The sequence below is a fragment of the Pseudomonas ceruminis genome, assembly GCF_021602025.1.
GTDB classification, from domain to species: domain Bacteria; phylum Pseudomonadota; class Gammaproteobacteria; order Pseudomonadales; family Pseudomonadaceae; genus Aquipseudomonas; species Aquipseudomonas ceruminis.
The window spans coordinates 1-114,030 of record NZ_BQHW01000009.1; the positions used below are offsets into that span (position 1 = coordinate 1).

105 protein-coding genes, 5 tRNA genes and 6 pseudogenes (1 of these 116 only partly in view) are annotated in these 114,030 nt (G+C 61.1%); 44 read left to right on the top strand and 72 right to left on the bottom strand.

Features of this window, described 5'->3' with window-relative positions:
• The 3 genes from L6D80_RS12595 to L6D80_RS12605 all read right to left on the bottom strand — a co-directional run.
• Nucleotides 1-391 (bottom strand): L,D-transpeptidase family protein (locus tag L6D80_RS12595; RefSeq protein ID WP_476748336.1); only part of this gene is annotated, 391 nt, incomplete at its 3' end.
• 130 nt (nt 392-521) lie between these two features.
• Nucleotides 522-803, bottom strand: a complete 282-nt coding sequence (locus tag L6D80_RS12600; protein WP_054903220.1) for a hypothetical protein — start codon at nt 801-803, stop codon at nt 522-524.
• 58 nt (nt 804-861) lie between these two features.
• A complete protein-coding gene (locus tag L6D80_RS12605; RefSeq protein WP_054903219.1) occupies nt 862-1,467 on the bottom strand; it encodes an arylesterase in 606 nt (201 codons plus the stop codon).
• A 10-nt stretch (nt 1,468-1,477) separates the two neighbouring features.
• Between L6D80_RS12605 and L6D80_RS12610 the strand changes: the two genes are divergently transcribed.
• Both L6D80_RS12610 and L6D80_RS12615 read left to right on the top strand, forming a co-directional pair.
• Nucleotides 1,478-2,161, top strand: a complete 684-nt coding sequence (locus L6D80_RS12610; protein ID WP_054903218.1) for an ABC transporter ATP-binding protein — start codon at nt 1,478-1,480, stop codon at nt 2,159-2,161.
• A complete protein-coding gene (locus tag L6D80_RS12615; RefSeq protein WP_176514485.1) occupies nt 2,161-4,668 on the top strand; it encodes an ABC transporter permease in 2,508 nt (835 codons plus the stop codon). Before L6D80_RS12610 ends, L6D80_RS12615 begins: the two co-directional genes overlap by 1 nt.
• 74 nt (nt 4,669-4,742) lie before the next feature.
• Here L6D80_RS12615 and greB read toward each other — a convergent pair whose 3' ends face one another.
• The 3 genes from greB to L6D80_RS12630 form a co-directional block, all read right to left on the bottom strand.
• Nucleotides 4,743-5,216: a transcription elongation factor GreB gene (gene greB / locus L6D80_RS12620; protein WP_054903216.1), complete on the bottom strand. Its 474-nt coding sequence runs from the start codon at nt 5,214-5,216 to the stop codon at nt 4,743-4,745.
• An 11-nt stretch (nt 5,217-5,227) separates the two neighbouring features.
• On the bottom strand, nt 5,228-5,536 hold the full coding sequence (locus tag L6D80_RS12625; protein ID WP_176514487.1) for a hypothetical protein: 309 nt from the start codon (nt 5,534-5,536) through the stop codon (nt 5,228-5,230).
• A 230-nt stretch (nt 5,537-5,766) separates the two neighbouring features.
• Nucleotides 5,767-7,173, bottom strand: coding sequence for an MltF family protein (locus L6D80_RS12630; protein WP_176514489.1), 1,407 nt, complete (start codon nt 7,171-7,173; stop codon nt 5,767-5,769).
• Between the two features lie 158 nt (nt 7,174-7,331).
• Here L6D80_RS12630 and L6D80_RS12635 point away from each other — a divergent pair, with 158 nt between their 5' ends.
• The 3 genes from L6D80_RS12635 to L6D80_RS12645 all read left to right on the top strand — a co-directional run bounded on the left by L6D80_RS12635 (nt 7,332) and on the right by L6D80_RS12645 (nt 10,196).
• Entirely contained in the window at nt 7,332-8,129 is a 798-nt protein-coding gene (locus L6D80_RS12635) for a TatD family hydrolase (RefSeq protein WP_176514491.1), read from the top strand.
• Between the two features lie 144 nt (nt 8,130-8,273).
• On the top strand, nt 8,274-9,752 hold the full coding sequence (locus L6D80_RS12640) for a methyl-accepting chemotaxis protein (protein ID WP_176514493.1): 1,479 nt from the start codon (nt 8,274-8,276) through the stop codon (nt 9,750-9,752).
• A gap of 75 nt (nt 9,753-9,827) precedes the next feature.
• Complete coding sequence (locus L6D80_RS12645; protein WP_176514495.1) at nt 9,828-10,196, top strand: Mpo1-like protein; 369 nt, start codon at nt 9,828-9,830, stop codon at nt 10,194-10,196.
• A 3-nt stretch (nt 10,197-10,199) separates the two neighbouring features.
• Here the strand turns inward: L6D80_RS12645 and L6D80_RS12650 are convergent, their stop codons facing one another.
• The 3 genes from L6D80_RS12650 to L6D80_RS12660 form a co-directional block, all read right to left on the bottom strand.
• Complete coding sequence (locus tag L6D80_RS12650) at nt 10,200-10,997, bottom strand: acyl-CoA thioesterase (RefSeq protein ID WP_054903210.1); 798 nt, start codon at nt 10,995-10,997, stop codon at nt 10,200-10,202.
• Nucleotides 10,998-11,074: 77 nt separating this feature from the next.
• Entirely contained in the window at nt 11,075-11,854 is a 780-nt protein-coding gene (locus L6D80_RS12655; RefSeq protein ID WP_054903209.1) for a CHAD domain-containing protein, read from the bottom strand.
• A gap of 14 nt (nt 11,855-11,868) precedes the next feature.
• Nucleotides 11,869-12,147, bottom strand: coding sequence for a hypothetical protein (locus L6D80_RS12660; protein ID WP_054903208.1), 279 nt, complete (start codon nt 12,145-12,147; stop codon nt 11,869-11,871).
• A 154-nt stretch (nt 12,148-12,301) separates the two neighbouring features.
• Between L6D80_RS12660 and L6D80_RS12665 the strand changes: the two genes are divergently transcribed.
• On the top strand, nt 12,302-13,342 hold the full coding sequence (locus tag L6D80_RS12665) for a patatin-like phospholipase family protein (RefSeq protein ID WP_176514498.1): 1,041 nt from the start codon (nt 12,302-12,304) through the stop codon (nt 13,340-13,342).
• A 76-nt stretch (nt 13,343-13,418) separates the two neighbouring features.
• Here L6D80_RS12665 and L6D80_RS12670 read toward each other — a convergent pair whose 3' ends face one another.
• From L6D80_RS12670 to L6D80_RS12730, 13 genes are all read right to left on the bottom strand, one after another.
• Nucleotides 13,419-15,290, bottom strand: coding sequence for a SurA N-terminal domain-containing protein (locus tag L6D80_RS12670; RefSeq protein WP_176514500.1), 1,872 nt, complete (start codon nt 15,288-15,290; stop codon nt 13,419-13,421).
• 183 nt (nt 15,291-15,473) lie between these two features.
• Entirely contained in the window at nt 15,474-15,746 is a 273-nt protein-coding gene (locus L6D80_RS12675) for an HU family DNA-binding protein (RefSeq protein WP_054903205.1), read from the bottom strand.
• Nucleotides 15,747-15,897: 151 nt separating this feature from the next.
• Nucleotides 15,898-18,294: an endopeptidase La gene (gene lon / locus L6D80_RS12680; protein WP_054903204.1), complete on the bottom strand. Its 2,397-nt coding sequence runs from the start codon at nt 18,292-18,294 to the stop codon at nt 15,898-15,900.
• Between the two features lie 164 nt (nt 18,295-18,458).
• Complete coding sequence (gene clpX, locus L6D80_RS12685) at nt 18,459-19,742, bottom strand: ATP-dependent Clp protease ATP-binding subunit ClpX (protein WP_054903203.1); 1,284 nt, start codon at nt 19,740-19,742, stop codon at nt 18,459-18,461.
• Nucleotides 19,743-19,850: 108 nt separating this feature from the next.
• Nucleotides 19,851-20,492: an ATP-dependent Clp endopeptidase proteolytic subunit ClpP gene (gene clpP / locus L6D80_RS12690; protein WP_003259400.1), complete on the bottom strand. Its 642-nt coding sequence runs from the start codon at nt 20,490-20,492 to the stop codon at nt 19,851-19,853.
• 91 nt (nt 20,493-20,583) lie between these two features.
• Nucleotides 20,584-21,897, bottom strand: coding sequence for a trigger factor (tig, locus tag L6D80_RS12695; protein WP_176514502.1), 1,314 nt, complete (start codon nt 21,895-21,897; stop codon nt 20,584-20,586).
• 246 nt (nt 21,898-22,143) lie between these two features.
• Entirely contained in the window at nt 22,144-22,443 is a 300-nt protein-coding gene (locus tag L6D80_RS12700) for a DUF6388 family protein (protein ID WP_054903201.1), read from the bottom strand.
• A 153-nt stretch (nt 22,444-22,596) separates the two neighbouring features.
• A complete protein-coding gene (locus L6D80_RS12705) occupies nt 22,597-23,376 on the bottom strand; it encodes a class I SAM-dependent methyltransferase (protein ID WP_054903200.1) in 780 nt (259 codons plus the stop codon).
• Nucleotides 23,377-23,639: 263 nt separating this feature from the next.
• A tRNA-Leu gene (locus L6D80_RS12710) sits at nt 23,640-23,724 on the bottom strand.
• Nucleotides 23,725-23,781: 57 nt separating this feature from the next.
• Nucleotides 23,782-23,857, bottom strand: a tRNA-His gene (locus L6D80_RS12715).
• Nucleotides 23,858-23,901: 44 nt separating this feature from the next.
• Nucleotides 23,902-23,986, bottom strand: a tRNA-Leu gene (locus L6D80_RS12720).
• Nucleotides 23,987-24,040: 54 nt separating this feature from the next.
• Nucleotides 24,041-24,116, bottom strand: a tRNA-His gene (locus L6D80_RS12725).
• A 42-nt stretch (nt 24,117-24,158) separates the two neighbouring features.
• Nucleotides 24,159-24,235, bottom strand: a tRNA-Arg gene (locus L6D80_RS12730).
• A gap of 259 nt (nt 24,236-24,494) precedes the next feature.
• Here L6D80_RS12730 and folD point away from each other — a divergent pair.
• The 5 genes from folD (at nt 24,495) to L6D80_RS12755 (ending at nt 29,736) form a co-directional block, all read left to right on the top strand.
• Nucleotides 24,495-25,349: a bifunctional methylenetetrahydrofolate dehydrogenase/methenyltetrahydrofolate cyclohydrolase FolD gene (gene folD / locus L6D80_RS12735; RefSeq protein WP_054903199.1), complete on the top strand. Its 855-nt coding sequence runs from the start codon at nt 24,495-24,497 to the stop codon at nt 25,347-25,349.
• 512 nt (nt 25,350-25,861) lie between these two features.
• Entirely contained in the window at nt 25,862-27,172 is a 1,311-nt protein-coding gene (locus tag L6D80_RS12740; protein ID WP_054903198.1) for a C4-dicarboxylate transporter DctA, read from the top strand.
• A gap of 44 nt (nt 27,173-27,216) precedes the next feature.
• The gene (locus L6D80_RS12745) at nt 27,217-27,921 is read left to right on the top strand and encodes a FadR/GntR family transcriptional regulator (RefSeq protein WP_176514503.1); all 705 of its coding nucleotides are present in this window, start codon (nt 27,217-27,219) and stop codon (nt 27,919-27,921) included.
• A 16-nt stretch (nt 27,922-27,937) separates the two neighbouring features.
• A complete protein-coding gene (locus L6D80_RS12750; protein ID WP_054903196.1) occupies nt 27,938-28,618 on the top strand; it encodes a GntR family transcriptional regulator in 681 nt (226 codons plus the stop codon).
• A gap of 92 nt (nt 28,619-28,710) precedes the next feature.
• The gene (locus L6D80_RS12755; RefSeq protein WP_054903195.1) at nt 28,711-29,736 is read left to right on the top strand and encodes a hypothetical protein; all 1,026 of its coding nucleotides are present in this window, start codon (nt 28,711-28,713) and stop codon (nt 29,734-29,736) included.
• 44 nt (nt 29,737-29,780) lie between these two features.
• Here the strand turns inward: L6D80_RS12755 and L6D80_RS12760 are convergent, their stop codons facing one another.
• Complete coding sequence (locus L6D80_RS12760) at nt 29,781-30,209, bottom strand: PACE efflux transporter (protein WP_176514505.1); 429 nt, start codon at nt 30,207-30,209, stop codon at nt 29,781-29,783.
• Between the two features lie 101 nt (nt 30,210-30,310).
• Here L6D80_RS12760 and L6D80_RS12765 point away from each other — a divergent pair, with 101 nt between their 5' ends.
• From L6D80_RS12765 to L6D80_RS30295, 3 genes and pseudogenes are all read left to right on the top strand, one after another.
• Nucleotides 30,311-31,189 (top strand): LysR family transcriptional regulator, encoded by an 879-nt coding sequence (locus tag L6D80_RS12765; RefSeq protein ID WP_054903193.1) that lies wholly within the window; start codon nt 30,311-30,313, stop codon nt 31,187-31,189.
• Nucleotides 31,190-31,332: 143 nt separating this feature from the next.
• Nucleotides 31,333-32,361, top strand: a pseudogene (gene mcpA / locus L6D80_RS30290) (methyl-accepting chemotaxis protein McpA); the annotation flags it as partial.
• Between the two features lie 117 nt (nt 32,362-32,478).
• On the top strand, nt 32,479-33,219 hold the full coding sequence (locus tag L6D80_RS30295) for a methyl-accepting chemotaxis protein (RefSeq protein WP_371263323.1): 741 nt from the start codon (nt 32,479-32,481) through the stop codon (nt 33,217-33,219).
• A 136-nt stretch (nt 33,220-33,355) separates the two neighbouring features.
• Here L6D80_RS30295 and L6D80_RS12775 read toward each other — a convergent pair whose 3' ends face one another.
• Nucleotides 33,356-33,733: a RidA family protein gene (locus tag L6D80_RS12775; RefSeq protein WP_054903191.1), complete on the bottom strand. Its 378-nt coding sequence runs from the start codon at nt 33,731-33,733 to the stop codon at nt 33,356-33,358.
• A gap of 253 nt (nt 33,734-33,986) precedes the next feature.
• Here L6D80_RS12775 and L6D80_RS12780 point away from each other — a divergent pair, with 253 nt between their 5' ends.
• A complete protein-coding gene (locus L6D80_RS12780; protein WP_054903190.1) occupies nt 33,987-34,772 on the top strand; it encodes a sulfite exporter TauE/SafE family protein in 786 nt (261 codons plus the stop codon).
• A 20-nt stretch (nt 34,773-34,792) separates the two neighbouring features.
• Here L6D80_RS12780 and L6D80_RS12785 read toward each other — a convergent pair whose 3' ends face one another.
• Nucleotides 34,793-35,329, bottom strand: a complete 537-nt coding sequence (locus tag L6D80_RS12785; protein ID WP_176514509.1) for a histidine phosphatase family protein — start codon at nt 35,327-35,329, stop codon at nt 34,793-34,795.
• 136 nt (nt 35,330-35,465) lie between these two features.
• Here L6D80_RS12785 and L6D80_RS12790 point away from each other — a divergent pair, with 136 nt between their 5' ends.
• Nucleotides 35,466-36,062 (top strand): biliverdin-producing heme oxygenase, encoded by a 597-nt coding sequence (locus tag L6D80_RS12790; protein ID WP_176514511.1) that lies wholly within the window; start codon nt 35,466-35,468, stop codon nt 36,060-36,062.
• Nucleotides 36,063-36,072: 10 nt separating this feature from the next.
• Here the strand turns inward: L6D80_RS12790 and L6D80_RS12795 are convergent, their stop codons facing one another.
• From L6D80_RS12795 to L6D80_RS12810, 4 genes are read right to left on the bottom strand one after another with little or no spacing between them, the layout of a single operon-like run.
• Nucleotides 36,073-36,405 (bottom strand): DUF3325 domain-containing protein, encoded by a 333-nt coding sequence (locus L6D80_RS12795; RefSeq protein ID WP_176514513.1) that lies wholly within the window; start codon nt 36,403-36,405, stop codon nt 36,073-36,075.
• On the bottom strand, nt 36,402-37,922 hold the full coding sequence (locus L6D80_RS12800; RefSeq protein WP_176514516.1) for a PepSY-associated TM helix domain-containing protein: 1,521 nt from the start codon (nt 37,920-37,922) through the stop codon (nt 36,402-36,404). Before L6D80_RS12800 ends, L6D80_RS12795 begins: the two co-directional genes overlap by 4 nt.
• Nucleotides 37,919-38,206: a hypothetical protein gene (locus tag L6D80_RS12805; protein WP_054903185.1), complete on the bottom strand. Its 288-nt coding sequence runs from the start codon at nt 38,204-38,206 to the stop codon at nt 37,919-37,921. The genes L6D80_RS12800 and L6D80_RS12805 overlap by 4 nt, the downstream gene beginning before the upstream one ends.
• Nucleotides 38,207-38,254: 48 nt before the next feature.
• A complete protein-coding gene (locus L6D80_RS12810; RefSeq protein ID WP_176514518.1) occupies nt 38,255-40,495 on the bottom strand; it encodes a TonB-dependent siderophore receptor in 2,241 nt (746 codons plus the stop codon).
• Between the two features lie 327 nt (nt 40,496-40,822).
• Here L6D80_RS12810 and L6D80_RS12815 point away from each other — a divergent pair, with 327 nt between their 5' ends.
• The gene (locus L6D80_RS12815; protein ID WP_176514520.1) at nt 40,823-42,025 is read left to right on the top strand and encodes an MFS transporter; all 1,203 of its coding nucleotides are present in this window, start codon (nt 40,823-40,825) and stop codon (nt 42,023-42,025) included.
• 2 nt (nt 42,026-42,027) lie between these two features.
• Here L6D80_RS12815 and L6D80_RS12820 read toward each other — a convergent pair whose 3' ends face one another.
• From L6D80_RS12820 to L6D80_RS12840, 5 genes are all read right to left on the bottom strand, one after another.
• Nucleotides 42,028-43,845, bottom strand: coding sequence for an ABC transporter ATP-binding protein/permease (locus L6D80_RS12820; RefSeq protein WP_054903182.1), 1,818 nt, complete (start codon nt 43,843-43,845; stop codon nt 42,028-42,030).
• Between the two features lie 133 nt (nt 43,846-43,978).
• Nucleotides 43,979-44,182, bottom strand: coding sequence for a formate dehydrogenase subunit delta (locus L6D80_RS12825; protein ID WP_176514522.1), 204 nt, complete (start codon nt 44,180-44,182; stop codon nt 43,979-43,981).
• Nucleotides 44,179-47,049, bottom strand: a complete 2,871-nt coding sequence (gene fdhF, locus L6D80_RS12830) for a formate dehydrogenase subunit alpha (RefSeq protein WP_176514524.1) — start codon at nt 47,047-47,049, stop codon at nt 44,179-44,181. Before fdhF ends, L6D80_RS12825 begins: the two co-directional genes overlap by 4 nt.
• Entirely contained in the window at nt 47,046-48,605 is a 1,560-nt protein-coding gene (locus tag L6D80_RS12835; RefSeq protein WP_176514526.1) for a formate dehydrogenase beta subunit, read from the bottom strand. The genes fdhF and L6D80_RS12835 overlap by 4 nt, the downstream gene beginning before the upstream one ends.
• On the bottom strand, nt 48,599-49,081 hold the full coding sequence (locus L6D80_RS12840) for a formate dehydrogenase subunit gamma (protein WP_176514528.1): 483 nt from the start codon (nt 49,079-49,081) through the stop codon (nt 48,599-48,601). The genes L6D80_RS12835 and L6D80_RS12840 overlap by 7 nt, the downstream gene beginning before the upstream one ends.
• A 406-nt stretch (nt 49,082-49,487) precedes the next feature.
• On the opposite strand from L6D80_RS12840, the gene L6D80_RS12845 reads away from it, so the two are divergent.
• A complete protein-coding gene (locus L6D80_RS12845; protein ID WP_176514531.1) occupies nt 49,488-51,260 on the top strand; it encodes a phosphoethanolamine transferase CptA in 1,773 nt (590 codons plus the stop codon).
• 77 nt (nt 51,261-51,337) lie between these two features.
• Here L6D80_RS12845 and L6D80_RS12850 read toward each other — a convergent pair whose 3' ends face one another.
• Complete coding sequence (locus L6D80_RS12850; RefSeq protein ID WP_054903177.1) at nt 51,338-52,078, bottom strand: GntR family transcriptional regulator; 741 nt, start codon at nt 52,076-52,078, stop codon at nt 51,338-51,340.
• 137 nt (nt 52,079-52,215) lie between these two features.
• Here L6D80_RS12850 and L6D80_RS12855 point away from each other — a divergent pair, with 137 nt between their 5' ends.
• The 5 genes from L6D80_RS12855 (at nt 52,216) to L6D80_RS12875 (ending at nt 57,126) form a co-directional block, all read left to right on the top strand.
• Nucleotides 52,216-52,500: a UxaA family hydrolase gene (locus L6D80_RS12855; protein ID WP_054903176.1), complete on the top strand. Its 285-nt coding sequence runs from the start codon at nt 52,216-52,218 to the stop codon at nt 52,498-52,500.
• Nucleotides 52,501-52,502: 2 nt separating this feature from the next.
• Entirely contained in the window at nt 52,503-53,672 is a 1,170-nt protein-coding gene (locus L6D80_RS12860) for a UxaA family hydrolase (RefSeq protein ID WP_054903175.1), read from the top strand.
• A 264-nt stretch (nt 53,673-53,936) separates the two neighbouring features.
• Nucleotides 53,937-55,235, top strand: coding sequence for a C4-dicarboxylate transporter DctA (gene dctA / locus L6D80_RS12865; RefSeq protein WP_176514533.1), 1,299 nt, complete (start codon nt 53,937-53,939; stop codon nt 55,233-55,235).
• A gap of 48 nt (nt 55,236-55,283) precedes the next feature.
• Nucleotides 55,284-56,276: an Ldh family oxidoreductase gene (locus tag L6D80_RS12870; RefSeq protein WP_176514534.1), complete on the top strand. Its 993-nt coding sequence runs from the start codon at nt 55,284-55,286 to the stop codon at nt 56,274-56,276.
• A 103-nt stretch (nt 56,277-56,379) separates the two neighbouring features.
• Nucleotides 56,380-57,126, top strand: a complete 747-nt coding sequence (locus L6D80_RS12875; RefSeq protein WP_054903172.1) for an outer membrane beta-barrel protein — start codon at nt 56,380-56,382, stop codon at nt 57,124-57,126.
• 116 nt (nt 57,127-57,242) lie between these two features.
• Here the strand turns inward: L6D80_RS12875 and L6D80_RS12880 are convergent.
• The 5 genes and pseudogenes from L6D80_RS12880 to L6D80_RS12905 all read right to left on the bottom strand — a co-directional run.
• Nucleotides 57,243-58,205 (bottom strand): annotated as a pseudogene (locus L6D80_RS12880) (DUF4113 domain-containing protein); the annotation flags it as partial.
• 331 nt (nt 58,206-58,536) lie between these two features.
• The gene (locus L6D80_RS12885) at nt 58,537-59,127 is read right to left on the bottom strand and encodes a class I SAM-dependent methyltransferase (protein WP_228489813.1); all 591 of its coding nucleotides are present in this window, start codon (nt 59,125-59,127) and stop codon (nt 58,537-58,539) included.
• Between the two features lie 154 nt (nt 59,128-59,281).
• A complete protein-coding gene (gene chrA, locus L6D80_RS12895) occupies nt 59,282-60,487 on the bottom strand; it encodes a chromate efflux transporter (RefSeq protein WP_025297810.1) in 1,206 nt (401 codons plus the stop codon).
• Nucleotides 60,488-60,775: 288 nt separating this feature from the next.
• Entirely contained in the window at nt 60,776-61,627 is an 852-nt protein-coding gene (locus tag L6D80_RS12900) for a universal stress protein (protein ID WP_116801366.1), read from the bottom strand.
• A 14-nt stretch (nt 61,628-61,641) separates the two neighbouring features.
• Nucleotides 61,642-63,129 carry a SulP family inorganic anion transporter gene (locus tag L6D80_RS12905; protein WP_003123389.1) on the bottom strand — a complete coding sequence of 496 codons (1,488 nt, stop codon included), beginning with the start codon at nt 63,127-63,129 and terminating at the stop codon, nt 61,642-61,644.
• A 728-nt stretch (nt 63,130-63,857) separates the two neighbouring features.
• On the opposite strand from L6D80_RS12905, the gene L6D80_RS12910 reads away from it, so the two are divergent.
• Complete coding sequence (locus L6D80_RS12910) at nt 63,858-66,548, top strand: AAA family ATPase (protein ID WP_025297808.1); 2,691 nt, start codon at nt 63,858-63,860, stop codon at nt 66,546-66,548.
• 67 nt (nt 66,549-66,615) lie between these two features.
• Here the strand turns inward: L6D80_RS12910 and L6D80_RS12915 are convergent, their stop codons facing one another.
• From L6D80_RS12915 to merT, 10 genes and pseudogenes are all read right to left on the bottom strand, one after another.
• Nucleotides 66,616-67,080 (bottom strand): hypothetical protein, encoded by a 465-nt coding sequence (locus L6D80_RS12915; RefSeq protein WP_050397053.1) that lies wholly within the window; start codon nt 67,078-67,080, stop codon nt 66,616-66,618.
• The gene (locus L6D80_RS12920; protein WP_025297807.1) at nt 67,061-69,100 is read right to left on the bottom strand and encodes a hypothetical protein; all 2,040 of its coding nucleotides are present in this window, start codon (nt 69,098-69,100) and stop codon (nt 67,061-67,063) included. The genes L6D80_RS12915 and L6D80_RS12920 overlap by 20 nt, the downstream gene beginning before the upstream one ends.
• Nucleotides 69,097-70,827: a site-specific integrase gene (locus L6D80_RS12925; protein WP_025297806.1), complete on the bottom strand. Its 1,731-nt coding sequence runs from the start codon at nt 70,825-70,827 to the stop codon at nt 69,097-69,099. Before L6D80_RS12925 ends, L6D80_RS12920 begins: the two co-directional genes overlap by 4 nt.
• Nucleotides 70,820-72,109 carry a site-specific integrase gene (locus L6D80_RS12930; protein ID WP_025297805.1) on the bottom strand — a complete coding sequence of 430 codons (1,290 nt, stop codon included), beginning with the start codon at nt 72,107-72,109 and terminating at the stop codon, nt 70,820-70,822. The genes L6D80_RS12925 and L6D80_RS12930 overlap by 8 nt, the downstream gene beginning before the upstream one ends.
• A gap of 76 nt (nt 72,110-72,185) precedes the next feature.
• Nucleotides 72,186-72,392 (bottom strand): annotated as a pseudogene (locus L6D80_RS12935) (Y-family DNA polymerase); the annotation flags it as partial.
• A gap of 359 nt (nt 72,393-72,751) precedes the next feature.
• On the bottom strand, nt 72,752-73,168 hold the full coding sequence (locus L6D80_RS12940; protein ID WP_008567175.1) for a hypothetical protein: 417 nt from the start codon (nt 73,166-73,168) through the stop codon (nt 72,752-72,754).
• An 18-nt stretch (nt 73,169-73,186) separates the two neighbouring features.
• Nucleotides 73,187-74,869, bottom strand: a complete 1,683-nt coding sequence (gene merA / locus L6D80_RS12945) for a mercury(II) reductase (protein ID WP_008567178.1) — start codon at nt 74,867-74,869, stop codon at nt 73,187-73,189.
• Nucleotides 74,870-74,901: 32 nt separating this feature from the next.
• A complete protein-coding gene (gene merC / locus L6D80_RS12950; protein WP_008567179.1) occupies nt 74,902-75,336 on the bottom strand; it encodes an organomercurial transporter MerC in 435 nt (144 codons plus the stop codon).
• Between the two features lie 12 nt (nt 75,337-75,348).
• Entirely contained in the window at nt 75,349-75,624 is a 276-nt protein-coding gene (gene merP, locus L6D80_RS12955; protein ID WP_008567180.1) for a mercury resistance system periplasmic binding protein MerP, read from the bottom strand.
• Nucleotides 75,625-75,637: 13 nt separating this feature from the next.
• Entirely contained in the window at nt 75,638-75,988 is a 351-nt protein-coding gene (gene merT / locus L6D80_RS12960) for a mercuric ion transporter MerT (protein WP_008567181.1), read from the bottom strand.
• 71 nt (nt 75,989-76,059) lie between these two features.
• Between merT and merR the strand changes: the two genes are divergently transcribed.
• Nucleotides 76,060-76,470, top strand: a complete 411-nt coding sequence (gene merR / locus L6D80_RS12965) for an Hg(II)-responsive transcriptional regulator (protein WP_176514536.1) — start codon at nt 76,060-76,062, stop codon at nt 76,468-76,470.
• Nucleotides 76,471-76,612: 142 nt separating this feature from the next.
• Here merR and L6D80_RS12970 read toward each other — a convergent pair whose 3' ends face one another.
• Nucleotides 76,613-76,795, bottom strand: a complete 183-nt coding sequence (locus L6D80_RS12970; protein WP_008567184.1) for a hypothetical protein — start codon at nt 76,793-76,795, stop codon at nt 76,613-76,615.
• Between the two features lie 33 nt (nt 76,796-76,828).
• On the opposite strand from L6D80_RS12970, the pseudogene L6D80_RS12975 reads away from it, so the two are divergent.
• Nucleotides 76,829-77,016, top strand: a pseudogene (locus L6D80_RS12975) (DUF4113 domain-containing protein); the annotation flags it as partial.
• 17 nt (nt 77,017-77,033) lie between these two features.
• Here L6D80_RS12975 and L6D80_RS12980 read toward each other — a convergent pair.
• From L6D80_RS12980 to L6D80_RS13005, 6 genes and pseudogenes are all read right to left on the bottom strand, one after another.
• The gene (locus tag L6D80_RS12980) at nt 77,034-77,387 is read right to left on the bottom strand and encodes a hypothetical protein (protein WP_008567186.1); all 354 of its coding nucleotides are present in this window, start codon (nt 77,385-77,387) and stop codon (nt 77,034-77,036) included.
• A 71-nt stretch (nt 77,388-77,458) separates the two neighbouring features.
• On the bottom strand, nt 77,459-79,312 hold the full coding sequence (locus L6D80_RS12985; RefSeq protein ID WP_010794483.1) for a site-specific integrase: 1,854 nt from the start codon (nt 79,310-79,312) through the stop codon (nt 77,459-77,461).
• Nucleotides 79,293-80,909, bottom strand: coding sequence for a hypothetical protein (locus L6D80_RS12990; protein ID WP_011979104.1), 1,617 nt, complete (start codon nt 80,907-80,909; stop codon nt 79,293-79,295). The genes L6D80_RS12985 and L6D80_RS12990 overlap by 20 nt, the downstream gene beginning before the upstream one ends.
• Nucleotides 80,910-80,919: 10 nt before the next feature.
• Nucleotides 80,920-82,077: a tyrosine-type recombinase/integrase gene (locus tag L6D80_RS12995; protein WP_010794485.1), complete on the bottom strand. Its 1,158-nt coding sequence runs from the start codon at nt 82,075-82,077 to the stop codon at nt 80,920-80,922.
• Nucleotides 82,078-82,195: 118 nt separating this feature from the next.
• A pseudogene (locus L6D80_RS13000) lies at nt 82,196-82,312 on the bottom strand (Y-family DNA polymerase); the annotation flags it as partial.
• Entirely contained in the window at nt 82,302-82,730 is a 429-nt protein-coding gene (locus L6D80_RS13005; RefSeq protein WP_176514537.1) for a LexA family protein, read from the bottom strand. The pseudogene L6D80_RS13000 and the gene L6D80_RS13005, both read right to left, overlap by 11 nt.
• A 102-nt stretch (nt 82,731-82,832) precedes the next feature.
• On the opposite strand from L6D80_RS13005, the gene L6D80_RS13010 reads away from it, so the two are divergent.
• Entirely contained in the window at nt 82,833-83,552 is a 720-nt protein-coding gene (locus tag L6D80_RS13010) for an SOS response-associated peptidase family protein (protein WP_176514539.1), read from the top strand.
• An 80-nt stretch (nt 83,553-83,632) separates the two neighbouring features.
• Here the strand turns inward: L6D80_RS13010 and L6D80_RS13015 are convergent, their stop codons facing one another.
• Both L6D80_RS13015 and L6D80_RS13020 read right to left on the bottom strand, forming a co-directional pair.
• Nucleotides 83,633-84,085: a GNAT family N-acetyltransferase gene (locus L6D80_RS13015; RefSeq protein WP_176514541.1), complete on the bottom strand. Its 453-nt coding sequence runs from the start codon at nt 84,083-84,085 to the stop codon at nt 83,633-83,635.
• Nucleotides 84,082-84,627: a GNAT family N-acetyltransferase gene (locus L6D80_RS13020; protein ID WP_176514543.1), complete on the bottom strand. Its 546-nt coding sequence runs from the start codon at nt 84,625-84,627 to the stop codon at nt 84,082-84,084. Before L6D80_RS13020 ends, L6D80_RS13015 begins: the two co-directional genes overlap by 4 nt.
• A 216-nt stretch (nt 84,628-84,843) precedes the next feature.
• Between L6D80_RS13020 and L6D80_RS13025 the strand changes: the two genes are divergently transcribed.
• Nucleotides 84,844-85,218 carry a nuclear transport factor 2 family protein gene (locus L6D80_RS13025; RefSeq protein WP_176514545.1) on the top strand — a complete coding sequence of 125 codons (375 nt, stop codon included), beginning with the start codon at nt 84,844-84,846 and terminating at the stop codon, nt 85,216-85,218.
• Nucleotides 85,219-85,290: 72 nt separating this feature from the next.
• On the opposite strand, the gene L6D80_RS13030 is transcribed toward L6D80_RS13025, so the two are convergent.
• Nucleotides 85,291-85,911 (bottom strand): tyrosine-type recombinase/integrase, encoded by a 621-nt coding sequence (locus tag L6D80_RS13030; protein ID WP_176514547.1) that lies wholly within the window; start codon nt 85,909-85,911, stop codon nt 85,291-85,293.
• Between the two features lie 639 nt (nt 85,912-86,550).
• Here L6D80_RS13030 and L6D80_RS13035 point away from each other — a divergent pair.
• The 5 genes from L6D80_RS13035 to L6D80_RS13055 all read left to right on the top strand — a co-directional run bounded on the left by L6D80_RS13035 (nt 86,551) and on the right by L6D80_RS13055 (nt 91,759).
• Nucleotides 86,551-87,525 (top strand): quinone oxidoreductase family protein, encoded by a 975-nt coding sequence (locus tag L6D80_RS13035; protein WP_176514549.1) that lies wholly within the window; start codon nt 86,551-86,553, stop codon nt 87,523-87,525.
• Entirely contained in the window at nt 87,522-88,457 is a 936-nt protein-coding gene (locus tag L6D80_RS13040) for a LysR family transcriptional regulator (protein WP_176514551.1), read from the top strand. The genes L6D80_RS13035 and L6D80_RS13040 overlap by 4 nt, the downstream gene beginning before the upstream one ends.
• Nucleotides 88,458-88,488: 31 nt before the next feature.
• Complete coding sequence (gene rarD / locus L6D80_RS13045; protein ID WP_054903481.1) at nt 88,489-89,412, top strand: EamA family transporter RarD; 924 nt, start codon at nt 88,489-88,491, stop codon at nt 89,410-89,412.
• A 235-nt stretch (nt 89,413-89,647) separates the two neighbouring features.
• Nucleotides 89,648-90,466: an NAD(P)H-dependent oxidoreductase gene (locus L6D80_RS13050; protein WP_223849165.1), complete on the top strand. Its 819-nt coding sequence runs from the start codon at nt 89,648-89,650 to the stop codon at nt 90,464-90,466.
• Between the two features lie 549 nt (nt 90,467-91,015).
• On the top strand, nt 91,016-91,759 hold the full coding sequence (locus tag L6D80_RS13055; protein WP_176514553.1) for a hypothetical protein: 744 nt from the start codon (nt 91,016-91,018) through the stop codon (nt 91,757-91,759).
• Nucleotides 91,760-91,840: 81 nt separating this feature from the next.
• Here the strand turns inward: L6D80_RS13055 and L6D80_RS13060 are convergent.
• Nucleotides 91,841-92,077, bottom strand: a pseudogene (locus L6D80_RS13060) (site-specific integrase); the annotation flags it as partial.
• A gap of 15 nt (nt 92,078-92,092) precedes the next feature.
• On the opposite strand from L6D80_RS13060, the gene dusA reads away from it, so the two are divergent.
• The 3 genes from dusA (at nt 92,093) to L6D80_RS13075 (ending at nt 96,138) form a co-directional block, all read left to right on the top strand.
• Nucleotides 92,093-93,103 (top strand): tRNA dihydrouridine(20/20a) synthase DusA, encoded by a 1,011-nt coding sequence (dusA, locus tag L6D80_RS13065; protein WP_176514555.1) that lies wholly within the window; start codon nt 92,093-92,095, stop codon nt 93,101-93,103.
• Nucleotides 93,104-93,249: 146 nt separating this feature from the next.
• A complete protein-coding gene (gene tal / locus L6D80_RS13070) occupies nt 93,250-94,176 on the top strand; it encodes a transaldolase (RefSeq protein WP_054903722.1) in 927 nt (308 codons plus the stop codon).
• Nucleotides 94,177-94,275: 99 nt separating this feature from the next.
• Nucleotides 94,276-96,138, top strand: a complete 1,863-nt coding sequence (locus tag L6D80_RS13075) for an alkaline phosphatase D family protein (protein WP_176514557.1) — start codon at nt 94,276-94,278, stop codon at nt 96,136-96,138.
• A 99-nt stretch (nt 96,139-96,237) separates the two neighbouring features.
• Here L6D80_RS13075 and rssC read toward each other — a convergent pair whose 3' ends face one another.
• The gene (gene rssC / locus L6D80_RS13080) at nt 96,238-96,720 is read right to left on the bottom strand and encodes an anti-sigma factor antagonist RssC (protein WP_012313588.1); all 483 of its coding nucleotides are present in this window, start codon (nt 96,718-96,720) and stop codon (nt 96,238-96,240) included.
• A complete protein-coding gene (gene rssB / locus L6D80_RS13085; RefSeq protein ID WP_054903115.1) occupies nt 96,717-97,901 on the bottom strand; it encodes a two-component system response regulator RssB in 1,185 nt (394 codons plus the stop codon). The genes rssC and rssB overlap by 4 nt, the downstream gene beginning before the upstream one ends.
• Nucleotides 97,902-98,171: 270 nt before the next feature.
• Between rssB and L6D80_RS13090 the strand changes: the two genes are divergently transcribed.
• Nucleotides 98,172-98,471 carry a PilZ domain-containing protein gene (locus L6D80_RS13090; RefSeq protein ID WP_054903076.1) on the top strand — a complete coding sequence of 100 codons (300 nt, stop codon included), beginning with the start codon at nt 98,172-98,174 and terminating at the stop codon, nt 98,469-98,471.
• 51 nt (nt 98,472-98,522) lie between these two features.
• Here L6D80_RS13090 and L6D80_RS13095 read toward each other — a convergent pair whose 3' ends face one another.
• Entirely contained in the window at nt 98,523-99,230 is a 708-nt protein-coding gene (locus L6D80_RS13095) for an MlaA family lipoprotein (RefSeq protein ID WP_176514559.1), read from the bottom strand.
• 191 nt (nt 99,231-99,421) lie between these two features.
• On the opposite strand from L6D80_RS13095, the gene L6D80_RS13100 reads away from it, so the two are divergent.
• A complete protein-coding gene (locus L6D80_RS13100) occupies nt 99,422-99,985 on the top strand; it encodes an HAD superfamily inactivated hydrolase PcrP (protein ID WP_176514561.1) in 564 nt (187 codons plus the stop codon).
• 123 nt (nt 99,986-100,108) lie between these two features.
• Nucleotides 100,109-100,372, top strand: a complete 264-nt coding sequence (locus L6D80_RS13105; RefSeq protein ID WP_003248815.1) for a DUF4404 family protein — start codon at nt 100,109-100,111, stop codon at nt 100,370-100,372.
• A 58-nt stretch (nt 100,373-100,430) separates the two neighbouring features.
• On the opposite strand, the gene queF is transcribed toward L6D80_RS13105, so the two are convergent.
• Both queF and L6D80_RS13115 read right to left on the bottom strand, forming a co-directional pair.
• The gene (queF, locus tag L6D80_RS13110; protein ID WP_054903079.1) at nt 100,431-101,261 is read right to left on the bottom strand and encodes an NADPH-dependent 7-cyano-7-deazaguanine reductase QueF; all 831 of its coding nucleotides are present in this window, start codon (nt 101,259-101,261) and stop codon (nt 100,431-100,433) included.
• 68 nt (nt 101,262-101,329) lie between these two features.
• On the bottom strand, nt 101,330-101,833 hold the full coding sequence (locus tag L6D80_RS13115) for a cupredoxin domain-containing protein (RefSeq protein ID WP_176514563.1): 504 nt from the start codon (nt 101,831-101,833) through the stop codon (nt 101,330-101,332).
• 195 nt (nt 101,834-102,028) lie between these two features.
• Here L6D80_RS13115 and cinR point away from each other — a divergent pair, with 195 nt between their 5' ends.
• Nucleotides 102,029-102,709, top strand: a complete 681-nt coding sequence (cinR, locus tag L6D80_RS13120; RefSeq protein ID WP_054903081.1) for a two-component system response regulator CinR — start codon at nt 102,029-102,031, stop codon at nt 102,707-102,709.
• Nucleotides 102,709-104,046, top strand: a complete 1,338-nt coding sequence (locus L6D80_RS13125) for a heavy metal sensor histidine kinase (protein WP_176514565.1) — start codon at nt 102,709-102,711, stop codon at nt 104,044-104,046. The genes cinR and L6D80_RS13125 overlap by 1 nt, the downstream gene beginning before the upstream one ends.
• Before the next feature lie 64 nt (nt 104,047-104,110).
• Here L6D80_RS13125 and L6D80_RS13130 read toward each other — a convergent pair whose 3' ends face one another.
• Genes L6D80_RS13130 through L6D80_RS13140 form a run of 3 tightly spaced genes read right to left on the bottom strand, consistent with a single transcriptional unit; the run spans nt 104,111 to nt 107,350 of the window.
• Nucleotides 104,111-105,352: a lipoprotein-releasing ABC transporter permease subunit gene (locus tag L6D80_RS13130; protein ID WP_054903082.1), complete on the bottom strand. Its 1,242-nt coding sequence runs from the start codon at nt 105,350-105,352 to the stop codon at nt 104,111-104,113.
• Between the two features lie 56 nt (nt 105,353-105,408).
• Nucleotides 105,409-106,092, bottom strand: coding sequence for a lipoprotein-releasing ABC transporter ATP-binding protein LolD (lolD, locus tag L6D80_RS13135; RefSeq protein WP_176506135.1), 684 nt, complete (start codon nt 106,090-106,092; stop codon nt 105,409-105,411).
• A 7-nt stretch (nt 106,093-106,099) separates the two neighbouring features.
• Nucleotides 106,100-107,350, bottom strand: coding sequence for a lipoprotein-releasing ABC transporter permease subunit (locus L6D80_RS13140; RefSeq protein ID WP_054903083.1), 1,251 nt, complete (start codon nt 107,348-107,350; stop codon nt 106,100-106,102).
• 93 nt (nt 107,351-107,443) lie between these two features.
• Here L6D80_RS13140 and L6D80_RS13145 point away from each other — a divergent pair, with 93 nt between their 5' ends.
• A complete protein-coding gene (locus L6D80_RS13145) occupies nt 107,444-108,028 on the top strand; it encodes a PilZ domain-containing protein (protein WP_176514567.1) in 585 nt (194 codons plus the stop codon).
• Between the two features lie 31 nt (nt 108,029-108,059).
• Nucleotides 108,060-108,776, top strand: coding sequence for a glycerophosphodiester phosphodiesterase (locus L6D80_RS13150; RefSeq protein WP_054903085.1), 717 nt, complete (start codon nt 108,060-108,062; stop codon nt 108,774-108,776).
• Between the two features lie 48 nt (nt 108,777-108,824).
• Here L6D80_RS13150 and sthA read toward each other — a convergent pair whose 3' ends face one another.
• From sthA to L6D80_RS13165, 3 genes are all read right to left on the bottom strand, one after another.
• Nucleotides 108,825-110,219, bottom strand: coding sequence for a Si-specific NAD(P)(+) transhydrogenase (gene sthA, locus L6D80_RS13155; protein WP_054903086.1), 1,395 nt, complete (start codon nt 110,217-110,219; stop codon nt 108,825-108,827).
• A 204-nt stretch (nt 110,220-110,423) separates the two neighbouring features.
• The gene (locus tag L6D80_RS13160) at nt 110,424-111,422 is read right to left on the bottom strand and encodes an FAD:protein FMN transferase (protein ID WP_054903117.1); all 999 of its coding nucleotides are present in this window, start codon (nt 111,420-111,422) and stop codon (nt 110,424-110,426) included.
• Nucleotides 111,423-111,562: 140 nt separating this feature from the next.
• Nucleotides 111,563-113,026: a glyceraldehyde-3-phosphate dehydrogenase gene (locus tag L6D80_RS13165; protein WP_054903087.1), complete on the bottom strand. Its 1,464-nt coding sequence runs from the start codon at nt 113,024-113,026 to the stop codon at nt 111,563-111,565.
• Nucleotides 113,027-113,194: 168 nt separating this feature from the next.
• Here L6D80_RS13165 and mfd point away from each other — a divergent pair, with 168 nt between their 5' ends.
• On the top strand, nt 113,195-114,030 hold the 5' end (the start) of the coding sequence (mfd, locus tag L6D80_RS13170; RefSeq protein WP_054903088.1) for a transcription-repair coupling factor. The gene runs 2,614 nt beyond the window's last position; the window shows 836 of its 3,450 coding nt (coding positions 1-836); its start codon is at nt 113,195-113,197; its stop codon lies off the right edge, out of view.

Consider the following 114,030-nt stretch of genomic DNA (forward strand, 5'->3'; position numbering starts at 1 on the left):
CACCTTCCCGCCCGATACCCAGCGGGAAGGTGTGCACGACGTTCTGCCCTTTCGGGAAGTAGTACATGCGGTACTCGGCAAGGTTGATGACAATACCCTCGCGCGGCCCCGGCGGCAGGATGTAGCGGGTCGGCAGAATGATCTCGGTACCGGCGCCGGGCAACCAGGGGTCGACACCCGGGTTGGCGGCGATCATTTCCAGGTAGCCGAGGTCGTTGGCAGTGCCGATGTCGGCGAACGTGTCCTCGTACTTGGCCTTGATCACCTGCACCTGGCCAACGACGTCTTCACCAGGTGGCGGCAGAGGCAGCTCCAGCGCAACGGCACGGCCCGCTACCAACAGGGCGGCCAGGGTCAGGCAACGGGTGACGGCGGGAAAGCGCGGCAACATCCGGTAAATCCTTCGAAAGGTTGTCAAGAGGGTCGATTGTACACCCGCCCCGGCCCAAGCGGGAGGCGTTGAAGATTAACAAGCGTTTCAGATGATGAAAGGTGCGTACAGTTCCCCGGCGCACAGCGCCTCAGAGTTCTGGCCACACCGGGCGCATGCCTCTGCGCTGGGCGTCGAGAATGGCCCGGCACAGGTCACAGAGGCGACCGTCGCGGTAGATCGAGCGCTGCACGCCCGACCAACGCGGTTGCGCCGGCAGCAACCCACCACACAAGGTGCGATCGACCGGTACACCCAGTTCAAGTTGACGCGCGACCAGATGGACGCGGATTTCCTGGCAAGCGAACAGGTCGAGCTGTTCATCGGGCTCGATCAGTTGGTAGGCATACAGGGACCAGGCAGGGCGTGGCATTGGGGGCTCTCGAAACGGGGGGCGCAACATTAGCCGAAAGCCGGCCCCGTTTAAAGCTTCACAGCAACGGTTTTATCGCCGGCCAGGCATTTTCCAGCAAGCGCTGCTGAGCCCCTTGCGCCGGATGGATGCCATCGGCCTGCATCATCTCCGGGACACCGCCTATACCCTCAAGAAAAAACGGCACCAACGGCACGTGTTTTTCCGTTGCCAACTGCTCGTACACCTTGGCGAAGGCCGTGGTGTAGCGTAATCCGTAGTTGGGTGGCAGGCGCATCCCTAGAAGCAGCACCTTGGCTCCCGACTGGCGTGCGCTTTCGATCATCGAGGCAAGATTTTGTTGCAATTGCTGTGGCGGCTGGCCGCGCAGCCCATCATTGCCACCCAGCTCAAGCACCACAAGGCTCGGCTTGTGCGCTGCAAGCAGCGCCGGCAGCCGCGCCTGGCCACCTGCACTGGTATCGCCGCTGATCGATGCGTTGACCACCTGATCGTCGAAACCTTCGTCCTTGAGCCGGGTCTGCAACAAAGAGACCCACCCCAGGCGGCTATCCAGGCCAAAACCGGCGCTGATACTATCGCCAACTATCAGCAGTGTTCCCGCCGCCGCGCTCTGGGCCAGGCAATACAGGGCCAGACCGGCACTCAACCACCACACTCGCATTGGATTCTCCATGGGCCCCAGTATTCTCGTTGCGCAGAACCTTAGCAAAGTGGTCCCCAGTGCGGAAGGTGACCTGACTATCCTTCACGCCCTGTCCCTGGACTTGGCGCAAGGCGACAGCCTGGCCATTGTCGGCGCCTCGGGCTCTGGCAAATCGACGTTGCTTGGGCTGCTCGCCGGGCTCGATCGCCCCAGCGCCGGCAAGGTCATCCTCGCCGGGCACGACCTCGGCCCGCTGGACGAAGATCAACGCGCCCGGGTGCGCGCCGAGCATGTCGGTTTCGTGTTTCAGTCGTTCCAGTTGCTCGACAGCCTCAACGCCTTGGAAAACGTCATGCTGCCACTGGAGCTGGACGGCCGCCGCGACGCCCGTGAGCAGGCCCACACCCTGCTCGAAAGGGTCGGCCTAGGTAAGCGCCTGAGCCACACCCCGCGCCAGCTATCGGGTGGCGAACAACAGCGGGTAGCGATCGCCCGCGCCTTCGCCGCCCACCCTGCGGTGCTGTTTGCCGACGAACCCACCGGCAACCTCGACAGCCACACCGGCGAGCGTATCAGCGACCTGTTGTTCGAACTGAACAAGGAGCGCGGCACCACCCTGGTTCTGGTCACCCATGACGAACGCCTGGCCCGCCGCTGCCGGCGCCAGATCCGGCTGGATGCGGGGCGCCTTGTGGCGCCGGTGGAGGCCTGATGACGCACATGCCGCTGTCCCGTCTGTGCGGCCTGGCGCTGCGCCAACTGCTGCGCGATGTCCGCGCCAGCGAAGTGCGCGTGCTGTTCTTTGCGCTGTTGGTGGCTGTCGCCGCCAGCACCGCAATCGGCTATTTCGGTGCCCGCCTCAACGGCGCCATGCAATTGCGTGCCAGCGAGTTCCTAGGTGCCGACCTGGTGCTGCAGGGCAGCGCGCCAGCCCGTGACGAGCAGATAAACGCTGGCAAGGCGCTGGGCCTGCGCCACGCCCAGGTGGTGGAATTCACCAGTGTGGTGGGGGGCGATGCCGGCATTCAGTTGTGGAGCATCAAGGCCGCCGATGGTGCCTATCCGCTGCGCGGCCAGGTGCGCAGCGCTGCCGCGCCCTATGCCCAGGAGGCGCCCGGCGGGGGCCCGGCCCCGGGCGAGGCATGGGTCGAGCCACGCCTGTTGGCAGCCCTCGGTCTGGCCGTAGGCGACAGCATCGATGTCGGCATGAAAACCCTGCGCATGACCCGCGTGCTGACCTACGAACCGGACCGGGCCAACAATTTCTACAGCCTGACGCCTCGGGTGATGATGAACCTGGCCGACCTGCAGGCCACCGGGGTCATCCAGCCTGGCAGCCGGGTCAGTTACCGTGACCTGTGGCGCGGTGATACCCAGGCACTGGCGCAGTACCGGCAAGGGCTGGAGAAAGACCTCGCTGCCAATCAGCGCCTGCTCGACACCCGCGATGGCAACCGGCAGATCGGCGGCGCCCTGGGCAAAGCCGAACGCTACCTGAACATGGCCAGCCTGGTGGCGGTACTGCTGGCAGGGGTCGCGGTGGCGCTTTCGGCCAGCCGCTATGCGCAACGGCGCCTCGACGCCAGCGCCCTGCTGCGTTGCCTGGGCCTCTCGCGCCATCAGGCGCTGGGCCTGTACTGCCTGCAATTGGCCATGCTCGGCTTGGTAGCCGCAGTCGCGGGTGCGCTGCTTGGCTGGCTGGCACAGCTGGGGCTGTTCCGCCTGCTGCATGGCCTGCTGCCCAGCGTTGTGCCAGGTGGCGGCATCGTCCCGGCACTGGCCGGCATCGCCACCGGGCTGGTGGCCCTGGCCGGTTTTGCTCTGCCACCGTTGGTGGCGCTGGGCAAGGTCCCGCCGCTGCGGGTACTGCACCGCGACTTGCTGCCAGTACCACCGAGCAGCTGGCTGGTGTATGGCGCTGCCCTGCTGGCATTGGGGCTGATCATGTGGCGCTTGAGCCTCGATCTGCTGCTGACGTTCGCCCTGCTCGGTGGCGGGCTGATCGCCGCGCTGGTGTTGGGTGGCCTGCTACTGCTCGGCCTGCGCAGCTTGCGCCGGTTGCTGGCAGGTGCTCCATTGACATGGCGCCTGGGCCTGGGGCAGCTATTGCGCCACCCCATGGCAGCGGCCGGGCAGGCCCTGGCGTTTGGCCTGATCCTGCTGGCCATGGCTCTGGTCGCCTTGCTACGCGCGGAGCTGCTCGATACCTGGCAGGCCCAGCTCCCAAAGGACGCGCCCAACCATTTCGCCCTGAACATCCTGCCGGACGATCGTGAACCTTTTGCCCAGCGCCTGCACGAGGTGAATGCCACCTCAGCACCGCTGTATCCGGTCACCCCGGGGCGGCTCATCCAGATCAACGACCAGCCTGTGCAGCAACTCGTCAGCAAGGACTCTGCTGGCGAACGCGCGGTACAACGCGACCTGAGCCTGACCTGGGCCGCCGAGCTGCCCGAGGGCAATACGCTGACCGCAGGCAGTTGGTGGCAGGCACTGCCTTCGGCCAATGACACCCCAGGCGTTTCGGTAGAAGCCGAGCTGGCCAGCAGCCTGAAGGTGCAACTGGGCGATCTGCTCACGTTCGACATCGGCGGCGAACATCGCCAGGCACGGGTCAGCAGCCTGCGCAGCGTGCACTGGGACAGCTTCCAACCGAATTTCTACATGATCTTCCAGCCCGGAACCCTTCAGGGGTTGCCGACCACTTACCTGACCAGTTTCTACCTGGCGCCTGGGCATGACCTGGACGTCGTTGCCCTTTCCCGGGCGTTTCCGGCGGTGACCATTCTGCAGGTCGATGCCTTGCTCGAGCAGTTGCGCAGCATCCTCGCCCAGGTCACCTTGGCGGTGGAGTATGTGCTGCTGTTCGTATTGGCAGCGGGGTTGGCCGTGCTGTTCGCCGGTTTGCAGGCCACACTGGATGAGCGCATTCGCCAGGGGGCCTTGCTACGCGCACTCGGTGCACCGCGCCCGTTACTGGTCAAGGCACGGCGTATCGAGTTCGGGCTGCTGGGGGCAGCGAGTGGCGCACTGGCTGCACTGGGGTGCGAGCTGATTACCCTGGTGCTCTATCGCTATGCGTTCGACCTGCAGTGGAGCCCACACCCCTGGTTACTGGTGCTGCCGTTGGCGGGGGCATTACTGGTGGGTGGCGCTGGCGTGCTGGGTACGCGGCGGGCACTCAATGCCAGCCCATTGAAGGTTCTGCGGGAGGGCTAATGGCTACGCTGCCGACCTGAAGCTACAGGCAAGAGCAGATCTGCTTTTGCTTGCAGCCTGTAGCGCGCAGCACGTCACTGCCCATAGCTGATACGGTTCACATACCAAGTTGCCTCGCCCGTGGGCGTGTGCACCACTACCTCATCGCCCTCTTCTTTCTTGAGCAAGGCACGCGCCATGGGTGAATCGATCGAAATGTAGTCATTACGCCCATAGATCTCGTCATACCCGACGATGCGAAACTTCATGGTTTCGCCGTCATCGTTCTCGATCTCGACCCAGGCACCGAAGAACACCTTGCCCTCCTGCTGAGGCGAATAGGCCACCACCTTGACGTCCTCGAGGCGTTTGCGCAGGTAACGGACGCGGCGATCGATCTCGCGTAGCAGCTTCTTGTTGTACTGATAGTCCGCATTCTCGCTGCGATCCCCCAGCGAGGCGGCCCACGCAACCTTCTGGGTGATTTCAGGGCGATACACACGCCACAGATGGTCCAGCTCCTTCTTCAGGGCCTCATGACCAGCCGTGGTGATGATATTGGTGCTCAACAGCGCACTCCTCAGCGTCGGGTAATCAGCCCCTGGCGCGCGATGCGGGTGAGATGGCCGATGACCTCGGCAGCCTCTTCACGGGCCGGCGCCTGAATTACCGCCAGATCGAAACGGTCATCGGCATATTGCTCGAAGCGGCAAGCGGTTTCGGCAAACTGGATGAGGAAGGCACGGGCCTGACCTTTACGGCGTGACAAGCCTTCAAGGTGGCGCAGGAGTGTGGGCTGATGCTGGCCACCGAGCAGGATACGCGGTGTACGGGCAGCCGGGTTTGCAGGTAGGGGGCTCAAACAGACACTGGTACGTGGGCAACTCATGGAGTCTCTCTCCGCCTCGCGAATCCCGCTGGGCAGCGGTGGGAGGCGTCACCGAACCAGCGCTTTAGCGGTATTTCGGATGACCCGGAGGGTGGGCCTTCCCGCGCCCCGCAAGTAGCTGTTTAAATCGGCGCAGGCGGTATCCTAGAGCCTCGAGCGGCAAGCTGCAAGTAGACGTTCAGCGCAGGCTGCCGCCCGCTTCGCTGCGCACCAGGTCACGCCTCGGTTTTCTAGCGTTTCGCAACGCGCTCCAGAGCCGCACGTTCACGGTTGAACGCCAGGAAATACTTGTTCACGCTGTTGACGAAGTTCACCGGCCCCATGCCCACCTGTTCCATGGCCACCCGTTCGGTCTGGAAAAACCATTGGTTGCCATTGAGGCCCCGTTTACGGGCCTCGGCACGCATGGCTTGGACCCGCTCCGGGCCCAGGTTGTAAGCCGCCAGCACGAAGGCCATGCGCTCCCGTTCATTTATTTGCGGGCTGGCGAAGAACTTGCGGCGGATGAGCGCCAGGTAACGGGCGCTGGCCTGAACATTGCCATCCACTGTGGCGGTATTGCTGACCCCCACCCGTTGGGCAGCCGAGGGGGTGATCTGCATCAGGCCATGCGCCCCGCCGGTGCCTCGCGCTGCCGGGTCGAGGGTCGACTCCTTGAACGCCAGTGCGGCAAGGTTCAGCCAGTCGATCTGCTGCGCCTCACCGTGCTTTTGCAGCACCGGCCGCAGGGAGACCAAACGCTGACGATCTTTACGGGCGAGCGGATCGTGCACACGGTATTGGCGCCGGTAGATGCGCTCGAATGCCGCGTCCTGGTTTTCGGGTGCGCGATAGCCTTGCAGGAAGCGGTCAACTGTTGCCAGCAGTAGGGTTGCATCGCGGCGTACATACCAGCGCATGGCCTGGGGCTGGCCCAGGTGCACGCGGTTGTCCAGGCGCAGGCGCGGCATCACCCTGGACCAGCGCTGGGCAATCGGCCGCTCCACGATGGTCAGGTGGTAGATGCCGGCCTGAACCATCTCCAGCACGTCCTCCACGGCCAACGTCGAATCGACCCATTCGATCTTGATCGGTGGCCGCTTGCGCAGCGCCAACTGTTGGTTGAGCTGCTGGATCACTGCACCGGCAGCACTGGCGCTGGTGAGCGCCACCGTGCGCCCGGACAACTGTTCGACGCGGGTAAAGCTACGTTCACCCTTGCGCCCGACCAGCCACAACGGCACTTGGTCCAGCACCGGCGCGCTGCTGTTCACCCCGCCCACCAACCCTGGGTCTAGCAACTCGCCCGGCGCGGCCAGGTCACCCTCCCCGCGCTGCAAGGCACCCAACAGCTGCTCCTTGGCCCGCGGGATAAGCTTAAGGCGGATCTGTTGCCCGTCCCCTGCGCGGGCGTTGAGATAATGCTCGAGCCCGCGCAGGCGGTAATATTCGATGCCCACCGGTTCGCCCTTGACCTCCCCGGAACTGTTGCGGCTTTGATTGACCAGCACCCGCAATACCTTGCTGCTGCGGATCTGTTCAAGGTCACGGGCCTTGCCCGCAGGGACGTTCTGCTGCGGACCCGGCAGGCGCGCGTAGGCGGGGCCGAAGGTCATCAGCCCAAGCATCAGCAGCAGGGTCAGCAGGTGTCGCAGCATGCGAGAACATGTCCGAGGTCAGTGGGCGCTGGCCGCGTGATACGAGCGCCTCGTGATAAATAACGGTAAAAGACCATGGCAACAGCATGAAGTTCTTGGTTTTTTCCGATTATCGCGGTTTTTGCTATGCTGGCCGCCCCGCGGCACGAGGTAGCACCATGCAACTGATCGATATCGGCGTCAACCTGACCAACAGCAGTTTCCACGACCAGCAGGCCGCCATCGTCGAGCGTGCCATCGAGGCCGGCGTGGTGCAGATGATCCTGACGGGCACCAGCCTTGCGGTCAGCGAACAGGCTTTGGCGCTGTGCCTGCAACTGGATGCCGACGCCCAACACCTGTTTGCCACGGCCGGTGTCCACCCGCACGATGCCAAGGCCTGGGATGCGAGCAGCGAGGGCCAATTGCGCCAGATGCTGAGCGAATCACGTGTTCGCGCCGTCGGCGAGTGCGGCCTGGACTTCAACCGGGACTTCTCCCCACGCCCACTTCAGGAAAAAGCTCTGGAGGCCCAGTTGGCACTGGCCGCCGAGTTGCGTCTGCCGGTTTTCCTGCACGAGCGTGATGCCAGCGAGCGGCTGCTGGCGATCCTGAGGGATTACCGTGACCATTTGCCCGCCGCAGTGGTGCACTGCTTTACCGGCGAACGTGACGCATTGTTCGGCTACCTGGACATGGACCTGCACATCGGTATCACCGGCTGGATCTGCGACGAACGCCGTGGGACCCACCTGCACTCACTGGTCGGCAACATTCCCCAAGGGCGCCTGATGCTGGAAAGCGATGCTCCCTACCTGCTGCCGCGTACGCTGCGGCCAAAACCAAAGAACGGGCGCAATGAGCCGGCATACCTGCCGCAAGTGCTGCAGGAAGTAGCGTTGCACAGGGGTGAAAGCGTCGAGTCCACTGCGGCACATACCACTGCCACGACCAAGGCGTTCTTCCAGCTTTGCTGAGCACTCACAGCTGTACGGCCCATGGCGCCGCCGCTGCGGGCTTAAACCTTTTGTTGATGCACATCAAAGCCTCTCTGGTGTGAACGGGCACAATGATGGCACCTTGCCAATAATGTTTCCGCTCAACTCAGAGAAGACCTACCCATGGGTGCCTGGCTTAGCAATATTTCCCTGAAGTACAAATTCTGGGCCGTCAACGCGGTGGCCTTTGTCACGACCCTGTTGCTGGTGCTGTACGCCGTGCACCTGGAACAGCAGGCCCGAGCCGAAGCCACACAGGCCCAAGCCCAGTCACAGGCACAGCTGCTGGCCGCATGGCCCGCCGGGCAGCCCCTGCCCCGCCAGGACAACGTGATCACCTGGCAAACGGGGCAAACCCCGTCCTTTGCCGGCCATCCGCTGGAGGCGCTGCGCAATGCGCAAGGCTGGGTCGCCCTGCCGGCCGCCTGGATCCTTGGCGACAACCCGCTGCGCGGTGCCCACGTACTGCGCCATGGCGAGCAACAGGTAGCGGTGCTGGCGCAGTCTCCGAGCCTGCGTCAGGTGTTCTTCGACCGCTTCAGCAACTACGCCGTCTGCGTGCTGATCCTCATGCTGGCCATGCTCTGCGCCTCGCAGCTGCTGATCCGCTTCCTGCTAAGCCAGCTCAATACCCTCAAGGACGTGATGCTGCACGTGGAAAAGACCGGCGACCTGTCGGCCCGTGTGCCTCTTGCCAGCGGCGATGAAGTTGGCCAGATGGCCGGCGCCTTCAACGCCATGCAGTCGACGTATCACCGTGTGGTCAGCACCGTTGCGCGCACCGCCGCACAGCTGGACTCGGGTGCCGCGCGCCTGGCGGCAAGCATGAACGAAGTACGCCATGGCATGCTCGGCCAGCAGAGCGAGACTGACCAGGCGGCCACCGCGATCAACGAAATGACCGCCACCGTGCATCATATCGCTCAGCATGCCGGCGCTACACGCGACCTTTCGCAGAGCGCCGACTCCCTGGCCGGCAGTGGCAAGGAAGTGGTCAGCCGCGTTCAGGATTCGATTTCCGGGCTGTCCAGCGGCGTTCAACAGACTGCCGAAATGATCCGGCAACTGGCCGAGGACAGTCAGAAGATCAACGGTGTGGTCGGCGTGATCCACAGCATTGCCGAGCAGACCAACTTGCTGGCACTCAATGCCGCCATCGAAGCGGCCCGCGCCGGTGACCTAGGCCGTGGTTTTGCTGTGGTGGCCGACGAAGTTCGCAGCCTGGCCAAGCGAGTGCAGACGTCCACCGACGAGATCACCAGCATGGTCGCCGACCTGCAGGCCGGTACCCGTGATGCCGTGGAATTCATGCAGGAAAGCTCGTACAAGGCCGACGACTGCGTCAGGCAGGCCCAGGAAGCCGGGGCGGCGCTGGCGGAAATCACCGGGGCGGTGGCGCAGATGCGTGAGAGCAACACGCAGATCGCCGTGGCAGCCGAGCAGCAAAGCCAGGTAGCCGAAGAAATGAACCGCGCCGTCGTGAGCATCCGCGATGTCACTGAAGACACGGTGCAACAGACCGTCAGTTCGGCCACCACCAGCAGCGAACTGGCGACCCTGGCAGGCGAGCTGAACAAAGCCATCGGCCAGCTCAAGCTATAGCGGCCATAGCCAGCCTACATTGGCTGCGCGCCCAGCGCCGCACTAAACTCTGGGCATGACCGAGAGGAAATGCCCATGAACAAACGCTTGCCAAACCTGCCCGCCTGGCAATGGCGCGGCTATCACCACAATCATCGGCACCCTACCAACCTGGTGCTGCACTTGATTGCCGTCCCGCTGTTCATTCTCGGCGTCTTGCTGGTGCTGTCAGGCCTGTTTGCCCTGGACCTGGGTCAGATTGCCGTCGGTGTCATCGCCCTGATTGCAGGGCTGGGCCTGCAGCGCCAGGGCCACCGCCTGGAGGTCGAACAACCCGAGCCGTTCGTCGACCGCAAGGATGCCATGCAGCGCTTGCTGACCGAGCAGTTCATCACCTTTCCGCGCTTCGTCCTCAGCGGCGCCTGGTGGCGTGCCTGGCGCGAGCGGCACAAGCACCGGCACTGAGGCCTAGGCAAACACCGTGACCGTCTGCCGGCTCAATGCCAGCAACACCCCATCTGCGGTCCACAGCGCTGCCGCCGCATGCCCGTAGCCATCCCGGGCATGCTCGGTTTCTACACAGTAGCGGCACCAGTCGTGGGTCGACAACTGCGCAACCGGCTGAATGAATTCGATGGTCCACGTCAGCGTGCTACCAGCGGCGGGCTGCTTGAGCACGGGCATCAGGCTTGGTGGCCAGGCATCCACAAGGGCCAGCAGGTGGGCCTCGTTGACCGGCTCTTCAGCAACCTCGCGCAGGCGCACCCAGCCCCCCATCTTGCGTGAGGGATTACCACTGAATGGCAACCCGCCAACGGCCCAGCGTAACGCGACATGGCGCATGAACTCCGGTGTGATGCCCTGGATGTAAGGCAGCTCCGGAGCCGCTTGCTCAAGCGCGCTCATCTCGATGGCCGGCATTGCCGGGACATCGACCACCGAAGGCCGACCCGCGCCGAAACTGCCCTGCACCAATGTCACCACTTGCCCATCCTGAACGGCGCGTCCCAACAGTGTGCTGACCGCCTTGCCTTCACGCAGCACCTCGACTTCGAAACGGGTGGGCACACCTGGCGCGGCCGGGGCTACAAAGCTGATGGCCAGCGAACGCACGGGGCGGTTATCAGCAAGTTTCAGGCGCATGGTTTCATACACCATGGCGGCCATCAGGCCACCGAAAGCGGCGCGCCCTTGCGCCCAGGCGGCTGGGATGCTGACGGCGTCAGGGGTGGCGCGCACGGCATCGAGCAGTTGGTTGAAATTCATGGGCCGGCTCCTGCTTACGGCGAAAGAGGTTTGCCCATACTAGCCAGCAACCCGCGTTCGTTCAGCCCGCATATCGGTCATTTACTGGGCTTGCGCCGCTCAAGCGCTGCATGCAGTGCCTCCAGCGTGGCGTCGGACTGGCGTTCGGCTTCGTGCAGTTCCTGCTCCCAATCGGCCGTGAAAGGTCCCAGGACGGCCTGCTCGCGCGCCTGCAACAGCCATTGCAGGCGGTCATGCCAACTGCCCAGGTCGCCTTGGGCTTGCTTGAGCAGGCGCTGCAGCTTCTTGCCGGCATGGTCCAGCTGAGGATAGGCCTGATCGCCATAGCGCACCCGTTTGATCAGCAGGCGCAGGCGATGGCGATCGTGGGCGGGGTCTTGCAGTGCGTCGTTCAACGTGCGCCATTGCTTGACCAGGCGTTTGTCGACGCGCTTGGTCAGGGACTTGGCCAATCCCTCGCGCTGCGCTGCACGCAAGAACAGCGGGAACGCGTCGAGAATGCTCAGCACCCGGCTCAGTTGCGGGCTCACAGCGACGCTGGCGAAGGTAGCCGAGCGCCGCTGCAACAGCCGCTGCGCAGCTTGGGCGAAGCCCCGCTTGACCAACTCGGCGGCTAGCACTTCACGGTCACGCAAGGGCGTGGTCAGGGTGCCAAGGGCTTTTGCCGCATCCTCCAACTGCTCGACCCCCGGCAAACTGCGCAGGGGCCGCAACAGGCTGCGCAGGCGCCGCACAGCAATACGCAGGTCGTGCAACGCCTCGGCGTCGGTATCGGCAGCCAACCGCTCCCGGCAGGCCAGCAAGCGCACCTGCAAGTCCAGCACCTGGGCTACCACATGATCGAGCATGGCGGACATACGATGCTCCTCGGTCAGCGCCCGGCGCGCGACTCACGAATGTAGAAACGTGCCTTCTCGGCCTTGTTGGTGCACCCTTCGAAGCCTTCGAACTGCTGCTGCGTCTTGGCCCCGGTCAGCAGCGACAAGGCCTTGGAATAGCTGACAGTGCCTGCAAAACCTTCAGCCTTGGCCAGGTCCAGCTCCTTCCAGGCGGCATCGAGCTGCGTCGCGCAGCTGTCACGGTAGGCCGTCTTGCCCGCACAGCCAGCAAGGGCCAGGGCAAGCAAAGGAAGGCAGATCCAGGCTTTCATCAGTGATACCTCAACGGTAGAAATAGAGTGGCTGTTCGACGCTCGGGCGCATGAAAAGTGCCGCACTCGGCATGCTTTGCCTAGAGTCTACATTGAAGCACAGGCAACGCTGGGTGCATTGTAGGACCATGGTTGCACAGGCTGGGGAAAGATCATGAGCAAACGTGTGGCATTGGTGTTGGGATCGGGGGGCGCCCGGGGTTATGCCCATATTGGCGTGATCGAAGAGATCGAACGGCGTGGCTACGACATCGCCTGTATTGCCGGCTGCTCCATGGGCGCGGTGATCGGGGGTATCTACGCGGCAGGCAAGCTCGAGGATTATCGCAACTGGATCGAAAGCCTGGATTACCTGGATGTACTACGTCTGGTGGATGTCAGCTTCCGCCTAGGGGCGATCCGTGGTGACAAGGTGTTCGGCCAGATCCGCAAGATCGTGGGCGAGATCAACATCGAGCAATTGCGCATCCCTTACACGGCGGTGGCGACCGACCTCACCCATCAGCAGGAAATATGGTTTCAGGAAGGCTGCCTGCACCAGGCCATGCGTGCCTCGGCGGCGATTCCGAGCTTGTTCACGCCAGTGGTCCAGGGCAACCGCATGCTGGTCGACGGCGGCATTCTCAATCCGTTGCCGATCGTGCCGGTGGTGTCCAGCCACTGCGACCTGATCATCGCGGTAAACCTTAACTCCACCAACCAGAAGCAGTACCAGTTACCGGTGATCGAACGGCCGGCGGCGTTCAAGATGCGTTTTGACGCGCTGCTCAGTTCACTGGGCTCGCGCCTGCCGTTTCGGCGCAAGCCTGCCGAGGAGTTGATTCGTATCGAGCAGGAGATCGTGGCCGAAGGGCTGGCGCCGCCTAACCCATGGTTGGCCGAGACAGCCGACCCAGAGGGCCAGCAACCGGCGGCGGCGCCAGAGAGTGAGGGCGCACCGAAATCGGCCACCGGCTCGTTCATTGTCGACAACGTTGGGCCGGCGTCGCTGCTGGACCTTATCAACCAGAGCTTCGAGGTGATGCAGACGTCGCTGGCGCAGTACAAGATCGCGGGGTATCCCCCAGATGTGCTGATCAACGTACCCAAGCGGGTATGCCGGTTTTTCGAGTTTTACAAGGCACCCGAGCTGATTGCCCTGGACAGGGAGATTGCGCGGGACACGCTGGACAACTACGAGGGGGTGAAACGCTAGCCCGCAAAAAGGGCCGGTACTGCTGGCAAACGAAACAGGCCGCATTACGCGGCCTGTTTCGTTACTGAACACCCACTCAGTAGCGGGTGATATCCGCACTGCCTTCCAGCTGCTTGCGGTACGCCGCAAAGTCCTGCTGGCCGGCACGCGACGCGAGGTAGCGGCGAATCTGCTGCTTCTCTTCATCGCTGGCAGCAGCGCCTTCGTTGACGCCCTTGAGCTGCAACACCACCAGGCTACCATCGGCCAGGACCACACTGCCGTACTCAGGCTTGTCCTTGGCTTCTGGCTTGGCCAGACGGAACAGTGCCTGCAGCTCGGCCGGATCGATACCGTCCTGCCCACGGGTAACAGCCTCGTAGGCTTTCCAGCTCTGACCATCGTGAGCCGCACCGGCGGCGATGGAGCCGTCGCGCAGGCCGGCGATCAGTTTGTCTGCCTTGGTTTTGAGCTCAGCGGTTGCCTTTTCCTTGGCCAGGTGCTCGCTGATGTTCTTGGCCACGGCTTCCAGCGGCATCTGCTCAGGCTTGCGGTGCTCCTTGACGCGCAGTACCACGGTGGTTTCCGGGTCCAGCTCGATGGCGGTGCTGTTGGCAGCCTCCTCCAGCACTTCCTCGGAGAACGCAGCCTGGACCACGGCACGGTTGGCGGTGATGCCCTCACCACCTTCACGGCCGAATGGCGCCGAGGTGTGCACCTTGAGGTTCAGGTCCTGGGCAGGCTGGGCAAGGTCCGCAGCCTCATAGGCAGCGTCCTGCAGCTGTTTGCTGGCATCAACGTAACGCTGCTCGACCAGTGGCGTTTTCAGGTCACGGGTGAGTTTGTCCTTGAGGCTGGCAAAGCTGGGTACTTCCGGCGCCTGCTTGCCCAGCAGCTTGATCAGGTGGTAACCGAACTCGGTACGTACCGGTGCCGACACCTGGCCATCGTTGAGCTTGTACAGGGCGTCCTCGAAGGCTGGGTCATACACACCCGGGCCAGCGAAGCCAAGGTCGCCACCGGTGTTGGCGGAACCTGGGTCCTGGGAGAACTCCTTGGCCAGCTTGGCGAAGTCTTCACCCTTGGCCAAACGCTGCTGGACTTCCTCGATGCGGGCCTTGGCGTGGGCATCGTCAACCTTGTCGTTGACCTCGATGAGAATGTGCGCGGCATGGCGCTGCTCGGCGAGGTTGGCGATTTCTTTCTCGTACTGGGCCTTGAGCTCGTCGTCGGTGACCTTGACCTGGTCGAAGAACGCCGATTTCTTCAGCTCGATGTAGTCAATGACCACCTGGTCGGGGGTCATGAACTCCTTGGCGTGCTGATCGTAGTGCGCCTTGACCTCTTCATCGCTGACCTTGACCGCAGCCGGGTTGGCCTTGAAGGTTAGGGCGGCGAAATCGCGGGTCTGGTTTTCCAGCCGTGCGAAGGCGTCGACCTGCTGGTCGGTGACAAAGCTGCTGCCGGCAATACCGGTGCGCAGTTGCCCGATCAGCATTTCTTCGGCGAGCATCTCGCGGAATTGCATACGGCCATAGCCCATCTGGCGAATGACCTGGTCAAAACGATCGGCGTTGAACTTGCCATCGACCTGGAATTCCGGGGTTTGCAGGATCACCTGATCCAGCGCGGCCTCGGAGAAGGCGAATTTGGCGTCTTCAGCGCCCTGCAACAGCAGTTTGCGATCGATCAGCCCTTTGAGCGCAGAGTCGCGCAGCAATTTCTCATCCAGCATTGCCGGGTCGAAATCCTTGCCCAACTGTTGCATCAGCTGGCGGCGCTGCATGTCGGCCGCCTGGCTCAGCTCATTCTGGCTGATGGTCTGGCCGTTCACCTTGGCAGCGTCCTGGCTATGGGTGGCGGCCTGGAAAATGGCCTCGAAGCCAGTCAACGCCATCAGCACGACGATAAGGCCGATGATGGTCTTGGCAATCCAACCTTGTGAATTGTCCCTGATATTTTGCAGCATGCGTCCCCCAGAAACGGCTGTACCACTGCGTCGACAACCGCGGAGCGTCGGTAGAATCCTGATAAAAGAAAGGCGCATCCGAGGATGCGCCTTTTCTTAGCAAACGTGTCAGGCGGGAACGTTTGCGACCCGCCATCAGCGTGCTCGAACCTGGCAAGGCCCGGTCCGGCTGAAAGAGACGACTTAGTTGACGGCGTCTTTCAGGCCTTTGCCAGCCTTGAAGCCTGGAACCTTGGCAGCAGCGATCTTGATTGCCTTGCCGGTTTGCGGGTTACGGCCGGTGCGCTCAGCGCGCTCCTTGACCGAGAAGGTACCGAAGCCAACCAGCACAACATCGTCGCCTTTTTGCAGGGCGCCCTGAACGGTTTCGATGACTGCATCCAGCGCACGGCCGGCTACAGCTTTCGGGATGTCTGCAGATGCGGCGATAGCGTCAATCAGTTCCGACTTGTTCACTCTAAGTCCCCTTATTCTCTATTGAGTTTGTTTCTAAGTATGTAATGAAAAGCGTATGAAACCTGTACTGGGTGGCCTATTGACAATAGCGTGCCGCTTTATAGCAAGGCCCCGAAAAAACTGTCAAGGAAAGCCCCCCAGGCAAAAACTACTAATGCGTGCTGATTCTTTCCTTAGCATCGCCGTCGCGCTTTTCATCTTTCGCGACAATCTCAGGAGCCACATCTGGCAAGGGCTCCGGGGCGTATTGCAGCGCAATTTGCAGGACCTCGTCAATCCATTTGACCGGTTTGATCTGCAGATCCTGTTTGATATTTTCCGGAATCTCCTTCAGATCGCGAACATTCTCCTCTGGAATGATCACTGTCTTGATCCCGCCACGGTGTGCCGCCAGCAGTTTTTCCTTCAACCCGCCGATGGCCAATACCTGGCCGCGCAAGGTGATTTCGCCAGTCATGGCAACGTCGGCACGCACTGGAATCTGGGTCAGTGCCGACACCAGCGCGGTGCACATGCCGATACCGGCACTCGGGCCGTCCTTAGGCGTGGCGCCCTCAGGCATGTGGATGTGCACGTCGTGCTTCTCGTGGAAGTCGGCAGCTATGCCCAGGCTGCGGGCGCGGCTACGTACCACGGTCTGCGCGGCAGTGATCGACTCGACCATGACATCGCCCAGCGAACCGGTCTTGATCAGCTGGCCCTTGCCAGGGATGACCACTGCCTCGATGGTCAGTAACTCACCACCCACCTGCGTCCAGGCCAGGCCGGTCACCTGGCCGATCTGGTCCTGCTGCTCGGCCAGGCCGTAGCGGAACTTGCGTATGCCAAGCAGGTGTTCAAGCTGCTCGCTGGCCACCTTGACCTTGACCTGCTTCTGACCGGCATGCTCCTTGACCACCTTGCGGCAGACTTTGGCGATCTGCCGCTCAAGGCCACGCACCCCAGCTTCACGGGTGTAATAGCGGATGATGTCGCGAATGGCCGAAACGTCGAACTCAAGTTCTTCCTTTTTCAAGCCGTTGGCCTTGACCTGCTTGGGCACCAGGTACTTGACCGCGATGTTGATCTTCTCGTCCTCGGTGTAGCCCGGCAGGCGGATGACTTCCATGCGGTCGAGCAGCGCCGGCGGGATGTTCATCGAGTTCGAGGTGCACAGGAACATCACGTCGGAAAGGTCGTAATCGACTTCCAGGTAATGGTCGTTGAAATTGTGGTTCTGTTCGGGATCGAGCACTTCCAGCAACGCCGAAGCGGGGTCACCACGCATGTCGCTGCCCATCTTGTCGATCTCGTCGAGCAGGAACAGCGGGTTGCGGACGCCCACCTTGGTCATTTTCTGAATCAGACGACCAGGCATGGAACCGATATAGGTCCGACGGTGGCCACGGATCTCGGCCTCGTCACGCACGCCACCCAGGGCCATGCGCACGAACTTGCGGTTGGTTGCGGCAGCGATCGATTCGGCCAGCGAGGTCTTGCCGACGCCGGGCGGGCCAACCAGGCACAGCACCGGACCACGGATCTTCTTCACCCGCTTCTGCACAGCGAGGTACTCGAGGATGCGTTCCTTGACCTCTTCCAGGCCATAGTGGTCAGCGTCGAGGATCTCTTCGGCCTTGGTCAGGTCCAGACGCACCTTGCTCTGAGCCTTCCACGGCACCTGCACGAGCCAGTCGAGGTAAGACCGAACGACGGTAGCCTCGGCCGACATCGGCGACATCTGCTTGAGCTTGTTCAGCTCCGCCTGGGCCTTGGCCAGGGCGTCCTTGGGCAAGCCTGCGGCCTCGATGCGCTTTTTCAGCTCTTCGACTTCGTTGTGCCCTTCGTCGCCATCACCCAGTTCTTTCTGAATGGCCTTCATCTGCTCATTCAGGTAGTACTCGCGCTGGCTACGCTCCATCTGCTTCTTGACGCGACCACGGATACGCTTTTCAACCTGCAGCAGGTCGATTTCAGCGTCCAGCAGGGCCAATACATGCTCGACACGGGTCGGCAGGTCGACGATTTCGAGGATTTCCTGCTTCTGCTCGATCTTCAGTGCCATGTGCGCGGCCATGGTATCGACCAGGCGGCCAGGCTCTTCGATGCTGTTCAGCGACGAGAGCACTTCGGCAGGGACTTTCTTGCCCAGTTGCACGTACTGCTCGAACTGCGACAGCAGGGTGCGCACGAACACTTCCGACTCGCGCTCGGCGGCGTCGGTTTCATCGATCAGGGAGACTTCGGCACGGATGTGCCCTTCTACTTCGTTAAACCGCTCAACGGCGCCACGCTGCTCGCCTTCAACCAGCACTTTGACGGTGCCATCGGGCAGTTTCAGCAGTTGCAATACGGTGGCGACGGTACCGACCCGATACAGGGCGTCTTCGCCCGGATCGTCGTCGGCTGGGTTCTTCTGGGCCAGCAGGAGAATCTGCTTCTCGCCCGTCATCGCTGCCTCGAGGGCTTCGATGGACTTTTCACGCCCCACAAACAGCGGGATGACCATGTGCGGGTAAACAACGACATCGCGCAATGGCAAAAGAGGCAAGTCGAGGGTGGTCTTCATGATTTCGCCTCTACAGCGGCCTTATGGCCGGAAACCGGTGGAAATGATGCTTGGACCTAATGTGGGGGCACGCCTGGGAAATTACAAGCGCTTGCACATGAAAAGCAGAAAGGGGCCCGTAGGCCCCCTCCTTGCTTGCTGCCATTACCCGGCTATCACCTGTATCAGGCGTCGGGCGCGGCCTTGGCTTGCGGCTCGCTGTTTTCGTAGATCAGCAGCGGCTGCGACGAACCTTCGATGACGCTCTCGTCGATGACCACCTTGCTGACATCCTTCTGCGAAGGAATCTCATACATGGTGTCGAGCAGCACGCCTTCGAGGATCGAGCGCAGACCACGGGCGCCAGTCTTGCGCTCCAGGGCCTTGCGCGCGACGGCCTTGAGCGCATCGCTGCGGAACTCGAGGTCAACGCTTTCCATCTCGAACAGCTTGGCATACTGCTTGGTCAGGGCGTTCTTCGGCTCGGTGAGGATCTGCATCAGCGCAGCTTCGTCCAGCTCGTCAAGGGTCGCCAGAACCGGCAGACGGCCGACGAACTCGGGGATCAGGCCAAACTTGACCAGATCATCCGGCTCGACTTCGCGCAGCGACTCGCCGACCTTCTTGCCCTCTTCCTTGCTGCGCACTTCAGCGCCAAAGCCGATACCACCTTTGGTGGAGCGGTTCTGGATGACCTTTTCCAGGCCCGAGAAGGCACCACCGCAGATGAACAGGATGTTGCGGGTGTCAACCTGCAGGAATTCCTGTTGCGGGTGCTTGCGCCCCCCTTGCGGTGGCACGGAGGCCACGGTGCCTTCGATCAGCTTCAACAGCGCCTGCTGCACGCCTTCACCCGAAACGTCACGGGTGATGGACGGGTTGTCCGACTTGCGCGAAATCTTGTCGATCTCGTCGATGTAGACGATGCCCATCTGGGCTTTTTCCACGTCGTAGTCGCACTTTTGCAGCAGTTTCTGAATGATGTTCTCGACGTCCTCACCCACGTAACCGGCTTCGGTCAGGGTGGTGGCATCGGCAATGGTGAACGGCACGTTCAACAGGCGTGCAAGGGTTTCGGCGAGCAGGGTCTTGCCCGAGCCCGTTGGCCCGATGAGCAGGATGTTACTCTTGCCGAGTTCAACCTCGTCACCCTTCTTGTCACGCTGGTTCAGGCGCTTGTAGTGGTTGTACACCGCTACGGACAGCACCTTCTTGGCGCGCTCCTGACCAATCACGTATTGGTCCAGGATGCCGCTGATTTCTTTCGGCGAAGGCAATTTGTGCGCGCTGCTCTCGGCCTGGGCTTCCTGCACCTCCTCACGGATGATGTCATTGCACAGGTCGACGCACTCGTCGCAGATAAATACCGAGGGCCCGGCAATCAGTTTGCGTACTTCGTGCTGGCTTTTGCCGCAGAAGGAGCAATAAAGCAATTTGCCGCTGTCCTCGCCGTTACGGGTGTCAGTCATTCGATCGATCCAATCCGGTAGGCTTGCAACACAAGATGAAGGCAATTGCGGGCTTTTTCAAGTCCGCAGGTAGGGGCTTTGGGCACCTACCTGCTCTGGCACCTGGGTTCAGGAGGCCAGTTGCCGCTTGTCGTAGACCGAGTCGATCAGGCCGTACTCGGCCGCGCGCGAGGCGCTCATGAAGTTGTCACGTTCGGTGTCGCGCTTGATGGTCTCGAGATCCTGGCCAGTGTGGTAGGCCAACAGCTCGTTCAGGCGCGCCTTGATATTGAGGATTTCCTGGGCATGGATCTCGATATCGGTAGCCTGGCCCTGGAAGCCGCCCAGCGGCTGATGGATCATCACACGCGAGTTCGGCAGGCAGTGGCGCTTGCCCTTGGCACCAGCGGCCAACAGGAAGGCACCCATGCTGCAGGCCTGGCCGATGCAGATGGTCGAGACGTCCGGCTTGATGAACTGCATGGTGTCGTAGATCGACATGCCAGCAGTGACGGAGCCGCCCGGGGAGTTGATGTACAGATGGATATCCTTGTCCGGGTTTTCCGCCTCAAGGAACAGCAGTTGCGCCACCACCAGGTTGGCCATGTAGTCCTCTACCGGGCCAACCAGGAAGATCACTCGCTCCTTCAACAGGCGCGAGTAGATGTCATAGGCGCGTTCGCCACGGGCGGACTGCTCGATAACCATCGGGACCAGGCCGCCTGCGGCCTGGATGTCAGAGCTCTGCTGAATATAAGAATTGCGGGACATGTCCTGCGCTCACTCCCAAATAGTCATGGCTTGAATACGCACAAGCCAGCGCGAAGGCTGGCTTGTGGGGGTTTCCTACGAGAGAACCGTATTACTCAGCTTCGGCAGGAGCCTGTGCTGGTTTTACCGCGTCTTCGTACGAGACCGACTTGTCGGTCACAGTCGCTTTCTGCAGAACAGTATCTACAACTTGTTCTTCCAGCACAACCGAACGCACTTCGTTCAGCTGCTGGTCGTTCTTGTAGTACCAGGCGATGACCTGTTCAGGTTCCTGGTAAGCCGAAGCCATTTCTTCGATCATTTCGCGAACCTTGCCTTCGTCAGGCTTCAGCTCGAACTGCTTGACCACTTCAGCGACGATCAGGCCCAGCACCACGCGACGCTTGGCTTGCTCTTCGAACAGCTCGGCCGGCAGTTGCTCTGGCTTGATGTTGCCACCGAACTGCTGAACAGCCTGGACGCGCAGGCGGTTGACTTCGTTTTCCAGCAGGGCTTTCGGCACTTCGATCGGGTTGGCGGCCAGCAGACCGTCCATGACCTGGTTCTTCACCTTGGTCTTGATCGCCTGGCGCAGTTCACGCTCCATGTTCTTGCGAACTTCGGCACGGAAGCCTTCCAGGGTCGACTCCTTGATACCGAACTGGGCGAAGAACGCTTCGTTCAGTTCTGGCAACTGAGGTGCCGAAACGCTGTTGACGGTGATGGTGAACTCGGCGGCTTTGCCAGCCAGGTCCAGGTTCTGGTAGTCCTCAGGGAAGGTCACGTTGACAACGCGCTCTTCGCCTGCCTTGGCGCCAACCAGGCCATCTTCGAAGCCCGGGATCATGCGACCAGAGCCCAGTACCAGCTGAGTGCCCTTGGCCGAACCGCCGGCGAAGGCTTCACCGTCGATTTTGCCAACGAAGTCGATATTGACCTGGTCGTCTTTCTCGGCGGCGCGCTCAACGGCTTCGAAACGGACGTTCTGCTTGCGCAGCACTTCCAGCATGTTGTCCAGGTCGGCGTCAGCCACTTCGGCGGTCAGGCGCTCGACGCTGATCGACTCCAGACCGGCAACGGTGAACTCAGGGAATACTTCGAAGATAGCAACGAATTCCAGGTCCTTGCCCTTTTCGAAGGACTTCGGCTCAACGGCCGGAGCGCCAGCCGGGTTCAGCTTCTGCTCGACGATGGCTTCGTAGAAGGAAGCCTGGACCAGGTCACCGAACGCTTCCTGACGGGCATCGGCTTCGAAACGCTGACGGATCACGCTCATCGGCACCTTGCCTGGGCGGAAGCCCGCAACCTTGGCGCGCTTGGCAGTCTGTTGCAGACGCTTGTTGACTTCGTTCTCGACGCGCTCGGCCGGAACGGCGATGGTCATGCGGCGCTCGAGAGCGGAAGTGTTTTCAACAGAAACTTGCATGGATATTCCTCGTTGCACAGACGTTAGCCGGCGATAGCCCGACTCCAGAATCAAGGGCAAGCATTCTAGTGAGTCACGCACCAGAAGTCACCCCACTCGGGACGACGGGAAACCACGCCGGTCGATTAGCTTGCAAGGCCCGCACGGCGTGCCGCCGGGCCTCTTTATATAAGTAGGGTGCGCAGCGCCTTTGGCGGCACGCAACCGAAATACCTTGTCAAACAACTGCGCCCTGCGAAAACGCCCCTATTGCGGGTCGATTTCATTGAACTGGCAGTACTCCTCCCACTCCACCCCCAGCGCCTCGGCCACCTCACGGTGTGTTTCCAGGCGCATCGCGTGCAGTTGCTCAGGGCTTTCGGCGATCAGTTGCAGCGCCAGCTCCCAGGGCTGGAGGCCCTGCTCATCGGCCGCATCCTCGAACGCCCATTCGATCTGCTGGGCCTGCTCACGCGCATCCAGCTCACGAATCTCTTCGAGCAGTTGCGGGTTGGCTTCGGCGAAGCGCTGCAGCGCCAAGGCCTGGCGGGCTTCTTTTGCAATCATGGCGCAATTCCTCTACCGACCACTGGGCCGGCGTTTCAACCGGCTGAAATCTATCAGCTTTTATAGCTTCGCCACCAGAGCACGAAACACTGGCTTGAGCCCGCACAAAGATGGGGTCGCCCGCTCCAGACACAACCCCGCCTGCGCATAAAATCAGACGAAACTGATATTCGGGCGCTGCGCGCCGTACACCACCCGCGCCGCCGTGACCAACTGATGAGGCACCTCAACGAAAGGCACGTCCGAATTGGTCAGCGCCATGTCGAAGAGTTTCACCAGCACCGAATCACGACGCACGAGAATGACATCGGACCAGTCGGTATTGGTCATGGCCACGGGGATGAAGTCGGAGCGCTTCATGAAACTGCCAAGCGCCTCCAGCACACCCAGGTTCTGCCGAGTGCCGTGATGACTGTGGCAGCAGTCGTTCAACATCATGATGCCGTCAGGCCCCAACAACTCCTGGTAATACATCATGTCGCGCAGCACGAATTCGTACTGGTGGTTGGCATCCACGTAGACCAGGTCGAATTGCTCGATACCGGTCTGCTCGCGAATCTTCGCGATGGCACCGATGCTGTCAGCGCGAATCACGGCAACTTCAGGCATGTCGATGAATTTTGCCAGGCACTCCTGGTACAGCCGCTCCCAGGTCGCGTCATCGTGCAACGAGCCACCGTAGTAGTACTCGTACTCATCAACCGGCGAAACCCATGGCGGCAACTGATCGAACGGGCTATAGGCCTTGTTCGCATCCTTGCTCCAGCTATCTGCCAGCACCATGCGGGCCGGCGACAACGCCGCACGCAACTTCAGTGCGTTCTCGCCGCGCAGCACGCCCACTTCTGCAACCACCGGACGCTTGTCCATCGCGTCGAACACTGCGCGCAACACCTGATACAGGTTAACTCGATGCGTATTGCAAACTTTCATGTCAGTTCCTTTTCTCGGGGGGGCGACGCCCGGCATAACACTTCAGGCGGCACAAAGGCGTCGTACAAGCAAGAACCTGACCAACTGCTGACTCAACGACACAACCCGCACGAACAGGGCTTACGCTGCGATCAGTGAGCGGGACACGCCAATGAAATGGCACCCACACCCGCCTGACAGACGCACAACGCCTGACTACCGACACGGGAAAGCAATGGATCGCCACCGGCCTTGCACTGACTGAAAGGAAGGGAAAAGAGAGATGGTGCGGACGAAGAGACTCGAACTCTTACAGCTTGCGCCGCTGGAACCTAAATCCAGTGTGTCTACCAATTCCACCACGTCCGCGCGGAGCAGAAAAAACAAAGGCGCCTGATTATACAATCAAGGCGCCCTCGAAGAATATGGGGTGGACGATGGGAATCGAACCCACGACAACTGGAATCACAATCCAGCGCTCTACCAACTGAGCTACGCCCACCATATTGCGGTGTTGCAATGTTGCAGTACAGCCCTACAGAAGCATGGTGCGGACGAAGAGACTCGAACTCTTACAGCTTGCGCCGCTGGAACCTAAATCCAGTGTGTCTACCAATTTCACCACGTCCGCGTAACGCTTAAAACAAAGGCGCCAGATCTACAATCAAGGCGCCTCTGAAGAATATGGGGTGGACGATGGGAATCGAACCCACGACAACTGGAATCACAATCCAGCGCTCTACCAACTGAGCTACGCCCACCATATCGCTATACAGCCTTACTTGCTTGCCCAAGCTGCCTAATGGCGCACCCGGCAGGACTCGAACCTGCGACCATCCGCTTAGAAGGCGGATGCTCTATCCAGCTGAGCTACGGGCGCATAAGCTTAAAGCCTAACCGAACGAGCGGTAAACAAACCACCCATTCTGCCCGACTTCGCCAACCAGTGCTAGGCTGTGCCCGACAAGTGCGGCGAATCTTATAGGCGAGCCGCAAAAGCGTCAACACCTTTCGCAAAAAAATTTAAATTATTTAAGGGGTTAGGGGATTTGCCCGACCACCCGCCTTTGCCCTCGGGCTGTGTCGTGCGAGAATGCGCCCTCTTTATTGTTCCTTTCTCGATGGTTAATCACGCGTCTATGACTGCACACCTAATCGATGGCAAGGCGATCGCCGCCAACCTGCGCAAGCAGATCGCTCAACGTGTCGAGGAGCGTCGCCAGCAAGGCCTGCGCACGCCCGGCCTGGCAGTGATCCTGGTCGGTACCGACCCCGCCTCCCAAGTCTATGTCTCGCACAAGCGCAAGGACTGCGAAGAGGTCGGCTTCATTTCGCAGGCCTTCGACCTGCCCAGCGATACCACGCAGCACGCCCTCACCGAGCTGATCGACCGCCTCAATGACGACCCGGCTGTGGACGGCATCCTGCTGCAGTTGCCACTGCCTGAGCACCTGGACGCCTCCCTGCTGCTCGAACGCATCCGCCCGGACAAGGATGTCGATGGCTTCCACCCGTACAATATCGGCCGCCTGGCCCAGCGCATTCCGCTGCTGCGCCCATGCACGCCAAAAGGCATCATGACCCTGCTGGAAAGCACCGGGCAGGACCTGTACGGCATGAACGCGGTCATTGTCGGCGCCTCCAACATCGTAGGCCGCCCCATGGCCATGGAGCTGCTGCTGGCCGGCTGCACCGTGACCGTCTGCCACCGCTTCACCAAGGACCTGGCCGGCCACGTCGGCCGTGCCGACCTGGTGGTGGTCGCCGCCGGCAAGCCGGGGCTGGTCAAGGGTGAGTGGGTCAAGGAAGGCGCCATCGTCATCGACGTGGGCATCAACCGCCAGGACGATGGCAAGCTGGTCGGCGACGTGGTCTATGAGACCGCCCTGCCCCGCGCCGGCTGGATCACGCCGGTACCGGGCGGTGTCGGGCCGATGACCCGGGCATGCCTGTTGGAGAACACCCTGTATGCCGCTGAAGCGCTGCACAAATAAGTTGGCGTAAGTAAGAACGGCACCTCTGGCAGGTGCCGTTTTTTTTTGCCCAGCCCTTTCCTAGCAGGCGGCCGGCTGACCTTGCCCCTGCCCGCAGCAGCCGTACCCACGGGCTAAAAACGCCTGCGCGACCGAACCTTTGTTGAACGCCAGCGGCTGAAGCGAAGGCAGGGGCCACTGCACCAGCCCTGCCTTCTAGTTGCATGAGAGAGCAAGCTCTGGCAAGCCGATTGCATTGGCAAAACTGGCACAGGCCACCCCAGCGGGTGCTTTACCCAATGAGCGGGAGCAGTTGCCCCCGCCCAACGGCATGCACCGACATAGAGCCAGTAACGCCAGATTGCCCCACAACTGGTCAGACCGGTAAGGCCAAAAACCCTTGCAAAGTCGGATTTTTCGCGCTTTTATGGTCCCGCGCTGAACAAACCGGTAAGACCACAACAATAATGAAGTCCTGCGCTCTTTCGCCCCGTGCGGCACCGAAGCAAGGACACCGATCAGAGATCACTCCCATGCTCAAATGGTGCTCGCGTTCGATCTTCCTGCAAGTCGTGCTCGGCCTTGCCCTCGGCATCGCCTGCGGCCTCAGCTTCCCCGACCTTTCCCTGCAACTCAAACCCCTCGGCGACGGCTTCATCAAGCTGATCAAGATGCTCATCGGCCTGATCGTCTTCTGCGTGGTGGTCAGTGGCATTTCTGGGGCCGGCGACTTGAAAAAGGTCGGGCGCATCGGCCTGAAATCGGTGATCTACTTCGAGGTGCTGACCACCATCGCCCTGGTGATCGGCCTGGTGTTCGCCTTCAGCAGCGGCATTGGCAGCGGTGCCAACATTCACCTGGACCAGTTGTCCAGCGCCGACGCTAGCAGCCTGGCCGAGCGAGGCCAGCATATCCACGGTGCCACCGCATTCTTCATGGACCTGATTCCGACCTCGGTCGTCGGCGCATTCGCCGACAACAACATCCTTCAGGTGTTGCTGTTCTCGGTGCTGTTCGGCAGCGCCCTGAATGTGGTCGGTGACTCGGCCGCCGGCATATCGCGGCTGATCAACGAACTCAGCCATGTGATCTTCCGCATCATGGGCATGATCGTGCGCCTGGCGCCGATCGGCGTGTTCGGCGCCATCGCCTTCACCACCAGCAAGTACGGCCTTCAGTCGCTGCAGCACCTGGGTGGCCTGGTGGCGCTGTTCTACCTGACTTGCGCCGGTTTCGTGCTGATCATCCTTGGCACCGTGATGCGCGTATCGGGGCTCAAGCTGCTGCCCTTCATCAAGTACCTGCGCGAGGAGCTGACCATCGTCCTCGGCACCGCCTCGTCCGACGCCGTGCTGCCCCAGATCATGCGCAAGCTCGAGCACCTTGGGATTGGCAGCTCCACGGTGGGCCTGGTGATCCCGACCGGCTACTCGTTCAACCTCGACGGTTTCTCCATCTACCTGACGCTGGCCATCGTGTTCATCGCCAATGCCACCGGCACGCCCCTGGCGATGACCGACCTGCTGACCATCCTGCTGGTATCACTGGTGACTTCCAAGGGCGCTCACGGCATCCCAGGGTCGGCGCTGGTGATTCTTGCCGCCACCCTGACCGCCGTGCCTGCGATCCCAGTAGTGGGCCTGGTGCTGGTATTGGCGGTGGACTGGTTCATGGGTATTGGCCGCGCCTTGACCAACCTGATCGGCAACTGCGTGGCCACCGTGGCCATTGCCCGCTGGGAAAAGGACATTGACCTGGAGCGCGCGCAGAACGTGCTCGATGGCAAACCCGGCTTCGCCCATGCCCCGCGCAAGCAGCCCAACGCCCATCAACAGGAATTCTGAGCGAACCTGGCCGGCAATGACGCCGGCCTTTTCAGGAGCGAACCGTGATCAGCTCATCGACCGTCGTCAACTCAGTGGTGGAAAAACTGCGCAAGGCCCTGGCCCGTGGCCAATGGCGCACCGGCGACATGCTGCCCGGCCAGCGCGAACTGGCCGAACAGCTGGGCATCAGCCGCCCCAGCCTACGCGAGGCGGTAACGGTGCTGGAAACCCTTGGCCTGGTACGTTCGCTACCGGGCAAGGGCGTGCTGGTGCTGGATGCAGACATGGCCGCGCAGGAGCCCGGCATCGACAACGCTGCGCCAGCGAGCCTGGCCGATGTACTGGAGCTGCGCTACACCCTCGAACCCTTCATCGTCGGCCTGGTGGCGCAATCGGCCAACAGCCAGGACATCGGCCAACTGCGCCTGACCCTGATGGACATGCGCGAGGCGCTGGATGCCGATGACAGCGAAGCGGGCATCAAGGCCTACATTGCCTTCCACGAGGCCCTGTTCGCCCTGACTACCAATCCGATCTTCCAGCGTGTGGTGCAGCAAACCGGCAACGCGCTCAAGCAAAGCGCCAGCATGCTGCGCAACTCACCGGAACACCTGGCCGCGCGGCTCAAGGAAAACGAAGCCGTGGTACGCGCCATCCGCGACCGCAACAGCGCCCAGGCCAGCGCCCAGATGCGCCAGCACATCCTTGCCGAAGGCCTGCGCATGGGTATCGAACTGAACATCCCGGATGACCATCCGCGCCAATGACCCCAGGAGAGCGCCCATGACCGCCTGCGCCCACACCGAACCCCGTTTGCCCGCCCTGCTCGCCACCGGTGAGACACGCCTGTCGGCCGACCAGATCTACCCGCGCCTGTTCGATGCCATTCTCGAACAACGGCTGCCGCCGGGCAGCCTGCTGCCGGAACAGGCACTGGGTAATGCCTTTGGCGTCAGCCGCACCGTGATTCGCCGGGTGCTCGGGCGCCTGTCGGACCAGCAGGTCGTGGTGCAACGCCCCAGCCATACCGCGCACTTGGCCGCGCCTGACCCGCAGCAGGCGCGCCAGGTGCTCAGTGCCCGGCGCCTGGCCGAAACCACGCTGATCAGCCTGGCCGCGCAGCGTGCGCGCCCGGCGCAGGTGCGCCAGTTGCGGCTGCTGGTCGAGCGCGAACGCCAGCACCACGAACGCGGTGAGCGCTGCGCGGCCATCCGCCTGGGCGGCGAGTTTCACCTCAAGCTCGCGCAGGTGGCCGCCAACGCGCCGCTGGCACGGTTTCTCAACGGCCTGGTACCGATGACCTCGCTGATCATCGCCCGCTACGAGTCCCCCTGCTGCGACCACTGCGCCTGGGAAGAGCATGCAGCGATCATCGATGCTGTAGAAGCCGGCGATGGCGCGGCGGCGCTGGCGTTGATGCATGATCACCTTGACCGCCTGGAAGAAAAACTCGACCTCAGCTAAATGGGCAACCCTGGCGATGGGCTGCAAGGCAGCCCCTGGACCCGAGCCCTATACTCGGATAACCACTGGCCTCACATCCGGGAGGCGGCCGCGTGAGCCCGCGCATCCTCTTGCTGCTTTGCCTGGTGCTGGCCTTGGGCGCCTGCGCCGGCAAGCCCCCGCCTGCCCCACCGCCACCTGCCGTGCTCAACCCGGCCACCTGGCAGCGCATCGACCAGGACCTGATCGATGCCTCGGCCGGTGCTGCCGGTTCGGCCAACGATTACGCGCGGCGCTCGATGCGGGTATGGAAAGAGCAGGTGCAACAACGTACCGAAAGCGACTTCATTCCGTGGTTCACGGGCTATTGGACCCAGCAGTGGCTGACGCTCAAGGTTGCCTGGTACAAGCTCGACAGCGGCGAAGGCCGCGAACCGGCGGAAAAACGCCTGGCCCTGTACCTGCAGGAGCAGTACCACAATCGGGTGATCGACCCGGTGGCCGAGCAGATCAACCCGGAGGCTATCCGCGACCGCGCGTGCGAGTTGTATGTGCAACTGCTCGGTCAGCAACTGCCGGCCATCATCCAGCGCTACAATGCCCCGCCCGAGCAATTCAGCCAGCGCCTCAACCGCATCCCGGCCATCGCCCTGGGCCCGCCACCGGCGCGCGACGCCAGCCTGTATGAATTGCTGCGGGCCAAATCCCTCGACCAACAACCAGCCTGGCTCGCCCTGCGCGAACACCTGCACCAGCAAGCCGCCAAAGGCCCTGGGAAAACTGACGTGGGTTTGTCGTCGGTGGCCAACCGCGCCAGCGAGAAACTGGGCGCGACCCTGGCACCGCGCGGTATCGCCAGCGCGGTGGCGAGCGCGGTGGGCAAGGTGGCCGGTGCGATGATTTCGGTGGCAGCGGCCGGCTACGGCATGGTCACCCATGACCGCGAGCACCCGGAGATGGTCGAACAGTTGCGGGTAATCCTCAACGTCGCGCTCAACCAGGAGTGGCAGGAGCTGATGGAGAACCGCCAGAGCGGCGCCATGGCCGGGGTGTACTACCTGTCGGGGCAGGTCGAGGACAGCCTGCTGGCCAGTGCGCAGCGGCCGCAGGACCCGTTGTTGATGCGCCTGCCGCCCTAGCGGTGGTTGGGCCGGCCTTTACGCGACCCAAGTCCTTCACTGCATCACGCGGCCGCCAGCGCCGACGTGGGCAAGCCAAAGATGCGGTCGAATGCCCAGTTGTAGGCGAAGGTGTAGCACGGCACCAGGATGATGAACGCCAGGTCCACCAGGAAGGCCTCGACCAGGCTCATGCCCATCCACCAGGCAATCAGCGGGATCAGGTACACCACCAACGTCAGCTGGAAGCCGATGGCATGGGCCACGCGCCGGGCCACGCTGCGGCCTCGGTTGGCCTGGCGGCTCTCCCAATACTCGAACAGGCTGTTGTAGATCAGGTTCCAGAGCATGGCGATGGTGGTGATCATGACCGCCAGCGGCCCCGTGTGCGAGGCCTCGGTGTCTGACAGGTAAGCCAACCCCAACGTCGACATGCACAGGCCGATCAGTTCGTAGAAAGTCACGTAGACCAGTTTGCGTTTCAGTCCCTGCACCGGGGTTACCTCATGTGACGAAAAGCGAAGGGCGCAAGAATGCTTCAATCTTATTGACAGAAAAAGTCGGCAGCTATCAGATTGACTGACAGGAGGCTGCCATGAATTTTTCCAGTGACAACATTCAACTCTTTCTCGCCGTACTTGACCGCGGCTCGTTTTCCGCCGCCGCCCGCGCCCTTGGCCGGGTGCCTTCAGCGGTCAGCATGGCGATTGGCAACCTCGAGGCCGAGCTGGGCTATGCGCTGTTCGAACGCGGCCCGCGCGAGGTACGCCCTAGTGCCCAAGCCCTGGCGCTGGAACCCCACGCACGGCTGATCGCCGAGCAGCTGGGGCTGTTGCAGGTGCATGCCCTGGAGCTGTCCCAGGGGCTGGAAAGCCGCCTGACGCTGGCCGTGGCCCCAGACATCGACCACCGCCCGTTGCTGGCGGCTATCGCCACCCTCGGCGAGCGCTTCCCGCTGCTGGACATCGGCTTGGTCAGTGCGCCCCAGGAGCACGCCCTGCACCTGCTGCACAGCGGCCGCGCCGACCTGTGCCTGGCATTTGCCGGCCTGCAGGTCGATGCCCGCCTGGGTTTCCAGCACATCGGCATGGAGTCACTGGTGGCGACCCTGTCCCCCACCCACCCGGCGCTGGTCCACGGACGTATCCATTACCTGGAAGACCTGATCAACGTGCGCCAGATCCTGGTGCGCAGCCGCGACCTGCCTTTGAGTGACCCCCGTGCATTGATCGGCGCCACCCACTGGTCCACCGACAGTTTCGACTTTGCCCTGCAGATGGTCGAAGCCGGCCTTGGCTGGGGTGATCTGCCGCTGTCGCGGGTTGCGCCATTGATCGACACCGGGCGCCTGGTGCGCCTGCACTTTCGCAATACCCGCAACGAACTGCAGCTGCCGGTGCATGCGTTCTGGCGCAAGCAGCAACCGCTGCGCCAGGCGGCGCGTTTGCTGATTGAGCAACTGGCAAAACGCTAGGCTACCGTCCGTCGAAATCCCATTAGCTTGTGGGTGTAACTGTTTCAATTTTTTACCCAAAGAGCCGATAGCGGAGGGACAGGACCCGCCATCGCGCCACGAGCGCGCGGCGCCCTCCCCTCCATGGCTCAAGGTCTCGAAACATGAACCTGAAATTTCGCCACAAGATCCTGCTCAGCGCCTGCGGCGTTGTGGTGCTGGCATTTGCGCTGTTCACGCTTTACAACGATTACCTACAACGCAACACCATCGGCCAGAACATCGCGTCATCGGTGCAACAGTCCGGCGCATTGGCCGCCAGCAGTGTGCAGAACTGGATGAGCGGGCGCATCCTGGTGCTGGAGAACCTGGCCCAGGACATCGCCGAGCAAGGGGCCGGCGAGACACTGGCCGGGCTGATCGAGCAGCCTTCCTATACCCGCAACTTCCTGTTCACCTACCTGGGCCAGGCCAACGGCGTATTTACCCAGCGCCCCGACACGCAAATGCCCGCCGGTTACGACCCACGCCAGCGCCCGTGGTACGCCAGCGCCGCAAACGCCGGGCAGACCGTGCTCACCGCGCCTTACCAGGGCGCTGTCGGCGGCCTGATGGTGACCATCGCCACACCGGTGAAAAGCAAACGTAACGGCGAGCTGATCGGCGTGGTCGGCGGCGACCTGACCCTGGATACCCTGGTGCAGATCATCAACTCGGTCGACTTCGGCGGCATCGGCCATGCCTTCCTCGCCGACAGCAGCGGCCAGGTGATCGTCAGCCCGGACAAAGACCAGGTGATGAAGAACCTCAAGGACATCTACCCTGGCAGCGGCCTGCACGTCGCCGCAGGCATGCAGGACGTCACCCTCGATGGTAAGGACCGGCTGATTTCCTTCGCCCCGGTTGCCGGGCTGCCGTCGGCACAGTGGTACATTGGCCTGTCGATCGACAAGGACAAAGCCTACGCCGCGCTCGGCCAGTTCCGCACCTCGGCGATCATCGCCATGCTCATCGCCGTGGCCGTCATCGCCGGCCTGCTGGGCCTGCTGATCCCGGTGTTGATGCGCCCGTTGACCACCATGGGCCGCGCCATGCGCGATATCGCCGAAGGTGAAGGCGACCTGACCCGTCGCCTGGACGTGCAGCGCCAGGACGAGTTCGGCGAACTGGCGACCTCGTTCAACCGCTTCGTCGAGCGCATCCACACCTCGATCCGTGAAGTGTCCTCGGCCACCCGCCTGGTGCACGACCTGTCGGAAAAGGTGGTCAACGCCTCCAACGCCTCGATCATCGGCTCTGAAGAGCAGAGCATGCGCACCAACAGCGTCGCAGCGGCCATCAACGAACTGGGCGCCGCCACCCAGGAAATCGCCCGCAACGCCGCCGACGCTTCGCAACACGCCAGCGGCGCCAGCGAGCAGGCCAACGGTGGGCGGCAAGTGGTTGAAGAAGCGATCAACGCGATGGCAGCGCTGTCGCAGCGCATCAGTGAATCCTGCGAGCAGATTGAAACGCTCAATGCCAGCACCGACGAAATCGGCAAGATCCTTGACGTGATCAAGGGCATCTCCCAGCAGACCAACCTGCTGGCGCTCAATGCCGCCATCGAAGCAGCCCGTGCTGGCGAGGCCGGGCGTGGGTTTGCCGTGGTTGCCGACGAGGTGCGCAACCTGGCGCACCGTACCCAGGAGTCGGCCGAGGAAATCCACCGCATGATCACCAGCCTGCAAGTGGGTTCCCGCGAAGCGGTGCACACCATGAACACCAGCCAGGTGTCCAGCGAGCAGACCGTGCAGGTCGCCAACCAGGCCGGTGAACGCCTGGCCAGCGTCACTCAACGTATCGGCGAGATCGATGGCATGAACCAATCGGTGGCGACTGCGACCGAAGAGCAGACGGCGGTGGTCGAAAGCCTGAACCTGGATATCACCCAGATCAATGTCCTCAACCAACAAGGGGTGGAAAACCTCAACCAGACGCTGCAGCATTGCGATGCTCTGGCCCAGCAGGCCGGGCGGCTCAAGCAACTGGTGGGCAGCTTCCGTATCTGATGCCCATTGGGGGCGCTTGGCGCCCCTGAACCACCATCGGCTTACCCACCCTGGCTCGCCGCACCCGGTGAACCTTTGACGGTTCTGGTTGTGGCCAGCAGGGTTGTACGCGGGCTTATCCGCGCACAGGGCTCACTCACTGCTCGCCGACATAGGCCTGCACTTCAATTTCCACATCCACGCCCAGTGCCAGCGCCGAGGCCACTGTCGAGCGCACTGGCAGTGCAGCACCGAAGAACGTCTTGTACACCTCGTTGAAACCGCCGAAATGGCCCATGTCCGATAACCACACCGTCACCTTGACCACCTGATCGAACCGCGCGCCGCAGGCCTCCAGGCTCTCGGCGATACGCTCGCAGGCTGCGCGGGTCTGGGTCTGGATGTCACCACGTACCACTTCGCCCGAGGCGTTCATTGGCACTTGCCCGGACAGGAACAGGAAGCCGCCCGCCTTGACCGCGCGCGAGAACGGAAACGGCAGGCTGCTGGGGAAACGCTGGATGTCATTGCTCATGGGAACACTCCTTCGAGGATTACTGGAAACGTGCAGGGGGCAGGCGCGAAGCGCCCGCTGCCGATTGGATAGCATAACCACCTTGCGCTGAACATCGGGCCTCAGGAAGGTGGTAATGACGGACCGCTGAGAGGCAGTAGCGCTCTGCGCTCGCAGTTATAACCTAATAACGAACAAGTCTATTTGGCTATAAAAAAATCTATATGCTGGCAGCCATCCGATCACGGGCAAAAGCTGGGCAGTCGAGTAGCGTATGGATGTAGGTTCTTTCGGTTTCACCATTGCCGGACTGGTTGTGGGGTTCATCGTCGGCATGACCGGCGTGGGTGGCGGTTCGCTGATGACGCCGATCCTGCTGTGGTTTGGCATCAATCCAGCCACCGCCGTTGGCACCGACCTGCTCTATGCCGCCATCACCAAAGCCAGTGGCGTCTGGGTGCATGGGCGCAACAAGAACATCGACTGGAAGATCACCGGCCTGCTCAGCCTGGGCAGTGTCCCAGCGGCCGCGCTGACCCTGTGGTTCCTCAGCACCTTGCACACCGATACCTCAGCGCTCAATGCCATCATCAAGCAGGGCCTGGCAGTGGTGTTGATCCTCACTGCGCTGGCAATCCTGTTCAAGTCGCGCCTGCAGGCGTTCGCCAACCGCCATGCCGGCGACCATTACCACCTCAGCGACCGCAGCCTGAACACCCTGACCGTGCTCACCGGCGTGGTGCTGGGCGTGATGGTCACCCTCACGTCGATCGGTGCCGGCGCACTGGGCACTGTGGCGCTGTTTCTGCTGTATCCGTTCCTGGTCACCCGCCGCCTGGTGGGCACCGAGATCGCCCACGCCGTCCCCCTGACGCTGGTGGCCGGCCTTGGCCATGCCGGTATGGGCAACATGGACTGGTCGCTACTGGGTTATCTGCTACTTGGCTCGCTGCCGGGCATCTACCTGGGCAGCCACCTCACCGGGCGGATTTCGGACCGCGTGCTGCGGCCATGCCTGGCGGGTATGCTGTTGCTGATCGGGTACAAGCTGGCATTCTGACAAGGCGAGCGCAAGCCTGATCAGGCCAAGCGCAGGCGCCAGCACCCGGCAAAGCTCAGCTGCAACCGTGCCAACGGCAACACGTCAATGCGGCCAGCGGCAACGGATGGGCAATCCAGCACGTTCATCAATACCGCCCGCATCACCAAGGGATGAGTGACGGCCATCCACGTGCCGTGGCCCTCGAATGAATCGAGCCACGCCGTCATGCGCTGGCGCAGCTGGTTGAAGGACTCCCCACCATGGGGCGCGCTGCAGGGGTCCTGAAGCCACTGCATGAGCGCACCGGATTGCTCCTCCTGCAGCTGCTTGAGGGTGAGGCCCTGCCAGTTGCCCAGGTCGCAATCAGCCAACAACGGATCAACCTGCGCGCGCTCGCACAGCCAGGCGGCCGTGTCGCGGGCACGCCGCTCCGGGGCGGTCAGCACCGTGGATTCGACCACCTCGCGCGGGGCATCGGCTATTGGCAACAGGCCGTCTTCGGGCGTGTGAAAACGGCCGACTTTCTGGGCCTGGGTCTGGGCATGGCAAAGCAGGGTCAGGTGTACGGCTTTCACCGGCGGGGCCTTCGAGCAATTGGGTTAGCCGGTTTAGCACGTCGGCGATGTTTTTTCTGCAACAATGTCGTCGCTGCGGAACACTGCCCCAGCGTCGCCACTCCAACTTAGGCGAAATGCCACCAGAGTTCCCCCGATGTCCGCCACTCTACCTTCTTCTTCCAGTCCCTTGCTGCTCGCCTTGCGCGAGGGTACCCGTGAATGCCACAAGGCGCTCGAGGCACGCCTGCCGTTCTTTGCCACAGGTTTTGATACCGCCGCCTACAGCCGCCTACTGCAAGCCTATTATGGTTTCCACGCCCCGCTTGAGGTGCGCCTTGGGCAGCATCAGGAGGCCAAACGTGCCAAGACCCCCGCACTGACCCTGGACCTGCTGGCCCTCGACCTGAGCACGGCCGAGATCGACGCCCTGCCCTTGTGCCAGGCATTGCCGACCATCAACGATGAAGCCAGCGCCTTGGGCGTGATGTACGTGCTGGAAGGTTCTACGCTGGGTGGCCAAGTGCTGAAGCGGGCGATGGCCGAACGCCTTGGCCTGGGCCCTGGCAACGGCACAGGGTTTTTCGACGTGTACGGGGCGCTGACCGGCCACTACTGGCGCAGCTTCCTCGATCGGCTTGGCCGCGCCCCAAGCGCAGCGGCATCCCAGGCCGCCACGGTACAGGCCGCCATCGCCACCTTCCAGTGCTTCGAACGCTGGCTGGGGCGCCGGGGCGTGCTGAGTCAAGGCTGAGCTGGCCAGCTCAGCCCAGCAGCTGCAACAGCCCCCATACCGGTAGCAAGCCCATCGCTCCTACCGCTGCCCGTGGCCAGTAAGGCAACACCATCACCAGCAGCATGCCCGCAAGCGACATGAGCGCGAACCACGCCACCGGCCCCATCGCCCAGCCCCAGGCCTGGGCACACAGCAGCAGGCTGACCGCCAGTGCGAGCCAACCGGCACTTCGCAACACCAGGCGCAACGCCCGTGGGCAGGCGCGGTGCCAGACCTGCTTGTAATGGCGCTCCAGCCCTTGGCACAGGCCGAGCATTCCGGCGTAGGCGAACAGCACGCCACCTGCAACCCACATCATCATGCGCCTGCCTCCATACGTCGCCCTGCCCTGGCTGTAAGCGGTGCCGGCACCGCGTGCTGCACGCGCCACGCCACCAGGCCCAGCAGGGCGCCAAGTCCCCCCGCGCACACCACAACACCTTGGCGCATGGCATCGCCCAGCCCGCCGCACAGCCCCAGGCCGATGCACAGCAGGGCTGTCAGCCCCAGTTGTTCGACCCAGGCCCGGCGCGCCGGCCTGATGCCCGCGTGCAGTAGCGCCAGCAGCCATACCCCGAAGAACGCCCGCACCTCCCAACCTTCCCGCTGCGCCAGCTCGACCGGCAGCAGGCGGCTGGCCCACAGCAGACCGACGCAGGCCAGCAACAAGCCAGTAACGAAACCGATATTGCACACCTCGGCCACACGGTACCAACGCCGCGCCGAAACGTCGGTACTGGCATTGGCATACTTGCGCCCGCGCTTGACGCAAAACAGCACCAGGCCGCTGGCAATCATCACGCAACTGATGACCCCGCACACGAAGTACAGCCAGCGCATGGGGTAACCCCCAAACTGGGCGAAATGCAGGCCCACCATCACCCGCTGGGTCAACGGCGCCGCCTGCCACTCGCTGACGTCGCTGAGCAACTGCCCGCTGACCCCGTCGAAGACCATGGCCTGGCCCTTGGACAGCGCGATGCGATTACCCAGCTCAGGCCGTATCTCGATGCGTGCCCCGGCGGTGTTGGGGTTGCGGATATTGAACCCGGCGATCGGCCCCAAGCGCGCTTGCGCCTGGGCCAGCAGCGGCGCCACATCGACCAGCTCGCCGGGCTGTTTGGTCAGCCCCCGGGGTTGCTCCAGGCGCGTATTGCCCTGGGCCTGGAAGTAGGCCCGGTTGTCACCGGCAAACAGCGCGTCGACACCTGCCGGGATGTAGATGAGCATGAAAATGACCAGGCCGGTGTAGGTGATCATCAGGTGGAATGGCAGCAACAGCACCGCACTGGCATTGTGAAAGTCGAGCCACGAGCGCTGGCCCTTGTTCGGCCGGAAGGTGAAGAACTCCTTGAAGATCTTCTTGTGAATGACGATGCCGGTAACCAGGGCCGCCAGCATCACCAGCGCCAGCGCGCCAACCACGAAGATGCCCCAGTTGCGCGGCAAGTCGAGGGTGAAGTGGAAGCGAAAGAAGAAATTACCGCCCACGCTGTCACGTACCGCGATGGCTTCACCACTGTGCGGGTCAAGCTGCACGCCGCCGCCATGGCGCCGGTCGCCGGTGGACACACGCAGCCCTGGCGCGCGCTCGGTGGGCAGGCTGACGCCCCAGTTGGCGGCCTGCGGTTCATGTGCTTGCAGGTAGTCGATGGCGCGCTGCGCAGCCTCGGCCTGGGGCACTCCGTGCGCCGGGATTTCCGGCTGCATCCAGTGGTTGAGTTCCTTGTCGAACACCGCCAACGTGCCGGTGACGAAAATGGCAAACAACAGCCACCCGAACACCAGCCCGCCCCAGGTGTGCAGCCAGGCCATCGATTGAGTGAAGGTGTTCTTCATGCCAGCCACTCCAGTGCCTGGGGCCAGAAGCCAATCAACGCCAGGGGTGCGGCCACACCCAGCGGCCACCAAGCGCGCAGCGCGTCACGGCTGGCGAAAGCCCAGAGGATGGCAGCGGTGTAGAACAGGAAGGCAGGCAACGTCGCGACGATGACCGCGTCGGCGGGCGACAGTGGCAGCAGCCGCGCCAGGCAGGCACTGGCGGCGTAGGTGAGCGCATAGCCACCGAACAGTGCAGCGCTGCTACGCGAGACTATCTGCAGCCAGGCAGGGGCTGTGCTCATCGGGAGCTCCTTGGTGATCGTTGTGGGGCTGCCGGGCAGCCCCAAGGCTCAGAAGGAAATATTCAAGGAAGCAAAGACCGCTCGGCCCGGCTGGTTATAGGTATTGGCCCCCGAACTGCTGGCATTGCCACCGCGCAGGATCTGCTTGTCGAACACGTTGTTCACGCCCACCCGCACGTCATAGTTGGCGTTGAACCTGTACCCGGCGCTCACATCCACCAGGCCGTACGCCTCGACATCCTGCTGGGCCTCTGCGTCGTAGTGTTCCTGGGTGCGGTAGTTGTAGGACGGCGACTTTTGCTTGCCGTAATAGGTGCCTGCCACCTGGAACGACAGCTTGTCGGTAGCGCGCCAGTCGAGGGTGCTGTTGACCGTGTACTCGGGGATCACCGACAGCGGCTCGCCCGTTTCGCGGTTGTCGTTGTCGAGCATCCAGGTCAGGTTGGTGTTCCAGTCCAGGGTCGGGGCCAGTTCAATGAACAGGTTGCCCTCGATCCCTTCCACCCGTGCCTTGCCGGCGTTCTCCCATTGGGTAACACGGCGGCCGTTGTTGATGGTGTACAGCACATCGGTGTCGCCGATGATCTTGTTCTTGTAATCGTTGCGGAAGTACGTCGCACTGGTGCGCCAGGTACCACGGTCATACAGCAGGCCGATTTCCTTGTTGACGCTGATTTCCGGCTTGAGGTCGGCGTTGCCCTGCAGGTAGCAGCCACCGGCATTGCTCTGTTGCACGCTGCAGCCATTGCCGCGGCTGTAGAGCAGGTAGTTGGGGTTGGACTGGTACAGGTTGGGCACCTTGTACGCACGGGCGATTCCGCCCTTGACCGACAACGCCTCGGTCAGCTTGTGCGACAGGTTGAGGCTTGGGCTGAAGTTGTCCCCGAACGTTTCGTGGTGGTCGAAGCGCAGGCCGGGGGTGACGGTGGTATTGCCGACAATGAGGTTGTCTTCGACAAACAGCGCGTAGCTCTTGGCGGTCATCTTCGAATCACTGCGGTCGAAACCGCTGATCACATCATTGCCGCCACCGCTGGGGTCGAAACTCTGCGGGCGGAATGAGCCCTGGTCGTTGAGCGACTCGTACAGGTATTCGCCGCCGAGGGTCAGCACATGCTCGGTGCTGCCCATGGCGAACGGCAGGTTGACCTCACTGGCAAGGCGCGTGTTACGCAGCCGCGACATGGCCGCACCGCTGTCATTGATCGCGCCTTCCGGGCCGCCGGCCAGGCCTTCGTTGAGGCGCCAGTTGCGCACGTACTCATAGGCCAGGGTGGTCTTGCTGGTGCCCCAGGTGAAGTCGCCCAGGTGAGTCAGGTCATAGGTGTTGCGCTGCATGACGTTGGTCTCGTGGCCATACAAGCTGGAGATCAGGTCGAGGTTGCCACCGCCGTTACTGTTCATGGTGTCGCCCGCATAGATATTGCCCTGGCGGCTGTAGCCGGCGCTGGCTTCCAGGCGATGCTCGTCGTTCAGCTTCCAGCTCAGCAGGCCGTTGATGTCCTTGTTGCGCACACCCTCACGGCCAGCCACCAGCGCGCTGTTGGCGTGGTCGGCGTTGATGTCCAGGTCGTCGGCGTCGGTCTTCGCCAGGCCACCGTACAAACGGAAACCAAGGTCGTCGGTGAGCCCGCCGCTGAGGTTGAAGTTGGCCCGGCGGCTGGCGCCTTCGGCGCTGTCTTCGGGCATCTGTGTGTAGAGGTTGAGGTTGCCCTTGAGTTCGTCGGTGGGGCGCTTGGTGATGATGTTCACCACACCGCCCATGGCACCGGACCCGTAACGTGCAGCCGCCGGGCCACGCAGGATCTCGATGCGCTCGACCGCCTCGGCCGGCACCCAGTTGGTTTCGCCACGGGTATCGCGGGCACCGTTCCAGCCATAGCGCACCGCATTGCGCGCGCTGGACGGCTTGCCGTCGATGAGGATCAGGGTGTTCTCCGGCCCCATGCCGCGCAGGTCGATCTGACGGTTGTTGCCACGCGCACCGCTGGCACTGTTGCCGGTCAGGTTGACCCCGGGCTCGCGGCGGATGATGTCGGACAGGTCGTTGGCCGGCGGGCGACGCTGGATGTCTTCTGCCGTGATCACCGACGACCCCAGCGCCTGACGGGCCTCGCGCTCGGCGGTCACCAGGGTGTCCTGGATCACCAGCGCGCTGTCGGGCACCGGTACTGCCAGCACCTCACCGGTGCGCCGCTCCTCGCCTTCGGCTGCGGTCGCCATCATGGCCGGCGATGCCAGTGCGACAAACGCCAGGGCCAGGCTGTTGGGTGAGGTTCTTGACTGCATGGGTACATCTCCTGCGACTCGTGGGCGAAAGGGCACATCCCTGCCAGGAAGCCGGGGGCCTTCGCCCACCGGCCCCGCGAACTGCTTGGGGGCCAACAGGGTGGGTAAATATAGTGATTCTCAATTGTGATTAAATCTTATTTACGAAATTTACATGTTTGTAACGGAACTTGTCTAAAGACTGGGATCAAGGCCGACGCATCCCTTTCTGGCGCCGCCCGATCACGTCTGCATATCGCAGCGTCTCGCGCCCTGCCCGCTCATCCGATTTGCATCCTGCCGATTGGCTCCTACAGTTTCGAACGTAACCACACTGCCGAGGGGACGATGCGCAGCGTCGAGAAAAACCCGCACAGGGTCACCGCCCAGGCTTTGCCAAAGATCCCCCGCAGCGTCTGGGCGCTGGGCCTGGTGTCGATGTGCATGGACATTTCCTCGGAGATGATCCACGCCCTGCTGCCGCTGTACATGGTCACTGTCCTCGGCACGTCGGTGGTGGCGGTGGGTGTAATCGAAGGCATCGCCGAGGCGACCGCGTCGATCACCAAGGTCTTCTCCGGCGCCCTCAGCGACCGTCTGGGCAAGCGCAAGCTGCTGACGGTGCTGGGCTATGGCCTGGGTGCACTGACCAAACCGGTGTTCCCCCTGGCGTCGGGGCTGGACTGGCTGATCGGGGCGCGCTTCGTCGACCGTATCGGCAAGGGTATCCGCGGTGCGCCGCGGGATGCGCTGGTGGCCGATGTGACGCCGGCCGAGCTGCGTGGCGCGGCGTTCGGCCTGCGCCAGGCGCTGGACACTGTCGGTGCCTTCCTGGGGCCATTGCTGGCGATCGGGCTGATGTGGCTGACCGCGAGCCATTTCCAGACGGTGTTCTGGGTGGCAGTGATCCCCGCCTTTCTTGCCGTCTACATCCTGGTCGCCTTCGTACACGAGCCCCAGGCACCACACTCGACGCAGCCGGTGCGCATGCCGTTGGCCTGGGGTGAACGGGTGCGGCTGGGGCCGGCCTATTGGCGGCTGACCGGCTTGGCCATGGCTTTCACGCTGGCGCGCTTCAGCGAAGCCTTTTTACTGCTGCGTGCGCAAGACATGGGCCTGGCACCGCTATGGGCACCGGCAGTGCTGGTATTGATGGCACTGGCCTACTCGCTGTCGGCTTACCCGGCCGGGGTCCTCTCGGACCGTGCCGGCCGCCGTGGCGTGCTGATGATCGGTCTTGCCCTGCTCGTCACCGCCGACCTGCTGCTGGCCCTGATGCCGGGCTGGTCAGGTCTGGTACTGGGCGTGGTGGCCTGGGGGCTGCACCTTGGCTTTACCCAGGGCATCTTCGCCGCCCTGATCGCCGACAGCGCCCCCGTCAACCTGCGCGGCACCGCCTTCGGTCTGTTCAACCTGCTGACCGGCGTCGCCCTGCTGGTGGCCAGTGTGGTGGCCGGGCTGTTGTGGGATGGGGTCGGCTTCCAAGCTACCTTTCTGGTCGGCGCCGGGTTCGCGGGGGCTACCTTGGTGGGTGTGGGTACGTTGCGTTAAACCTATACCGGAATCTCGACTTCCGGCCGCTGCTCCAGCAACGACCACCCCCCTTGCCCGTCTACTTCCAGCCGATGGGTATGGAACCCCGCCAGCGTGCTGCGGTGGCCGACACTCACCAGCAAGGTCTGCGGCATCTCGCTGCGCAACAGCGAATACAGCGCATGCTCCAGCCCTTCATCCATCGCCGAGGTGGACTCGTCGAGAAACACCACGTGCGGCCGGTTGAACAGCACCCGGGCGAATGCCAGCCGCTGCTGCTCACCGACTGACAGGATATGCGACCAGTCGCAGCTCACCTCCAGCCGTTCAGCCAAGTGGGCCAGGTTGACCTGGCGCAGGGCCTGCTGCATGCGCCCATGGTCCTGCGGCGCTGCATCGGCCGGGTAGGCAATGGCGGTACGCAGGTCACCCAGGGGCAGATAAGGGCGCTGCGAAAGGAACAGCGCCTCGGTGCCGATGGGCCGCCCGACCTCGCCCTCAGCGTAGGGCCACAAGCCAGCCAGGGCACGCAACAAGGTGGTCTTGCCGCTGCCCGAAGGGCCTTTGATCAGCAACGCCTGGCCAGCGTGCAGGCGCAGGTCGAGGTCGGCGATCAACGCGTGACCGTCGGGGCGGCGGACCTGTAGGCCGACGATATCCAGGGCCTGGGTCTGCGCCTTGGTACTGACCCGCGGCAGTTCGCTGGCCTGCTGGTTGGCATCGAGAAAACCGGTCAGACGGTCGAGCGTGGCGCGGTACTGGGCGAAGGTATCGTAGGACTCACGGAAGAACGACAGCGAATCCTGAACCTGGCCAAACGCCTGAGACGTCTGCATGACATCGCCGAGCTTGATCGCGCCACTGAAAAACCGCGGTGCCTGAAGGATGAACGGGAACACCACGGCGACCTGGCTGACGCCCAGGTTGAAGCCGCTGAACTTCAGGTTTCGGAACACCAGCGCCCACACGTTGATGATCAGCGCACCAAAGCGGCCAAGCAACGTCGCCCGCTCGACCGGCGCGCCTTGGTAAAAGGCAACGTTTTCAGCGTTTTCACGCAGGCGCATCAACGCGTAACGAAAGTTGGCGGTGAGTTTTTCGTTGAGGAAGTTCAGGCGGATCAACGGCCGCCCAAGGCGGAAGGCGATCCAGGTGGCGATCAACACATAGACGTATACCGCGAACACCATCGCCCGTGGGATTTCCACACCCGCCACCGCCAACGGCGCCGACAGGCCCCAGAGAATACCGGTGAAGGCCACCAGCGACACCAGGGCGCTGACGGCACCGAGGGCCAGCGACACGGAGTTACTGACGAACGCGTTGACGTCGAGTTCGATACGCTGGTCGGGGTTGTCCACGGGCTCTGCAAGGAACTGCCCACGGTAGTAGGCATCGCCGTGCATCCAGTCACTGGTCAAGCGTTCGGTCAGCCAGACTCGCCAGCGGATGCTGAAGGCCTGGGTCACGTAGAACGTGAGCAGTGAGCGCAGCACATGCAGGGTAGCCAGTACCGCAAACACCCCAAGCAGGTACCAGAAGGCCGTTTGGTCGAGGGCTTGCAGGGCACTGTAGAAGCCGTTGTACCAGAACGAGAACAGCACGTTCATGCGCACCGAAAACAGCGTCAGGACCAGCAGCGCGGCAAACACCAGCAGTGGCCGCCAACTGCGCCTGAAGGTGAAATACGGGCCGGCGAGCTGCCAGAACTGGCCGCCCCAGCGCGTGTACCTCACGGCCAAGGTCGCGCAAAGGGTAAAGCCGATCAATGTGATGAACGAGGCGATTGCAAGCCAGCTCAGGCTCTCTTGCAGGGCCTGGTGCCAGTTCATGTCCATGGTAGGTATCCGTGACGAATGTTTCCGCGAGCGTAGCATTGCGCTGGGTGGGGCCTGGCAAACATGACGGACATTTCATTTTTGTTCCAGAAGCTAACGCCATTCCTGTGGCCACGCGGCGTACAAGCAAACGCTAAGTCAATGCCTCCACCACCTTAGGGTCCACCCCCTCCCCCGCATTCGCCTCGATCCAATCCCCCAACTGCCGGCGCATCGCCGGCGTCCAAAAGCTCTGCAAGTGCTGCCGCACCCCCTTCACTGCCAAGCCATGATCAGGCTCGCTGTCAAAGTAGTGGGCAATCTGGTTGGCCATCTTGACCAGGTTGCCGCTGCTCATCGGCGCACCTCGGCGTGTTTCGCACAATGGCGCTCCTCGAGCAAACGCCGCTGCTCATCGCTGAAGTCCTGATAGCGTTTCTGCCACTGCGACGGTTGGAACACCTTCATCACCTGCACCGCCGTGACCTTGTACTCGGGGCAGTTGGTGGCCCAGTCGGAATTGTCTGTGGTGATTACGTTGGCGCCGGACTCGGGGAAGTGGAAGGTGGTGTACACCACCCCCGGCGCCACCCGGCCACTGACCTTGGCGCGCAACACCGTCTGCCCGGCGCGGCTGCCGATACCGACCCAGTCGCCGTCACGGATGCCGCGGCTTTCGGCATCGCTCGGGTGGATTTCCAGGCGGTCGGCATCATGCCAGGCGACGTTGCCGGTGCGCCGGGTCTGGGCGCCGACGTTGTACTGGCTGAGGATGCGCCCAGTGGTCAGCAGCAGCGGGTAACGGTGGTTGACCTTCTCGTCCGTGGGCACGTAACCGGTGAGCATGAAACGCCCCTTGCCGCGCACGAACTGATCGATATGCAGGGTTGGCGTGCCGTCGGGCGCGGCATCGTTGCAGGGCCACTGCAGGCTGCCGTGGCGGTCGAGCTCGGCGTAGCTGACGCGGTGGAAGCTCGGCGTCAGGCGGGCGATTTCGTCCATGATTTCGCCAGGGTGGCGGTAGCGCATCGGGTAGCCCAGGGCGTTGGCCAGGGCTACGGTGGCTTCCCAGTCGGCCTTGCCCGCCAGCGGCTCCATGACCTTGCGTACCCGCGAAATACGCCGCTCGGCATTGGTGAAGGTGCCGTCCTTCTCCAGGAACGAGCTGCCCGGCAGGAACACATGGGCGAATTTGGCCGTCTCGTTGAGAAAGATGTCCTGCACCACCACGCACTCCATGGCGCGCAGCGCTGCGGTGACGTGCTGGGTGTTGGGGTCGCTCTGGGCGATGTCCTCGCCCTGGCAGTACAGCGCCTTGAAGCTGCCATCCAGCGCCGCCTCGAACATGTTGGGGATACGCAGACCTGGGTCGGGCTGCAAGGTCACGCCCCAGGCCTGCTCGAACTCGGCTCGCACCGCCTCGTTGGAGATGTGCCGATAGCCTGGCAGTTCATGGGGGAACGAGCCCATGTCGCACGAACCCTGCACGTTATTCTGGCCACGCAGCGGGTTCACCCCTACCCCCTCACGGCCGATGTTGCCGGTGGCCATGGCCAAATTGGCGATGCCCATCACTGCGGTGCTGCCCTGGCTGTGTTCGGTCACTCCCAGGCCGTAGTAGATCGCCGCGTTGCCAGCGCTGGCATAGAGCCTGGCGGCAGCGCGTATCTGTTCGGCCGGCACGCCACAAACGGGGCCTAGCACCTCAGGGGCGTTGTCCGGCAGGCTGACGAAGGCGCGCCAGCGCGCAAAGTCCTCGGGTTCACAACGGGCATCGATGAAGCGTTGCGCCAGCAGGCCCTCCGTGACGATCACATGGGCCAAGGCGTTGAGCATGGCCACGTTGGTGCCTGGGCGCAGCTGCAAGTGCAACTCGGCACGGGCGTGGGGCGAGTCCACCAGGTCGATGCGTCGGGGGTCGATGACGATAAGCCGCGCGCCCTGGCGCAGGCGGCGCTTGAGCTGCGAGCCGAACACCGGGTGAGCGTCAGTGGGGTTGGCACCGATCACCAGGACTACATCGGCCTGCATCACCGAATCGAAGCCCTGTGTACCGGCCGATTCACCCAGGGTCTGCTTGAGGCCATAGCCGGTGGGCGAATGGCAGACCCGCGCACAGGTGTCGACGTTGTTGTTGCCAAACGCCGTACGCACCAGTTTCTGCACCAGGTAGGCTTCTTCATTGGTACAGCGGCTGGAGGTGATGCCACCAATCGAGTCGCGCCCGTACTTGAGCTGGATACGCCGCAACTCGCGGGCCGCATAAGTGACCGCTTCCTCCCAGCTGACTTCCTGCCAGGGGTCTTCCAGGCGTTTGCGAATCATCGGCGTGGTAATACGGTCCGGGTGGGTCGCATAGCCCCAGGCGAAGCGGCCCTTGACACAGGCGTGCCCATGGTTGGCGCCGCCGTTCTTGTCCGGGACCATGCGTACCAGCTGGTCGCCTTTCATTTCGGCACGGAACGAGCAGCCGACACCACAGTAGGCGCACGTGGTAATCACCGCCCGCTCCGGCTGGCCGCGCTCGACCAGGCTTTTTTCGGTCAGCGTGGCGGTTGGGCAGGCCTGCACGCAAGCACCGCACGACACGCATTCGGAGCTGAGGAAGTCGTCACCCCCCGCCGCGGCCACCCGCGAGGCGAAACCGCGGCCGGTGAGGGTCAGGGCGAAGGTGCCCTGGATGTCTTCGCAGGCGCGCACGCAGCGGCTGCAAACGATGCATTTGCTGGGTTCGTAGTCGAAATACGGGTTGGACACGTCCTTGTGCTCGGCCAGGTGGTTGGCACCGTCATAGCCGTAACGCACCTCGCGCAGGCCGACCTGGCCGGCGACCGTCTGCAGTTCACAGTTGCCGTTGGCCGAGCAGGTCAGGCAGTCGAGGGGGTGGTCGGAGATGTACAGCTCCATGACGTTGCGTCGCAGGCCAGCCAGGCGCGGCGTTTGCGTGCGCACCACCATGCCTTCGCTGACCGGCGTGGTGCAGGATGCCGGGTAGCCGCGCATGCCGTCGATCTCGACCATGCACAAACGGCACGAACCAAAAGCTTCCAGGCTGTCGGTGGCGCAGAGCTTGGGGATGCTGGTGCCGAGCAGGGCCGCAGCACGCATCACGGAAGTGCCGGCCGGCACCCTGATGCTACGCCCATCGATGCTCAGGCTGACCTGCACGGCGTTGTGGCGCTCGGGCGTGCCGAGATCGGTCTCAGGGTCGAAGTAATTGATCACTGCGCGGCCTCCGTGGTGGTCAGCCCGAAATCGGCGGGGAAGTACTTGAGCGCGCTGGCCACCGGGTAGGCGGTCATGCCGCCCATGGCGCACAGCGAGCCGTACTGCAGGGTGTCGCACAGGTCGCGCAGCAACAGGGCCTGGTCGTGGCGCTCGGTGAGGTCGCGGGTGGCGATCAGGCGGTCGACCACCTCCATGCCACGGGTCGAGCCGATGCGGCACGGGGTGCATTTGCCACAGGATTCTTCAGCGCAGAACTGCAGGGCGAAGCGCGCCATGCTGGCCATGTTCAGCGTATCGTCGGCCACCACCACGCCGCCGTGGCCGATCATCGCGCCCATGGCGGCGAACGCCTCGTAGTCCAGCGGGGTGTCGAAATGGCTGGGCGGGACCCAGGCGCCCAGCGGGCCACCCACTTGCGCCGCTTTCAATGGCCGGCCACTGGCCGTACCACCGCCGTAGCCTTCGACCAGCTCGCGCAGGGTCAAGCCGAAGGCGCGCTCCACCAGGCCACCCTGGCGAACATTGCCCGCCAGTTGGAACGGCAAAGTACCCAGCGAACGGCCCATGCCGAAGTCACGGTAGAACGCCGCGCCCTTGGCGAGAATGACGGGCACCGAAGCCAGCGTCAGCACGTTGTGCACCAGCGTCGGCCGCCCGAACAGCCCCTGCAATGCCGGTAGCGGTGGTTTGGCGCGGACGATGCCGCGCTTGCCTTCGATGGATTCGAGCAGCGCGGTTTCCTCGCCGCAGATGTAAGCGCCAGCGCCGACCCGGACCTGCAGGTCGAAAGCGAAGCCGCTGCCCGCCACGTCTTTGCCCAGGTAGCCGGCAGCGCGGGCTATAGCCAGGGCCTGATCGAGTACGCGAATGGCAGCCGGGTATTCCGAGCGCACGTAGAGGTAGCCCTTGTCTGCGCCGACAGCGAGGCCAGCGATGATCATGCCTTCGATCAGCAGGAAAGGGTCACCCTCCATCAGCATGCGATCGGCGAAAGTACCGGAATCGCCTTCGTCAGCGTTGCACACCACATACTTCTGCTCTGCGCCGGCGTCACGCACCGTGCGCCACTTGATGCCGGCCGGGAACGCCGCCCCGCCACGGCCACGCAGGCCGGAGTCGAGCACGGCGGCGACCACCTCGGCGGCGCCCTGCGCGATGGCGCGCTGAAGGCCTGTGAAACCGCCATGGCTGCGGTAGTCATCCAGCGACAACGGCCGGGTGATACCGGCGCGGGCGAACAGCAGGCGTTGCTGGGTCTTCAGGTACGGGATTTCCTCCACGGGCCCCAGTGCCAGCGGGTGGCCGTCGGGCTGCTCCGCCAACACGTCCAGCAGTGAAGGGACGTCTTCGGGGGTGACTGGGCCAAACCCCTTGCGGGCTTCGCCGCTTGCGTACTCCACCAGCGGCTCCAGCCAGTACAAGCCGCGCGAGCTGGTGCGCTGGATGTCCAGCGGCAGCTGACGACGCTCGGCTTCACGCTGCAGGGCCTGGGCAACGAGGTCGGCGCCCACGGCGCGGGCCACCGAGTCGCAGGGAATAAACAGCTTCAACATGGGGTGTCCTCCAGGCAACCGTTCACCAAGGCCCGCAAGCGCTCGGGGGTGAGGCGCGCGTGGAGCTGCCCGTCAAGCTCCAGCGCCGGCGAACAGGCGCAGGCCCCCAGGCAGTACACCGGGCGCAGGCTGATGGCGCCGTCGGCGCTGGTGCCGTGATCATCCAGCGCCAACTGCTCGCGCAGTTGCGCAGCCAGGGCGTCACTGCCCCGGCTCTGGCACGACTCCGCGCGGCACAGGCGCAGTGTGTGCCGCGCCGGCGGCGAGGTGCGAAAATCGTGATAGAAGCTGATCACCCCGCGCACTTCGGCCAGGCTGAGGTTCAGGGCATGGGCAATGTCGGCGACGGCAGTGTCGGGGATGAAGCCGATGGCGTGCTGGAGGGCGTGAAGGATCGGCAGCAGCGCACCGGGTGTGTCCTTGTGGCGGCTCAGGATGCTGTGGATCACGGGCAGGTGAAGCAGTTCATCAGGCATACAGCGGACCTCGGCATCACGGTCCCTGCCTTGAGGGTCATGACGGGCAAGTGACCGGCGTGTTCTGCTGCGGCGCACCGGCCACGTCACGGTTGCGTGGTGCGGCGGCCTCCTCGCCCAAGGTCGTGCGTCTGTGCGCACTGTATCCGTGAGCATCCTGCAAGCATGGCACTAATGTGCCCAGGGGGGTGCACGCGAACGACCAGGCGCATTCTGAAACCGACCAGGGGTCGAGATTTTCGGCGCGGGTCATGGGGCCGCTATGGTCTTTATTGCTGGAGCGCCGGATTGCGCTACCCTTAAGACTTTTTCCATGTGCCGTTGACGTTATTTTCACGATCCCCCCACTAGCGTCACAGCCTTTGCGGCAGCCCCTCGGCTGCCGCCATGGTTCAATGAGGCACACGTGGCAAACACCGCAACCCCATCCTCGCCCAAGCGCGTGGACTGGGCCGGCCTGGGCTGGCTCCTGCTGTTCTTCTGGTACTTCTCTGGCGTCACCCAGGCGCTCCTGCTGTTCAGCGGCACAACCGGCTTTGCGGGCTTTCGCGACGCCCTGTTCCTCAGCACCCTGTGGCTTGCCCCGGTGCTGCTGTTGCCACGTTTCACCCGTGCCACTGCCGGAGTCATCGGCGTGGTGCTGTGGGCCGCCTCGCTGGTAGGCCTGAGTTACTTCGGTATCTATCACCAGGAGTTCTCGCAAAGCGTCATCTTCGTGATGTTCGAATCGAACACCGCCGAAGCCAGCGAATATTTCAGCCAGTATTTCAATATCGGCCTGATGCTGGCGCTGCTGCTGTACACGGCGGTGGCCGTGCTGCTCTGGAAACGCGTTCGCCCAGTGACGCTGCCGCTGCGCAGTCGCCTGCCGGTGGTCGTGCTGTTGCTGGCGGCCAACCTGGTATTGCCGTTCTACAAGCAGATGGTCACCCAGGAGCGCACCTTCGCCGAAGCGGCAGAAAAGGTCCAACAGCGCATGGAGCCTGCAGTGCCGTGGCAACTGGTGGTCGGCTACCGGCAGTACCGCCAACAGCTGGACAACATGCAGGCGCTGCTAGCCCAGAACGCCTCGCTCCCGCCCTTGCAGAACCTGCAGGACAGCAGCGGTGACGCGCCACGCACACTGGTGCTGGTACTGGGCGAGTCCACCACCCGCGAGCACATGCACCTGTATGGCTACAACCGCGACACCACGCCCAACCTCGACAAGCTGGCAGCCAACGACAAGGGCCTGACGGTGTTCCGCAACGTGGTCTCGCCGCGCCCCTATACCATCGAGGTGATGCAACAGATTCTCACCTTCGGCGACGAGCAGAACCCCGACCGCTTCCTCACCGACCCGTCGCTGATCAACCTGATGAAACAGGCAGGCTACAAAACCTTCTGGATCACCAATCAGCAGACGATGACCAAGCGCAACACCATGCTCACCACGTTCTCGCAGCAGACGGACGTGCCGGTCTACCTGAACAACCAGCGTAACCAGAATGCCAGCCAGTACGACGACGTGGTGCTCGACCCGTTCGAAAAGGCCCTGCAAGACCCCGCCCCGAACAAGTTCATCATCGTCCACCTGCTTGGCACGCACATGGACTACCGCTATCGCTACCCGCAGGATTACGCCCACTTCGGCGATCGCCAGGGCGCACCGACCGTGCTCAGCGACAGCCAGGTGGAAACCTACAACTTCTATGACAACGCCGTGCGCTACAACGATTACGTGGTGTCCAGCCTGATCAAGCGCTATTCAGCCACCACGCCCAACGGCTTCCTGCTGTACCTGTCCGACCATGGCGAAGACGTCTACAGCTCTGGCAAGCATGACCGCCTGGGCCGTAACGAAGCAGACCCGACCCGGCCGATGTACACCATCCCGTTCCTGCTGTGGACATCACCCAGCTGGCAGGCCGCCCACCCGCGTGACCTGCAGGCCATGGCCAACAGGCCCTACAGCAGCTCGCACCTGATACATACCCTGTCGGACCTGGCTGGGCTGAGCTACGACCGTTACGAGCCTGCAAAAAGCCTGGTGAGCCAGCAGTTCTTGCTGGCGCCGCGCTGGATTGGCGACCCCTACCGCAAGGACGGGCTGCACGAGTTCGACCTCCTGCCTGGAGACAAGGCAGAGCGCGTGCAGGAAACAGCCGTCAACCTCAAGGCCAAGCCAGGCAAGATCTGACAGGCGCTTGCCCGGCGTGTGAGGCGGGCGACCTTGAGTGAGCTCAGGTCGCCCAGGGCAACAGCTGTTTTGCTTGCCTAGATGGTGTTCAGGTAGGCATGGCTTTGGCAGCTGACCACCGACAAACGCTTCTCGATTGCCCGCCCTTGGTAATCCAGTGCAATCCGCGTGATCTGCAACAGCGGTGTACCCACGCCGATGCCCAGGGCCTGGGCATGCGTCTCGTTGGCGCAAATGGCGATTATGCGTTCCTGGGCATGGGCCACGGTCGCGCCGAAGCGCTGCTGATAAAGGCGATACAGCGTGTTGGGCAGCACTTCAGGCTGCTTTTCCAGGCCGATGAACCGCTCGGCGCACAGCACGATCTCCTCGTAGATTTCCGGCTTGCCCTCCAGCTCACGAATGCGCGTGATATGGACCACCTTGCCGCCCGTCGCCAACCCCAACTCCTGTACTTCCTGCGCGCACGCCTTGCGCACCTTGCGCGCCAGCACGATGGACACCGGCATGCTGCGTTCGCCGTCATGCCGGCCGATGTTGAAAAAGCGGAACAACGCATGGTCCGCATCATGGGTCGCGACCGACGTGCCCTTGCCCTGCTGGCGCACCACCACGTTCTCGGCAACCAGCTCGTTCAGCGCCTTGCGTAATGTCCCCACGCTGACTTTGTAGGTTTCGGCCAACGCGGCCTCACTGGGGATGAAGGTACCCGGTGACCACTCTCCCGAGTTGATGCGCTCCATCAGCAAATCTTTGATCTGGCTGTACAGCGGCTGGTAGGTCGGGGCCTTGGGCGGGGTTTGCAGGGCGTCGTTCATGGGCGTCTGTCGTCGGCGAATCGAGGTGGCAGAAGTATAGCGCGACTTCCATGGAAAAAACTTCCTTGACTATCATTCATACTATGTCCTATACATGACTTACGGTATATGACTTACCGGCAATGAGGAGAACAACAATGAGCATTGATTTTGTCGTCCACGACGCCGACGACGCCGTCGGCGTCGTTGTAGTCGAAGGGGTGCAAGCCGGCCAGAAGCTGACAGGCTGGGTCATGGATCAAGACCAGACCCTGCAATTCGTCGTCCGTGACGCCATTCCGATCGGTCACAAGCTGGCCATCCGCGACCTGCAGGAAGGCGACACGGTGATCAAGTACGGCGTTGATATCGGCCGCGTGATCAAGCCCATCCGCGAAGGCGAGCACCTTCACGTCCATAACGTCAAAACCAAGAGGTGGTAAGCATGGAACTCAATGGGCGCACTTTCATGGGCTACCGCCGCGACAATGGCCGTGTCGGTATCCGCAACCACGTGATCATTCTCCCCGTGGACGACATCTCCAACGCGGCGGCCGAAGCCGTGGCCAACAACATCAAGGGTACCCTGGGCCTGCCTCACCCTTATGGGCGCCTGCAGTTCGGTGAGGACCTGGAGCTGCACTTCCGCACGCTGATCGGCACCGGCAGCAACCCTAACGTTGCAGCAGTGGTGGTAATCGGCATCGAGCCAGGCTGGACGCGCCGCGTAGTGGAAGGGATTCGCGCCACCGGCAAGCCGGTTGAAGGCTTCTGGATCGAACAGAACGGTGACCACAACACCATTTGCGCGGCTTCGCGCAAAGCCCGTGAGTTCGTGCAGTACGCCACCGAGTTGCGCCGCGAACCATGCGACATCAAGGAGCTGTGGGTGTCGACCAAGTGCGGTGAGTCCGACACCACCTCCGGTTGTGGGGCCAACCCCACCGTCGGCAATGCCTTCGACAAGCTGTACGCTGAAGGATGCACCCTGGTGTTCGGCGAGACCTCTGAGCTGACCGGTGGCGAGCACCTGGTTGCAGAGCGCTGCAGCACCCCGGCCGTGCGAGAGAAGTTCCAGTTCATGTTCGACCGCTACAGCGCCATGATCGACCGCTGGAAAACCAGTGACCTTTCCGAGTCGCAGCCGACCAAGGGCAATATCGAGGGTGGCCTGACCACGATCGAAGAAAAAGCCCTGGGCAATATCCAGAAGATCGGCCGCAAATGCCGGGTAGACGGCGTACTGGACAAGGCCGAGGCCCCGACCGGGCCAGGCCTGTGGTTCATGGATTCGTCTTCCGCCGCCGCGGAAATGGTCACCCTGTGTGCCGCTTCAGGGTATGTCGCTCACTTCTTCCCCACCGGCCAGGGCAACGTGATCGGCAACCCTATCCTGCCGGTGATCAAGATTTGCGCCAACCCGCGCACCTTCCGCACCATGGGTGAACACATCGATGTCGATGTGTCAGGCCTGCTGCGGCGCGAGATCAACATGGACGATGCCGGTGACGCCCTGCTCGACATGCTGATGCGCACTGCCAACGGTCGCTTCACGGCGGCCGAGGCACTGGGCCATCGCGAGTTCGTGCTGACCCGCCTGTTCGAAAGCGCTTGACCCGTACGCCGTTGCCTTTTCGGGCAACGGCGCTTTCACGTGTGCCCGCTCTACCCTGCTTTCAAGAAGTACGTCTCAAAACAACCATAAATGGAGACCTTCATGAATACGCTCATGCCCGCGCAACACCCTCGAGTGCTCTCCCCGCAACGCTCGCCGTCACGACGACCGCGTTGACCCCAGCGTCGCGCCGACAACAACAAGATCGCCCTCCTGCCCTGATCCACGCGATTGGCGCGGGATACCCGCTACGGAGAGACACCCGTGAAAATCCTCAAGAACCTGTACGTCCAGGTCATCATCGGCCTGTTCGCCGGCATTATCCTGGGTTACTGCTGGCCCGCCCTCGGGGTCGAAATGAAACCCTTGGGCGACACCTTCGTCCGCCTGATCAAAATGCTCATTACCCTGGTCATCTTCTGCACGGTGGCCATCGGCATCGCCCGGATGGAAAGCCTCAAGGAGCTGGGCAAAGTCGGCTTCAAGACACTTGTGTATTTTGAAGTCGTGACCTCACTGGCATTGCTGCTGGGCATGATCGTTGCCAACCTGGTGCAGCCCGGTGCCGGCATGAACATCGACCCCGCCAGCCTGGACAGCGGCGCGATGTCCCAGTACCTGAGCGAGGTTCACGCCCAGGAGTCATCCAGCCTGTTGACCCAACTGGTGCCCAACTCCGTGGTCGGCGCCTTCGCCAGTGGCAATCTGTTGCAAGTGCTGCTGTTTTCCGTACTGTTCGGCGTGGCGCTGTCGGCCATGTCGCGCAGCAACCGCCTTGCTGCTCGGGTCATCGAACAGGTCGGTGAAACCCTGATGCGCATCGTCGGCATGATCATGTGGCTGGCACCGATCGGCGCGTTCGGCGCCATGGCGTTCACCATCGGCAAATACGGGATCGGTGCCCTGCAGCAGATGGGCATGCTCATCGTCTGCCTGTATGTCTCCAGCCTGCTGTTCATTGGCATCGTCCTGGGCTCGATCTGTTTCGCCTGCGGCGTGAACATCTGGTCACTGGTCAAGTACTTCCGTGAGGAACTGCTGATTGTCCTCGGGACTTCGACCACCGAATCGGTGTTGCCCCGCCTGATGCAAAAGATGGAACGCCTGGGCTGCGAGAAATCCGTGGTCGGCCTGGTGCTGCCAACCGGGTACTCGTTCAACCTCGACGGGGCTGCGATCTACCTGACCATGTCCGCGCTGTTTTTGGCGCAGGCGTTGAATATCGACTTGTCATGGGGCCATCAGCTGAGCCTGCTGATCATTCTGTTGATCACCTCCAAGGGCGGCGCGGGCGTGGCCGGGGCAGCATTGATCGTGCTGACTGCCACACTGGCCAGCCACGACATCATCCCGGTCGCGGCCATCACGCTGATTTTGGGCATCGACCGCATTCTCAACGAGGTACGGGCGCTGACCAACATGATGGGCAACGTGGTCGGCACGCTCGCCATTGCCCGCTGGGAAGGCAAGCTCGACCTGGCCAAGGCTCGCGCCGAACTCGCTTCTGCCAACCGCCCGGCAACGGCGCCAAAGGCCGAATCCAAGGCAAGCCGGGTGTTGTGAGGCCGTTGCAAAACACCCCACCCAGCCATTGATCACAAGGAGCCGCCCATGACCAAGCACATGACCGTTCAACAGGCCTTGGCCCTGGCGGTGCACGCCCTGCGTCGCGCCGGCATGCCGGAACACGCAGCGCTAAGTTGTGCACGGGCATTGGTGCTTGCCGAGCAAGACGGCCTGCCCTCCCACGGCCTGTCGCGCCTGCCGTTTTACCTCGCGCAAATACGCACTGGCAAAGTGAACGCCGCGGCTGTGCCTGACGTCACCGTCGAAGGCGCCATGGTCCGGGTGGACGCCCGCAACGGCTTGGCATTTGCCGCCATTGACGCAGGCTTCGAACCCGCCACCGCGGTGGCCCGGCACCTGGGTATTGCCGCGTTGGCTATCCGCCGCTCCCACCATTTCGGCGTCGCCGGATACCCGGTAGAACGGGCAGCCCGTGAGGGGTTGCTAGCCCTGGCCCTGAGCAATGCGCCTGCGGCGATCGCCCCCTGGGGCGGGCGCACGCCACTGTTCGGTACCAACCCCATTGCCTTTGCCTCACCGCGCCTGAACGCCGAGCCGGTGGTGATCGATCTCTCGTTGTCGAAGGTGCCACGAGGCAAGGTGATGTTGGCCAAGAACGCCGGGGCGGCTATTCCGCTGGGCTGGGCCCTGGATAAAGATGGCGCTGACACGACCGACCCGGACGCGGCCCTGGGCGGCAGCATGGTGCCTATGGGCGATGCCAAAGGCGCTGCACTGGCGCTGATGGTCGAACTGCTCACAGCAGGCCTGACCGGCAGCCATTTCGGCTTTCAGGCCAGTTCGTTCTTCGATGCACAAGGCGAAGCGCCCGGGGTGGCGCATTTGCTGTTGCTGATCGACCCGGCGCGCGTTGGCAGCGATTACCTGACACATGCCGAAACACTGTTCATGGCAATGCTTGAACAACCCGGCGTGCGCCTGCCCGGCCAGCGGCGGCTTGCCGAACGCCGCGAGCGCAGCCAGTCCCTCTGCTTGCCACAGGCCTTGGTCGAGGAGCTGCAGGGCTACCGCACCTAGACGAATTTCGCAGCGTGTCAGCATTTCTTTGAACTTTCGCCGTGGCCGTTATCTCGAAAAAATCCATTCACTTTTTTTTCACATGTCATGGAGACATTGGCGAATGTTTACTGCAAAACTGCTGCGTCACACCTGCGTCCTGGCTCTGTTGGGCGCCCCGCTGGCCGCGATGGCCGCCCCAAGCACCGACCCTCTGTTCACCTTCGGCCTGCTTGGCTCGTATGACAAATTCAAGTTCGAAGGCGGCAGCGACTCCGACAAGGAGCACATGGGCCAAGGCGGCGTCTTCGCCAACTTCGGCAACAAGATGACCGCTGAATCCGGCTTCATCTACCAGATCGGCGCCGAAGCAAAATACGGCAAGAAGAACGACAACAAGCTCAAGGAAGCCCAGGCCGACCTCGACCTCGGCTGGCGTGCCGCGCTGGATGCGCGCAACTTCGTCGACGTCATCGTCGGCGGTGGCTACAGCTGGACGCGCTTCGAGCCTGAAATCAACGACCTGGACACCAAGCTGACCTACAAGTCGCCGTTTGCCAAGGCCGCACTGGGCTACAACCACCAGTTCGACGCCTCGACCCTGCGTGTCGAAGTGGGTGCCCGTCATACCATCGATGGCCGCGCCCGCCTGAAGGTGGATGACTTCGGCAGCGACACCGTCGACATGAAAGACCGCACCAACCCCTATGCGGAAGTCACGCTGCTGATGAACCAGCAGGGCAACCTGCCGATCCAGGCGGGCGTGTACTACACCCGTACCGAGTACAAGATCGACGAAGATTCGCCCGTGGCCGACAACAACAAACTCAAGCGTGACGAGTTTGGCGTGAAGGTGGGTATGGCCTTCTGATAGCGTCTGGCAGCCCCGCCGTTGGCGGGGCTTGCACCAACCGACCGTACCGCGTCACGGTCCGCAGCGTCGGCGCTGCTATACGTGTGTTCCCACCCACTCGATGACTGCCGGGATCAGTGCACCCGCCACAGCTGATCGATCCGCGTCGTATATGAACGGCTCATCATCTCGCGGCGCATCCCCCAATCGGGGGCATGCGGGACGCTGGCCGTACGCATCGTCCCTCGCCCATACTTACCGTTGATCTCATCCAGCACCGTCATCAGCCGGTCACAAGCCACCGGCTGCGTGATCGCGAACAGGTCCCCGGAAAACTCTCCCGGCCGCCGCAGGTCCATCAGCAGCACTTCGGCCTTGCTGTAGCGAAAACCCGGCCGGTAGATCTGCCCCACGGCCTCGCTGGCCGCCCGGGTGAGCAGCAGCGTGTCATTCGTAGGATAGGGCAGCTCAACCAGCGCGCCTTCGGCGTACCTGGCTTCCCCCGGATTGAACATGCCTGTGCGAATGCTTACCCGCATGCGCTTGCAGACTGAACCCTGGTCCCGCAGCTTTTCCGCCGCTCGCCCGGTGTAGGTGGCCACCGCCTGCTTAATCGGCGCCAATTCGGTCAGCCGCTTGCCGAACATCCGACTACAGCAGATCTCCTGCTTCGGCGGTGCGGCCTCCTCAAGTTCGAGACAAGGAGTGCCGGCGAGCTCCCGAGCGGTCTTCTCGACCACCACACTGAATGTTTGCCGGAGGGTCCATGGGTCGGCCTTGGCCAGGTCCATCGCCGTGCGAATGCCCATGGCCTCGAGGTGCGCGGTCATCCGTTTACCGATGCCCCACACCTCCTTGACCTGGGTGTTACGCAGTACCCAATCACGCTTGAACGGATCGCAGATATCGACCACACCGCCGGTGTGGCTCAGCAGGCGCTTGGCAGTGTGATTAGCCAGCTTCGCCAGCGTCTTGGTGCGGGCGATACCCACGCCCACGGGAATGCCGGTGCACCGCAGTACCTTGGCCCGAACATCGCGGCCTAGTTGAGTGAGGTCGCCAGCAATACCAGTGAGGTCCGCGAAGCACTCATCGATGTAAAGGAAAGAAGAACAGCCATGGACATGACTTCAGCTCAGACATTCCGCTACTCAATCTCTGATGTCGGATGTCCATAGAAAGAACCTCTTTTCCAGGAAATTGGGGCTTGAAGTCCATACCTGCGCAATTGCACCCATTTGACCAGTCAATTGCATTGGTACTGACCACCGCGTGCATCCGACTTGGCCAGTGGGCAGCAGAGACGCAACAGGCAGAAACCGGCCAGGAGCTGCCATTCGTCCAAGTTTCTCGTGCCCCGAAAAACGGGGACAGTGCTCGATAGGAGTACTTAACAGGGCCGCCTACTGTCGTCTCACCGGAAAGACGTCAGCCGAGCTTTCTGCAATAGCAGTAGAGGAACTTCTGCACCGTCCCAAACGGCGTATGGTGGTTTTCCTCAGCCTTCCCCAGCAGCTCAAACTGCGCGCCAAACTCATCGTACAGGGTGTCGGCGCTGTATCGTCTGACAGGCAAACCGCTGCACTGCTCCGGGCCGTCCTCGGCGAAGGTGCCCACGACCACAAAGCCGCCAGGCTTGACCGCACGCCCCACAGCGTTGAGATAACGCGCTCTGTCTGCGGCATCGGTTAGAAAATGGAACACAGCGCGGTCATGCCAGAGCGCGAAGCGGTGCTCGGGAAAGTCCACCTGGGTGATATCTGCCTCCAGCCAATGTACGGCGCTGGCGGCGCCTCCCAGTCGATGACGCGCCACATCGAGCGCGGCGGCCGAAATATCGAGCACGGTCAGGTCGCTGTAATGCGCTGCCAACAAGTCGTCCACCAAGGTCGAAGCACCGCCGCCGACATCGATGATCGCAGCATCCGCAGCGATACCTGTTTGACGAATCAGCGCGAGGGAGCTGTCTGCATGTGGCTGGTACCAGCTCACCGCGTCGGCTGCCTTGTGGGTGTACACGGACTCCCAGTGGGACTTGTCTTGCATCGCTTAGCCGTGGTGTCGCAACTCTTCGATGATGGCCAGCCCGAAAATGGGAGCCTCAGCGGCGTGGTGCAGGATGTGCAGGCGTATCAACCCGCCATAGAGGTCTTTGTCGGTCACTCGCCGCCTCTCACAGGGCAATGCTCAACAACCCGCCCAGGATACCGCTGCCGAGCACGACCAGCCACGGCGGCAGCTTCCAGAACATCAACGCCACCAGTGCCACGAGGGCCAGGCCAAAGTCTTTCGGGCCATGAATCGCACTGGTCCATACCGGCTGGTAGAGAGCGGCCAGCAGCAGGCCGACCACGGCCGCATTGATGCCCAGCAGTGCAGCCTGCGTGCGCAGGTTACGGCGCAGGTGTTCCCAGAACGGCAAGGCCCCCACCACAAGCAGGAAAGACGGCGCAAAGATCGCCAGAAGGCAGATCAGGCCGCCAAGCCAGCCAGTGGGTGCTTGGTTCATCGAGGCGCCGAGAAAGGCTGCGAAGGTGAACAGCGGACCCGGCACGGCCTGCGCCGCGCCATAGCCCGCAAGGAATGCGTCGTTGTCGACCCAGTCTGTTGGTACGACCTCAGCTTGCAACAGCGGCAGTACGACATGCCCGCCACCGAATACCAGCGAACCGGAGCGGTAGAAGGCATCCACCATCGCCAATGTCTGGTTCGGGAACACAGCTGTCAGCAACGGCAGCCCCAGCAGCAGGGCAAAGAACAGGGCCAGCCAGAACAAGCCAACGCGACGTCGCACGCTGATCGGTAGTGGATCATGGGCCTCGCCCTGCTGTGGTTTGAACAGCAGCAGGCCGACGATGGCGGCAAGGATGATGACACTCACTTGCCCCCAGGCAGAGGGTACGAGCAGCACGAAGCAGGTCGCCGCCGCCATGATGGAAATACGCGGTGCATCAGGACACAGATTGCGCGCCATGCCCCAGACCGCCTGGGCGACCACCGCCACGGCCACCACCTTCAAACCGTGCAGCACGCCAGCAGGCATGGCATCACCATAACTGGCGATGCCGAGTGCGAAGAAGATCAGGGCAATTGCGGAAGGCAAGGTGAAGCCCAGCCACGCGGCCAGCGCGCCGCGATAGCCAGAGCGCGACAGACCGAGCGCGATACCGACCTGGCTGCTGGCCGGCCCTGGCAGAAACTGGCAAAGGGCAACCAGATCCGCATAGCTGCGCTCGCTCAACCATTGTCGGCGCACCACGAACTCATCGCGGAAATAGCCCAGGTGAGCGATTGGGCCGCCGAAGGAGGTCAGCCCTAGGCGAAGGAATATCAGAAATACAGCCCAGGGGCGGCGGTCGGTCTTGAGGGGATCGGTCATGGTCGTTGGGTCAAGAGTGACAAGATGAGCCAACAATAATCGAAAATCGTTAACGAAATACGACCATTGAAATCAGTGCTGCCAACTGCGCATGGCCTGTACTCCTCCACCTACAAGACACAGAAATATTTCCAGCGGTTGCCCCCCATTTGTCTGCCGAGCCCTGAACAGTCGGAACCATTTTCTGTGGTTGAGAAGCAGTAAAAAGCCGTCACCAGCTGCCTGTCGGAACAGGCAGCAAATGAGGGAAATTGGCCCGCGCCTTCGGGCGCGCTCCCCGGCACCGACCTAGCGCAACAGAAGCAACGGAGTGGTAGTAGTGCGCAGCATGTGGGCAGTGGTGCTCCCCACCAGGAATTGCCGGATTCGAGAATGCCCGTAGGCGCCCATCACGAGCAGATCAACACCGTGCTCTTCTTGGTAGGCATGCAGTGCGGGCTCAACCTCCCCAGTTCGGATGGCCGTATGTACCTTGTGCCCTGCCGAGGCCAGTATTGAACAGGCCGCCTCCATCTGCGCCGAGTTCTCCATCGTCTCGGTTCCGACCATCACCAGATGGATAGGCAGTCCTTTCAGCAAAGGGCTTGCAGCCAGCATTTCTACTCTCTTGCGCGTGGTGGCGCCGCCATCGAAGGCCAGCATCGCGCTTTCCGGCTGCTTGAAGCGGGTCGGCGTCACCAGTAAAGGGCGGCGCATGATGCGAATGACACTTTCCAACTGGCTGCCGACGTGCAGTTCGGCACCGTCACTGGACTCGCCCTGGCGACCGATCACCAGCAGGCGGATGTCATTTCCAAGCTCGCGCAGGCTTTCCAGAAGATCGCCATGGCGCTGCCTGGTTTCTGGCGAACTCACGCCGTCGGCGATGGCCCGCTCCTTCGCGGCAGCGAGCATGACGAGGCCTTGTTCCAGAGCCAGCTTGTTGCGTTGCTCGTCCAACGCGGCGAGTTCATCCAGCAGATGCTCTCGACTGCCCAAACCGATGTTGCCGCTCAAATCGGCGGACACCGGATACTGGCGTTGATCCAATACGTGCAGGAAGGTGAGCGGGGCATTCAGGCGCTGGCTGGCCCAGGCCGCATAGTCGCAAACAGCAGGGGCGCAGGCGGAGCCGTCAATGCAAGCGGTAACGTAGGTCATCGTTGTTCTCCCTGTCAGTGGCCCATGAGTTGGTCGATGGCATCGGGTTTGTCGTGCACACCAAAACGGTCGACGATAGTGGCGCTGGCCTCATTCAGACCCAGCACCTCGACCTCGGTGCCTTCGCGGCGCAGCTTGACCACCACCTTGTCCAGAGCAGCGACGGCAGTGATATCCCAGAAGTGAGCGCGACTCAGGTCGATGGTCACCTTGCTAATCGCTTCCTTGAAATCGAACGCCGCAACGAACTTGTCGGCCGAGCTGAAGAACACTTGGCCAATCACCTTATAAATTCGATGATCAGCGGCTTCATTCAACTCTGAGCTGATCGCCATGTAATGACCGACCTTGTTGGCGAAGAACATCGCAGCCAGCAGAACCCCAACCAGAACGCCATAGGCGAGGTTGTGGGTGAAGACCACCACGACCACGGTTGCCACCATCACGATGTTGGTGGAAAGCGGGAATTTGCGCAGATTGCGCAGCGAGTCCCAGCTGAAGGTACCGATGGACACCATGATCATCACCGCCACCAGCGCGGCCATGGGAATCTGGCTGACCCAGTCGCTGAGAAACACCACCATCAATAGCAGCACGACGCCCGCGATCAAGGTGGACAGGCGGGTTCGGCCACCGGATTTCACGTTGATCACCGACTGTCCGATCATGGCGCAACCGGCCATGCCGCCCATGAGGCCCGAAGCGATGTTGGCCACGCCTTGGCCTTTGCACTCGCGGTTCTTGTCGCTGGTGGTATCGGTCAGGTCATCGACGATGGTCGCGGTCATCATCGACTCCAGCAGACCAACCACAGCCAGTGCTGCCGAGTAAGGGAAGATGATCGCCAGGGTCTCGAAGGTCAGTGGCACGTCAGGCCACAGGAAGATGGGGAGCGTATCCGGCAGTTGGCCCATGTCGCCGACGGTGCGGATATCCAGCCCGAGATAGATGGCAACTGCGGTCAAGACCAGGATGCACACCAACGGTGAGGGAATCACCTTGCCGAGCTTGGGTACATAGGGAAACAGGTAGATGATACCGAGGCCCGCAGCCGTCATGGCGTAAACGTGCCAGGTGACATTGGTCAGTTCAGGTAGCTGTGCCATGAAGATCAGAATCGCCAGCGCGTTGACAAATCCGGTCACCACCGAACGAGACACGAAGCGCATCAACGAGCCGAGCTTCAGGTACCCGGCGGCGATCTGAAGCACGCCACACAGCAGCGTGGCTGCCAGCAGGTACTCCAGGCCATGGTTCTTGACCAGGGTCACCATCAGCAGCGCCATTGCCCCGGTCGCCGCCGAAATCATGCCGGGTCGACCGCCAACGAAAGCGATCACAACGGCGATACAGAACGACGCATACAGGCCGACCTTGGGATCGACACCCGCGATGATGGAAAAGGCGATGGCCTCCGGAATCAGCGCAAGCGCTACGACGAGACCGGCGAGCACATCGCCTCTCAGGTTCGAAAACCAATTCTGTTTGATTGTCTGCAACATCAGTAAATCCAAGGCAATGGACGCGACAGCACGATGCCAGGACGGCGTGCAGGAAGCGTCAGGTTCAAGTTGTAGGAGTCACGTGGCGCCGTGTGGAACGGCAGATTTGCTACAGGCGCAGCAAGACGAATCAGTCGGTAAGCCGAGCTGACTCAGGGAGGGGGCTATGCGTTATGGCGGCGTAGGCAGCCAGGCAGAGATTTTCGAGACGATCATGCTGTCAGGTATTGAGCAGTCAGAGCAGGAAAGAGCGCAGACCATATCACGGTGAGCCCAGTCTTGCGACACTAGGGCAAAAGTTAGAGCCTGAAAATTGCGCTATGGCGATAACTGCTCTTGGCTGTTCTCTGACGGTCGTGACAGTGACACGCCCTGGTCAAGTTGAACGCAATCCGTGGTCAACGCCAACCCAAATTGGTGGTCAAGAGGAGTGCAATTTCGCACATACCTGAGGACTGCTCACCACATCGCTTGCGTCGGTAGTAGCTTCCGCACTTTCCCCGTCTCTCACCGCTAAACAGCGCTTTCCGGTAGCGGACTTTAGAGCGGCTTGATACTGGTCAGCATGCAGAAATTCTGCCCGTGTAGCGTCACGACCGGACAAGCCACTAGGGTGGCGGTCAGGGAAGGCAGGCAAACGGAACACGGCGAAGCACCTCGAAGGCGCTGGCCACTTGCCATCCAACTGGGCGCGGCCTTTAATCGGCGGATCTGGAAAGGAGACGGATATGCCATTGTTGGACGAGATTATTGGGTGGGCCGGCGGACTCAGACCCTGGCAGCAGGAAGCACTGCGCCGGATATTTGCCCGGGCCGAACTAACCCAAGATGACATCGAGACCATTCTGCGAATGGTTCGCGAGCAAGAACGGGAAGACGCAACCACGGGGGGAGCACGGCCATTCACGTTGGACGACGTACCAGGCGCCGGAAGTGGCGCAACCGTGCGGTTGGTGGGTGTCTCGGGGCTAGACCAGGTAAACGGCTTCCCGTCCGGTCGTGCCTTTGACCTCGCACCGGAGGGCATGACCATTTTCTTTGGTCATAACGGCGCCGGCAAATCCGGCTACGCCCGCGTCTTCAAGAATGCCTGCAACGCTCGGCATCGGGTGGAGGTCCTGCCCGACGCTTTTGGGGCGGCAACCCCAGCTAGACCGCCATCAGCAGATTTCGCCATTTTGGTGGATGGCACTCCGGAAACCGCACGTTGGGTCCAGAACGGGCCGGCCCATTTGCATTTGAGTTCGGTCTCGGTCTACGACGCGGCCTGTGCCAATGACTACATCGACGCGGAAGGGACCCCTGCATTTCAGCCCTACGGACTCACTCATCTGACGCGCCTGGTCCTACTTCAGCGTGATTTACAGGCACGGATTGGGACCGAACGCAATGCCTTGGCTCTGGATACCCGGCAATTCGAACCGCTGAAGGGTGACACCGAAGTCGGCCGCTACATCGCCAAATTAGGTGGGGACTCGGACCGCGCCGTGCTTGCTCGATTAGGGACGGTCGGTGACGATGAACTCCGGCGACTGGAGTTTCTGAAGCGGACATTACTGGAAAGCGATCCTGTGCCGCAGGCGCTGGCCTTGGAACGTTTGGCGACACGCTTGGACCAGGCGCAGCGTCGAGCCGAGGAAGTCCAGCGCTGGGTGAATGATCGCGCCATAGCACGGGCAAAGGAACTGATTACAACGGAAAAAACCGCGCATCTCGCCATGCAACTGGCGCAAGCGCGTCTTCAGGATCGAGACACACTGAACGCCATGGAGTTGCCGGTAACGTCCTCACCCACCGCCACGCTGCTGGAAGGCACAGGAGCTGAACTCTGGCAAACGATGTACCGAGCCGCTGAGGCTTTCTCTCAGCAGACGGCATACCCTGAACATCCCTTCCCGCACCTGGAACCGGACGCTTACTGCGTACTCTGCCAGCAACCTTATTCAACGGATGCCTCGGAGCGCATGCGGCGTTTCGCGGCATTTGTCGCCGACAGCGCCACGGCGGATGCGCAAGCCGCCACGCTTGCGCGCATGAACGCTCTAGGGAAGGTGCAGGCTGTCGATCTAAACGTTCTGGATGTGCCAACACGGGCTGACGTGGAGGAGCGACTGCCCGACCTACACGCTGCCATCACCGCAGCGGCATCGGTCTGGACCGCCCGGCATACTTGGGTTAGCCAAGCCCTGCAAACTGGAAACTGGTCCCCCGAGTCAGAACCGCTTCCTATCGAAGCAAACCTCGATAGTCTCTTCGCCGCCAAAGCTGCTTCGCTCCGAGTCGACGCCAATACCCTGCGGACCTCTGCCGATCCCGCTGTACGCTTGGCGCTGACCCAAGAACTGGCAGAGCTAGAAGCCCGACAACGCCTCGCCAACCAGCTTGGCGCGGTGGAGCGCTTTGTTCAGGACAGTCAGGTCCATGCCACATTGAGCCGCTGCCATGCCGCCCTCAACCCAGCGGCAGTGTCACGCAAACTGACGTCCCTGGCGGCGACGCATGTGACCGAGGCTCTGGCCGCTTCCATGAATGCTGAGTTGAAAGCCCTGGGCTATAAGCGACGGGTGCAACCCGACCTGAGCGGGCGCACAGAGCTGGGGGTGACCAAGGTCACGCTGCGCCTGCAGGAAATCACGGCGAAAGCCTCCAAGGTGCTGTCAGAGGGCGAGCAGCGCGCGTTGGGGATGGCTATGTTCCTCGCCGAGCTCGAATCCCTGCCACATACTTCGACCGTTATTTTCGACGATCCGTCTACGTCGCTGGATCACGTATATCGTCGGGCCATAGCTCGGCGTTTGGTAGCGCTGGCTGAGACCCGCCAAGTGCTGGTGTTCACCCATGATGCGGTGTTCCTGACCGAGCTCGCGATGGCGCTTCAGCGTGCTGATCGCTCGGCCAGCTACAAGACCATCGGTTGGGACGAGTCGCCGGGACTAGTGAGCGAGGGGCTGACGTGGGCGACGATGGACACCAAGGCCCGCCTGGCCGATCTCGAAAGTCGTGCGAAAGCGCTGAACGTTCCGGTCGGCAGCGACCCGGATGATGAGCTTGAGCGGCAAATTGCATCGGGATACTCAAGCCTCCGAGGCACTGTCGAGCGCGCCATCCGCGAGGTTTTTTTGAACAATACCGTCCAGCCGTTCAGCGATGTGGTGAGCGTAGAAGCATTTGGTGCTGTCATTGGCCACCCCGCAGAGGAGTGGGAGCAGTTGCTGGCAGTGTATGCGCGGGCCTGCGAAGCTACCGAGGCCCACGACACCCCAGGCGAGCGCCAACTACCGCTTCCCGCGCGCGAGGAGTTGCTCGGCGATATCGCCCAGGTCCTGGAATTAATCAAAAACGCGACTAAACGCCGAACTGCCTACGAGAATCTACGCCGGGAGCGGACCGCGCAACGCAAGAAGCTCTTCGGCGGCTAGCCCGACGTTTCATGCCGGGCTGGTCGGGCATGGCTGTGTTTCTTTCGAATATTGCGAGCTCTCCGTTTCAAAGTTTTTTGTGGCCTCGCGGATTAAGAGGAAGCACATTGGAGGCCGGCAGTTGGCGCTCCAAGTCCGCAATACGGTCGTACAGCTCAAGAATGGTGGCGTCGGCCTCACCGAGTAGGCTGGCTAGGTGGTCACGCTGCTGCGTGATTTCCTCGATCCGTTCTCGAAGTCCACGATTTTTTCTGCGGGCTAATAAGCTGACTTGGCGCACTGATGGCGGACGTTGCTCAGCGTGTCCTTCCACGTACTTTTGGATCTCAGCGATCAGTAGGGGGAAACGAGCTTTTTTCAGTGCAGAGGGGTCGCTGCCGGCTTCCTTGGCAACGTTGTTCTGACTTACGGGCGTCCCCTTCGGCAGTCGTTCGGGCTTGTTGCTCTTCAGCCGCTCGAACGCTGCGCGATACTGCTCGCCGGCACTCATTCGCTTAGCCGGGTCAGCGGATTCAGGTTTGCCGGATGACATGGCGATAATTCTCCACACTACGTTTCTGGGCTTCCAACGAAGTCCTTAGCGGACTATCTACCTCGGCAGCGGCCAGGCGCTCATCCAATACCGCCTCCAACACTTCGACTTCGTCGAGTTGCTCGGGGTCATAGAGAACGTCCGCACATGGTTTGGTTTCTCCGGGGGAATCGCCCCCTCCGCAGCGAGCGATATTGTCGATGCCCCCATAGGGACAGGGGGTACGGCTCGTGCAGATGCCCAGCAAAATCGGTCGATGAGTGACCGTCCCCTTCTTAGCCAGATTGATCGCTTTCTTAGCATCAGAGGCTGAGATCAGGCGGACAATCTCAGATTTTCGCTTCTCGCCGTGGGGGCTGACGAATCGATTGCTCGTCAGCTGTTGCAGCTGCCTACCCAAAGTTTCGTACATGGTGCGGACGTAGTAGGTATGGGCCTTCTCTTCCAGCCGTACCCTGGAATGGTTTTGCCCGTAGTAGAGACTCATCGCTCTGGCGACGTGCTTTAGCTGAAACTGCAATGAAGCGTCGCTGACCAGCCCGGATGCCTGCATATTCACTGCGCCGGTTCGTCGGAGTTGATGCCAGGCCAACGGCCAGATTTTGCCGACCGCAAACTCGTCGGTCAGCGTCGGCGTCACCAACCGAGCCAATGCGAAATCTTCCGGCGTAATGCGCAATTGCTCAGGGTCGAACAGCTTGTCGAACCACTGAAGCACATGGGCATAGCTCGGAATCGATGGCCGAATCGTGCGGTTGATCTTGGTGAACTTCGTTCCCCACGGTTCAAGGCAATAATCAAGCAGATAGCGCTTGGCCGGATCATCCGGCACCGAGGCCTCGCCGGGGGGAGAATCGCATTCTGCGCGGAGGTCTGCGACCACACGCATGGCTTCAACTGCCACCTGAGCTGACGGGGACGTCACCCAAAGTGCCTCAGAATCCGACATCGTCTTGGTCGTTCGTCCGCGCAATACATGGATGTCGCCAAACTGCGGATCACGTTCTATGTGCAAGCAATCGGCGCGCAGGTTCCAAGCCTCTTCGACTCGCATGAGGCTGAAATTCAGCAGATAGCACAGTCCAGATCGGCTCACGAGGTTGAGGTAGCGACTCAGAGTTTGAATGCGAATTTCGTCGTCGCTCACTCCCAGCCAGCGACGAAATAGTTCCACCATGCCAAACCGATGCGCTGTGTCGATGAATGGGCCGTAGTACTGCCGCCCAGTCCACTTTCCGTTTGATCCATCCGACGGCCACTGAAACGGATAGAACGATTGTGGCCTGCGTTGTCCTTGGAGACTGGCAGAGTTGTGCCGATAGGCAGCCAGACAGAAGCGGAAGCACTCCTCGACTTGGCCTCGATGCGCCAAAAAGTCATCCAGGCATTCACGCAAGCGTGTGATTTGATAGTGCCAAATGCGGGGCGGGATATAGGGGGTCTGGAGCTTCTGGTGGTCGGGCATGGCCGCTGCGAGGCGTGCCAACCCTGCGCGATCCAACAAGGTGAACCCCAGCGCATCCCGCCGCTCATACAGTTCGTGCAGCAATGCCAAAAACTCACCGGACCGGGAAGCCTGGAGCACCTCCGGGAGAAGGTCGGCAACGCGCGGAAAATGACTCAGTTCGGATGCGAGAATGCCTTCTTGAGTGCACAAGACGAACAGCCGACGCATCTGGTCGAAGCGCGTTTTCAGGCCTCGGTATCCACGGGCTCCATTGGGGCCGTATAGCCACCAGCCGATTACGGTCCGCAATAAATCGGCGTTCGCAGGATCGATCGCGGCGACATATTTCTTAGCTGGGCCATCGCCGAAATTGAGAGTGAGCCGTTTTCCCGCCCACGCGTCGAGCCGCCAAATGGCATCGCCCCAACGGCTCACCACCTGGCCAGCGGCATCTATGATGACCGGCCAATCACGCTGCGGTGGCCAGCACGGCGGACGGTAGTTCGGCGCATCAGGAATCGCTAGGGGCGAGTCGATGCCGAGGCCAAGTTCGGAAAGAATATTTTTCGTCATGCTGATCTTTGTCGCAGTTCTGCCAATTGGATGAAGCCATCCCAGGCCGGGTGGTAGTCACCTTCACTTATGCGCGCTCTGGCTTCTTCGACCCAAAGCCTGCGGACCTCGCTACTTTCTTCGAAGAAGCGCAGTTTGGCCGTCAGCCGATCGATCACCAGCAGGGCCGGATGCTCTGTCGTCAGGTGCTTACCCGAACTGGGTGGGCGGTAGCGTGCCAGTTCAAGCGATTTGAGGTGGCGCAAGCTACCGAGAGACCACACATGATCCTCACTTTCGATATCCCGGTGCTGGGTACAGAACAGGCAACCGGCAGCATTGATGCAGTCGGGTCGCGGACCATTCTTCGGCATCGTGCCCACTGGTTCAGGTGTGGCCGATACACATCTACCAGGAGCAGGAGGTGAAAGGGACGGATCGGTTTGCTGATGGAAGCGCGTAATTTCCACCATAGCGATCTGCGGGTGCGGGTCGGCATATACGCGTATCAGCGTTTGCACCGTATGCTGGGCCAACTCCGCAACCTGTTGGGGATTCTGGGACTCCCGAAGCAACCAGTTGATGCGCGTCCCGCGCAGTTTTCGCGGTCTCACAAGCGGTATGCCAAGCTCGCGGCAGATGCGCGTAACGTTCGTGAACTGCGTCGCCTCTTCTAGGATTCGTCCCCCGCTACGTATAAGCGGAAAGAGCAAACCATCCGGCTCATTGGGAAACCATTCGGAACGCCATTCGAGATAGCGCTCGAACCACTCTCGATAACTGGCAAAAATCTCGAATAGCACTTCTCCTTCCCGTCGATTTTTGTAGGTACGTATCTGGTAGCCGTCTAAGTGGCTGGTGTAATGAAACTGCTCAACCCGCAGGGTATGTGCTTGCTGGAGGTTCAGACCGGTCTGGGCGATGAACATCAGCAATTCACTCTCGATCCGTAAATTGACGATGGGGAAACGGGTCCGCAGTGTCCGATCTGCATCGTGGGCGGCACGCGCCGCCAGGGATGCTTCGATTTGCGCTTGGTTTTGCGGCCTGGTACGGCGGGCCGCTACTTTCTCGGGGCTCTGCAATCCCGACCATAGTTCCAGCACTTGGCCGGTGCGTAACGAAATACACACTGGGAGGGGGGCCATTGTCCCCCTCCAGGTCAATGCCTCGCATACGTCAGCTAGAAGGTGTCCGAATGCGAAGGTGTTTTGCAGACTCTGCTTGTCCGCTTTGCTCGTATGTACCTTGCCTTTGCCGCGCGGCTTGCGAATACGTGTGCTCTTGCTCAGGCTTGCTTGGCGGTCCAGTGCTCGGTCCAGCATCGTCGCCGTGAGCCTGGTGAGATCGTACAGGGACCCATCGCTGAAATTACGTTCGACTCGATGACGCTGGAGCAAGTGATCGGTCCAACGAATGAACGTGTCGGCCGCCGTCTCGAGACTGAGATTCACGTTTTCTGAATCGATCCAGGCAAAGAATCGACGCAATGCACTGATCTTGTTCTGCACCGAGAAGCGACTTCCGCCACCAGCAAGGTCGTCAGTCATGTGCTCATGCAGCCGCGTCACCAGCTCGAAACGTTCCGGCAAGGGACTGCCGAGTTCGCTCTGCGCGATCTGGCGGCCCACATGCTTCACCTTTGCTGCTGCACCTCCGCGAAACAGCAGCGGCCGGAGGTCCCAGGGCGTTTCAGTGGCCCCATACTCAAGCATCGGGAAAGTGAGGTCGAATTCGGAACTATCCATCGTACCGCGCCCCAGCGCCGATCCCGCTAAATGCCGCCATGAAGCTATTTGAGAGGGCTTGTTTGATCGGCAGTGCCTGTACGAATCGGATGTATTTGAAGGTGGTGGCTTCAGAGTTAGGCCCGTGAAGCAACGCGTCGCTGACCGTCGCAATTACAATAGCGACATCGGCACAAGCCGATAGCGCCAGACGTGCCAATTCGGTACCGAAGGTGCAGCGCGACTGATGGAAGCGGAATTTACGGAGCACCTGTAGTTCTGCTTTGACGCCCCGTTTTCGAAACTCGGACATCTCAACATTCACAGCAGATGACTGATCGGTGCCGCGCCTGCCATAGGCGTTACCAAAGCGGGTCAAGAACAGCAAGTCACGATTCTCGGGCGAGGCTTTCGCCTCTCGTTCCATCCTCCGCCAGCCTTTGGCATATTCCAGCAATTCATCACGCAACGCTTCGGGTATCCAGACCTGGCCAGTCACACCGAATTTCGTGTGCACTGGCGGAGCTGCGCCTGGACCAACTGCAAGGCGTAGAAGCCCTTCAGCGGAAGGGTCGGGGGCGGCGCGCTCCAGAGATTGAATCTTGAGATCACAGATGCTGCCGAGCCGCATCCCGGTAAAAAATCCAAGGGCCAACATGAGGTAGAGCTCGGGCGTGGCGTTCTCTGCGGCGAAATCCAGAATTGCATCGCGATCGGTCTCCGAGACTGGCAACAGCCCATCTTCAAGCGTTTGGCCTGGGCGCTTACGGTTCGGGATGCTGAGGTCGGTGGTGGTTCCGCTGATCGTTCGCTCGAACCCCACCCGGTCGAAGTATTTAACGACGTAGGGCTTTTCCCGCCACAGCTGGACGTGTGGAGAAAGAAGCTCCCTATGCCTTACCCACCGATAGAACATGATGCAATTGCGCATGTACTCAGACGCCGTGGATGGGCTGATCTGGCCGGCATCGCGCATCTTGATCAACGCCCCTCGGTATAGCACCAGGCAGCGGTCAGCTTTGCGAGCGGGAAACTCGAACCACTGCAAATCACGAGATTCAAGAAATTTAGCGTAATTGAGAAGGCCATTCATGTTACTGGCAACGGTCTTAAGAGAAGCGTCACCAGTCGTTGCTCGCTCCACTGCCCACAGGTTTGCCTCCCTCCAAGGTGCATAGTCTGCCCAAAAGATTTGGGGCAAGCCCTCAATGGATGGCCGGCTGCTACTGGGGGAGTATGCGACGGCGTTCTCTCTGCGCACGAGGTAATGGGGCACGAAATGAATGCGCTCTAGCGTCGCCATTCAACGCCCCTGGGACGCTTAACAATGTCCATAGATAGAACTCAATAGCTTAGGCGTCCGCACTATACAACATACTCTTATCGATCGAATAGACCTCGCAGGCCGGCACCATGGATTCGATCAACGACATGACACGCTCGCTCATATCGCCATACAGCGCGTAATTGGACGAAAACGCCACCACCCCGTGCTGGCGCAGCTTGTCCCTGCACTGGAAATACGGTTCGCCCATCTTCACGAACGGCTTGGCATCGTATGATCGGGCGATCACGCAGCCGTCGTTGTATCTGAATGACGCTAACAGTTAGTAGTGCATAACATATTGATATTTAACGATATTGTTACGCTAACAATTTTTCGTCCTTCGCAGCCTAAATCAGGGCTTTTCAGTCCGACCCACCCCCATGCGGCCAACTAGCTGCCCGCCTCGAATGTCGTGTCCCTGGGGCCGCGAGGCCCCAAAAAACTTTGAATGAACTTCATGAGCGTGCACATCTGTTGTCGGCTGGAGTCGTTCGGTTGTTCGGAAGAGCAGGCGAAACCGAAAAGCACACGGAGTCCTCGCATAACGTCCTTGGCTCGCAGCACTATTACGGAGACCGAAGCGTTCCCGGCCAATCAGGGCTGCTGAGAGGGCCTACATCACCGACACTCCCGGCCTTCTCCGCACCCTGGAGCGCCAAGGTACTTTCGGCCGGCCAGGCGCTCGGGCAGCCAGATGAGCAAGGGTGCCGCCCCCAGTGCCAGCAATAGCCACAGTCTGGAGAACTGCTCGCCATGCGGGTCGAAGCCATAAGCCAGCAGCCCGCCGAGCGCGAGCAACAGGAAGTACGGCGCCGTGAGGTAGCAGTGAAGTCGGCGGCAGCGTGCGGCATTGACCAGGCAGGCGCCACCCATCACCGCCAGCGCGGCGCTTGCGGCCAGGAATAGCGTGGGGTGTCGATCTGCCAGAAGAATGGTTAGCGTCGCGACAACGGCAGGCAGCCCCCAGAAGCTGATCACCTGCCATGTCTGGCGCAGGCTGTCACCCCTGCCGAGTTCATTAGTCTTAATGTTCATGTTTGCACCTCGCATTCTTTACCCGGCGCAGCAGGACAATTGCTTCACGTCCTTACTGAAGGTTTGCGCCGCGAGCTTCAGGCCCTCGACCATGGTCAGGTAGGGGAACAATTGGTCGGCTAGTTCCTGCACCGTCATCCGGGCGCGGATGGCGAGGGCGGCCGTCTGAATCAGCTCGCCCGCTTCCGGGGTCACTGCCTGCACGCCCAGCAGTCGGCCCGAGCCCGTTTCGGCGACCAGCTTGATGAACCCCCGTGTGTCAAAGTTCGCCAGAGCGCGCGGCACGTTGTCCAGGGTCAAGGTGCGGCTGTCGGTTTCGAGGCCGGCTTGGTGCGCTTCCGCTTCGCTGAAGCCGACGGTGGCCACCTGCGGATCGGTGAACACCACGGCCGGCATGGTGTCGAGATTGAGCATTGCCTCGCCGCCGGTCATGTTGATCGCCGCGCGATTGCCGGCCGCCGCCGCGACATAGACGAACTGCGGCTGGTTGGTGCAGTCGCCGGCCGCATAAATATCCGCTTTGCTGCTGCGCATGCCCTGGTCGATCTGGATGGCACCGCGTTCATCCAGCTGCACGCCGGCCGCTTCCAGGTTCAGGCCGTGGGTGTTGGGCGTGCGTCCGGTGGCGACGAGCAGTTGGTCGACCCGCACTTCACCGTGCTTGGTGGTCAGCACGAACTCGCCGTTGGCATGGGCCACCTGGCTGGCTTGCGTCTGTTCCAGCACTTCGATGCCCTCCAGGCGGAAGGCCGCCGTCAGCGCTGCGCCGATGGCCGGATCTTCACGGAAGAACAGCGAGTTGCGCGCCAGGATGGTGACGCGGCTACCCAGCCGGGCAAAGGCTTGCGCCAGCTCCAAGGCCACCACGGATGAGCCGATCACGGCGAGCCGTTGCGGAATACTGCTGCTTGCCAGCGCCTTTTCCGAGTTCCAAAAGGGGGTATCTTGCAGTCCGGGAATCGGCGGCACGGCCGCACTGGCGCCGGTGGCAATCAGGCAGCGGTCGAAGGTCACGATGCGCTCGCCCCCCTCGACCAGTTCCACACTGAGCGTGTGGCTGTCCTGGAAGCGGGCGGAGCCACGCAGCACGGTGATGGCTGGGGTGCTTTCCAGAATGCCTTCGTACTTGGCGTGGCGCAGTTCGTCGACACGACCCTGTTGCTGGGCGAGCAACCGTTCGCGCAAGACAAGCGGCGGCGTGGCGGGCAGTCCGCCATCAAACGGACTTTCGCGGCGCAGATGGGCCACGTGCGCGGCGCGAATCATGATCTTGGAGGGCACGCAGCCGACGTTGACGCAGGTGCCGCCGATGATGCCGCGCTCGATCAGGGTGACGCGGGCCCCCCTTTCTACCGCCTTGAGCGCGGCCGCCATGGCGGCGCCACCACTGCCGATAACCGCCACGTGAAGCCTGTCACCCTCTTTCCCGGCGTCAGTGCCACCGCTCAGCCAGCCCCGTGCCTTATCGAGCAGGCCGGGACGGGTAGGTAGCGTGATGTCTTCGAACGCCGCTCGATACCCCAGGGCCTCGACGGCGGCCTGCATCTGTTCACGGCTTACGGCCTCGTCGACCTTCAATTCGGCCCTCCCACTGGCGTAGGAAACATCCGCCCGATGCACGCCCGGAATCTTCTCCAAGGCCTCTTTCACATGCACGACACAGGATGCGCAGGTCATGCCAATGATTTTCAGTTCGGTCATAACGTTACTCATTGAATCGTCTCTTGTCAGGTTCACTGGTTTGGCGGCGTCGGACAGGACGCCGGGGAGCAACGGCGGTGCGCGGGCGACACGAAGTCCCAGATGGACACCCCAAACATGACGGCCAGGCCGATATAGAGCAGCCAGCCGCTCCGCCAGCCGTGAGCCAGCATCAAAAACACCGCTACCAGCACCAGGGCCGGGCCGATCAGGCCAGGCGCAGCGCGTCGCCACTGCCGGTGACTGAACCAGCCGAGGGCATTGACGAGCAGAGCCACGCCGGCAAACAACGGCAACAGCGTGGTGATGAACAGGCCTTCCCATTGGCTCAAAAAGCCCAGTCCGATCGTGGCGCCCAGGCTGGCAAGGGCGGGAAAGCACGAGGCGCAACCTATGGCGGAAACCAGCACGCCGACGGAACCGGCTTTGTCACCGATCCGTGTGAACAGATTGAAAGAATTTGCCATCGGAATGCCCGCCTATTGCTTGACGCTGGACGGGTAGCCGGCGTCCTCTGTCGCCTTGGTCAGCGCCTGCGCACTGGTCTTGGCATCGTCGAAGGTGACGATGGCTTCGCGCTTCTCATAACTCACCTCGGCCTTGGTCACGCCCTCGACCTTGGTCAGCGCTTTCTTCACCGTGATTGGGCAAGCGGCGCAGGTCATGCCCGGCACCGACAGGGTGATGATTTGGGAGGCGGCCCACACTGGGGAAACCACGGCAATGAGGGCGAGAGCGGCAAGCAGCTTTTTCATGACCAACTCCTGATTAGTAGAACAAGGGGAGGATGTAGGGGAAAGCGAGCGCGACCAGCACCAAGGCCGTCACGACCCAAAAAACGAGCTTGTAGATGGTGCTTACCTGGGGATCAGCGCAGACCTCACCGGGTATGCAGACTTGAGCCGGGCGGAAAATGCGCCGGTAAGCGAAGAACAGCGCAACCAGTGCCGCGCCAATGAAGAACGGGCGGTAAGGTTCCAGAACGGTGAGGCTGCCGATCCAGGCACCGCTGAAGCCCAAGGCGATCAGCACCAGCGGCCCCAGGCAGCACGTGGACGCGAGGATTGCCGCCAGACCTCCAGTGAGGAGTGCACCGCGCCCATTTCGCGATTCAGACATACGTTCATCCTTCCGAGTGGTTGATCGATGGGTTAAGGTTATTTCCGTAGTTAGGTACGGGGTCAAGCGGCATGCACAACGCGGTGGAAAGCCTGACCATCGGCGCCTTTGCCAAGGCAGCCGGGGTTAACGTGGAAACCATTCGGTTCTATCAACGCAAGGGGCTGTTACCCGAACCGGACAAGCCCTACGGCAGCATTCGCCGCTATGGCGAGACGGATGTCGCACGGGTGAGATTCGTGAAGTCCGCGCAACGGCTGGGCTTTAGCCTTGATGAAGTGGCCGGACTGTTGCGACTGGACGACGGCGCGCACTGCGACGAAGCGCGTGTGCTCGCCGAGCAGAAGCTTGAGGATGTGCGTGAGAAACTCGCGGATCTTCAGCGGATCGAGTCGGTCTTGGCGCAGCTGGTTGATGACTGTTGCGCGAGCCAAGGGACAGTGAGCTGTCCGCTGATCGTTTCGCTGCAAGCGAGCAAGTGACCGCCCGCACTTCGCGCGTTAGCCCACGATTTCCCGTTTGTCAGGGCTCTCTGTTTGTCGGTCTGAAGGTGGAAAGAGCGGCGCTCATTGAGCGCCGCTGACTGGGCAAAGGAGCACTTGCAAAGGCCCTAGGTTGGTACTGCTATTTGCCCTTGTGCATCAGTGGGGCGGGCCCACGTTGCATCTGGTCGAGTAGCACATATCTACCTTGCAGGCGGACAGCCGGGCTGCGCTTCGCTTCGCCACGGCCTGCCGCCGTGGCGCCCAGTTGTTCAATCTTCTTGACGGTTTCCGCCACTAGGATTGCGTCAGCCTTGTCGCGCATGGAGACAATCTGCTCGGTCGCTCTCGTGACATCGTGATCGCCGCCGTACAGCCCGTCGCCTCTGAGAAGGTCATGCAGGTGATGGATCGGATCAATTCCAAGTGGGGTCGAGGCACGCTCCGCCTGGGCGGGGTGCCGGTGACTCCTGACTGGGGATGTGTCGGGAAATGCTCGGCCCAAGCTATACCACACGGTTAGATCAGCTCTGGACAGTGAGGTGAGGCACACCCCAGCGCTGCTAGGAAGCCGGCTTACTGCTCAGAAGAACCACCTTACCAGTGGCTACGCCCTTCAGTTGAGCTAGTTCGAGAATCAGGGTCTGATTCACTGAGGCCAGTCGAGCCAGATCCTGGCTTAGCTGTGCGTTCTCCGCGCGCAATGCTCTGTTCAGCTCCCTCTCCTTCAACAATGCTTGGTGCTTCGAATCGCGCTGTGCTCGGACTGATTTCCCCATCAGACCACGAATGCGTTCAGCCACGGCTGGGTAGGTGTTGTGGATGAGACCTGGAGTGACCCCTGCCGCTTTCGCTACGCCAGAAATGGACAGCTTTCCGTTTGTTGAAAGGATGCCGTCGATGACCTTATCGAGCATCTCCGAGGTCTTCTGTCTGGAGCGTCCGGAGGATCGTTGCGCAGTTGGCTTATTGGTCAAAGTCGGCACCTTCAAGTTCGCGTTGGGTCACTGTCGCGAGCGTCCAAAGGAGACAGGCCAAGGCTGCTGATTACGTCGAATGCGACCTGCATATCACGTTTTGCCCGTTGCCTTACAGCCGGCCCGGCATCGTCGATTTCCATCAGCTCCAGCTGATGCGAGTAGATCCCCTGCCACGTGGTGGCAAAGGTCTCGTCAATCACAGAGTGTTTGCAGCCAGGACAACGGGTTGCCTCATACAAACCAGCCCCACCACAGCCCCGTTCTGTCGCGATGCACCAGCCATGACCAGTCGCTCGAATGTTTGCATGGGGGGCTGTCTGGGCCAGCAAGGCACTCCGATCTTTGATCGGAATGGCACGTAGCTCCATGATCCTCTCACCCGCCCCTCCAGCAAGTGGCTGATCATCCAACCACGACTCGATGAGATCGATCTTGAATTCCGTCATCTGTTGGAGGATTTCATCGAACAGGGTGAGATCCTGTAGGGGGTTGGAGGCATAGAGCTGAGTCATGCTCATACTGCTGTGTTTGAACTGCCACTTGAGGAAGACGAGCGAGGTACGCCCCATGCGAGACTCAACGAAGCACCGGGCATAGGTGCGACGGCACTGGTGAGTCCGCAATGGCCAATCACTTCCAGCCGCTTTTGCGACGCGCTTGAAGGCTTCATTGGAACCTGCGGCGCTGAGCACTTCGATGTGTCCAACACGTTCGGCTTTGTTGCCGTACCCATTCAAGCAGAGGAACAGTCTCTTCGAGTCCTTTCTGGCTTTCTCCAATCGAAGCAAAAGATCAGCGGAGTCAACTGAATTGCATGACAGTTCAAGGTCACTCAACTCCGCCTCGAGCTCCCTTCTCATGGGGGTTGAGCACATGGCGAAGAGATTCAACGCATCCAGCGTAAGCTCAGGGACAAGATAGTCGACTCGTCCCTTTCCCGTTTTATGCTCGGTCGTGGTTACCCAGCAGTAAGTAACGCCATCCACTACCTCTTTTCGCCACGCACCGACTTCAATCCCGATGACCTCTTCGTTACGCATGCCACTGGTAATGGATGCAATGTACAAAACAGCATCGCGGCAACGAATCATTTTGGGGCTGCGGCGAGTGAAAGTGTCAATTCCGGTGGCTTTCAGATCTTCTTTCGTCTTATGAACGATCTGCTCGCAATAGTTGAAGATCTTCGCCTGATCATCTGGCGGAATTATATCCGTTCTACCCGTATTCTTATTGGCAGCCGAAGTACCCCTTGCTTCTCCAATTCCGCTGACTCGCCACAGGGACGAGTCCCCCCACGGAAAACACTGAAGAGGGGAAAGGGTTTCGGCAGAGAATATCCATAAAAAGTCAATTATCCGCAGCCTGGAATAAAGAGGCATTGGTCTTAACGACTCTGACTTGCAATGGTGAATATAATTACTAATGTGTATGGGCCGAACATCGGAAAATCGTTCAAGCTCTAAATCGCTAAGCCAACGAATAAATGGAATGACACTGGCACTGACGAGAGTTGTAATACCCCGTGCGACAGGTGGCTTTGACCCTGGAAGCCCTCTCTTGAACCATGCATACGCAACTGCTTTGCAGTCATCAATCATCTCAGGTGGGAGATTAAAATCCCAACTGACGTACTTGTGCCCCTCGTTTACGTTAGATTGATCAAAGAAAGGTCGAAGATCCCAGCGAGCATCGCCAAAGCGGCTTAATACAAGAGTTTCGCCACGATCATTAACAATGGCACTAATAACTATCGCATCACGCTCAGCCTTGCTGAGGCCCGAGGCAGTTACAGGTTGCGCGAATAGCACATCATAGGCCTTAAGGGCGGCCCTAGAGTTCCGATTAGCCGACAAGAGCGTCACCTCGAACTTTCCTCATAAACTCAATCTTGCATCCCCAGAACGGATGAGGGGACGCTTTCGCTTTGGCTTTAGCCGCTTCGATCAGTTCAATCTTGAATTTTCGAGACGTAAACTCGTCAATAAGCCTGATGAAATCGCCCTGGCGTTTCCGCCATGCCGCCCACTCATCCGTTAAAAAATACTCCATCTCAGCGTGCAAAAACTGCTGATAGCTGAACAGTCGATACAAGTCTCCGAGAGTCCCTACAATTGCGTAACTAGGACATGTCAAGCAATGAATGAACTCGGAACAATGGGTAACGCCATCTTTGGGTGCCAGGCTTCCATAGAGGCTATCTTTGCAACCTCCTGGGGGTGTCGGTGTGACGTTGATGCCACGCAGCTGATCGGTGAATGCTTCCCCTACGAAGGTGGCACCCTCAACCTTGATCTCGTCATTTATCTTCAAATAGTGGTTATCAGCAACGCTAGGGGAATGGCCCATCACAGCGGACACCTCCAGTAGGTCGCCGCCGCTGAGCTTCCAAAGCCTACTTTCCATAGTCTTTCGAAGACGACTGAGATTAACGATCAGCGGTTGGCCCTGATCGTCCTTCAAAGCATGCCGCGCACAGATACTCTTTGTTGATTGAAATAGCGTACTGGAAGCCAGCGCGACTACCCTATGACCATGCCCATTCTGTCCGGCGCGGTAAAGCCAAACATGCGACTTAAGCTTTTCAGGCGCAAACCCAACCAGTGGCTCAGAAATTGCCAAAGCCTTATTTACAACAGCCACCCCATCTAAAGGAATTGGGTTATATCCGTCATGCAGTTCAGTTTTTCGAATGGTTTTGCTCTGAGCACCCTTGCCGCGTCTTTTTACGGTGTTCAAGAGCCAAAGATTGGGGATGAATGGATGCGGCTGGAGTGCATCTCTAGACATTTCCAGAAGCGGCGTAGTGTTAATTCCAGATCTGGCCGCAGTAATCAGCAATAAGACCGTCATTGCTTCGGCGTCATTTCCAGAGAATAAGCCCTTATGAATGGCTACTAAATCTGACTTTAGCGCAGTGATGAGCCCCTGCATTTCCGAGAGACTGAGCGGCTTCGCGTCATTGGTCGATTTCGCGGTATGGGGGAAAGGAACGGCTGGAAGTAGATCATCTTTATCCGCCTCAACGAATCCGTATTCAATTAGGCTGATGATCAATGACTTCAGCGACGTGTAATAGTTCTTCGCAGTTGACCCGTTTGGATACTTGAGCTTAAGCCACGAAACATATCGCTCAAGATGCCGCTTGGTCAGGCTGTTCGGGGTTGACGGCGGAGAATCAATCGTTCCGCTTTTCAGGAAGGCCATGAAATATCGAAGGCCATTGCTGGAGTACCCTACAAGAGTGGCCAGGGAGAAATTCCCTCCATTGACCAGTGCTCTGATTACATGAATACTCTGAATAGCCCATGCGTCAAAGCCAAACCCAATGTACTGAGAGTGATCAATCTTAGTTACATTCCGGGGATTTTTCGGAAGATCGATTCTAAGCTCATTCTCTACGGTCTCGAATCCTTTAGTGACCGATTGCATTTCAGCTTTATAGTTTTTCTTTCGGGCCAACAGTAGTACCTCAGATGCTTGGAGTAGAGACGGCCATAAACATCATGTCTATCTCGTCTTCATGAGCAAGGACAGACTGAGCCTCTAGCTGATTAATGAGATGCAGGTACACCATCGTTGTTTGAACGTCGGAGTGTCCCATCCTGTCTCGGACATAGAGCAATGGCTCTCCTTTAAAGTCTCGGCTTTTCCTCAGGGCAAGAAGGGTATAAGTCCCATAGGTATGACGAAGCATGTGGGCCCTAACATAAAATCCGCACTTGCGCTCATACGCCTTCATCACGTCGACGATGGAGTCTTTCGTGTACTGCCGCCCCTCCCTTGTCAGCACCAAGGCCGTGGCGCGCCCGTTGCCGGCCGCTTTCCGTACTTCGCGCTCATGAAGCGTGTACGACCACATTTCCTCCATCAGCGACCAAGGCACGTCAATTGTTCGAGGGCGGCCGTACTTGAGATGCATGTCCGATGGCTCGAGAGCCACGCTGATCATTTGCCCAGGGCGGAGGCCCTTCTTCAGCCGAGGATTAAAGACGTACTTGAAAGGGAAAGTGCGCGCCTCGCAGGAGCGAAGACCAGTGCGAACCATCAGATGGAACAAGATCCGGTGACTTGGATCGGCATCGAGGGCGAGGCAAACCTTAGCCTGATCTTTGGTCAGGAATTTGGTCAATCGCTTACGCTCTCGCACCATCACTGAGGGCTTCGTACTCTCGGCGTTAGGACGAGCTACGTGACTGAGGAAGCCGGAATGCGGAGTCGCTCTGACCCTTCGCTCGCCAAAGGGCAGCGCTGCGATCAGATCACGCTGCTTGGCCCATTGGTAGAACCTCACAATTAGGTTCAGTCGCTTGTTCAGAGTGCTGGGATCTAGTTCCAACTCACCGCTCGACCAGTCTCTATACCGCGACAGGACGCTCAGGCCATCTGCCTGACTCTCCTCATTCCAGGCCAGACCATTGGCCTCGAGGAAGGCGAAGTAGTCGAACAGACGGCGTCCATAGGCCTCCCACGTCAGAGCACTGAGTGCCTCACCTGACTCGACTAGCGTGTGCCAAAGGAAAGATTGCGCCGGCTCCACTGGCCAACCGTCGGCGCCAACCAACAGAGGGAAACCTTCGAATGATCGACCCGCTACAGCAAGGTCTTTTGTTGCGAACACCAGCCTCATTTCACAGCCTTAAACACCATCCAGATGACTCCCCTTCAGAGGCTGGAATGTAATTTCTCAGGCTTCTATCAAGGTGGTGCGGACTGTAATTCATTTACTAACGGAAGCAATCCCTCAGATCGTTGTTGCTCAGCACCACAATGGGGGTCCTGGCCAGATCCGGCCGGAATACGCGCTCGCAGCTCGCATAGAACGAATTGCAGTCGATCAGGGCGAAGACTGGCTCACTGGGCATGGTCGCGCACACTGTAGCGAACCACGCCCCAAATCAGTAGATCGTCAACTTCCAACACATGCCTGGGCGGATAAGCGGGATTTTCCGACTGCAGGATCACCACGCCGTCGCGTCGGTACAAGCGCTTGCACACGGGTTCTGCGTTGATCGCCGCGATCACGATGTCGCCGTGCTCCGCTTCGCGGCTGCGGTCTACGATAAGAAGGTCGCCTGAGTAGATCCCCGCACCCTGCATGCTGTCCCCTTCGACCTGCACCAGGTACACATGGGGCGCACGAAGGTCGAACAGCTCATCGAGGGAAATATGGCGCTCAAGGTGATCCGCTGCCGGGGACGGAAAGCCCGCCGGCACGCGAGACGCGTACACGGGCAACTGCGTGTGGCCGCCCGTCGGGGCGCCAACGAAGGTGATGGTCATGGGGAAGATTCCGACAGAAACTGGATATGTATACAGTTAACTGTCAGATCGGTCCTGCGTCAATGCGCGGTCACCGCCTGCCGACAAACGTTGAGGTGAACTATGTGTGGGCGGTACTCGATCTACGAAGAGATGGACCTCTATTTGAGGCAACTGGCCTTGGACCGGGTCGTGATCAATGGCTACGACCATGAGCGGATCAACCGATACAATGTCGCGCCCTCGACCCGCGTCGAGGTGATTCGCCCTGCAGCAAACGGGCTCAGTGTAGATCGCGTGAAATGGGGGTGGGCGCCCTTTTGGGCGAAGGCGAAGCGTCCCGAGCCGATCAATGCCCGAGCCGAAACGGTGCTGACGGGGCATTTTTTCAAGTCGTTATGGCCGCATGGCCGAGCGTTGGCCCCGGCCAACGGATGGTTCGAATGGATACCTGATCCGGGAGATCCGAAGCGCAAACAGCCTTACTACATCACTGCCGCCAACGGTGAGCCATTGTTCTTCGCCGCCCTGGCAGAGGTGCACCGCGGTCTGGAGGCCGACGACAGCGATGGTTTCGTCGTCATCACAGCAGCGGCTGATCATGGGCTGCTCGACCTACACGACCGTAAACCACTGGTCCTGGCGCCCGCCCTGGCGCGTGAGTGGGTTGACCCTGCTACCTCGCCAGCGCGCGTTGCAGAGATCGTCCAACATGGCTGCCGACCTGCCGCCGACTTCAAGTGGTACCCGGTCAGTAAACAGGTGGGCAACGTTCGGAACCAGGGCGAAGGACTGATTCACGAGCTTCCAGACCCGCGTGGTGGATTGCCCCTGATTTCCTAGCCATATTTGACTAGCTACTTGGCCGATTTCTGCCCGTCGCCACCGGCAGCTTTCGACCCAAAGGGGACATTGAAGGAACGTCAAACGGTCAAGTTCTTGATCATTCTTAGAACCTCATAACTACCTATAGCGGATGTGCGAACAAATCTGTCGCAAACACGGAAACCACAACCCAAGTAGCATTTGATGGCACGCATATTGGTTGACCGTACGTTTAGCGTTACTGCCAGCAGGCGGTGGTCTACAGTCAGTTGATCAAGCGCAAGCTGTATGGCTCGTCGTCCGATCCCTTGCCCCATCAGAGCGGTGTCACCCAGGAGTACGCCAAGTCTGGCATGGGCTGGATAGTCGCAGGACTCTACCCAGATCGTGCCGATGTCTCGCCCATCGACAACGATAACTTGCCAGAGCAATGCCTTTCGACTGGGTTGTGTTCGTGCCATGTAGTGCGAAGCACGCGTATCAAGTGCCCAGCGCTCCAGCGCCGCTTGATCGGCCTGAGTGAATGCACGCAGAGCGACCTGTTTCGTCATGAATCGAGCATCAAGCAATATCGAGTCAGCGGGAGGGGTTCACCGTTTTCTTCAAAGATGCGTTGGCTTCCTGCCTGCGCTGAAAAACCATGCTTGCAGTAAAAGCGTGTGGCTCGCTCGTTGCCATCGAGCACCCACGCACAAACCTGTTGATAGCCATGACCCATTATTGCCTGCTGGGCCTCTGCCCAGAGAGCCGTACCAATACCACACGCCAAGAATGTCGGGTCGAGGTAGATTGCCATCAGTTCAGCAGTGCCGGTGGGAGCATCCTGATCACGGCTAGGGCCGAAGGAAACCCAGCCAATCACTTGCCCATCCAATTCGGCTACGCGAATTGAGGGGTTGCCAGATTCGATTGCCTGCTTAAGGAATACCACACGGCGTTCCACACTGGTGTCCAAGGAACTCAGGTATCGTTTTGACAACAGGCCTTCGTAGGCGCTTTGCCAACTGCGGATGTGAAGGATGGCAATGGCAGCGGCATCATCGCTGACAGGCTTGCGAACAAGGAGGTTGGGTAACAAGCTGATGCCATCCATGTGATCAGATCTAAAAGGGTACTGCGTAGGCTGTTGCATGCGCCATGCCAGTTGGCGAGTTACGATCAACTGGCACTTATGGCGGCATCAGCAAATTTTTCATGCTTCCCAACCACACAAACTGTTTCGGCGGTGTTTTCAGGCCAACAGTAACGGCCTGGTTTCATCCAGCCATGCCTATTGGGGTTTAATGCTTCGCACAAGGAGGTCAACTACATGAGTGTTTCGAAGGAATGGCTGGAGTCAGCCATTCACGTGCTGGAAGTACGTCTGCTTGAACGCGAGTCTCGCCTTGATCGCGACATACTGAACAGCTTGCTGGCTCCAGATTTTGTGGAATTTGGCGCGAATGGTGCCGTTTGGAACCGAACACAGATCATAGACGCCTTGCTGGAGCAGGACTTTGTCCAGCGTCAGATCAACGATTTTCAGATACGCATCCTGTCCGAAAACGTGGTACTGACCACCTATCGATGCACTGTCCTCAGTCCGAGCGGCAACAGCGAATCTTTGAGAAGTTCAATATGGCGCCAGGTGGGAAACGATTGGCAAATGGCATTCCACCAGGGAACGGCGAGGGCAATAGAATAAAAAATGGCGCCAGTTGAATGGCCGCTTTGGGTCGGTTAGCGACGGTCTGCCCTCGACCGTCGCTTTAGATGGTCAGACCTCCGTCTGCTCTGCCATCTCCAAGGCATCGTCGACCTCAATCCCCAGATATCTGACGGTGCTTTCAAGCTTCGTATGGCCAAGCAAGAGTTGGACTGCCCTCAGATTCTTGGTTCTACGATAGATCAATGAGGCCTTCGTTCGCCGCAGCGTGTGGGTGCCGTACAGCGCTGGATCAAGGCCAACGGCTGTCACCCAGGCTTTCACTATTCGCGCGTATTGCCTGGTGGAGAGATGATCTGAACCGTGTAGCCGACTCGGAAACAGACAGTCCTCGCTACGGAGGTGAGCCTGATGCATCCAGGCTTCCAAAGCCATACGGGTTTGCTCGGTGATCTCAAATTGCACTGGATGTTGAGTTTTCTGCTGCATCACAATCGCTCGCGATGACACGTGCTCCCCATGAGCAACGTCGCGTACGCGAAGCTTGGTTAAGTCGCAGGCTCGCAGCTTGCTGTCGATTGCCAAGTTGAACAACGCTAGATCCCGAGATTTCTCCGCGATCTGGAGCCTTACCCGGATGGCCCAGATATCTCTGAGTCGGAGCGGGGCTTTCTGCCCGACTAGCTTTCCCTTGTTCCATGGGCGATGGGTGTAGATAGCACCGGTTTTCATGGGTTGTCCTCCGCGTTAGGGGAGAACAAGGGTGAACTCGATCCGGTGGACGGTCGCCAACCGACCCTGAGCTGCCACTGAACTTGTAGGAGCGGGCTTGTCCCGCGAAGGGGCCTGCCCAGGAAAACAATGCGCATGGCACAAGCTACGCTCGTGTTCGCGGGACAAGCCCGCTCCTACAAAAATCGGGGTCAATCTCAACGACTGCTATCGAATCATAATCATCTTCGGTGATAACTTTGAGTTTGAAATTAACTTTATTCATGATGGTGGTGATTCACTTCGATAATGCACTCAACAAATCAATAATGCCATCGAGCACCCACGCACAAACCTGTTGATAGCCTCAGTCGCGACCGGCTGCTGCCGACCCAAAGCAGACACTGAGCGGGATCTTGATTACAACCTGAAGGTTGGAGCGCCGATTGCTGATCGGCGCCCATGACGCTAGTGGGCTGAGCGCCATGGAATCCGTCACTTTCCAACTTATCGATCAGTGCTACGAGTGCGAAAATAACTCAATGGTCCTGTAGGCCATTACTGCATTTGGTGCAGTTATGCGATGCAATTATCCTATATTGCAAGCGTGGGGATGAGTTTCCATACTAATGGTGATTCCTGACCAACTGGAGCAAAGCCGTGGCCCAAGCAATCCGTTTTGATCACCCTGGGGAACCGTCCGTTCTCTCCCTCGAAGCAGTGACTGTGAAAGCTCCGGGAGCCAATGAGGCGCTCATTAGACATGAGGCTATTGGAGTCAATTACCTGGATGTGACACAACGCAATGGTGCTGTGAAGGTGCCACTGCCTTCTGGCTTAGGCCTTGAAGGCGCAGGCACTGTTGTATCGGTTGGGCCTGGGGTTACAAATTTACGGCCAGGTGACCGGGTGGCCTATGCGACTGGCCCGCTAGGCGGCTATGCAACGGAACGGCTCTATCCAGCTGACCGACTGGTCAAGCTTCCAGGTGCGGTAACATTTGCCGAGGCTGCCGCTGTGTTATTCAAGGGCATTACAGCACAGTACCTGCTCAAATCAACATATGCGGTGGGCCCTGGCACTACAGTGCTGCTGTATGGCGTATCGGGTGGCCTTGGCCAGGTCATGGGGCAATGGGCCAAACATTTAGGGGCTGTCGTCATCGGCGTCGTTTCCAAGCCAGAAAGCATTGAGCGTGCTAGGTCTGTCGGATGTGACGAGGTGTTGGTGTTCGATCCGCACACGCTTGCATCAGACGTGGCAAAAATTACCCAGGGGCACAAAGTAGACGTCGTCTACGATCCTATTGGCAAAGTCTCTTTCGAGGCATCATTGGACAGTCTCCGGCCTCGCGGCTTAATGGTGTCATTTGGGGCATCGTCGGGTGCTCCATCTGCAGTTGAACTTTCGACCCTCAACACCAAGGGCTCACTGTTTCTAACGCGTCCTTCTATCGCTGCACACACCGCTTCCACAGCTGAGTATCTAGAGCGAGCGGCTGATGTACTGGCAGCGGTCGAGACAGGAATCATTACACCCCGTATCTGGAAGACCTATCCACTTGCCGACGTTGCGGCGGCGCACGAAGCGCTCGAAACGGGAAAATCAGCAGGCGCGATTGTCCTTACGCCATGACCGTAGACGTTCTTGATAGTCAGCATAGTGATGAGATAGCGGCCTTTCTTGCGGTAGCTGGCCAAGGTTCATTCGTGGCCGCTGGAAAATTGCTACAACGTCATCCGACGGTAATTTCCAAGCGCCTGGCCGCGATGGAAAAGCGGCTGGGTGTTCGCCTCATGGAACGTTCCACTCGCCAAGTCCGCATTACAGAAGTGGGTGCAAAGCTTGAGCAGCGGTTGAGGTCTGCACTTGGACTGATTGCTGATGCTGAGCAGGAAGCCACTTCTGGTGCGACGCAAGTCCGTGGGTTGTTGCGATTGACGCTGCCGGCCGCTATGGGCCGATTGTGGCTGGGTCCAATGCTGCCAGAGTTCCTAAGCTTACATCCCGGCGTCTCAATCGTCGCGGATTACAGTGAGCACGTGGTCGACATCATTGAACAAGGTTACGACATCGCTATTCGTATAGGTGAGCTTGAGGACAGCAGACTGATCGCGACCAAGCTCTGTGATCACCATCGCATGTTGTGCGCTTCCCCTGCCTATATCGACAAGTTCGGTAAACCGCAGGCGCCCAGAGATCTCACCAATCATAACTGCCTTCGTTTCAGCGGCCTTGCATCCTTTCCAGAATGGCGCTTGCACCGAGCAGACCGTCTGGAAACTGTGATGACCAGGGGGTCGCTGACCTCGAACGACAGCGAGACTCTCCTGTCGGCCGCTTTATCAGGGCTTGGAATTTTGGGTGCTGGCGAGTGGCTGATGAGCCGGCAGATTGCCTCGGGGGATCTTGTTCGCGTGCTGCCTGAATGGCGGCTCGATCCTTTGGGTGGCGTTTACCTGGTGAGGCCGTCATCGAAATTTCCTTCCGCCACGGTTCTCGCATTCAAAACTTGGATTGAATCCAAATTCTCAAGCGCGCCGCCCTGGGAAATAGCCCATCGGTAATCACGCTTCACACGATAAAGGAGGAGACCTCTTGTTAAAAGGCGTTGGTTTATCTGTTACGTCATCTACAATTTTTGCAGGTCTGTATTTCTACGCTACATTGCTCCATCCACTCGATGGCCAGGCAATATTTGGATGGCGGATGCTATTAATGCTTCCATTCATCACATTATTTTTGATCCTCTCCAAGGACTGGGGCAACGTCGTTAAACTTTGCAAGCGCATTCGAACCGTTCCGGCACTATTTCCCCTGCTGTGCGTTAGCAGTGCCCTGTTGGGAACCCAGCAGTGGCTGTTCATGTGGGCACCTCTCAATGGCCATGGCCTGGATGTATCCTTAGGTTATTTTCTGTTGCCACTCGTGATGTTGTTCATTGGGCGTATTGCATATGGCGAACATCTCACCAGGCTGCAGAAACTTGCGGCTCTTTGCGCCGCAGTGGGCGTAGCGAATGAGGTTTACAGAGTCGGTGGAATCTCATGGCCCACGCTAGTGGTCGCGATCGGATTTCCTCTCTATTTCCTATTGCGCCGGCGCTTGGGGTCCGCTCATACCGGAGGCCTTTGGTTCGACATTCTGCTGACTTATCCGGTTGGTGCCTATTTCGCTTTTGAGCACGGCGCAGGCATCAGTGCCATCGTCGAAGAACCGCGTATGTATCTGCTGATGCCCCTCCTGGCGATCATCAGCGCCGCAGGATTCATTAGTTACACCGTGGCCAGCAAGCTCTTACCGTTCAGCCTCTTTGGGCTGCTGGGGTACTTGGAACCGGTGTTGATGGTTGGCGTGGCGCTTATGCTGGGTGAGCAAATTCAAACCGAAGAATGGATGACGTATCTTCCGATATGGCTCGCGGTTGGTGTGTTGGTATGCGAGGGCATTCGTCATTTGGCGAGCATATCCATTCGCCAAAAATCACCAGGTAACTGTTCTGGCGCGACGTGTCAAGGCTGAGAAAAACGAGATTAACGCCACGGAGTGTTAAATGGCCTTGTCAACGATACGGACTGTCAGTGCGGCATCAATGTCATCTGGATTTTAAAGGCCAGAATGCTGGCTAGTTTCCCGCACGATGAACAGCCGTGATGGAAAACCCGAAGACGAGGCCGCCACTGTGCGAAAAACCGCACGGTTTGCCCCCTGATGCGCACAACTCAGCCATCCTGGAAGATGGTTAGATGACCCTCACATGAACTACACAGGCAGCGATATGAAAGTGCTTATCGTCTTGGCTCACCCGGAGCCTCAATCTTTCAACGCGGCACTGAAAAGTACTGCCGTTAAGACTCTGCATAAAGGTGGGCACGAAGTGACTATCAGTGACTTGTATACCATGGGTTGGCAGGCTGCCCTGGGTGCTGATGATTTCGTCGGCGAGCGAGCCGACAAGCATTACTTGAATCTTTCTCGCGAGCAAGAACATGCGTTTGCCAATAATACCTTAGCGGCGCAGGTCAAGGCCGAGCAGGACAAGGTCAGCCGAGCGGACCTAGTCCTGTTTCACTTCCCGGTCTGGTGGTTCTCGATGCCGGGGATTCTCAAGGGCTGGGTGGACAGAGTCTTTGCGCGGGGGTTCGCCTACTCCACCGGCAGCAAGTACGCCAGGGGGCATTTCAAAGGGAAAAAGGCAATGCTGTGTATCACCACCGGCACGGGTTCATCGCTGTATGAACCAAATGGCATCGACGGCGACCTGCACCACATTCTCTGGCCAATCCACAACGGAATATTGGCTTACACAGGCTTTACCGTACTGCCGCCGTTTACGGCTTGGATGCCGGCCAGCGTCACCGAGCAGGAGCGCCAGGAATATCTGACCGGGTATGCCGAGCAACTCAACCGCCTCGACAGCCTGCAACCCCTGTATTTTCACCCCTGGGAAGATTATGACGATTCGCAACGACTCAAGCCCGGGGTCATTGCCAAATCGGGCGTGCAGTGGAACCCGCGGGCTGACCAGAACAAAGTGCAAGCGTGGTCAGAGTTCACACCTGAGCATAAGCAATAAGCCCTTTTCAGCAGCTACATCACCGCTGTACCGCAGTGTACGACCGGCCGCTTCGACCCATTGCGGACATCTATATACCGGTATATGTCGGGGCCGCTTCGCAGCCCATCGCCGGCAAGCGCGGCTCCCACAGGCGCATGGCTGAAGGCTGGTGATATTCCTGTGGGAGCCGGCTTGCCGGGAATGAGGGCGGTACTGACAAAAGAGCGTTGGGGCGGTGTCCGCAATGGGTCGAGAGCTGACCGTCGTATTTGACCGCTATCAACCCATTGCGGCCATTCACAGATGTTTGCTATCGGCCGAATTCTGCCCTTCAGAGAGGGCCGGTATCGGGACCTCACTCAGAAACTAAACCAGTACCATTAGTCAAAATAAGGCTTGACCCTAATCTATTCTGACTTTGCTTCACAAAATACCTAAAAATTAACCAGTCGTTGATTTTAGGCAACATGTCGCAGTGCTATAATCGCAGGTCTAATGACGAAATTATAAAAATCTCAAGGGTTTTGTCATTAATGGATTTTAATGCGTGTTAAAGGAGCGTTATCGATGGTTCTCTCATTTAAAAAAACAGTATTTTTTACGATGGCTATTTGGATAGCGTTGATTACGGCTCCTCTGATTTACAGCAATACTGTGACGGTGGGATTAGCAATACTATACACGGGTTTGTTACCATTCATGTTGGGGGTATTCTGGATTTCGCTGTCCAAAACAGGAGTTATGCTCAGGGAGCGCTTTAAAGCTTGGCACTGGGTGATTATAACGTCTTGGTTGATTTTTTCTTACTCTCTATATGCTAGAAAGTGGACGGCCGCTACTATTAATGGGATTTTTCATGTAGACCCTGAAAAATTCACCCTAACCTACGACTTTTTAGCATTTGTTTACGCACCAGTATATATTCTGTATCAGCCCAGCCTTGTAAGCGGCTTGCTAAATATATTCGTTGCGTTGGTAGTCGGGCTTGCGCCGCTATTCGTGTTTGCCTTGCTTGCTGACGTTAAAGTCAAACTGATCTTTAAGTGGTCGGGACTTTTAATAGGGTTCATATATTTGGTTTCGTTCTTTCTGACGATGGCAGGTAACATTTCAAAAAGTGTTGATGATGTAGCTTTGAACTTCGCCTTGTGGGCGGACTTTAATGAGAGCCACACATGTTCCGATGACTGGGCTTCTAGTGCAAAGAGCGTGATTTTTTTGGATGCGGAGAAGGTTTTAGCTTATTTTCCGTCTGGGGAGGATGGTAAGCATTTCCAAGTGAAGAGTTGCAATTCGCTCAAGGCGTTTTGATGGGGGCGATTGTGACGTTTTAAAGATCGGGGGCAGGCCACCATTATTTAAAATGTGATCTGCCTCCTTCCTCATACTTCATAGGGCATAGGGCACCATCACCTGCGGGCTGATGTCGGAGTCGCCCTTCTCACCCAGGTGACGGTCGATCATCTGCTTGACCGTGTGCCCTACCCGGCTGGCAGACTCGATTGCATCAGGTTCAGCCAACTCGGTTTCCCGTCGCTTCGCCCACGCCACCGCAGCCTGTTTGCGGGCGAACGTTTGGCTCTCTTGGTAGACTGTCACGTTGCCCCCACCCCCCAAAATTTGGTACAAAACACGTTGAACGAAATGACCGCAACATCAGGCTCCAAGCCACAAACCACGCGCCCTGAGCCGTCACGCCGCTTCAGCGTTGCACCGATGATGGACTGGACCGACCGCCACTGCCGGTTCTTCCTGCGCCTGCTGTCCAAGCACACCCTGCTCTACACCGAAATGGTCACCACCGGCGCCCTGCTTCACAACGACGCCCACCGTTTCCTGCGCCACGACGTCTCCGAGCACCCGCTGGCCCTGCAACTGGGTGGCAGCGTGCCGGCCGATCTGGCGGCCTGTGCTCGCCTGGCCGAAGAGGCGGGCTACGACGAGGTCAACCTCAACGTCGGCTGCCCGAGCGACCGGGTGCAGAACAACATGATCGGTGCCTGCCTGATGGCGCACCCGGCGCTGGTGGCCGATTGCGTCAAGGCCATGCGTGATGCGGTAGCGACGCCGGTAACGGTCAAGCACCGCATTGGCATCAATGGGCGGGACAGCTATGCCGAACTGTGCGATTTCGTCGGCCAGGTGCGCGAGGCTGGCTGCCGCAGCTTCACCGTGCATGCACGGATTGCCATTCTCGAAGGGCTCTCGCCCAAGGAAAACCGTGAAATTCCGCCGTTGCGTTACGATGTGGCCGCACAATTGAAGGCGGACTTCCCGGACCTGGAAATCGTGCTCAATGGTGGCATCAAAACCTTGGCTGAATGCCAGACGCACCTGCAGGCGTTCGATGGCGTGATGCTGGGGCGTGAGGCGTACCACAACCCTTACTTGCTGGCCGACGTCGACCAGCAGCTGTTTGGCAGTGATGCGCCGGTGGTCAGCCGCAGCGAGGCAATGGCGCAGTTGCGACCATATATCGTCGCGCACATGGAAAGCGGCGGAGCGATGCATCACATCACGCGGCATATCCTGGGGCTGGCACAAGGGTTCTCGGGGGCGCGGCGGTTCCGCCAGCTGCTCTCGGCAGACATTCACAAGGCGGCGCAGCCGCTGGTGGTGTTCGATCAAGCGGCGGCGTTGCTGCAGGGGCGTTGAGCACAACCGTTGAGAGGCGGTGGGGAACCTCATGCCAGCGGGTGACTCGAATCATCACCGTTGGCTAATCCCCGCCACCCTACAGGCCCTTGAGTGGCCGTCGGGGGTCGGGTAATGTCGAGTCATTGCACAGGACAGAGCACGCCATGACCTCCAAGCTGGAACAACTCAAGCAGTTCACCACCGTGGTCGCCGACACCGGGGACCTGGACGCCATCACCCGCCTCAAGCCGGTCGATGCCACCACCAACCCTTCCCTGCTGCTCAAGGCCGCCGCCATCCCAGGCTATGCCGAGCTGCTCAAGCAGGTCAAAAGCGATGCCAATGGCAATGTCGACCTGGCCTGCGACACGTTCGCCGTGGCCGTGGGTGCAGGCATTCTGAAAGCCATTCCTGGGCGTATTTCCACCGAGGTGGATGCCCGCCTGTCGTTCGACGAGCCGGCGCTGCTGGCCAAAGCCCGCCAACTGATCGCGCTGTACGACAAAGCCGGTGTTGGTCGGGACCGTGTGCTGATCAAGCTGGCCTCTACCTGGGAAGGCATCCGCGCCGCCGAGCAACTGGAGAAGGAAGGTATCCAGACCAACCTGACCCTGCTGTTCTCCTTCGCCCAGGCACAAGCCTGCGCCGATGCTGGGGTTTTCCTGATTTCGCCGTTCGTGGGCCGTATCTACGACTGGTACAAGAAAAGCACTGGGCAGGAATACGTCGGTGCCGAGGACCCGGGTGTGCAGTCGGTCACGCGTATCTACAACTACTACAAGGCCAATGGTTACGACACCGTGGTCATGGGCGCCAGCTTCCGCAATATCGGCCAGATCGAACAACTCGCCGGCTGTGATCGCCTGACCATCAGCCCAGAGCTGCTGCAGCAACTGAGCGATGACCAGGGCGAACTGCCGCGGGTGCTCAAGCCCGGCAATGCTGGTGAGGCCAGGCAAGTACTGAGCGAAAGCCAGTTCCGCTGGGCGATGAATGAAGACGCCATGGGGACCGAGAAACTGGCCGAGGGGATTCGCCAGTTTGCTCGTGACCAGGAGAAACTGGAGAAGCTGATGGCTGACAAAGCCTGATACACATCCGGTTTGCTCGACGGGCGGGAAATGTTCAGCATTTTCCGCCCGTTTTGCTTTGTCCCGTAAAAATCGGCCCGCCCGCTACCAGAGCTGTTGATGACCTCCTCCACTGCATTGCCCCTCGTCCTCGCCGGCCCGGTACTGCGCCGCCTGGAGCCTCAGCGCCTGGCCATCTGGCTGGTTGGCAGCCAACCCTTGCAGCCAGCGCTCGTCATCGATGGCACGGCCACGGTGGAGTGCCAGGTCGTGCCGATCGGTCGGCACGCTTACATTCACTTGCTGGACGTTCACTTCGCTCAGCCCCTGCCCAGTAACGTCGAGCTCGACTACGACCTGCTCATCGACGATCTGGGCATCGCCGAGTGGGCACCGCACCTGCTCTACCCTGGCCGCCAGCGCCCAAGCCTGGTGCTGCGTGACCGCCTGGACCATTTACTGCACGGCTCCTGCCGCAAGCCTCACCACCCTGCAGCCGACGGCCTGCTGTGCGCCGACCGGCTGCTGCAGGCGTGCCCGCAACCGCAAGAGCGCCCGGCTGTGCTGCTGATGACCGGCGACCAGGTCTACGCCGATGACGTCGCCGGCCCCATGTTGCGGGCCATTCATTCGCTGATCGAGTGCCTTGGCCTGTTCGACGAACCGCTGGAAGGCGCCGTGGTTAGCGACAGCCAGGCGCTGTACCGCCACCCGGCCTGCTATTACCGCCGCGCCGACCTGCTGCCCGCCCAGGCGCACAACGAAACCCTGCGCGCACGCTTCTTCGGTGGCAAGCGCAAGCCGATCTTCTCCTCCAGCAACGCCGACAACCACCTGGTGACCTTCGCCGAGGTCATGGCCATGTACCTGCTGGTGTGGTCACCAGGGCCCTGGCAATGGGTCGAACTGGACATGCCCGCAGGGCTGGCCGAGCAGCACCAGCAGCGCTACCGCAGCGAGCTGCCGTTGATCGAGGCATTCGCCGCCAACCTGGGCCAGGTGGCGCGGGTGATGGCTCACCTGCCCTGCTTGATGATCTTTGACGATCACGACATCACTGATGACTGGAATCTCTCGGCGCAGTGGGAACACACCGCCTATGGGCACCCCTTCTCGCGGCGCATCATCGGCAACGCCCTGCTGGGTTACCTGCTGTGCCAAGGTTGGGGCAATGACCCGGATGCGTGTGCCGCGATGATAGCGCCCTGCCAGGCCCTTGCCCGGCCGCAGCTGGACGGCCAGCGCCAGGATGAACTGATCGGTGAATTGCTGCGCTTCCAGGGGTGGCAGTTCAGCCTGCCCAGCAACCCGCCGCTGCTGGTGCTGGACACCCGCACACGCCGGTGGCGTAGCGAAAGCAACCTGGCCAAGCCGTCCGGCCTGCTGGATTGGGAGGCGCTCTGCGAACTGCAGCACGCCTTGCTGGACCACCCTTCGGCAGTCATCGTGTCGCCGGCACCGATCTTCGGGGTCAAGCTGATCGAAACGATACAGAAGGTGTTCAGCGGCCTAGGCTACCCGCTGTTGGTGGACGCCGAAAACTGGATGGCGCACCGCGGCGCGGCACAGGTGATCCTCAACATTTTCCGCCATTCGCGCACGCCAGGGCACTATGTGATCCTGTCCGGTGATGTGCACTATTCGTTCGTCTACGAGGTGCTGATCCGCCACCGCCAGCGCAGCCCGCACCTGTGGCAGGTCACCAGCAGCGGGATCAAGAACGAATTCCCCCGGCGCCTGCTGGATGTGCTCGATCGGCTCAACCGCTGGCTCTATTCACCGCGCTCGCCGCTCAACTGGTTTACCCGGCGGCGGGAAATGCAGGTGGTACCGCGCTCGCCCAGCCATAGCAAGGCCGGGGAACGGTTGTGGAATGGCGCGGGGTTGGGGCAGGTATTGTTCGATGAACAGGGGCGGCCTGCGCAGGTGTTTCAGCTCAATGCCCAGGGGGGCGAGGCGACAGCGTTTACGCGGCGGGAGTGAACAAGGGGCGAGGCGCTGGGGTGGTTTTGCCGGCCTCTTCGCGGGTCAAGCCCGCTCCCACAATGGCATCCTCAGCAAGAGCCTGATTAAACCCAGGAGTCAGGAGCGCTCTAGCGCATTCACCAAATCATGGAAGGCTTCACGGTTGGAGTCGTTCAACCCCATGAGAATCTTGTGCGCCTCCAGCACCTTGGAGCGTACCACGTCTTCGTTCTGATCCTGGGAAGGCAGATCAGTCAGGCACTCCGGGCACGGCACCGGGCGGTCGACGATATTGAACACCTGGTCGAACCCCATGGACTGCAGCAAGCGCGAAATGTCCGGGTTGGTGGTAACCACCGTCGGTAGCAGCCCCACCTTTTGCCGCGACAGGATCGACAGCTTGGCCAGCAGGCCCAGGGTGGTGCTGTCGATGCTCTCGGTTTCGGTCAGGTCGATGACGATGGCCGAGAAATTCAGCGCAGTGAAGATTTTCTCGATCGTGGCATCCAGCGCTGAACACAGGGTCAGGCGCACTTCACCGACGAATTTCAGGACGAAGGTACCGCTCTGCTCGGCGAACTGGATTCTACCGGTACTCATTGAAGGTTCCTGCTCAACACCAATAGGGCGATATCATCCGGCATCTCCCCAAGCGTAGCCAATCCGAATCGTTGTCGCAGCCCATCCAGGCTGCCACCCGCTGCCTTGACGATGTCCGGCAAGGCGGCTTCTTTATCTTTGAGCGTGTCCCCTGGCAAAAGGTCCAAAATGCCATCGGACATCAGGCTCAGGCTGAATTGCGGCGGCAGTTCCATCACCAGGTCCTGGTAGGTCGCCTCATCAAACAGCCCCACCGGCAAGCCACGGCCTTCCAGGTAGCGGGCCTGCCCGGGGGTATACAGCACCGGCAGCGGCAGGTGGCCGCCCACGGCGTAGGTCAGCAGGCCGGTGTCTTCATCGATCACCCCGCCCACCATGGTCACATGCTTGCCCAGCTTGCAGTTGATCAGGCCACGGTTGATGTGGCTGAGCACCTGCGAAGGCTTGAATTCACGCATTTTGCTACCGCGCTTGAATTCGAACAACAGCCGGGTAGTCATGAACTTCAACAATACGGTGACGAAGGCCGACGACGCACCGTGCCCGGAAACATCGGCCAGGTAGAAGGCGATGCGCCGCTCATCCACGCGGAAGTAGTCGGCGAAGTCGCCAGACAGGTACAGCGACGGGATGATCTGGTGTTCGAAGGCAAACTCGCCAGCAACCCAGGGGCTTTCCGGCAACATGTTCATCTGCACCTGGCGACCGGCGGTCTGGTCTTCCTGCAGCAAGTGCAGGCTGGCCTCCAGTTCGCGGTTGGCTGCTTCGAGCTTGTCGCGGTAACGCTGGTTTTCCAGCACCAGGCGAGAACGGTCCAACGCCCGGCGCACCGAATGTTCAAGTACGGCTAGGTCTTCCAGCGGTTTGATCAGGTAGTCGGCAGCACCCAGGCGCAAAGCCTCGACCGCATCGCTCATCACGCCGGCACCCGACACCACGATCACCGGCAACTGCGGCGCGCGCTCGCTGATCTGGCGGATCAGTTCGAGGCCGCCCATCTGCGGCATGCGCAGATCGCAGATCACGAGGTCGGGCTGGTGTTCTTCAAAGACCTGGAGCCCCTGCTGGCCATTACCGGCCTGGAGGACGCTGAAGCCACTGTCTTCCAGATAGGCGGCGAGGCTCGCACGGACCACGTCGTCATCATCGATGATCAGCAGCGTTGCACTGATTTTCTGCATGTGGGCGAACGGCGCCGATTTGGGTTGGTGCAGGGGCGTCTGCAAGGCTGACATCCGGCTGCTGGAATACTCTATGGTAACGCTCTACTTGAGTTGTAGGCCAAGAAGACGGCCCAGGCAACCGGCAGAGATACCTTGTAAGGCGCAGACGGTACTCCCATCCGCCAGGGGTTTCAAGCATACGTGGGTCGAGTTGGCCGCACTTTACAGGGCAAATCACCGGGAGTTATAAGAAAGCGCCCCAGCGCAGCCCAAAGGGAAGGACGCAGCATGCCCCAAACGCCCTGCAGCCACAGCGAGAAACGCGATTTCATCCGCATGCGCATCGACACCCAGGTCAGCCTGTTGCAGGCTGGGCAGGTGTTCGCTGCCGTGTGCCTGGACCTGTCCAGTGGCGGCATGCAGGTGCAGGCTGGGCAGCACGTCCAGGTCGGGGAGCATCTTGAGGTACGTATCGATTCGGACCACCCCGCACTCGAAGGGCTGCATGCCAGTACCGAAGTGGTGTGGATCGCCGACCAGCCCGGCGGACAGCAGAAGCTCGGCCTGCGCGTGCTGGCCATGCATTGAACTGTTACGAAAAAGGCGACCCGAGGGTCGCCTTTCTCCTGCTCGCATGGCTTAGAAGTCGTCTTCCACTTCGCCGTCCTTGACCTTGAACTCGCGGTTCTGCAGGTAGGCGTTGCGGATGAAGATGTACTTGTCACCCTGAATCAGCTTTTCTGCCGACAGCAGGCTGGCGCGAGTATCGATCACGTCCAGGGCAAAGATCGAGTTACGCGTGGGCACGTGATCGATGTAGCGGTAGGGTTCGGTGTAGGTGTCCGGGTACTTGGCCAGGCCGTCACGCACGGTGCTTGGGCCAAGCAGCGGAATGACCACGTAGGGGCCGCTGGGCACGCCCCAACGGCCGAGGGTCTGGCCGAAGTCCTCGTCGTTGCGCTGCAGGCCCATCTTGGTACCGACATCGAAGAAGCCGCCAAGCCCGAAGGTGGTATTGACGATCAACCGTGCGGTATCCACACCCGCGGCACGCGGCTTGAGCTGCAGCAAGTCGTTGGCCAGGTTGGACACATCCCCCAGGTTGCGGAAGATGTTGTGAATGCCATCCTCGAGGAACTGTGGGGTAACTGCCTGGTAGCCCTTGGCCAATGGCTTGAGGGCATAAGTGTCGAGGGTATCGTTGAAACGGAAGATCGGCCGGTTGACCGCCTCCCAGGGATCCTCCTCGGTGGCCGCCTGGGTGGCTGCCACGGGGGCCAGCAGCAAGCTGGCACAGACACAGGCCTGGGTGACTCGCTCGATCACACCGGCACCGATCCTACGCATAGATGTCTCTCCATCGAATTTCTCGGCCGCAAGCGCAGTAGGTCGCGCTGCTGGTAAGGCGGCAGTATAGTGGCTCGCGGGCTGATAAACAGTTTTACACATTCTTGCTGAATATTTTGTGAACAACTGTTGCTCGTCACAGCACCGTAACAATCGCCGAATAGCCTGCGGAGTATTTCAGGGAAGTTGCCATGCACGATGCGCCCGCCTTCACCGCTGTGCTGTTCGGCCTGCGTGGCTGCCTGGTCCAAGCCGCCAGCGGCAGCCCGTTGCCCGCACCTGGCGCCCTCGACACCCTGGCCGGCCTGCGACGCCAGCAAGTGCCCTGCATCTGGCTGGACGACCTGAGCGGCGTACAGGGTAAACGCCTGGCCAGCGTACTGCCCGACTGGCTGCCAGGGCATGCGGTCAATGGCGTGCAGTGGCCGGCGCCAAATGCCTGCTGGCAAGCCCTGATGGCCCTCGACAGCCAACGCCTGGAAGGTTGCGTGCTGGTCAGTGGCGAGCCGCGCCTGCTGCAGTCGGGCCTCAATGCTGGCCTGTGGACCGTTGGCCTGGCCGCCTGCAGCCCTTCCTGCGACCTGGGCTCCCAGCAATGGCATGCGATGAGTCAGCAGCAACAGGAACTTGCCCGCGGTAAGGCCACCCTCGAACTGTTCCGCCTGGGGGTGCATTCAGTGATCGACCACCTCGAAGCGCTCGACACCTGCCTGCTGGACATCGCCCAGCGGCGGCGCAAGGGTGAAAAACCCTGACACAGCAGCCTTGATGCGGATCATGCAAAGCGTCGGCGAGTGGATTACCCTAGGAAGCAGGCGCGAACCTTTGCCGCTTCGCTGAGGTCCATGCCTTGCCAAGCCATTGATGGAGAACAACCAATGCCTGCCCGCGAACTGCAAGAGCGTTTGAATAGCCTGCGCGAGCAACTGGATCGAAACGTGCCGCTTTCGGAAGAGGAACTGGCCGCGCTGCATGAGGAGGCCAGACAGATCGAGGCGCAACTGAAGCTTGAGGAAGCCACGCCAGACAACAACCTGGTGGATGGTGTGAACCTGGCCATCGAACGCTTCGAGGCCGATCACCCGGACCTCACCGCCACATTGCGCAGCATCGCCAACTCGCTGCACAGCATGGGAATCTGAACGAGCAAGGGCGCTGTGGGAGCGGGTAAAACCGCCCCACAGGCGCCTGTAGCCTGCTTTACTGACGGACCAGGCGCAGGTTCTCAGCGCTGATCGCACCGGTGCTGCGGTACGGGTTGATATCCAGCCCCCCGCGGCGCACATAACGGGCATACACCGTCAAATACTCCGGCTGCAGCAGGTTCTTCAGGTCCAGGTAGATGCGCTCCACGCACTGCTCGTGGAAGTCGGCATGCTGACGGAAGCTGATCAGGTAGGTCAGCAGGCTGGCATGATCCAGCGCCCTGCCCTTGTACGCGACCACCACACTCCCCCAGTCCGGCTGGCCGGTAACCGGGCAGTTGGATTTGAGCAGGTGGCTGTGGAGGGTTTCTTCCACCACGCGCTCGGGGTTGCAGCGCAGCAATTCTGGCTGGGGCTGTTCGTAATTGCTGATGGCAACATCCAGCGCATCGATGCACAGCCCCGGCAGCGCCACCACGCCCTGAGCCTCGACCTCTGCCAGGGTGCGCACCTGCACCTTCACAGGCTTGCCAGCAGCGGCCGACAGGTCCTTTTCCAGGCACGCCTGCAGCTCGCCAAGCGTGGCGAACACCGTCTGGTTCAGAGAGTTGAGGTAGAGCTTGAACGACTTGGACTCGATGATGTTCGGCGAGTCGGCAGGGATGGCGAACTCACCGATGGCCACCACTGGCTTGCCCGACGGCAACAACCACGAGAGCTCGAAGCAGTTCCAGTAGTCCACGCCCTGCCACGGCAGGGTCTGGGCCGTCACGCCCAGCTCGGCCCACTTGGCCGTGCGCGGGATCGGAAACAACAGCGAAGGCGTGTACGTGGCAATGTATTCGCTGGACTTGCCCAGCGGAGAGTGTTCGGCGGCGGGATGCATGAAAACTGACCTGAAGGTTCGGGAATGCCCTTAGTCTACCGGTTTTGCACCCCACCTTGGAGCGCAAGTCACTCGATGGTCAACGCCCCGACCATACCGGCCTGGTAATGCCCAGGCACGTTGCAGGCGAATTCGATGGGTGCCGATTTACGGAAGGTCCAGGTCAACTCGGCGCGCTGGCCTGGCTGCACCAGCACCGTATTGCCGCCGTCATGCCCGTGGACACCGTGGTCCATCTGGCCATGCTCCATGCCCTCGTGGTTCATGCCTGCGGTGAACAGCTTGCCTTGCATGGCAAGCATTTCCTTCTGGTGCTCGGCATGCATGGCCTTGTCACCCAGGTTGAACTCATGGGGCAGCTGCCCTTCGTTGATCAGGACGAAGCGCACCGTCTCACCGGCCTTGACCTGCAGGTCCTTGGGCTCGAAAGCGATGTCCTTGAGCACCACTTCGACGGTGCGGGTGGCCTTGGCCGCCGGGGCCGGCTCACCGAAGGCGAAGCTTTTGCCGCTATCGGCGAGGCTGGGCAGGCTTACCACGGCAAGGGCAGCGGCGATGAACAGATGTTTCATGAAGGCTCCAAAAACGTACTGCGGGATAACGCCACTTTAAAAAGCACTGACTGGCAGGTACCTGACGGCAAGATTACAACTTCGTCAGCTAGGGCGGCGCCCGGGATAGTCACGTATCATTTCAACCTACCGCCGCCGCTGTGATACCGACGCTCCCACAGGGGCCGCGCACCCTCCCGATAAAGTGAATACCGCATGAAACTGCTGATCGTCGAAGACCAGGCCCGCACCGGCCAATACCTTAGCCAGGGGTTGAGCGAAGCAGGATTTGCCACCGAACTGGCGGCCGATGGCGAAACCGGCCAATACCTGGCCCTGACCGGCGATCACGACCTGCTGATCCTCGATGTCATGCTGCCAGGTCGCGACGGCTGGCAGATCCTCCAGGCGGTGCGCCAGGCCGGCATGGATACCCCCGTGCTGTTCCTCACGGCCCGTGACGCAGTCGAGGACCGTGTGCATGGCCTGGAGCTGGGCGCCGACGATTACCTGGTCAAACCCTTTGCCTTCTCCGAATTGCTCGCCCGGGTCCGCAGCCTGCTGCGCCGAGGCGCCAGCACCAGCCAGGACACCACCTTGGCGCTGGCCGACCTGCGCCTGGACCTGATGCGCCGCCGCGCCGAGCGTGGCGGCCAGCGCATCGACCTGACTGCCAAGGAATTCGCCCTGCTGGAGTTGTTGCTGCGGCGCCAGGGCGAGGTGCTACCCAAGTCGCTGATCGCCTCGCAGGTGTGGGACATGAATTTCGACAGCGATACCAACGTGATCGAAGTCGCCATCCGCCGCCTGCGCCTGAAGATCGACGACCCTCACCCCAACAAGCTGATCCACACCGTGCGGGGCATGGGCTATGTGCTCGAGGAGCGCCACGACTGATGCGCAGGCTCTCCCTCAGCGGCCGCCTGGCCCTGCTGTTCGCGGCCTGTACCGCCGCCGTTTCGCTGGGTGCCGGGCTATTGTTCAACCACGCCAGCGAGCAACACTTCATCGAGCTGGACCAACAACTGCTCGAGTCGCGCCTGTCGTTGCTGCGCACCCAGCTGTCAGGCCTTGAACACCACGCGGACCTTGAGGCACGGCTGCCCGCATTGCACACCGAGCTCAGCCATCAGGCCGACCTGGCCCTGCGCATCACTGGCAGTGACGGCAACCTTTGGTACGCCAGCCGTGATGCATTGCCCGAGGCACCCGCCGCCCTGGGCTTGGCCACGGTGCATGGCAACGGCATCGACTACCGCAGCCTCGCCGTGCAACTGAACAGTGAGGCCCGCCTGACCCTGTACCTGGACATCACCCACCACCAGCACTTCCTGCAAGGCATGCAGCGTCTGATCTGGCTGACGGTCGGCCTGTCGGCGCTGGCCACCGCGCTACTCGGCGCCTGGGCCGCGCGCCGCGGGCTGCGCCCTTTGCGGCAGATGGGCCAGGTGGCTGCCAGTGTTTCAGCGCGCTCGCTGACCACGCGCCTGCCAGAGGCGCAAATGCCCGAGGAACTGGCGCAGCTGGCCGGCACCGTCAATGCCATGCTGCAGCGCCTGGACGATGCGTTCCAGCGCCTGTCGGCCTTTTCCGCCGATATCGCCCACGAACTGCGCACGCCTCTGTCTAACCTACTGACCCATACCCAGGTCACCCTCACCCGCCCACGCAGCCTCGAGGAGTACCGCGAGGCGCTGCATGGCAACCTGGAAGAGCTGCAGTGGATGGCACAGATGATCAACGACATGCTGTTCCTGGCCAAGGCCGACCACGGGCTGCTGGTGCCAGGCCAGGTGACGCTGGCGCTGCATGAAGAGGTGGATGCGTTGCTGGAGTATTACGCGCCACTGGCCGAGGACAGCGCAGTGCAGATGCTGCGCGAGGGTGAGGCAACGCTGCAGGGCGACCGGCATATGCTGCGCCGGGCGCTGTCCAACCTGCTCGACAATGCCCTGCGCTTTACCCCGGCAGGCGGGGAGATACGCGTAACGCTGGAACCAGCGGTTCGGATTTGCGTGGCCAATACCGGCACGGCGATCGCGCCGGCGGCACTGCCCCGGCTGTTCGACCGGTTCTATCGCGTGGACCCGGCGCGGCGAGAAGGCAGCAGTGAACATGCGGGGCTGGGTTTGGCGATCACCCGGTCAATCATCCAGGCCCATGGCGGGCGCATTCGGGCGCAGTGCGAGGGTGGCTGGACGCGGTTTGTGATCGAGTTCAGCGAGAATCGTTAGGCCGCCAGGGCTGCTACGCAGCCCCTTTCGCCGGCGTGCCGGCGATGGCGCCCTCAGCAATCACTCAGACCGCAAGCCCAATCGCCGGCTGCACCTGGGAAGCCCGGTACGCCGGGTAGATGGTCGCCAGGAAGCTCATCACCAACCCGGCCGCGCAGATGATCACCACATCGCCCCATTGCAGCTCGGACGGCAGGCTGCTGATGAAGTACACATCCGAGGTGAAGATGTGCTGCCCGCTCACCCGTTCCAGCCAACCGACGATCTGGCTGACGTTGAACGCAGCTATCACCCCAAGCACGCCACCGATCAAGGTCCCGACGATGCCGATCAGGCTGCCCTGGACCATGAAAGTGCCCATGATCTGTGCTGGCGTGGCACCCAAGGTACGCAGAATGGCGATATCCGGCCCCTTGTCGTTCACCACCATCACCAGGGTGGCGATGATGTTGAAAGCCGCCACGGCGATGATCATCAGCAGCAGCAGGCCGATCATGGTCTTTTCCATCTTCATGGCACTGAACAGGCTGCCCTGGGTATGCGACCAGTCATCGGCGCGGTAGGCATCACCCAGACCGGCAGCGATGGCCTTGGACACCTGCGGCGCGGCATACAGGTCATGCAGCTTCAACCGCACCCCCTGCACCTGGCCTGGCGCCCAGCGTTGCATCTCGCCGGCGTCGGCCACGTGCATGTAGGCCTGCGACCCATCCAGCTCGGCGCCCACCTTGAAGATGCCGACCACCGTCAGGCGCTGCATGCGCGGGGTGATCCCGCCTGGCTCCTTGCTGATTTCCGGCACGATCAAGGTCAGCTTGTCGCCGGTATTGAGGCGGAAGCGGCGTGCGGTCAACTCGCCGATGACCACGCCGTACTCACCCGGTTGCAGGTCCTGCAGACGCCCCTGCACGATGTGCTGGCCGACGATCGAGACCTTGCCCTCCTCGGCAGGGTCGATACCGCTCACCTGGATCGGCTGCATCGCGCCCTTGTAAGAGAGCATGCCTTCCATCTCGGTGATCGGCGCCGCCGCCATCACCGCCGGGTTCTGCAGCGCAGCATCAGCCGCCTGGTGCCAGTCGTCCAGGGGTTGCACGCCCAGAATGCTGGCATGCGGCACCAGGCCAAGGATGCGCGAGCTCATTTCGCGCTGGAAGCCATTCATCACCGAAAGCACCACAATCATCGCCAGCACGCCCAGGGACAGGCCGATCATCGAGGTCATCGAGATGAACGAGATGAAATGGTTGCGGCGCTTGGCACGGGTGTAGCGCGCACCGATGAACAAGGGCAAGGGTCTGAACATGTAAAACACCCAATGAAAGAGTTGCGGGGCAGCTCGGGCCACCCCGTGCAAGCGGCTCAGATCGCCACCAGGTGACCGTCGTCGAGTTTCAGTACCCGGTCCATCTGGCGCGCCAGGTTGAGGTCGTGGGTCACCACCAGGAACGCAGTACGCGAAGCGCTGGACAGCTCCTGCATCAGTTCCTGGATGCCCTGGGCGGTGTGGTGGTCGAGGTTGCCGGTAGGTTCGTCGAGCATCACCAGGCCCGGACGGTTGACCAGAGCACGGGCGATGGCCACGCGCTGGCGCTCGCCCCCGGACAGCTCAGCCGGCTTGTGGTGCAGGCGGTGGCCCAGGCCAACGCGCTTGAGCAGTGCTTCGGCACGTTCACGGGCCTCGGGGATTGCGGTGCGGCCGATCAACAGCGGCATGCACACGTTCTCCATGGCGGTGAACTCCGGCAGCAGGTGGTGGAACTGATAGACGAAGCCCAGCTCACGGTTGCGCAACAGGCCGCGGGCGCGCTCGCCCAGCGCCGACAATTCTTCGCCGGCCAGCCACACGCTGCCCTGGGTTGGCCGGTCGAGGCCGCCCAGCAGGTTGAGCAAGGTACTCTTGCCCGAGCCCGAACTGCCGACAATGGCCACCCGCTCACCGGCGTGCAGCTCGAGGTTGAGCCCGGACAGCACCTGCACCGACTCCGGGCCCTCGTCGTAGGACTTGCCCAGGTTGCGGCAACTCAGAACGGCTTTATCACTCATGCGCGACTCACTCATAACGTAGCGCCTCTGCAGGCTGGGTGCGGGCAGCACGCCAGGCCGGGTACAGGGTGGCGAAGAAACTCAGGACCAGCGCCGCACCGCAGACCATGTACACGTCCTGGGCCTGGATCTGCGACGGCAGGTAATCGATGAAATACACGTCGGCGTTGAGGAACTTGTGCCCGATCAGCTTCTCGATGCCGGCGATCACCGCACTGACATTGAGCGCGGCAACGATCCCGACGCCAGCGCCGATCAAGGTACCGATGACCCCGATGACCGTGCCCTGGACCATGAAGATGGCCATGATCTGCCCGGGCGTGGCGCCCAGGGTGCGCAGGATGGCGATGTCCCCGCGCTTGTCGTTGACCACCATCACCAGGGTGGAAATGATGTTGAACGCCGCCACCGCGACAATCAGCAGCAGCAGCAGGCCGATCATGGCCTTCTCCATGCGGATCGCCTGGTACAGGTTGCCGTGGGTGCGGGTCCAGTCGCGACTGTAGTACTCCTGCTCGCCCAACTGCTGGGCGATGTTCCAGGCCACCCGTGGCGCCTGGAACAGGTCGTCGAACTTCAGGCGCAGGCCTTGTACCTGGTCGGGCTTCCAGCGGTGCAGGCGGGACAGGTCGGTGATGTTGGTAAGGCCCAGGTAACCGTCGATCTCGCCGGCGCCGACGTGGAAGGTGCCGACCACGGTGAAGCGCTTCATGCGCGGGAACATCCCGGCCGGGGTCACGCTGACCTCCGGGGCGACGAACGTCAGCTTGTCACCGACAGCCACACCCAGTTTGGCGGCGGCCTTGTCGCCGATCATGATGCCCCACTCGCCCGGCGCCAACTGGTCGAGCCGGCCTTGCTGGATGAAGTTGTCGATGATCGACACGTCATGCTCGCGCGCCGGGTCGATGCCGTTGAGCAGCACCTTCTGCACCTTGCCGTCGTGGGTCAGCAGGCCCTGCATCTGGGTGTAGGGCGCAACCGCCAGCACCTGCGGATTCTGCTTTACTTGTTGGGCAAGGGCAGGCCAGTCGTTGATCGGCTGGCCGCTCTCCAGCGTGGCATGCGGGATCATGCCCAGCACGCGGGTACGCATCTCGTGGTCGAAACCGTTCATTACCGAGAGCACCACGATCATGACCACCACGCCCAGGGCGAGGCCGATCATCGAGGTCAGGGAAATGAACGAGACGAAGTGATTACGGCGCTTGGCACGGGTGTAACGCGTACCGATGAATGCGAAAAGAGGTCTGAACATGTCGGGGCTTGTTCGGATGAAAGGGAACGTCCTTGTGGCGAGGCGCCTGTGGCGGCTTTACACTCGGACCACCGCCGCTACCATGGGTTCGCCATGACGACATTAGACGAAGAAGATCGCCGCGAATACTACCGCATCGAAGATCGGATCGCACTGGAAATCAGCCCTTTGAGCGCGGCCGAAGCCCTTGAGCCAGAACTGTTGCAGGATGATTCACCGCTGTTCAACCTGCTCAGCGAGCTGCACCTGTCGGACTTCGAGTCACAGCACCTGCTGCGCCAGCTCAGCGACAAGGACCGTACCCTGGCCGCTTTCCTGCGGGCGCAGAACAAACGCCTGGACCTGCTCAGCGCCGTGGTCGCGCAGACACTGATCGGCGAGATCGGCCAACCACAGCGGGTGATCATTTCCGAAGGGGGCATCGAGTTCGCGCAACAGCAGCAGATAACCTCTGGCACGCGGGTGAAGGTGAAGATGGTACTGATGCCCCGCGCCCACGGCCTGCTGCTGCGGGGCAAAGTCACCCACTGCGACCCGCGCGCGGAAGGCGGCTTCGAGGTCGGCACCGAATTCACCGACATGACCGACGCCCAGCGCCAACTGCTGGCCCGCTACATCCTGCAGCGCCAACAGCAGCAACGGCGCCAGCAGCTGGAACAGAACGACCCCGCCTCCTGAGCCTTTTCATATTTGACCTGAAGGAACGAACGTGACCCTCATCTACGGCCATCGCGGCGCCAAGGGCGAAGCGCCCGAGAACACCCTGCACAGCTTCCGTCAGTGCCTGTCCCACGGCGTCAACCGCTGTGAACTGGACCTGCACCTGTCGGCCGACAACGAGCTGATGGTGATCCACGACCCCACCCTCAAGCGCACCACCGGCCGCCGCGGCAAGGTGGTCGAGCACCCGGCGGCCGACCTGGTCACCATCGACGCCCGCAAGGGCGGCCCAGGCCATGTGCAGCCCTGCCCTATCCCACGGTTGGAAGAGTTGTTCGAAAAATGCCCCTTCGAGCATTGGCAGCTGGAGGTCAAGAGCGCCTCGCGCACCCGCGCCGCCACCACCGTGCTGGCCATCCGCGAGCTGGCCCAGCAGTACGGCCTGCTGGACAAGGTGACCATCACCTCCAGCTCACGAGAGGTACTGGGTGCCGCGCAGGAACTGGTGCCGGATGTGAAGCGCGGGTTGGTCGCCGAATATGCCTGGCTCGACCCGCTGAAGGTCGCGCAGAACTACGGCTGCGAGCTGCTGGCGTTGAACTGGACGCTGTGCACCCCGGAGCGCCTGCTCAAAGCGCAGGGCCAGGGCTTGCACGTCTCGGTGTGGACAGTCAACGAACCGGCACTGATGCGCCGGCTCGCTGACTTTGGCGTGGACAGCCTGATTACAGACTTTCCCGGTTTGGCCAAGACCACCCTCGGGTAGGGCTGAAATCGGTCTCCCCGACCGGCTCAGGCCACCGGCCGGAGCCGGTCAAAAAAGCCGGTTCAGGCCGTCGTAGGCAGCTACCCGATAGGCTTCGGCCATGGTCGGGTAGTTGAACGTGGTGTTGACGAAGTACTTCAGGTTATTCAACTCGCCCGGCTGGTTCATGATCGCCTGGCCGATGTGGACGATTTCCGAAGCCTGGTAGCCGAAGCAATGCACGCCGAGGATTTCCAGGGTCTCGCGGTGGAACAGAATCTTCAGCATGCCCTGCGGCTCACCGGCGATCTGCGCACGCGCCATGCTCTTGAAGAAGGCCTTGCCCACTTCGTAAGGCACCTTGGCCTGGGTCAGCTCTTGCTCGTTCTTACCGATCGAGCTGATCTCCGGGATGGTGTAGATGCCGGTCGGCACGTCGTTGACGAAGCGCCAGCTGCCGTTGTCGACGATGCTGCCCGCCGCCGAACGGCCCTGGTCGTGGGCGGCACTGGCCAGGCTCGGCCAGCCGATCACGTCACCGGCACCGTAGATGTTCGGCACGCTGGTACGGTAGGCCTCATCGACCTCGATCTGGCCTCGGCTGTTGACCTTGATGCCGATGTTTTCCAGGCCCAGCTTGTCGGTGTTGCCGGTACGGCCGTTGCACCACAGCAAGGCGTCGGCCTTGATCTTCTTGCCCGACTTCAGGTGCAGGATCACACCATTGTCCAGGCCCTCGACCCGCTCGTACTCCTCGTTGTGGCGCACGGTGATGTTGTTGTTGCTGAAGTGATAGCTCAGCGCCTGGGAGATTTCCGAATCCAGGAAGCTCAGCAACTGGCCGCGGTTGTCGACCAGTTCGACCAGCACACCCAGCCCGCTGAAGATCGAGGCGTATTCGCAACCGATAACGCCGGCACCGTACACGATCAGCTTGCGCGGGGTGTGGCTGAGGCTGAGGATGGTGTCGCTGTCGTAGACACGCGGGTGGTGGAAGTCGATGTCGGCCGGGCGGTAGGGGCGCGAGCCGGTGGCGATGATGATGTGCTTGGCGTTGAGCTTTTCCACCACACCGTTGGGGCAAACCACCTCGACGGTTTGCTCGTCGGCGAAGCTGCCGGTGCCGACGAACACATCGACACGGTTACGGGCGTAGTAGCCGGTGCGCGAGGCGACCTGCTTGGCGATCACCTTCTCGGCGCTCTTGAGCACGTCAGGGAAAGAGAACCAGCGCGGCTCACCGATGGCACGGAACATCGGGTTGGTGTTGAACTGCATGATCTGCCGCACCGAGTGACGCAGTGCCTTGGACGGGATGGTGCCCAGGTGGGTGCAGTTGCCACCGACCTGGCGACGGCTGTCGACCATCGCCACCTTGCGCCCTGCTTTGGCGGCGTTCATTGCCGCACCTTCTCCGGCCGGGCCGGAACCCAACACCACTACGTCGTAGTTGTAGACAGCCATGCGTACTCCTTCAGAACTGGCCCGCTGGCCACGGTCGCCGCGGGACTCGATCATGCCGCCAGCGGCGCCATGAGAAAATTCGGGTGCAGTCTAATCAAGCGTGAACGCCGCGCACATTAACCCTTGGTCGCGTCGTAGGCCAATTTTGCCTGCACTACATGTCATTCACCGGCTCCCTGGCGGCAATCATCCCTGCTTGCGCTTTCACTCGCCTTTCACCGCCCGTTCGAATGCGGGCGTAGGTCGGGAGACGAAACCACCCTCTGCCCGAGTCACCAGTACGGCGGCCAGATCATGGGCCACGGCAAAGTCCCAGCCACGTTCTGGCCCAAGGATCAGCAGCAGTGTCGAATAGCCGTCGGCCAGCAGCGCCGAGGCATCGAGCACGGTCACCGCAGCCAGGTCATGCGCGACCGGGCGCCCGAGACGGGCATCGAAGGTATGCGAATAGCGCCGGCCATTCTCCTCGAAATAGTGGCGATAGTCACCCGAGGTCGACACCCCCAGGCCATTGACCGGGAAGATTTGGCGAGCGATCTGGCGGTCTTCGCGGGGTAATTCGAGGGCGATACGCCAGGGGCTACCATCGGGCTTGCGGCCAATGGCCTTGAGCTCCCCGGTAACTTCGGCGACGAAACTGACCACGCCCATGGCGCGCAGGCGCTCGGCAATCAGGTCGACGGCGTGGCCGGCAGCAATGCTGTTGAAGTCCAGTTGCACCGGGGCGTCCTTGCACAAGGCCTGGCCTTCGATGCGCAGATGCTGATAACCCACCCGCTGGTGGGCCTGGGCCAGCTCTTGCGGGTCGGGAACCTGCTCGTGGCGGGCCTGGGGGCCGAAACCCCACAGGTCCAGCAGCGGTTCGACGGTAAGGTCGAAGGCACCATTGCTCTGCTCGGCCAAGTGCTGGCCTAGAGTGACCAATGCGAGCATGTCGGCCGGCAGGGTCAGGCACCGGTTGGCGGGCAACTGGTTGAACTGGCTGACAGTGGAGTCACCGCGGTAGGTGGAGTAGTGCCGGTCGACCTCGTGCAGGATGGTTTCGACTGCGGCTTGCACCTGGGCAGGTGCGGGGCCACCCGGTTCGCGGACGTACTGGATGCTGTAGCTGCTGCCCATGGTCGGGCCACCGAAGCGCTCCAGGGTCGGGCCCTGGTGGCAGGCGGTCAGGAGCATCAGAATGAACAGGAGGGCTGTGCGCAAAGGTGGGTTCTCGGTTGTCTGGACAGGCCCCATCGCCGGCGATGGCCGCCGTACAGACACAGTAGATGCCAGATCGGTTCATCAGGCCAAAAAAAACGGGAACCCGAAGGTTCCCGTTTTTTCATTGCCTTACAAGCGGATCAGCGCGGAAACGCAGGCGGGTTCACACCGGCCATCTCTTCCATCACACGAACCACCTGGCAGCTGTAACCGAACTCGTTGTCGTACCAGACGTACAGAACAACGCGGTTGTCGTTGCAGATGGTGGCTTCGGCATCGACCACACCGGCGTGGCGCGAGCCAACGAAGTCGGTGGACACCACTTCCTGGGAGCTGACGTAGTCGATCTGCTTGTGCAGTTCCGAGTGCATGGCGATCTGGCGCAGGTACTCGTTCAGCTCTTCGCGGTTGGTAGCCTTCTCAAGGTTCAGGTTGAGGATGGCCATCGACACGTTAGGCGTCGGAACGCGAATGGCGTTGCCGGTCAGCTTGCCCTTGAGCACTGGCAGCGCCTTGGCGGCGGCAGTGGCAGCACCGGTTTCGGTGATGACCATGTTCAGCGGCGCGGCGCGACCACGGCGGCTGCCCTTGTGGAAGTTGTCGATCAGGTTCTGGTCGTTGGTGAACGAGTGAACGGTTTCGACGTGGCCGTTGACGATGCCGTACTGGTCGTTGATGGCCTTGAGCACCGGCACAATGGCGTTGGTGGTGCAGGAAGCCGCCGAGATGATCTTGTCATCGGCAGCGATGTCGCCGTGGTTGATGCCGTGCACGATGTTCTTCAGCGCGCCCTTGCCAGGTGCGGTGAGGATCACGCGAGCAGCGCCTGGGCAGGCCAGGTGCTGGCCCAGACCGTCAGCGTCACGCCATACGCCGGTGTTGTCGACGATCAGCGCGTTGTCGATGCCGTACTGGGTGTAGTCGACTTCGCTCGGGCTCTTGGCGTAGATGACCTGGATCAGGTTGCCGTTGGCGGTGATGGTGTTGTTGGCTTCATCGATGGTGATGGTGCCATCGAACGGGCCGTGCACCGAGTCACGGCGCAGCAGGCTGGCGCGCTTGACCAGGTCGTTCTCGGCGCCCTTGCGCACGACGATGGCACGCAGGCGCAGGCCGTCGCCACCACCGGTCTTCTCGATCAGGATGCGCGCCAGCAGGCGGCCGATACGACCGAAGCCGTACAGGACAACGTCGGTGCCCTTGCGCGCCGAGGCGTTCTGCTGACCAACCACGTCGGCCAGCTCTTCACGCACGAACTGCTCGGCGCTGCGGCCGTTGCCTTCCTGCTTGAACTTGTTGGCCAGCTTGCCCAGGTCGACCGAAGCGGCGCCCAGTTTCAGCTCGCTCATGGCCTTGAGCAGGGGGAATGTCTCGTGGACGGACAGTTCGGTTTCGTCGGCTTGACGGTGACGCGCAAAGCGGTGGGCCTTGAGGATCGAGATAACCGAACGGTTGATCAGGCTGCGGCCATAGATCGAGCTCACCACGTTGTTGTTGCGGTAGAGCTGACCGATAAGCGGGATCATCGCTTCAGCCAGAGCTTCACGATCGATCCACTCACCAAGACACTGGTCGGGCTTCTGAGTCACGGGAACCTTCCACATGTAGGGGGAGAAAAAAGGGGCTACATTATGACGCCCTAACGCGTAACCGGCAATGAGCGCCTGTCGCAGCAGCCAAAGCCCGTGCTCATGCCCTTTCCGAGCCTGACAGCACGCACCGGCGCCGGTACAATCGGTGTCTTTGCCGCAACGCTTGGAGTGCAATCTCCCGTGTCAGTTCTGCGCCTACCGCAACTGTCGGCCACGGCCGGCAAACAAACCTGGGGCAACCTGCCAGGTGCCGCCCTCAGCCTTGCCATCGCCGAAGCGGCCAGCAGCGCGGGCCGCTTTACCCTGCTGCTGACGGCCGACAGCCAGGCTGCCGACCGTCTGGAGCAGGAGCTGCGCTTCTTCGCCCCAGACCTGCCGGTGCTGCCGTTCCCGGATTGGGAGACGCTGCCCTACGACCTGTTCTCGCCACACCAGGACATCATCTCCCAGCGCATTGCCAGCCTCTACCGGCTGCCGGAGCTGAGCCATGGCATCCTCGTGGTGCCGATCACCACCGCCCTGCACCGCCTGGCGCCAACGCGCTTTCTGCTCGGCAGCAGCCTGGTACTGGATGTAGGCCAGACCATCGATGTGGAGCAGATGCGCTCGCGCCTGGAGGCCAGCGGTTACCGCTGCGTCGACACGGTCTACGAGCATGGCGAGTTTGCCGTGCGCGGCGCGCTGATCGACCTGTTCCCGATGGGCAGCAAGCTGCCTTACCGTATCGACCTGTTCGACGACGAGATCGAGACCCTGCGCACCTTCGACCCGGAGACACAGCGCTCGATCGACAAGGTCGATTCGATCCGCCTGCTGCCGGCGCGCGAGTTCCCCATGCAGAAGGAAGAGGTGACGCGCTTCAAGGCCCGCTTCCGCGAACGTTTCGACGTCGACTTCCGCCGCAGCGCCATCTTCCAGGACCTGGCGAGCGGTATCATCCCCGCCGGTATCGAGTATTACCTGCCGTTGTTCTTCGAAGAAACCTCGACCCTGTTCGACTACCTGCCAAGCGATAC

Coding starts and splice junctions, on each gene's coding strand:
- L6D80_RS12930 (WP_025297805.1), bottom strand. CDS start 72,109: ATGGCGACGCTAGAGCGCATTCATTTCGTGCCCCATTACCTCGTGCGC.
- tal (WP_054903722.1), top strand. CDS start 93,250: ATGACCTCCAAGCTGGAACAACTCAAGCAGTTCACCACCGTGGTCGCC.
- queF (WP_054903079.1), bottom strand. CDS start 101,261: ATGCATCCCGCCGCCGAACACTCTCCGCTGGGCAAGTCCAGCGAATAC.
- L6D80_RS12605 (WP_054903219.1), bottom strand. CDS start 1,467: ATGCGAGTGTGGTGGTTGAGTGCCGGTCTGGCCCTGTATTGCCTGGCC.
- L6D80_RS12795 (WP_176514513.1), bottom strand. CDS start 36,405: ATGATGATGTGGGTTGCAGGTGGCGTGCTGTTCGCCTACGCCGGAATG.
- L6D80_RS12780 (WP_054903190.1), top strand. CDS start 33,987: ATGGATGTAGGTTCTTTCGGTTTCACCATTGCCGGACTGGTTGTGGGG.
- L6D80_RS12650 (WP_054903210.1), bottom strand. CDS start 10,997: ATGAATTTCAACCAACTGCTCGATGCCGTGCGCGCCACCCCTGACGCC.
- clpX (WP_054903203.1), bottom strand. CDS start 19,742: ATGACTGACACCCGTAACGGCGAGGACAGCGGCAAATTGCTTTATTGC.
- L6D80_RS12805 (WP_054903185.1), bottom strand. CDS start 38,206: ATGAGCACAGCCCCTGCCTGGCTGCAGATAGTCTCGCGTAGCAGCGCT.
- merT (WP_008567181.1), bottom strand. CDS start 75,988: ATGTCTGAATCGCGAAATGGGCGCGGTGCACTCCTCACTGGAGGTCTG.
- tig (WP_176514502.1), bottom strand. CDS start 21,897: ATGCAAGTTTCTGTTGAAAACACTTCCGCTCTCGAGCGCCGCATGACC.
- L6D80_RS12765 (WP_054903193.1), top strand. CDS start 30,311: ATGAATTTTTCCAGTGACAACATTCAACTCTTTCTCGCCGTACTTGAC.
- L6D80_RS12740 (WP_054903198.1), top strand. CDS start 25,862: ATGCTCAAATGGTGCTCGCGTTCGATCTTCCTGCAAGTCGTGCTCGGC.
- L6D80_RS12700 (WP_054903201.1), bottom strand. CDS start 22,443: ATGATTGCAAAAGAAGCCCGCCAGGCCTTGGCGCTGCAGCGCTTCGCC.
- L6D80_RS13140 (WP_054903083.1), bottom strand. CDS start 107,350: ATGTTCAGACCTCTTTTCGCATTCATCGGTACGCGTTACACCCGTGCC.
- L6D80_RS12900 (WP_116801366.1), bottom strand. CDS start 61,627: ATGACCTACGTTACCGCTTGCATTGACGGCTCCGCCTGCGCCCCTGCT.
- L6D80_RS13095 (WP_176514559.1), bottom strand. CDS start 99,230: ATGCGTAGGATCGGTGCCGGTGTGATCGAGCGAGTCACCCAGGCCTGT.
- L6D80_RS12920 (WP_025297807.1), bottom strand. CDS start 69,100: ATGACGAAAAATATTCTTTCCGAACTTGGCCTCGGCATCGACTCGCCC.
- L6D80_RS13020 (WP_176514543.1), bottom strand. CDS start 84,627: ATGGATGGCATCAGCTTGTTACCCAACCTCCTTGTTCGCAAGCCTGTC.
- L6D80_RS13105 (WP_003248815.1), top strand. CDS start 100,109: ATGCCTGCCCGCGAACTGCAAGAGCGTTTGAATAGCCTGCGCGAGCAA.
- cinR (WP_054903081.1), top strand. CDS start 102,029: ATGAAACTGCTGATCGTCGAAGACCAGGCCCGCACCGGCCAATACCTT.
- L6D80_RS12840 (WP_176514528.1), bottom strand. CDS start 49,081: ATGCCTGATGAACTGCTTCACCTGCCCGTGATCCACAGCATCCTGAGC.
- clpP (WP_003259400.1), bottom strand. CDS start 20,492: ATGTCCCGCAATTCTTATATTCAGCAGAGCTCTGACATCCAGGCCGCA.
- L6D80_RS12875 (WP_054903172.1), top strand. CDS start 56,380: ATGTTTACTGCAAAACTGCTGCGTCACACCTGCGTCCTGGCTCTGTTG.
- L6D80_RS12775 (WP_054903191.1), bottom strand. CDS start 33,733: ATGAGCAATGACATCCAGCGTTTCCCCAGCAGCCTGCCGTTTCCGTTC.
- L6D80_RS12665 (WP_176514498.1), top strand. CDS start 12,302: ATGAGCAAACGTGTGGCATTGGTGTTGGGATCGGGGGGCGCCCGGGGT.
- L6D80_RS12995 (WP_010794485.1), bottom strand. CDS start 82,077: ATGAGGCTGGTGTTCGCAACAAAAGACCTTGCTGTAGCGGGTCGATCA.
- L6D80_RS12980 (WP_008567186.1), bottom strand. CDS start 77,387: ATGCTCGATAAGGTCATCGACGGCATCCTTTCAACAAACGGAAAGCTG.
- L6D80_RS13115 (WP_176514563.1), bottom strand. CDS start 101,833: ATGAAACATCTGTTCATCGCCGCTGCCCTTGCCGTGGTAAGCCTGCCC.
- L6D80_RS13055 (WP_176514553.1), top strand. CDS start 91,016: ATGGTTCTCTCATTTAAAAAAACAGTATTTTTTACGATGGCTATTTGG.
- L6D80_RS12940 (WP_008567175.1), bottom strand. CDS start 73,168: ATGAACATTAAGACTAATGAACTCGGCAGGGGTGACAGCCTGCGCCAG.
- L6D80_RS12750 (WP_054903196.1), top strand. CDS start 27,938: ATGACCGCCTGCGCCCACACCGAACCCCGTTTGCCCGCCCTGCTCGCC.
- L6D80_RS12825 (WP_176514522.1), bottom strand. CDS start 44,182: ATGAGCAGCGGCAACCTGGTCAAGATGGCCAACCAGATTGCCCACTAC.
- L6D80_RS12635 (WP_176514491.1), top strand. CDS start 7,332: ATGCAACTGATCGATATCGGCGTCAACCTGACCAACAGCAGTTTCCAC.
- L6D80_RS13040 (WP_176514551.1), top strand. CDS start 87,522: ATGACCGTAGACGTTCTTGATAGTCAGCATAGTGATGAGATAGCGGCC.
- L6D80_RS12630 (WP_176514489.1), bottom strand. CDS start 7,173: ATGCTGCGACACCTGCTGACCCTGCTGCTGATGCTTGGGCTGATGACC.
- sthA (WP_054903086.1), bottom strand. CDS start 110,219: ATGGCTGTCTACAACTACGACGTAGTGGTGTTGGGTTCCGGCCCGGCC.
- L6D80_RS30295 (WP_371263323.1), top strand. CDS start 32,479: ATGCGCACCAACAGCGTCGCAGCGGCCATCAACGAACTGGGCGCCGCC.
- L6D80_RS12625 (WP_176514487.1), bottom strand. CDS start 5,536: ATGAGTTGCCCACGTACCAGTGTCTGTTTGAGCCCCCTACCTGCAAAC.
- L6D80_RS12610 (WP_054903218.1), top strand. CDS start 1,478: ATGGGCCCCAGTATTCTCGTTGCGCAGAACCTTAGCAAAGTGGTCCCC.
- L6D80_RS13145 (WP_176514567.1), top strand. CDS start 107,444: ATGACGACATTAGACGAAGAAGATCGCCGCGAATACTACCGCATCGAA.
- L6D80_RS13165 (WP_054903087.1), bottom strand. CDS start 113,026: ATGTGGAAGGTTCCCGTGACTCAGAAGCCCGACCAGTGTCTTGGTGAG.
- L6D80_RS12870 (WP_176514534.1), top strand. CDS start 55,284: ATGACCAAGCACATGACCGTTCAACAGGCCTTGGCCCTGGCGGTGCAC.
- L6D80_RS13100 (WP_176514561.1), top strand. CDS start 99,422: ATGCACGATGCGCCCGCCTTCACCGCTGTGCTGTTCGGCCTGCGTGGC.
- L6D80_RS13090 (WP_054903076.1), top strand. CDS start 98,172: ATGCCCCAAACGCCCTGCAGCCACAGCGAGAAACGCGATTTCATCCGC.
- L6D80_RS12645 (WP_176514495.1), top strand. CDS start 9,828: ATGAACAAACGCTTGCCAAACCTGCCCGCCTGGCAATGGCGCGGCTAT.
- L6D80_RS12925 (WP_025297806.1), bottom strand. CDS start 70,827: ATGGATAGTTCCGAATTCGACCTCACTTTCCCGATGCTTGAGTATGGG.
- L6D80_RS12910 (WP_025297808.1), top strand. CDS start 63,858: ATGCCATTGTTGGACGAGATTATTGGGTGGGCCGGCGGACTCAGACCC.
- L6D80_RS12655 (WP_054903209.1), bottom strand. CDS start 11,854: ATGTCCGCCATGCTCGATCATGTGGTAGCCCAGGTGCTGGACTTGCAG.
- L6D80_RS12915 (WP_050397053.1), bottom strand. CDS start 67,080: ATGTCATCCGGCAAACCTGAATCCGCTGACCCGGCTAAGCGAATGAGT.
- merR (WP_176514536.1), top strand. CDS start 76,060: ATGCACAACGCGGTGGAAAGCCTGACCATCGGCGCCTTTGCCAAGGCA.
- L6D80_RS12660 (WP_054903208.1), bottom strand. CDS start 12,147: ATGAAAGCCTGGATCTGCCTTCCTTTGCTTGCCCTGGCCCTTGCTGGC.
- L6D80_RS12800 (WP_176514516.1), bottom strand. CDS start 37,922: ATGAAGAACACCTTCACTCAATCGATGGCCTGGCTGCACACCTGGGGC.
- L6D80_RS13130 (WP_054903082.1), bottom strand. CDS start 105,352: ATGTTCAGACCCTTGCCCTTGTTCATCGGTGCGCGCTACACCCGTGCC.
- L6D80_RS12705 (WP_054903200.1), bottom strand. CDS start 23,376: ATGAAAGTTTGCAATACGCATCGAGTTAACCTGTATCAGGTGTTGCGC.
- L6D80_RS13075 (WP_176514557.1), top strand. CDS start 94,276: ATGACCTCCTCCACTGCATTGCCCCTCGTCCTCGCCGGCCCGGTACTG.
- L6D80_RS13025 (WP_176514545.1), top strand. CDS start 84,844: ATGAGTGTTTCGAAGGAATGGCTGGAGTCAGCCATTCACGTGCTGGAA.
- dusA (WP_176514555.1), top strand. CDS start 92,093: ATGACCGCAACATCAGGCTCCAAGCCACAAACCACGCGCCCTGAGCCG.
- merP (WP_008567180.1), bottom strand. CDS start 75,624: ATGAAAAAGCTGCTTGCCGCTCTCGCCCTCATTGCCGTGGTTTCCCCA.
- L6D80_RS12670 (WP_176514500.1), bottom strand. CDS start 15,290: ATGCTGCAAAATATCAGGGACAATTCACAAGGTTGGATTGCCAAGACC.
- L6D80_RS12860 (WP_054903175.1), top strand. CDS start 52,503: ATGGAACTCAATGGGCGCACTTTCATGGGCTACCGCCGCGACAATGGC.
- lolD (WP_176506135.1), bottom strand. CDS start 106,092: ATGAGTGATAAAGCCGTTCTGAGTTGCCGCAACCTGGGCAAGTCCTAC.
- merC (WP_008567179.1), bottom strand. CDS start 75,336: ATGGCAAATTCTTTCAATCTGTTCACACGGATCGGTGACAAAGCCGGT.
- L6D80_RS12790 (WP_176514511.1), top strand. CDS start 35,466: ATGTCCGCCACTCTACCTTCTTCTTCCAGTCCCTTGCTGCTCGCCTTG.
- L6D80_RS12905 (WP_003123389.1), bottom strand. CDS start 63,129: ATGTTGCAGACAATCAAACAGAATTGGTTTTCGAACCTGAGAGGCGAT.
- L6D80_RS12835 (WP_176514526.1), bottom strand. CDS start 48,605: ATGTTGAAGCTGTTTATTCCCTGCGACTCGGTGGCCCGCGCCGTGGGC.
- L6D80_RS13010 (WP_176514539.1), top strand. CDS start 82,833: ATGTGTGGGCGGTACTCGATCTACGAAGAGATGGACCTCTATTTGAGG.
- L6D80_RS12640 (WP_176514493.1), top strand. CDS start 8,274: ATGGGTGCCTGGCTTAGCAATATTTCCCTGAAGTACAAATTCTGGGCC.
- L6D80_RS12815 (WP_176514520.1), top strand. CDS start 40,823: ATGCGCAGCGTCGAGAAAAACCCGCACAGGGTCACCGCCCAGGCTTTG.
- merA (WP_008567178.1), bottom strand. CDS start 74,869: ATGACCGAACTGAAAATCATTGGCATGACCTGCGCATCCTGTGTCGTG.
- rssC (WP_012313588.1), bottom strand. CDS start 96,720: ATGAGTACCGGTAGAATCCAGTTCGCCGAGCAGAGCGGTACCTTCGTC.
- L6D80_RS12850 (WP_054903177.1), bottom strand. CDS start 52,078: ATGAACGACGCCCTGCAAACCCCGCCCAAGGCCCCGACCTACCAGCCG.
- L6D80_RS12615 (WP_176514485.1), top strand. CDS start 2,161: ATGACGCACATGCCGCTGTCCCGTCTGTGCGGCCTGGCGCTGCGCCAA.
- L6D80_RS12820 (WP_054903182.1), bottom strand. CDS start 43,845: ATGGACATGAACTGGCACCAGGCCCTGCAAGAGAGCCTGAGCTGGCTT.
- rssB (WP_054903115.1), bottom strand. CDS start 97,901: ATGCAGAAAATCAGTGCAACGCTGCTGATCATCGATGATGACGACGTG.
- L6D80_RS12600 (WP_054903220.1), bottom strand. CDS start 803: ATGCCACGCCCTGCCTGGTCCCTGTATGCCTACCAACTGATCGAGCCC.
- L6D80_RS13050 (WP_223849165.1), top strand. CDS start 89,648: ATGAACTACACAGGCAGCGATATGAAAGTGCTTATCGTCTTGGCTCAC.
- L6D80_RS13030 (WP_176514547.1), bottom strand. CDS start 85,911: ATGAAAACCGGTGCTATCTACACCCATCGCCCATGGAACAAGGGAAAG.
- chrA (WP_025297810.1), bottom strand. CDS start 60,487: ATGACCGATCCCCTCAAGACCGACCGCCGCCCCTGGGCTGTATTTCTG.
- folD (WP_054903199.1), top strand. CDS start 24,495: ATGACTGCACACCTAATCGATGGCAAGGCGATCGCCGCCAACCTGCGC.
- lon (WP_054903204.1), bottom strand. CDS start 18,294: ATGAAGACCACCCTCGACTTGCCTCTTTTGCCATTGCGCGATGTCGTT.
- L6D80_RS13015 (WP_176514541.1), bottom strand. CDS start 84,085: ATGACGAAACAGGTCGCTCTGCGTGCATTCACTCAGGCCGATCAAGCG.
- L6D80_RS12970 (WP_008567184.1), bottom strand. CDS start 76,795: ATGCGCGACAAGGCTGACGCAATCCTAGTGGCGGAAACCGTCAAGAAG.
- L6D80_RS13125 (WP_176514565.1), top strand. CDS start 102,709: ATGCGCAGGCTCTCCCTCAGCGGCCGCCTGGCCCTGCTGTTCGCGGCC.
- L6D80_RS12810 (WP_176514518.1), bottom strand. CDS start 40,495: ATGCAGTCAAGAACCTCACCCAACAGCCTGGCCCTGGCGTTTGTCGCA.
- L6D80_RS13005 (WP_176514537.1), bottom strand. CDS start 82,730: ATGACCATCACCTTCGTTGGCGCCCCGACGGGCGGCCACACGCAGTTG.
- L6D80_RS12855 (WP_054903176.1), top strand. CDS start 52,216: ATGAGCATTGATTTTGTCGTCCACGACGCCGACGACGCCGTCGGCGTC.